General features: G+C 73.6%; 97 protein-coding genes and 2 pseudogenes (1 of these 99 cut by a window edge). 28 read left to right on the top strand and 71 right to left on the bottom strand.

Features of this window, described 5'->3' with window-relative positions; genetic code table 11:
- Window positions 1–449 carry the 5' portion of a fumarylacetoacetate hydrolase family protein gene (locus EMA09_RS23000; RefSeq protein ID WP_129842883.1) on the bottom strand. 379 nt of this gene lie to the left of the window's left edge, so the window shows 449 of its 828 coding nt (coding positions 1–449); its start codon is at window positions 447–449; the stop codon falls past the left edge of the window.
- Window positions 450–451: 2 nt separating this feature from the next.
- Window positions 452–1612, bottom strand: coding sequence for a cupin domain-containing protein (locus EMA09_RS22995; RefSeq protein WP_129842882.1), 1161 nt, complete (start codon window positions 1610–1612; stop codon window positions 452–454).
- A 72-nt stretch (window positions 1613–1684) separates the two neighbouring features.
- Between EMA09_RS22995 and EMA09_RS22990 the strand changes: the two genes are divergently transcribed.
- The 3 genes from EMA09_RS22990 (at window position 1685) to EMA09_RS22980 (ending at window position 4606) form a co-directional block, all read left to right on the top strand.
- Window positions 1685–2461, top strand: coding sequence for an IclR family transcriptional regulator (locus EMA09_RS22990; RefSeq protein WP_129842881.1), 777 nt, complete (start codon window positions 1685–1687; stop codon window positions 2459–2461).
- 61 nt (window positions 2462–2522) lie between these two features.
- Window positions 2523–3074, top strand: coding sequence for a TetR/AcrR family transcriptional regulator (locus EMA09_RS22985; RefSeq protein WP_240796526.1), 552 nt, complete (start codon window positions 2523–2525; stop codon window positions 3072–3074).
- Window positions 3071–4606, top strand: a complete 1536-nt coding sequence (locus tag EMA09_RS22980) for an MFS transporter (RefSeq protein WP_129842879.1) — start codon at window positions 3071–3073, stop codon at window positions 4604–4606. Before EMA09_RS22985 ends, EMA09_RS22980 begins: the two co-directional genes overlap by 4 nt.
- An 87-nt stretch (window positions 4607–4693) precedes the next feature.
- Here EMA09_RS22980 and EMA09_RS22975 read toward each other — a convergent pair whose 3' ends face one another.
- The 4 genes from EMA09_RS22975 to EMA09_RS22960 form a co-directional block, all read right to left on the bottom strand.
- Window positions 4694–4927 carry a hypothetical protein gene (locus EMA09_RS22975; protein WP_129842878.1) on the bottom strand — a complete coding sequence of 78 codons (234 nt, stop codon included), beginning with the start codon at window positions 4925–4927 and terminating at the stop codon, window positions 4694–4696.
- Window positions 4928–5011: 84 nt separating this feature from the next.
- Complete coding sequence (locus EMA09_RS22970; RefSeq protein WP_129842877.1) at window positions 5012–5611, bottom strand: cysteine hydrolase; 600 nt, start codon at window positions 5609–5611, stop codon at window positions 5012–5014.
- A gap of 193 nt (window positions 5612–5804) precedes the next feature.
- Window positions 5805–6197: a Fic family protein gene (locus tag EMA09_RS22965; RefSeq protein WP_129842876.1), complete on the bottom strand. Its 393-nt coding sequence runs from the start codon at window positions 6195–6197 to the stop codon at window positions 5805–5807.
- Window positions 6194–6388 (bottom strand): ribbon-helix-helix protein, CopG family, encoded by a 195-nt coding sequence (locus EMA09_RS22960; protein WP_129842875.1) that lies wholly within the window; start codon window positions 6386–6388, stop codon window positions 6194–6196. Before EMA09_RS22960 ends, EMA09_RS22965 begins: the two co-directional genes overlap by 4 nt.
- 199 nt (window positions 6389–6587) lie before the next feature.
- Between EMA09_RS22960 and EMA09_RS28700 the strand changes: the two genes are divergently transcribed.
- Window positions 6588–6989: an FAD-dependent oxidoreductase gene (locus EMA09_RS28700; protein WP_206305987.1), complete on the top strand. Its 402-nt coding sequence runs from the start codon at window positions 6588–6590 to the stop codon at window positions 6987–6989.
- A gap of 10 nt (window positions 6990–6999) precedes the next feature.
- Entirely contained in the window at window positions 7000–7377 is a 378-nt protein-coding gene (locus tag EMA09_RS28695) for a DUF664 domain-containing protein (protein WP_240796525.1), read from the top strand.
- Window positions 7378–7402: 25 nt separating this feature from the next.
- On the opposite strand, the gene EMA09_RS22950 is transcribed toward EMA09_RS28695, so the two are convergent.
- Window positions 7403–8758, bottom strand: a complete 1356-nt coding sequence (locus tag EMA09_RS22950) for a class I SAM-dependent RNA methyltransferase (RefSeq protein ID WP_129842874.1) — start codon at window positions 8756–8758, stop codon at window positions 7403–7405.
- Window positions 8759–8808: 50 nt separating this feature from the next.
- Window positions 8809–10842: an APC family permease gene (locus EMA09_RS22945; protein WP_129842873.1), complete on the bottom strand. Its 2034-nt coding sequence runs from the start codon at window positions 10840–10842 to the stop codon at window positions 8809–8811.
- 84 nt (window positions 10843–10926) lie between these two features.
- Between EMA09_RS22945 and EMA09_RS22940 the strand changes: the two genes are divergently transcribed.
- Together EMA09_RS22940 and EMA09_RS22935 are read left to right on the top strand one after the other, a co-directional pair.
- Window positions 10927–11592 (top strand): TrkA family potassium uptake protein, encoded by a 666-nt coding sequence (locus tag EMA09_RS22940; RefSeq protein WP_129842872.1) that lies wholly within the window; start codon window positions 10927–10929, stop codon window positions 11590–11592.
- Window positions 11592–12305, top strand: a complete 714-nt coding sequence (locus EMA09_RS22935; RefSeq protein ID WP_129842871.1) for a TrkA family potassium uptake protein — start codon at window positions 11592–11594, stop codon at window positions 12303–12305. Before EMA09_RS22940 ends, EMA09_RS22935 begins: the two co-directional genes overlap by 1 nt.
- 23 nt (window positions 12306–12328) lie before the next feature.
- Here the strand turns inward: EMA09_RS22935 and EMA09_RS22930 are convergent, their stop codons facing one another.
- The 4 genes from EMA09_RS22930 to EMA09_RS22915 are packed head-to-tail and all read right to left on the bottom strand — an operon-like array spanning window position 12329 to window position 16788.
- The gene (locus EMA09_RS22930; protein ID WP_129842870.1) at window positions 12329–13111 is read right to left on the bottom strand and encodes a DUF3159 domain-containing protein; all 783 of its coding nucleotides are present in this window, start codon (window positions 13109–13111) and stop codon (window positions 12329–12331) included.
- A gap of 3 nt (window positions 13112–13114) precedes the next feature.
- Complete coding sequence (locus EMA09_RS22925) at window positions 13115–13516, bottom strand: OB-fold nucleic acid binding domain-containing protein (protein ID WP_129842869.1); 402 nt, start codon at window positions 13514–13516, stop codon at window positions 13115–13117.
- Window positions 13517–13544: 28 nt separating this feature from the next.
- Window positions 13545–14225, bottom strand: a complete 681-nt coding sequence (locus tag EMA09_RS22920; protein WP_129842868.1) for a response regulator — start codon at window positions 14223–14225, stop codon at window positions 13545–13547.
- Window positions 14200–16788: a sensor histidine kinase KdpD gene (locus EMA09_RS22915; protein ID WP_129842867.1), complete on the bottom strand. Its 2589-nt coding sequence runs from the start codon at window positions 16786–16788 to the stop codon at window positions 14200–14202. The genes EMA09_RS22920 and EMA09_RS22915 overlap by 26 nt, the downstream gene beginning before the upstream one ends.
- Window positions 16789–16959: 171 nt before the next feature.
- Between EMA09_RS22915 and EMA09_RS29315 the strand changes: the two genes are divergently transcribed.
- Window positions 16960–19467 (top strand): helicase-associated domain-containing protein, encoded by a 2508-nt coding sequence (locus EMA09_RS29315; protein ID WP_129842866.1) that lies wholly within the window; start codon window positions 16960–16962, stop codon window positions 19465–19467.
- Window positions 19468–19520: 53 nt separating this feature from the next.
- Here the strand turns inward: EMA09_RS29315 and kdpC are convergent, their stop codons facing one another.
- From kdpC to dut, 7 genes and pseudogenes are all read right to left on the bottom strand, one after another.
- Window positions 19521–20117 carry a potassium-transporting ATPase subunit KdpC gene (gene kdpC / locus EMA09_RS22905; protein ID WP_129842865.1) on the bottom strand — a complete coding sequence of 199 codons (597 nt, stop codon included), beginning with the start codon at window positions 20115–20117 and terminating at the stop codon, window positions 19521–19523.
- Window positions 20118–20125: 8 nt separating this feature from the next.
- Window positions 20126–22116 (bottom strand): annotated as a pseudogene (gene kdpB, locus EMA09_RS22900) (potassium-transporting ATPase subunit KdpB).
- Between the two features lie 113 nt (window positions 22117–22229).
- Window positions 22230–23894 carry a potassium-transporting ATPase subunit KdpA gene (gene kdpA / locus EMA09_RS22895; protein ID WP_129842864.1) on the bottom strand — a complete coding sequence of 555 codons (1665 nt, stop codon included), beginning with the start codon at window positions 23892–23894 and terminating at the stop codon, window positions 22230–22232.
- Window positions 23895–23902: 8 nt separating this feature from the next.
- Complete coding sequence (gene kdpF / locus EMA09_RS22890) at window positions 23903–24001, bottom strand: K(+)-transporting ATPase subunit F (protein ID WP_129842863.1); 99 nt, start codon at window positions 23999–24001, stop codon at window positions 23903–23905.
- A 221-nt stretch (window positions 24002–24222) separates the two neighbouring features.
- The gene (locus EMA09_RS22885; protein ID WP_129842862.1) at window positions 24223–24513 is read right to left on the bottom strand and encodes a DUF6343 family protein; all 291 of its coding nucleotides are present in this window, start codon (window positions 24511–24513) and stop codon (window positions 24223–24225) included.
- Window positions 24514–24662: 149 nt separating this feature from the next.
- Entirely contained in the window at window positions 24663–25451 is a 789-nt protein-coding gene (locus EMA09_RS22880) for a DUF3710 domain-containing protein (protein ID WP_129842861.1), read from the bottom strand.
- Between the two features lies 1 nt (window position 25452).
- Window positions 25453–25965 carry a dUTP diphosphatase gene (gene dut, locus EMA09_RS22875; protein WP_129844204.1) on the bottom strand — a complete coding sequence of 171 codons (513 nt, stop codon included), beginning with the start codon at window positions 25963–25965 and terminating at the stop codon, window positions 25453–25455.
- 74 nt (window positions 25966–26039) lie between these two features.
- Between dut and EMA09_RS22870 the strand changes: the two genes are divergently transcribed.
- Window positions 26040–26492 (top strand): DUF3093 domain-containing protein, encoded by a 453-nt coding sequence (locus tag EMA09_RS22870; protein ID WP_129842860.1) that lies wholly within the window; start codon window positions 26040–26042, stop codon window positions 26490–26492.
- A gap of 20 nt (window positions 26493–26512) precedes the next feature.
- On the opposite strand, the gene EMA09_RS22865 is transcribed toward EMA09_RS22870, so the two are convergent.
- The 3 genes from EMA09_RS22865 to EMA09_RS22855 form a co-directional block, all read right to left on the bottom strand.
- On the bottom strand, window positions 26513–26812 hold the full coding sequence (locus tag EMA09_RS22865; protein WP_129842859.1) for a DUF4193 domain-containing protein: 300 nt from the start codon (window positions 26810–26812) through the stop codon (window positions 26513–26515).
- Window positions 26813–27085: 273 nt separating this feature from the next.
- Complete coding sequence (locus tag EMA09_RS22860) at window positions 27086–28351, bottom strand: HAMP domain-containing sensor histidine kinase (RefSeq protein ID WP_129842858.1); 1266 nt, start codon at window positions 28349–28351, stop codon at window positions 27086–27088.
- 4 nt (window positions 28352–28355) lie between these two features.
- Window positions 28356–29009: a response regulator transcription factor gene (locus EMA09_RS22855; protein WP_129842857.1), complete on the bottom strand. Its 654-nt coding sequence runs from the start codon at window positions 29007–29009 to the stop codon at window positions 28356–28358.
- A 288-nt stretch (window positions 29010–29297) separates the two neighbouring features.
- On the opposite strand from EMA09_RS22855, the gene EMA09_RS28490 reads away from it, so the two are divergent.
- Window positions 29298–29471, top strand: coding sequence for a hypothetical protein (locus tag EMA09_RS28490; protein WP_168220787.1), 174 nt, complete (start codon window positions 29298–29300; stop codon window positions 29469–29471).
- 90 nt (window positions 29472–29561) lie between these two features.
- Here the strand turns inward: EMA09_RS28490 and EMA09_RS22850 are convergent.
- From EMA09_RS22850 to EMA09_RS28485, 3 genes and pseudogenes are all read right to left on the bottom strand, one after another.
- Window positions 29562–30379, bottom strand: a pseudogene (locus tag EMA09_RS22850) (inositol monophosphatase family protein).
- 68 nt (window positions 30380–30447) lie between these two features.
- Entirely contained in the window at window positions 30448–31575 is a 1128-nt protein-coding gene (locus EMA09_RS22845) for a ferrochelatase (protein WP_129842856.1), read from the bottom strand.
- 17 nt (window positions 31576–31592) lie between these two features.
- On the bottom strand, window positions 31593–32501 hold the full coding sequence (locus tag EMA09_RS28485) for a hypothetical protein (RefSeq protein ID WP_168220786.1): 909 nt from the start codon (window positions 32499–32501) through the stop codon (window positions 31593–31595).
- 385 nt (window positions 32502–32886) lie between these two features.
- Between EMA09_RS28485 and sepH the strand changes: the two genes are divergently transcribed.
- Complete coding sequence (gene sepH, locus EMA09_RS22835) at window positions 32887–33960, top strand: septation protein SepH (RefSeq protein ID WP_206305986.1); 1074 nt, start codon at window positions 32887–32889, stop codon at window positions 33958–33960.
- Window positions 33961–34011: 51 nt separating this feature from the next.
- Here the strand turns inward: sepH and EMA09_RS22830 are convergent, their stop codons facing one another.
- Window positions 34012–34857, bottom strand: coding sequence for a sulfurtransferase (locus EMA09_RS22830; RefSeq protein ID WP_129842854.1), 846 nt, complete (start codon window positions 34855–34857; stop codon window positions 34012–34014).
- 72 nt (window positions 34858–34929) lie between these two features.
- Here EMA09_RS22830 and EMA09_RS22825 point away from each other — a divergent pair, with 72 nt between their 5' ends.
- Entirely contained in the window at window positions 34930–35715 is a 786-nt protein-coding gene (locus tag EMA09_RS22825; protein ID WP_129842853.1) for a VOC family protein, read from the top strand.
- Between the two features lie 43 nt (window positions 35716–35758).
- On the opposite strand, the gene EMA09_RS22820 is transcribed toward EMA09_RS22825, so the two are convergent.
- The 4 genes from EMA09_RS22820 to EMA09_RS22805 form a co-directional block, all read right to left on the bottom strand.
- The gene (locus EMA09_RS22820; protein ID WP_129842852.1) at window positions 35759–36424 is read right to left on the bottom strand and encodes a thymidine kinase; all 666 of its coding nucleotides are present in this window, start codon (window positions 36422–36424) and stop codon (window positions 35759–35761) included.
- A gap of 21 nt (window positions 36425–36445) precedes the next feature.
- Window positions 36446–37639, bottom strand: a complete 1194-nt coding sequence (locus EMA09_RS22815) for a nucleotide pyrophosphatase/phosphodiesterase family protein (RefSeq protein WP_240796524.1) — start codon at window positions 37637–37639, stop codon at window positions 36446–36448.
- Window positions 37636–38223, bottom strand: a complete 588-nt coding sequence (locus EMA09_RS29095; RefSeq protein WP_129842851.1) for a DUF5998 family protein — start codon at window positions 38221–38223, stop codon at window positions 37636–37638. Before EMA09_RS29095 ends, EMA09_RS22815 begins: the two co-directional genes overlap by 4 nt.
- A gap of 70 nt (window positions 38224–38293) precedes the next feature.
- Window positions 38294–40996, bottom strand: coding sequence for a GNAT family N-acetyltransferase (locus EMA09_RS22805; RefSeq protein ID WP_129842850.1), 2703 nt, complete (start codon window positions 40994–40996; stop codon window positions 38294–38296).
- Window positions 40997–41093: 97 nt separating this feature from the next.
- Here EMA09_RS22805 and EMA09_RS22800 point away from each other — a divergent pair, with 97 nt between their 5' ends.
- Window positions 41094–41384 carry an HPr family phosphocarrier protein gene (locus tag EMA09_RS22800; RefSeq protein WP_129842849.1) on the top strand — a complete coding sequence of 97 codons (291 nt, stop codon included), beginning with the start codon at window positions 41094–41096 and terminating at the stop codon, window positions 41382–41384.
- Between the two features lie 103 nt (window positions 41385–41487).
- Here the strand turns inward: EMA09_RS22800 and EMA09_RS22795 are convergent, their stop codons facing one another.
- From EMA09_RS22795 to EMA09_RS22785, 3 genes are all read right to left on the bottom strand, one after another.
- Entirely contained in the window at window positions 41488–42165 is a 678-nt protein-coding gene (locus EMA09_RS22795; RefSeq protein WP_129842848.1) for a GntR family transcriptional regulator, read from the bottom strand.
- Between the two features lie 198 nt (window positions 42166–42363).
- Window positions 42364–43731 (bottom strand): pitrilysin family protein, encoded by a 1368-nt coding sequence (locus tag EMA09_RS22790; RefSeq protein WP_129844201.1) that lies wholly within the window; start codon window positions 43729–43731, stop codon window positions 42364–42366.
- Window positions 43732–43757: 26 nt separating this feature from the next.
- The gene (locus EMA09_RS22785; protein WP_206306092.1) at window positions 43758–45119 is read right to left on the bottom strand and encodes a pitrilysin family protein; all 1362 of its coding nucleotides are present in this window, start codon (window positions 45117–45119) and stop codon (window positions 43758–43760) included.
- 151 nt (window positions 45120–45270) lie between these two features.
- On the opposite strand from EMA09_RS22785, the gene EMA09_RS22780 reads away from it, so the two are divergent.
- Complete coding sequence (locus tag EMA09_RS22780; RefSeq protein ID WP_129842846.1) at window positions 45271–47718, top strand: DNA topoisomerase IV subunit A; 2448 nt, start codon at window positions 45271–45273, stop codon at window positions 47716–47718.
- A gap of 19 nt (window positions 47719–47737) precedes the next feature.
- Here the strand turns inward: EMA09_RS22780 and EMA09_RS22775 are convergent, their stop codons facing one another.
- The 7 genes from EMA09_RS22775 to EMA09_RS22745 all read right to left on the bottom strand — a co-directional run bounded on the left by EMA09_RS22775 (window position 47738) and on the right by EMA09_RS22745 (window position 57022).
- Entirely contained in the window at window positions 47738–48862 is a 1125-nt protein-coding gene (locus EMA09_RS22775) for a CobW family GTP-binding protein (protein WP_129842845.1), read from the bottom strand.
- A gap of 80 nt (window positions 48863–48942) precedes the next feature.
- The gene (locus EMA09_RS22770) at window positions 48943–50550 is read right to left on the bottom strand and encodes a glycoside hydrolase family 13 protein (RefSeq protein ID WP_129842844.1); all 1608 of its coding nucleotides are present in this window, start codon (window positions 50548–50550) and stop codon (window positions 48943–48945) included.
- A 20-nt stretch (window positions 50551–50570) separates the two neighbouring features.
- On the bottom strand, window positions 50571–51425 hold the full coding sequence (locus EMA09_RS22765; protein ID WP_129842843.1) for a carbohydrate ABC transporter permease: 855 nt from the start codon (window positions 51423–51425) through the stop codon (window positions 50571–50573).
- A gap of 8 nt (window positions 51426–51433) precedes the next feature.
- Window positions 51434–52318, bottom strand: coding sequence for a sugar ABC transporter permease (locus tag EMA09_RS22760; protein ID WP_129842842.1), 885 nt, complete (start codon window positions 52316–52318; stop codon window positions 51434–51436).
- A gap of 1 nt (window position 52319) precedes the next feature.
- The gene (locus EMA09_RS22755; RefSeq protein WP_129842841.1) at window positions 52320–53687 is read right to left on the bottom strand and encodes an extracellular solute-binding protein; all 1368 of its coding nucleotides are present in this window, start codon (window positions 53685–53687) and stop codon (window positions 52320–52322) included.
- Between the two features lie 93 nt (window positions 53688–53780).
- Window positions 53781–54806 carry a LacI family DNA-binding transcriptional regulator gene (locus EMA09_RS22750; protein WP_129842840.1) on the bottom strand — a complete coding sequence of 342 codons (1026 nt, stop codon included), beginning with the start codon at window positions 54804–54806 and terminating at the stop codon, window positions 53781–53783.
- Window positions 54807–54904: 98 nt separating this feature from the next.
- Complete coding sequence (locus tag EMA09_RS22745; protein WP_129842839.1) at window positions 54905–57022, bottom strand: DNA topoisomerase IV subunit B; 2118 nt, start codon at window positions 57020–57022, stop codon at window positions 54905–54907.
- A 427-nt stretch (window positions 57023–57449) separates the two neighbouring features.
- Between EMA09_RS22745 and EMA09_RS22740 the strand changes: the two genes are divergently transcribed.
- Window positions 57450–57680 carry a hypothetical protein gene (locus tag EMA09_RS22740; protein WP_129842838.1) on the top strand — a complete coding sequence of 77 codons (231 nt, stop codon included), beginning with the start codon at window positions 57450–57452 and terminating at the stop codon, window positions 57678–57680.
- A gap of 316 nt (window positions 57681–57996) precedes the next feature.
- On the opposite strand, the gene EMA09_RS22735 is transcribed toward EMA09_RS22740, so the two are convergent.
- From EMA09_RS22735 to EMA09_RS22715, 5 genes are all read right to left on the bottom strand, one after another.
- Window positions 57997–59607 carry an RNA polymerase sigma factor gene (locus EMA09_RS22735; protein ID WP_276324196.1) on the bottom strand — a complete coding sequence of 537 codons (1611 nt, stop codon included), beginning with the start codon at window positions 59605–59607 and terminating at the stop codon, window positions 57997–57999.
- A gap of 299 nt (window positions 59608–59906) precedes the next feature.
- Window positions 59907–60890 carry an FCD domain-containing protein gene (locus EMA09_RS22730; protein WP_129842836.1) on the bottom strand — a complete coding sequence of 328 codons (984 nt, stop codon included), beginning with the start codon at window positions 60888–60890 and terminating at the stop codon, window positions 59907–59909.
- Between the two features lie 143 nt (window positions 60891–61033).
- Entirely contained in the window at window positions 61034–62911 is a 1878-nt protein-coding gene (locus EMA09_RS22725) for an ATP-binding cassette domain-containing protein (RefSeq protein ID WP_129842835.1), read from the bottom strand.
- 114 nt (window positions 62912–63025) lie between these two features.
- Complete coding sequence (locus EMA09_RS22720) at window positions 63026–63754, bottom strand: NUDIX domain-containing protein (protein WP_129842834.1); 729 nt, start codon at window positions 63752–63754, stop codon at window positions 63026–63028.
- Between the two features lie 7 nt (window positions 63755–63761).
- A complete protein-coding gene (locus tag EMA09_RS22715; protein WP_168220785.1) occupies window positions 63762–64934 on the bottom strand; it encodes a DUF4192 domain-containing protein in 1173 nt (390 codons plus the stop codon).
- A gap of 141 nt (window positions 64935–65075) precedes the next feature.
- Here EMA09_RS22715 and EMA09_RS22710 point away from each other — a divergent pair, with 141 nt between their 5' ends.
- Window positions 65076–67262: a RecQ family ATP-dependent DNA helicase gene (locus EMA09_RS22710; RefSeq protein ID WP_129842832.1), complete on the top strand. Its 2187-nt coding sequence runs from the start codon at window positions 65076–65078 to the stop codon at window positions 67260–67262.
- An 81-nt stretch (window positions 67263–67343) separates the two neighbouring features.
- Here the strand turns inward: EMA09_RS22710 and EMA09_RS22705 are convergent, their stop codons facing one another.
- From EMA09_RS22705 to nrdR, 7 genes are all read right to left on the bottom strand, one after another.
- Window positions 67344–68048 carry a ribonuclease HII gene (locus EMA09_RS22705; protein ID WP_129842831.1) on the bottom strand — a complete coding sequence of 235 codons (705 nt, stop codon included), beginning with the start codon at window positions 68046–68048 and terminating at the stop codon, window positions 67344–67346.
- A gap of 12 nt (window positions 68049–68060) precedes the next feature.
- Window positions 68061–68726 (bottom strand): histidine phosphatase family protein, encoded by a 666-nt coding sequence (locus EMA09_RS22700; RefSeq protein ID WP_129842830.1) that lies wholly within the window; start codon window positions 68724–68726, stop codon window positions 68061–68063.
- 45 nt (window positions 68727–68771) lie between these two features.
- Entirely contained in the window at window positions 68772–69380 is a 609-nt protein-coding gene (locus EMA09_RS22695; protein WP_129842829.1) for a YdbC family protein, read from the bottom strand.
- Window positions 69381–69449: 69 nt separating this feature from the next.
- Complete coding sequence (locus EMA09_RS22690) at window positions 69450–70214, bottom strand: SDR family oxidoreductase (protein ID WP_129842828.1); 765 nt, start codon at window positions 70212–70214, stop codon at window positions 69450–69452.
- A gap of 82 nt (window positions 70215–70296) precedes the next feature.
- Complete coding sequence (locus EMA09_RS22685) at window positions 70297–70569, bottom strand: hypothetical protein (RefSeq protein WP_129842827.1); 273 nt, start codon at window positions 70567–70569, stop codon at window positions 70297–70299.
- A 97-nt stretch (window positions 70570–70666) separates the two neighbouring features.
- Window positions 70667–73558 (bottom strand): vitamin B12-dependent ribonucleotide reductase, encoded by a 2892-nt coding sequence (locus EMA09_RS22680; protein WP_129842826.1) that lies wholly within the window; start codon window positions 73556–73558, stop codon window positions 70667–70669.
- Window positions 73559–73727: 169 nt separating this feature from the next.
- Window positions 73728–74234, bottom strand: a complete 507-nt coding sequence (nrdR, locus tag EMA09_RS22675) for a transcriptional regulator NrdR (protein WP_129842825.1) — start codon at window positions 74232–74234, stop codon at window positions 73728–73730.
- Between the two features lie 478 nt (window positions 74235–74712).
- On the opposite strand from nrdR, the gene lexA reads away from it, so the two are divergent.
- On the top strand, window positions 74713–75480 hold the full coding sequence (lexA, locus tag EMA09_RS22670) for a transcriptional repressor LexA (RefSeq protein WP_129842824.1): 768 nt from the start codon (window positions 74713–74715) through the stop codon (window positions 75478–75480).
- Window positions 75481–75497: 17 nt separating this feature from the next.
- Here the strand turns inward: lexA and EMA09_RS22665 are convergent, their stop codons facing one another.
- The 4 genes from EMA09_RS22665 to EMA09_RS22650 all read right to left on the bottom strand — a co-directional run bounded on the left by EMA09_RS22665 (window position 75498) and on the right by EMA09_RS22650 (window position 82029).
- Window positions 75498–77495, bottom strand: a complete 1998-nt coding sequence (locus EMA09_RS22665) for an ATP-dependent DNA helicase (protein ID WP_129842823.1) — start codon at window positions 77493–77495, stop codon at window positions 75498–75500.
- 76 nt (window positions 77496–77571) lie between these two features.
- Complete coding sequence (locus tag EMA09_RS22660; protein WP_240796712.1) at window positions 77572–79272, bottom strand: IucA/IucC family siderophore biosynthesis protein; 1701 nt, start codon at window positions 79270–79272, stop codon at window positions 77572–77574.
- 155 nt (window positions 79273–79427) lie between these two features.
- Window positions 79428–80150, bottom strand: a complete 723-nt coding sequence (locus tag EMA09_RS22655) for a GNAT family N-acetyltransferase (protein WP_240796711.1) — start codon at window positions 80148–80150, stop codon at window positions 79428–79430.
- Window positions 80053–82029, bottom strand: coding sequence for an IucA/IucC family protein (locus EMA09_RS22650; protein WP_129842821.1), 1977 nt, complete (start codon window positions 82027–82029; stop codon window positions 80053–80055). Before EMA09_RS22650 ends, EMA09_RS22655 begins: the two co-directional genes overlap by 98 nt.
- 310 nt (window positions 82030–82339) lie before the next feature.
- Here EMA09_RS22650 and EMA09_RS22645 point away from each other — a divergent pair, with 310 nt between their 5' ends.
- Window positions 82340–83590 carry a hypothetical protein gene (locus tag EMA09_RS22645; RefSeq protein WP_129842820.1) on the top strand — a complete coding sequence of 417 codons (1251 nt, stop codon included), beginning with the start codon at window positions 82340–82342 and terminating at the stop codon, window positions 83588–83590.
- Window positions 83591–83670: 80 nt separating this feature from the next.
- Here EMA09_RS22645 and panD read toward each other — a convergent pair whose 3' ends face one another.
- The 3 genes from panD to EMA09_RS22630 all read right to left on the bottom strand — a co-directional run bounded on the left by panD (window position 83671) and on the right by EMA09_RS22630 (window position 87264).
- Window positions 83671–84093: an aspartate 1-decarboxylase gene (panD, locus tag EMA09_RS22640; protein ID WP_129842819.1), complete on the bottom strand. Its 423-nt coding sequence runs from the start codon at window positions 84091–84093 to the stop codon at window positions 83671–83673.
- Window positions 84094–84286: 193 nt separating this feature from the next.
- Window positions 84287–85798, bottom strand: coding sequence for an HtaA domain-containing protein (locus tag EMA09_RS22635; RefSeq protein ID WP_129842818.1), 1512 nt, complete (start codon window positions 85796–85798; stop codon window positions 84287–84289).
- Window positions 85795–87264: an HtaA domain-containing protein gene (locus EMA09_RS22630; RefSeq protein ID WP_129842817.1), complete on the bottom strand. Its 1470-nt coding sequence runs from the start codon at window positions 87262–87264 to the stop codon at window positions 85795–85797. Before EMA09_RS22630 ends, EMA09_RS22635 begins: the two co-directional genes overlap by 4 nt.
- 103 nt (window positions 87265–87367) lie before the next feature.
- On the opposite strand from EMA09_RS22630, the gene EMA09_RS22625 reads away from it, so the two are divergent.
- The 3 genes from EMA09_RS22625 to EMA09_RS22615 are packed head-to-tail and all read left to right on the top strand — an operon-like array spanning window position 87368 to window position 90314.
- A complete protein-coding gene (locus tag EMA09_RS22625) occupies window positions 87368–88390 on the top strand; it encodes an ABC transporter substrate-binding protein (protein ID WP_129842816.1) in 1023 nt (340 codons plus the stop codon).
- Complete coding sequence (locus EMA09_RS22620) at window positions 88387–89448, top strand: iron ABC transporter permease (RefSeq protein WP_129842815.1); 1062 nt, start codon at window positions 88387–88389, stop codon at window positions 89446–89448. The genes EMA09_RS22625 and EMA09_RS22620 overlap by 4 nt, the downstream gene beginning before the upstream one ends.
- Window positions 89445–90314 (top strand): heme ABC transporter ATP-binding protein, encoded by an 870-nt coding sequence (locus tag EMA09_RS22615; RefSeq protein WP_129842814.1) that lies wholly within the window; start codon window positions 89445–89447, stop codon window positions 90312–90314. The genes EMA09_RS22620 and EMA09_RS22615 overlap by 4 nt, the downstream gene beginning before the upstream one ends.
- A 59-nt stretch (window positions 90315–90373) precedes the next feature.
- Here EMA09_RS22615 and hflX read toward each other — a convergent pair whose 3' ends face one another.
- The 7 genes from hflX to miaB form a co-directional block, all read right to left on the bottom strand.
- Window positions 90374–91855: a GTPase HflX gene (gene hflX / locus EMA09_RS22610; protein WP_129842813.1), complete on the bottom strand. Its 1482-nt coding sequence runs from the start codon at window positions 91853–91855 to the stop codon at window positions 90374–90376.
- 223 nt (window positions 91856–92078) lie between these two features.
- Window positions 92079–94211, bottom strand: coding sequence for an HD domain-containing protein (locus EMA09_RS22605; protein ID WP_129844199.1), 2133 nt, complete (start codon window positions 94209–94211; stop codon window positions 92079–92081).
- Between the two features lie 239 nt (window positions 94212–94450).
- Window positions 94451–95350, bottom strand: coding sequence for a diaminopimelate epimerase (gene dapF / locus EMA09_RS22600; protein ID WP_129842812.1), 900 nt, complete (start codon window positions 95348–95350; stop codon window positions 94451–94453).
- A gap of 42 nt (window positions 95351–95392) precedes the next feature.
- Window positions 95393–95947, bottom strand: coding sequence for a hypothetical protein (locus tag EMA09_RS22595; protein WP_129842811.1), 555 nt, complete (start codon window positions 95945–95947; stop codon window positions 95393–95395).
- Window positions 95948–96049: 102 nt separating this feature from the next.
- A complete protein-coding gene (miaA, locus tag EMA09_RS22590) occupies window positions 96050–97012 on the bottom strand; it encodes a tRNA (adenosine(37)-N6)-dimethylallyltransferase MiaA (protein ID WP_129842810.1) in 963 nt (320 codons plus the stop codon).
- Window positions 97013–97048: 36 nt separating this feature from the next.
- Entirely contained in the window at window positions 97049–97762 is a 714-nt protein-coding gene (locus EMA09_RS22585) for a hypothetical protein (protein ID WP_129842809.1), read from the bottom strand.
- A 54-nt stretch (window positions 97763–97816) separates the two neighbouring features.
- Window positions 97817–99307, bottom strand: a complete 1491-nt coding sequence (gene miaB / locus EMA09_RS22580; RefSeq protein ID WP_129842808.1) for a tRNA (N6-isopentenyl adenosine(37)-C2)-methylthiotransferase MiaB — start codon at window positions 99305–99307, stop codon at window positions 97817–97819.
- A gap of 78 nt (window positions 99308–99385) precedes the next feature.
- Between miaB and EMA09_RS22575 the strand changes: the two genes are divergently transcribed.
- A complete protein-coding gene (locus EMA09_RS22575; protein WP_240796523.1) occupies window positions 99386–100411 on the top strand; it encodes a TAXI family TRAP transporter solute-binding subunit in 1026 nt (341 codons plus the stop codon).
- A gap of 60 nt (window positions 100412–100471) precedes the next feature.
- Window positions 100472–103531 carry a glycoside hydrolase family 38 C-terminal domain-containing protein gene (locus tag EMA09_RS22570; protein WP_129842807.1) on the top strand — a complete coding sequence of 1020 codons (3060 nt, stop codon included), beginning with the start codon at window positions 100472–100474 and terminating at the stop codon, window positions 103529–103531.
- On the opposite strand, the gene EMA09_RS22565 is transcribed toward EMA09_RS22570, so the two are convergent.
- Complete coding sequence (locus EMA09_RS22565) at window positions 103497–104939, bottom strand: HAMP domain-containing sensor histidine kinase (RefSeq protein WP_129842806.1); 1443 nt, start codon at window positions 104937–104939, stop codon at window positions 103497–103499. The two genes, EMA09_RS22570 and EMA09_RS22565, sit on opposite strands and share 35 nt — an antisense overlap.
- Window positions 104940–104955: 16 nt before the next feature.
- A complete protein-coding gene (locus EMA09_RS22560) occupies window positions 104956–105645 on the bottom strand; it encodes a response regulator transcription factor (RefSeq protein ID WP_129842805.1) in 690 nt (229 codons plus the stop codon).
- A 283-nt stretch (window positions 105646–105928) separates the two neighbouring features.
- Between EMA09_RS22560 and EMA09_RS22555 the strand changes: the two genes are divergently transcribed.
- The 5 genes from EMA09_RS22555 to EMA09_RS22535 all read left to right on the top strand — a co-directional run bounded on the left by EMA09_RS22555 (window position 105929) and on the right by EMA09_RS22535 (window position 110962).
- The gene (locus tag EMA09_RS22555; protein ID WP_129842804.1) at window positions 105929–106714 is read left to right on the top strand and encodes an amino acid ABC transporter ATP-binding protein; all 786 of its coding nucleotides are present in this window, start codon (window positions 105929–105931) and stop codon (window positions 106712–106714) included.
- Window positions 106715–106770: 56 nt separating this feature from the next.
- A complete protein-coding gene (locus EMA09_RS22550; RefSeq protein ID WP_129842803.1) occupies window positions 106771–107601 on the top strand; it encodes a glutamate ABC transporter substrate-binding protein in 831 nt (276 codons plus the stop codon).
- Between the two features lie 82 nt (window positions 107602–107683).
- The gene (locus tag EMA09_RS22545) at window positions 107684–108361 is read left to right on the top strand and encodes an amino acid ABC transporter permease (RefSeq protein ID WP_129842802.1); all 678 of its coding nucleotides are present in this window, start codon (window positions 107684–107686) and stop codon (window positions 108359–108361) included.
- Complete coding sequence (locus tag EMA09_RS22540; protein WP_129842801.1) at window positions 108358–109284, top strand: amino acid ABC transporter permease; 927 nt, start codon at window positions 108358–108360, stop codon at window positions 109282–109284. The genes EMA09_RS22545 and EMA09_RS22540 overlap by 4 nt, the downstream gene beginning before the upstream one ends.
- Window positions 109285–109366: 82 nt before the next feature.
- Window positions 109367–110962 carry an FAD-dependent monooxygenase gene (locus EMA09_RS22535; RefSeq protein WP_129842800.1) on the top strand — a complete coding sequence of 532 codons (1596 nt, stop codon included), beginning with the start codon at window positions 109367–109369 and terminating at the stop codon, window positions 110960–110962.
- A 102-nt stretch (window positions 110963–111064) separates the two neighbouring features.
- Here EMA09_RS22535 and recX read toward each other — a convergent pair whose 3' ends face one another.
- From recX to EMA09_RS22520, 3 genes are all read right to left on the bottom strand, one after another.
- On the bottom strand, window positions 111065–111697 hold the full coding sequence (gene recX / locus EMA09_RS22530; RefSeq protein WP_129842799.1) for a recombination regulator RecX: 633 nt from the start codon (window positions 111695–111697) through the stop codon (window positions 111065–111067).
- A gap of 3 nt (window positions 111698–111700) precedes the next feature.
- Entirely contained in the window at window positions 111701–112852 is a 1152-nt protein-coding gene (gene recA / locus EMA09_RS22525) for a recombinase RecA (protein ID WP_129842798.1), read from the bottom strand.
- A gap of 194 nt (window positions 112853–113046) precedes the next feature.
- Window positions 113047–113241 carry a DUF3046 domain-containing protein gene (locus tag EMA09_RS22520; protein WP_129842797.1) on the bottom strand — a complete coding sequence of 65 codons (195 nt, stop codon included), beginning with the start codon at window positions 113239–113241 and terminating at the stop codon, window positions 113047–113049.
- Between the last annotated feature and the right edge of the window lie 21 nt (window positions 113242–113262).

Raw genomic sequence — 113262 nt, 5'->3', positions numbered from 1 at the left:
TCGTTCATGACGGTGAAGCCGGCGATGGCGTCGGCGGCCTGCCGCTCGTCGGCGCGGCGCACCGCGCTGCCGATCACGAGGGCCAGTTCGACCTCCCAGTCGAGCGCGTCCGTCTCGGCGGGCTTGACGATGTCGTCGCGCGCGCCCAGCAGGGTGTCGGCGAACTTGGGGAAGAGGGTCGGGTGGTCGGGCAGTTCCCGGCCCATCTCCTTGATGTGGTCGGTGTAGTTGTGCCCGACGCAGATGATCTTGGAGGGGTTGGGCACGACCGGCGCGAGGTCGGCGCCGTCGGCGGGGTGGGTGGCGCCGGTGGCCGCGGCGGCCGTGGCGCGCCAGTCGTCATCGGCGAACAGCTCCCCCAGGTCGGCGTACCCGAGGTCGACCAGGACGTCGCCGTCGAGGCGGACCGCCCTGGTGCCGCCGGCGGTGCGGAGGGTGGCGAGCTTCATGGTCAGGCGTCCTTCTGGGTGCGGTCGAGCCGGAGCGCCTCGAAGACGGGCGCGTCGGAGAAGCGGAAGAGGTCGAGGGCGCCCTCGTCGGAGTCGGTCGCGCCGGCCTCGGACCTGGCGGAGAACGGCTCCCAGGACGGGACGACGAACAGGTCGCCGCGGGTCACCGTCCACGCCCTGTCGCCGACGGTCACCACGCCGGAGCCGTCGAAGACCTGGTACACCGACGATCCGGTCTCCCGGACCGGTGCGGTCTCGGCGCCGCGGACGACGCGGTGGAACTCGGCGCGGATCGTCGGCAGGACGTCACAGCCGTCGTGCGGGTTGGTGTACCGCACCGCGGCGTGGCCCGGCTCGACGGTGCCGCCGAAGCCCTCGCGCTCCAGGAGGCACTGGTCGCGGAGCGCGGCGTTGGTGTGCTCCCACTTGTACGACAGCAGCGGGCTGCCCGGTGTGGCCGGGGCGGCCGCGAGGGGGCGCAGGCCGGGGTGGCCCCACAGGCGTTCGGAGCGAGACCGCTCGGGGGTGATGCGCTCGGTGTCGTCGATCCCGTCGCGGCCGAACTCGAAGAACTGTGCCTCGGTGGCGTACTGGAGGGGGATGTCCAGGCCGTCGATCCACGCCATCGGCTCGGACGTGGCGTTGTGGTGGGCGTGCCAGTTCCAGCCGGCCTGCGGGAGGAAGTCGCCGCGGTTCATGGGCACCGGGTCGCCGCCGACGACCGTCCACACGCCCGAGCCCTCGACGACGAAGCGGAAGGCGTGCTGGGTGTGCCGGTGCTCGGGGGCGTCCTCGCCGGGCATGAGGTACTGGATGGCCGCCCACAGCGTCGGCGTGGCGAACGGCCTGCCGCCGAGGGACGGGTTGGCCAGCGCGATGGCGCGGCGCTCGCCGCCGCGGCCGACGGGGACCAGGTCGCCGGCCCGGGCGGCGAGCCGCCGCAGCCGGTCCCAGCGCCACAGGTGCGGCACGGCGCGCGAGCGGGGGTGGGCCGGCATCAGGTCGCCGATCTCGGTCCACAGCGGGACCAGCAGTTCCTGTTCGAAGCCGTGGTACAGCTCTTCGAGCGCCGGGGTGACCTCGGGCTGCCCCTCGGCGGCGACAGCCTGGAGCCGGACCGGGGAACCCGTGGCGGTGTCATGGGCTATGGAGGTCTCAGTCACGGCATCAGCGTGCGCCGCGCCCGGCAGGGAGAACCGGTAGATTCTGGAGAGCAGAATCAATAGGACGGACCCATGGACAAGCCGCTCAAGACGCCGCCGCCGTATCCGATCGCCAGCGTGGACCACGCGCTGCGGGCGGCGGCCATCCTGCAGATGGAGGGCGGCGCGACCGTCTCCCAGATCTCCGAACGGCTGGGCGTCGCCCGCTCGACCGCCCACCGGATCCTTTCGATGCTCGTCTACCGCGACTTCGCCGTCCAGGACGAGGACCGCGTCTACCGCGCCGGTCCGGTGCTCGAGATCGCCGCGCACTCCCAGTCGCTCGTCTCCCGGCTGCGCGCGGCGGCCCTGCCCCACCTGCGCCGGATCGTCGACCTGCTGGACGAGACGGCGAACCTCGTCGTGCGCACCGGGGACACGGCGCGGTTCATCGCCAGCGCCGAGTGCCGGCAGTCGCTCCGGGTGGGGTCGCGCGAGGGCATGGTGTTCCCCGCGCACCGCACCACGGCCGGGCTGCTCCTGCTCGCCGACCTGCCCGAGGGGGAACTCGACGGGGTGTACGCGGCCGAGCGCTACCGCGACCGTCCGGCCGACCGCCCCGACCTCGCCCGCCTGCGCGCGGAACTGGCCCGGCTGCGGCGTACCGGGTTCGCCGTCAACCGGGAGCGGTCCGAGCGGGGGCTGACCGCCGTCGGCGTCCCCGTGCGCGACCGGGACGGCCGTGCGCTGGCCGGCCTGTCGGTGTCGATGCCGAGCGTGCGGTACGACCCGCACCGTCTCCAGTCCCTGGTCACGACCCTGACCGCCGCGGCGCACGCCCTGGAGGACGACCTGGCCGAGCGGCACTGACCACCGAGGCATCCATGCACCACCTGAGACGCCAATGTCTCACATGGCGTACCGTTGTCTCATGAGCTTCGATCGTGACCATGTCCTGCGCGCCGCGGCCGATCTGCTGGCGCGGAGGTCCACGGCGACCCTGGAGGAGGTCGCCCGCGCGGCCGGCATCAGCAGGGCGACGCTGAACCGTCACTTCGCCGGCCGCGACGCCCTCGTGCGCGCCCTGGAGGACCTCGGCATCGCCGAGTGCGAGACGGCCCTGGACGCGGCACACCCCGAGGAGGGGCCGGCCGCGGACGCGGTACGCCACCTCGTCCGCGCGATCGAGCCCAGCGCGGGCCTGCTCGCCTTCCTCTACTCCGAGAACCAGCTCTTCGAGGGCGAACAGCAGAACCCGGGCTGGTCCCGCATCGACGAACGGCTCACCCGGCTGTTCCGCCGGGGCCAGGAGCGCGGCGAGTTCCGCTTCGACCTGAGCGCGGCGTGGCTCACCGAGGCCCTCTACGGCCTGCTGGCCGCCGGGAGCTGGGCCGTCGCCGAGGGCCGGATGGCCCGCAACGACTTCGGCCACATGGTCGTCGAGCTGCTGCTCGGCGGCGCGACACGGCGGAGCGGATCGTGACCGCCGCACCGCGCCCGGCCGAACGGGCGGCCGGCGTACGGCAGCAGCCGGGCCGCTGGCTGGCCCTGGGCGTCCTGGTGCTCGCCGTCCTGCTCGTGGCCGTGGACGCCACCGTGCTCGGCCTCGCCACGCCCTACCTCAGCGAGGATCTGCAGCCGTCCGGCACCCAGTTGCTGTGGATCGGCGACGCCTACTCGTTCGTGATCGCCGGCCTGCTGATCTCCATGGGCAGCCTGGGCGACCGTATCGGCCGCAAGCGCCTGCTGCTGCTCGGCGCCACCGCGTTCGGGCTGCTCTCGGTGCTCAACGCCTACGCGCACACGCCCGGGACGATGATCGTCACCCGCGCGCTGCTCGGTGTCGCCGGCGCCACGCTCATGCCGTCCACGCTGGCGCTGATCCGCAACCTCTTCCACGATCCGCGGGAGCGCAGCCTCGCCATCGGCATCTGGAGCGCCGCCGCCTCGGCGGGCATGGCGATCGGCCCGATCGTCGGCGGCTTCCTGCTCGAACACTTCTGGTGGGGCTCGGTCTTCCTCATCAACCTGCCGGTGATGGCCCTGCTGGTCGCCGTCGGGATCAAGCTGCTTCCGGAGTCGCGCAACCCCTCCCCCGGCCCCTGGGACCTGCCGAGCGTGCTCCTGTCGCTGATCGGCATGGTCGGCGTCGTCTACGCCGTCAAGGACACCGCCGCCGACGGGGTCACCTGGCCCGCCGCCGGCGCGGGGCTGCTGGGCGCGGCGGCTCTGTGGGCGTTCGTCCGGCGCCAGCGCAGCCTGCCCGTCCCGCTGGTCGATGTCCGGCTGTTCCGCAACCGGGGCTTCAGCGGCGCCGTCCTGGCGGATCTGCTGACGATCCTCGGGCTGTCCGGGCTGCTGTTCTTCCTCTCCCAGTACCTGCAACTGGTCCAGGACCGGCAGCCCGTCGAAGCCGGCGTCGCCGAACTCCCGGCCGCGGTCGGCGCCGTCGTCGCCGGCCTCGTCGCCGGCACCGCGGCCCGGCGCTTCTCCGTACGCGCGGTCGTCTCCGGCGGCCTCGCGGTGATCGGCCTGGCGCTGGCCGCGCTGACCACGATCAACGTCTCCACGGGCTATCCCCTGCTCGGCACCGCCCTGCTGGTGGTCGGCTTCGGCGCGGGACTGTCGTTCACGGTCACCGCGGACGTCATCCTCACCGCCGTCCCCGAGGACCAGGCCGGCGCCGCCTCGGCGGTGTCGGAGACGGCGTACGAACTGGGCACGGCCCTCGGCATCGCACTGCTGGGCTCCGTGGTGACCTCGATCTACCAGGACTTCACCGGCCCGGCCGGCACACCGGAGGCGGCACACGAATCACTGGCCGGAGCCGTGGTGGCCGCATCGCACATGCCCCCCGAAACAGCCGCCACACTGCTCACCGCGGCACGCGAGTCCTTCACCACCGGAATGACGACCGCAACAGCCGTGGGCGCGACATCACTCCTCCTCGCCTCGGCTATCGCATGGTTCCTGCTACGCGACCAAGAACTGACCAACGAGCCGACTCACCACTGATGCACCGCCGCAAGCGACCTCGAAGGTCGGGTATCGGCCGCCACATGCTCCGCGTTCACCGACGACTGGATAAGCGATCAAGGACACTCAGAAGCACGTTGGCGCATCGAGGATGCGAACGCCCGTCAGCGGGCTGCTCCCCCCGACGATCCAGCTCTCGTTCGGTGGGATGCACACGACCGTGCCGGTGCTGTGGCGGATATGCACAACATTGTCGTCGCGGGTGTTGGCGACAAGAAGATTCGGGCCTGCGGGCCGTGACGGCAGATTCCGATGGAAGCTCGTCACATCCTGGAACTGCCCGATGGTCGTGCCGTTCACCCACATACTCCCGTCCGTCGCGAAACGAGTGCACGAAGGTGCGCGCGAACCCTGGCTCGCGGGAGGGCCGGTTCCCGGTCCGGGTCAGTCGGTTCGCAGCATGTCACGCAGTTCGGTGGTGTCGATGACGTGTGTCCGTGACGGGAGTACTCGACGGAGCAGAACGGCATGGGCTTCGGTGTCCGGGTCCGCGATGCAGTCGGAGAGAACGTAGAGCCGGTAGTCGCGGTCGGCCGCGTCGATGACGGTGGACAGGACGACGCCGCTCGTACTGACGCCGCAGACGACCAGCGTGGTGACGCCGCGTTCGCGCAGCCGCCGGTCGAGGTCGGTGGTGGACATGCCGCCGAAGCGGGTCTTGCGTACGACGATGTCGCCGTCCCTGGGAGTGAGACGCTCGTGGAAGGCGGACATGGGGTCCTCGTGATGCATGCCGCGATGCCGGGCCAGCGGGGCGAACGACTTGTTGCCGGCGGGGATCGCGTCCCAGTCGGCCTCGGTGAAGCCGGAGCGCACATGGGCGACGATGCCGCCCCTGCCGCGGACTTCGGCGACGGCCCTCTCCGCGCGGCCGATCAGGGCCTCGCGGTCCCCGCCTTCGGGCAGCGCGGCGAGGACCGCCGGCTGGTAGTCCATGACGAGGAGCCCGGTCTGCGCGGGGTCGAGTGCGGGGGCAGTGGTCACGCGGATGCGCTCCTTGCTGTCGTCGTGCCTGATCGCGGCGCCTGTCGCCGTCAGTGGTGCGCGACAGCCAATCGGGCAGCACAACAGCAGGTCAAACAACCGCTCTGCCGCCTGCGCACAACCACAGGTTGTACGCCGACGCCCGGAGCCACCCCCGGCCCGACGATGTGCGTGCCCGTCGTGCCGTCGGCTGTCAGACGAGGGGGAACCAGGCCGCAAGGCGCTCGATGACGGCCGGTACGTCGACGGTGTCCTGCGCGACTTCCTCGACGAACGGGCCGGCGACGGAGACGTGCGGCGGCGGGACTCCGGCACTCAGGCCGTTGAACCGCAGGAAGACACGCATCGCGAGCCACGCCGTGCGCTTGTTCCCGTCGATCAGCGCGTGATTCCGTGCCACGGAGTGCAGCAGAGCCGCCGCCTGCTCATGCGGTGTCGGGTACAGCTCGGTCCCGAACACGTTGGTCCTGGGCCGTTCGATCGCCGAGACCAGCAACCCCATGTCACGCACGCAGTGCTCGGTGCCGTTCACCGTGCGGGCGATGGTCAGGACCTCGTCGATCCGGAGATGGCGCACCGCGGTCACTTCAGGTAGTCCAGGATCTCCGCGTCACTGGCCGACAGCTCGGCCAGGACGTCCTCGACCCGCGGCTCGGCCCGGTCCAGCGCTTCCCGGACGGCCTCGACGGCGAGATCGTGCTTGCTGCGGCCCTCGCGGCGCGCCCGCTCGGTGAGCCTCGCGTCGAGATCGTCGGGGAGTCGGAGCGTCATCGCCATGCGGCGACGATATCGGTCCGGTACCCGGGGGCGGATCGTGGAGCGTCCACGACGGTTCCGCCGCCATCGCGCTTGCGAGACGGACCGGACCGTGTCGTATGATCTCCGTCCCGGCGCCGCGTGTAACGCCGCCGGCTCCGGAGGTTCACGGCGAGACGTCCGGACGCGTCGTGGCGCGTCCCAGGAAGAGGCACACCCCGTGAAGAGCGCAGGAACCGGACCGCGTCCGGCCGTCGAGTCGGACGTCGTCATCGTGGGGGGCGGCCCGACCGGCCTGATGCTCGCGGCCGAACTCTCCCTCGCCGGCGTACGCCCGCTCGTGCTGGAACGGCAGCCGAAACCCCGCGACACCCCGAAGGCCGGCGGGCTGGGCGGGCAGATCCTGGACCTGCTGAGCTACCGAGGGCTGCGGGAGCGCTGCGAAGCGGCGTGCGTCGGCCCCGTCCCGGCTCCCCGCTTCCCGTTCGCCGGTCTGCACCTCGACTTCACCGAGCTGCCCGATCCGCCCATGCACGCCCTGGCGCTCCCCCAGCAGCAGTTGGAGCAGGTGCTCGGCGCGCGCGCCGCCGCAACTCGGCGTCGCCGTCCGCCGTGGCCATGAGGCGACCGGCATGCGGCAGGACGACGACCGGGTGGTCGTGGACGTGCGCGGCCCCGAAGGTCCCTACCGGGTGACCGGCCGCTACCTGGTGGGGTGCGACGGCGCCCGCAGCCGGGTCCGCGACTGGGCGGGCATCCCGTTCCCCGGCACCACCTACCCGGAGGTCAACCGGCTCGCCCGCATCGCCCTGCCCGACACCGTGACCGTGCACGGTGACGGCGACCTCGACATCCCCGGCACGGGCCGGATCCGCGCGGGCTTCACCCGGACCGAGACACCGCCGCCTTCACTCCGCTGGATTTTCGTGCACATGATCGAGGGAACAGCCCGGCACACCGGCCACGCGGACATCCTCCGGGAACAGCTCGACGGCTCCGTCGGCCGGTGACGCCGCATCGGACCGCGTGCGCAGGTCAGGAGCCCTTCGTGGCCGGTTCCAGGATGGCGACGCACTCCATGTGGTGGGTCATCGGGAACAAGTCGAACGCCCGCAGGAAGCGGGGTTTGTAGCCCGCCGTCCTGAAGTCCGCCAGGTCGCGTGCCAGGGCCGCCGGGTCGCAGGCCACGTAGGCGATCCTGCGTGCGCCCAGCGCCGCCAGGTGGCGTACGACCGTGCGGCCCGCGCCGGAGCGCGGCGGGTCGAGGACGATGAGGTCCGCCTGTGTCACGCCGGTCCGCGGCAGGACGCGTTCGACCGTGCCCTGTTCGACACGGACGCGCGGGAAGTCGGCCAGGTTGTGGCGCGCGTCGGCCACGGCGCGGGGCGATGCCTCGATGCCGAGGACCGCGCCCCGCTCGCCCACGCGGTCGGCGAGCGCGCCCGCGAAGAGGCCCACGCCGCAGTACAGGTCGAGCGCCGTCTCACCCTTGCGCGGGGTGAGGCCGCGCATCACCGCGTCCACCAGCAGGGCGGCCGCCCGCTCGTGCACCTGCCAGAAGCCGCCGCCGCTCACCCGCCACGTGCGGTCGTCGGCGCGTTCCCGGACGAACGGGCGGCCGTGCACCCGGTGCAGCGCGGGTTCGCCGCGGCCGCGCTGCTCCTCCGCCCGCAGGACGGAGACTGGGCGGTCGAGTTGCACGAGCGGCAGCCGGCCCCCGGGGCGGGGCGTGAGCACGACCAGGCGGTCGTTCGACCCGGTCGCGCCGACCGCCTCGACGGAGGCCGTCGCGGGCCACTCGCGGGCCTCGACGCCCAGCTCCTCGACGCTCTCGGCCGCGATCAGGCACCGGTCGATCGGCTGGACCTCGTGCGAACGGTGCTTGCGCAGCCCGGCCCGGCCCTCGTCGTCCACCGCGAACTGGACCCGCGTGCGCCACGCCGGCACCTCACCGGGCGCGACCTTGTCGCCCGGCGCCGGCTCGACCGTGCCGTCCCAGCCGGCCTCCTCGGGCGTCAGGCCCGCGAGCCGCTGGAGCTGCTCGGTGAGGACCTCGCCCTTCAGCCGCCGCTGGGCACCGGGCTTCGCGTGCTGCCAGTCGCAGCCGCCGCAGGCGCCCGGCCCGGCGAAGGGGCAGGGGGCCTCGACACGGTCCTTGGACGCGTCCAGCACCCGCACGGCGTCGGCGCGCAGGAAACGGGAGTCCTCGTGCCCCTCCGTCACGCGGACGACGGCCCGCTCGCCCGGCAGCGCGTGCCGTACGAACAGGACGCGGCCCTCCTGCGTGCGGGCGACACAGTGGCCGCCGTGGGCCACCGGGCCGATCTCGACCTCGTACTCCTGGCCGACGAGGGACGCGGCCGTGGACGACGAGGGATCAGCGGTGGCCATGGGCGGGGAACTCCTGAGAACGGGGGTGCGGGGCGCAGCAGCGGTCCAGTCTACGGCCGCCGCCGCGACGGCCCCGCCCCCCGCCGCACGGCCCCCGGCGCGCGGAGCTGGGAGCGCCGTCTGGCACGCCGTTTCGCGCGCGCCCTGGCCGCCTCGGCGGAGTTCAGCTGCCAGGGGACGGACGTCACGGTGACGCCGGGCGCCAGCAGGAGGCGGCCCTTCAGGCGCAGGGCGCTCTGGTTGTGGAGGATGTTCTCCCACCAGTGCCCGACGACGTACTCGGGGATGATGACGCTCACCACGTCGTTGGGGTGGGCGCGGCGCAGGCGCTTCACGTAGGCGATGACGGGGTGCGTGATCTCGCGGTACGGGGCGTCGAGGACTTTGAGCGGGATGTCGATGTGCCGGCTCCGCCACTCCGCCTTCAGCTGTCTCGCGGCGTCCGCGTCCACGGCGATCGTGATGGCGACGAGGCTGTCGGCCCGTACGAGCTTCGCGTAGGACAGGGCGCGCAGTGTCGGCTTGTGGATCTGGGACACGAGGACGACGGCGTGCACCTGGGAGGGCCGTACGGTGAGCACCGTCTCGGGCACGTCCACGGCCAGCTCGTCGGCGACCTGGTCGTAGTGGCGGCGGATCAGCGTCATGAGCGCGTAGAACACGGCCATGCCGACCAGTGACACCCACGCGCCCTGCGCGAACTTCGTGATCACGACGATGACCAGCACGAGGAGGCACAGCCCGGCGCCGAAGCCGTTGAGTGCCCGGGCGCGCAGCATGCGGCGGCGGACGGCGGGGTCGGTCTCGTGGGGCAGCAGCCGGTTCCAGTGCCGGACCATGCCGCTCTGGCTGAAGGTGAACGACACGAAGACGCCGACGATGTAGAGCTGGATGAGCTGGTTGACGTTGGCCTCGAACGCGGCGACGAGCAGCCCGGCCAGCACGGTCAGGAAGACGATGCCGTTGCTGAAGACGAGCCGGTCGCCGCGCGTGTGGAGCTGGCGGGGGAGGTAGCGGTCCTGGGCGAGGATCGAACCGAGGACGGGGAAGCCGTTGTAGGCGGTGTTCGCGGCGAGGAAGAGGACGAGCGCGGTGGCGGCGGCCAGGATCACGAAGGGGATCGAGCCGTCGCCGAAGACGGTGGCGCCGACCTGCGCGATGACGGGGTCCTGGTGGTAGCCGGGGCCGACCGGTTCGCCGTCGGCGAGCAGATCGCGCGCCGGGTGCTCGGCGACCCGGACGTCACCGGCGAGGGCGAGGGCCATGATGCCGAGGAACATGGTGGTCGCGAGGACGCCCATGACGGTGAGGGTGGCGGCGGCGTTGCGCTCCTTCGGCTCGCGGAACGCCGGCACGCCGTTGCTGATCGCCTCGACGCCGGTCAGCGCCGCGCAGCCGGAGGAGAAGGCCCGCAGCAGCAGGAACGCCATCGCCGGCGCCGCGAGGTCCGTCTGCTCGGCCACGATGTCGAGGTGGGCCGTCGGCGCGCGCATCGTGTCGCCGAGGACGAGCCCGCGGACGGCGCCCCAGGCGACCGTCCCGAGGACGCACACCACGAACAGGTACGTCGGGACGGCGAACAGCGTCCCCGACTCCCGGACACCGCGCATGTTCATCAGCATCAGCAGCAGGACGACGACCAGCGCGCACAGCACCTCGTTGCGCTCGACGAACCCGACGGCGGAGCCGAGATTGTCCACGCCCGAGGAGACGGACACGGCCACGGTCAGCACGTAGTCGACGAGGAGGGCACTGCCCACCGTCATGCCGGCGTGCTGCCCGAAGTTCGCGGAGACGACGGCGTACGCGCCGCCGCCGTTCGGGTAGGCGTGCACGGTCTGCCGGTACGAGGCGACGACGGTGACCATCAGGACGACGACGGCCAGGGTGATCCAGACGCTGTTGTGGTACGCCGCCAGCCCGGCGATGGAGAGGATGAGCAGGACCTCGCCCGGCGCGTAGGCCACCGACGACAGGGGGTCGGACGCGAAGACGGGGAGGGCGAGACGCTTCGGGAGGAGGGTCTCGTTCAGGTCGTCGCTGCGGAGCGCGCGGCCGAGGAGCAGGCGTTTGGTAACGGCCATGATCGGGACATTACCGCCGGTGACCGGCCCGGGGAGGGACGCACGGTCGTGACCCGGGTAGCGTGGTGCGCACGAAGGAGACGTATGCACATCGTGATCATGGGCTGCGGCCGGGTGGGCGCGACCTTGGCGCTGAATCTGGAGGAACGGGGGCATTCCGTCGCCGTGATCGACCAGGACCCCACCGCGTTCCGGCGCCTCGGCTCGCGTTTCGCGGGCCGGCGGGTGACGGGCCTCGGTTTCGACCGGGACACGCTCACCGAGGCCGGGCTGCAGGACGCGGGCGCGTTCGCCGCCGTCAGCAGCGGGGACAACTCGAACATCATCGCCGCCCGCGTCGCCCGCGAGGTGTTCGGCGTGGAGAACGTGACGGCGCGGATCTACGACTCGCGGCGCGCCGAGGTGTTCGAACGCTTCGGCATCCCGACCGTCGCGACCGTCCGGTGGACGGCGGACCAGATGCTGCGGCGTCTGCTGCCGGCCGGGGCCGAGCCGCTGTGGCGGGACCCGAGCGGCGGTGTCCAGCTCTCGGAGGTGCACGTGGCGCCGGCGTGGGTGGGCCACCGGGTGAGCCGCTTCCAGGACCGCACCGGGGTACGGGTCGCGTTCCTGACGCGGCTCGGCGAGGCCATGCTGCCGACCGCGCGGACCGTGCTCCAGGAGGGTGATCTGGTGCACGTGATGATGTACAGCGATCAGGTCGCCGAGGTCGAGGCGGCGTGCCTGCTGGGTCCCGAGGAGGGTTCCTGATGCGGGTGGCGATCGCCGGAGCGGGCGCGGTGGGCCGTTCCATCGCGGGTGAGCTGCTGGAGAACGGGCACCAGGTGCTGCTGATCGACAAGTCGCCCGAGGCGGTGTCGGTGGCGCGGGTCCCGGAGGCGGAGTGGCTGCTGGCCGACGCGTGCGAGATCAGCACGCTGGACGAGGCGGCCCTGGAGCGCTGCCAGGTCGTCATCGCGGCCAGCGGCGACGACAAGGTCAACCTGGTGGTGTCCCTGCTCGCCAAGACGGAGTACGCGGTGCCGCGGGTCGTGGCGCGGGTGAACAATCCGAAGAACGAGTGGCTGTTCACCGACGCGTGGGGCGTCGATGTGGCGGTCTCGACGCCGCGCCTCATGTCGGCGCTGGTCGAGGAGGCCGTGTCGGTCGGCGACCTGGTGCGGCTGCTGCGGTTCAGCCAGGGCGAGGCGAACCTCGTCGAGGTGACCCTCCCGGAGGGCGCGCCGCTGGTCGGGACGCGGGTCGGCGAGGTGGCGTGGCCGCACGACACGGCGCTCGTGACGATCATCCGGGGGGCGCGTGTGCTCATCCCCGACCCGGACGACGCGCTGGCGGCCGGGGACGAGCTGCTGTTCGTGGCGGCGCAGGACCGGGAGGGCGAGCTGCAGACCCTGCTGAGCCCGGGCGGCACTCCCCCGCCGTCGGACGGGCCGCTCGACATGCCCGGCGCGCCACGGCAGTGACGCGCCGGGCCGCCGGACAGGCTCTAGGCGCCGCTGCCCTCGCCGGCCTGCACGGCCCCCTCCTGCTCCGCCGGCCCGTCGGCGGAGCGGGCGGCGGCCTCCCTTTCGGCCTTCTCGGCCTTCTCGGCCTCCTCGCGGGCCTCCCACTCGGCGATCACGTCGATCGGCGCCGGCGCCTTCACCAGGATGATCCAGGTGAAGTACACGGCCACGAGGAACGGCGGGATGCCGAGGGCCACCCGCAGCCAGCCGAGCTGGGTCGCGTCGCCCCAGAAGTAGATGGGGAAGGTGATCGCCGACTTGGCCAGCAGGATGCCGCCCCATACGTAGCTGGCGCGGGTGTAGGCGACCTTGCGGCCCGGGTTGCGGGTGCGCCAGGAGAGGTTCTCGCGGAAGACGGGGCCGAGCATCAGGCCGAGCAGCGGGACCCCGGCGAGCGAGGTGACGATGTACGCCACGGCGAGGCCGAGGGTGTACAGCATGCCGGGCAGGTAGAAGTTCTTCGCGTCGCCGGAGATCATGGCGAACACGGCGCCGAACGCCACGCCGAAGACGCCGCTGAACGCGTGCTTCACCGTGTCGCGGCGGGCGAGCCTGGCGATGGCCAGGACCGCCGAGATGCTGAGCGCGGCGACGGCCGAGACGTTGATGGAACGGTTGATCGTGTAGCTGAGCACGAAGACGAGGCCCGGCACCGTCGTCTCGATCATGCCCCGGACGCCGCCGAACGCCTCGAAGAAGGCCGCTCGCGTGGCCGCCTCGTCCGGTGTCTGCGGGGCGACGGTGCGGCTGTCGGGTGAGCTCACTGGCTACTCCTGTCCGAGGGGTTGGAGCTGATAGCGGGGGTTGAACAGCACGGGACGCCCGTGCATCTCGGCGATCCGGCCGGAGGCGACCAGCTCCCGGCCGGGCTCCACGCCCGCTATCGTCCGCCGCCCGAGCCACACCACGTCCAGGCGGGCGGTGCCGTCGTCCAGCTCGGCGTGCAGCGCCGGCATGCCGGCGACCGTGCGCTCGCCGACGGCGCGCAGGGTGCCGCTCACCCGCAGGACGGGGCGGCCGCGCGGCCCCTCGCAGCAGTCGCGGATGCGGGTGCAGCCCGCATCGGGTGGCTCCGTCGCGGCGGCGAGGTCGTCGCCCGCCCCGGTGCCGCTCTCCCGGCCGCGTCCCAGCAGCCGCCGCAGCATTCCGGATCGGCCCTCCGTACTCATGCCATCAGCGTAACGTGGCGCGCCGCCCTCAGCGCTCGAAGCGGTATCCCATCCCCGGTTCGGTGATCAGGTGGCGCGGCGCCGAGGGGTCGGCCTCCAGCTTGCGGCGGAGCTGCGCCATGTAGACGCGCAGGTAGTTCGTCTCGGTGCGGTAGGACGGCCCCCAGACCTCCTGGAGGAGCTGGCGCTGGCTGACGAGGCGGCCCGCGTTGCGGATCAGGACCTCCAGCAGGTGCCACTCGGTGGGGGTGAGCCGTACGTCGCGGCCCTCGCGGTGGACCTTCTTGGCGGCCAGGTCGATGGTGAAGCCCTGGGCCTCGACGACGGCGGTGCCGTCGGCGGCGCCGGGTTCGGCGCGGCGCACGGCGGCGCGCAGGCGGGCGAGCAGTTCGTCCATGCCGAACGGTTTCGTCACGTAGTCGTCGGCACCGGCGTCGAGGGCCTCGACCTTCTCGTCGGAGGTCTGGCGTGCGGACAGCACGATGATCGGGACGCGGGTCCAGCCGCGGATGCCGCTGATCACCTCGACGCCGTCCATGTCGGGCAGGCCGAGGTCGAGGATGATCACGTCGGGGTGCCGGTCGGCGGCCAGGCGCAGCGCGGTCGCGCCGTCCGGGGCGGTGTCCACCTCGTACCTGCGCGCCTTGAGGTTGATGACGAGCGCGCGCAGGATCTGCGGCTCGTCATCGACTACGAGCACCCGGTGCATGGGCGGCCTTCCGTTCCTCGTCCGCGTCCCCGGGGGCAGGGGCGGGGGTGGTGTCGCTGGTGGGGAGGGTGAGGACCATGGTGAGTCCCCCGCCCGGCGTGTCCTCGGCGTCGAGCGTGCCGCGCATGGCCTCGGCGAAGCCGCGGGCGACCGCGAGGCCGAGGCCGACGCCGTTGCCGCGCGGTGTGTCGCCGTGGCGCTGGAACGGCTCGAAGATCCGTTCCTTCTCGCTGTCGGGGACGCCGGGGCCGCGGTCCACGACGCGCAGCTCGACGCGGCGGCCCAGCGCGCTGGCGCGGACCCGCACGGGGGTGCCGGGCGGGCTGTACTTGACGGCGTTCTCGACGATGTTGGCGACGCTGCGCTCCAGCAGGCCGGGGTCGGCGGCGACGTACGGCAGCGTGGCGGGGATGTCGAGGTCGACGCCGTCCTCCGGGAGGCCGCCGAGGGCGCGGGGCACGACCTCGTCGAGGTCGATCAGGCGGATCAGGGGCTCGACGGTGCCGGTCTGGAGGCGGGACATGTCCAGGAGGTTGCCGACGAGCTGGTCGAGGCGGTCGGCGCCCTGCTCGATGCTCTCCAGGAGGTCGGCCTCGTCCTCGGGGGACCAGGCCACGTCGTCGGAGCGCAGGCTGGAGACGCTGGCCTTGATGGCGGCCAGCGGGGTGCGCAGGTCGTGGGAGACGGCGGCGAGCAGGGCCGTGCGGATGCGGTTGCCCTCGGCGAGCTTGTGGGCGCGCATGGCCTCGGTCTTCAGGCGCTGCCGTTCCAGTATCCCGGCGGCCTGCGCGGCGAACGCGCTCAGGACGCGCCGGTCCTCGGCGGGCAGGACGCGGCCGGAGAGGGCGAGCATGGCGCGGTCGCCGATCGGCACGTCCACGTCGGCGTCCTCGGGGCCGTTGAGGGGCCGTGCCTGCCCGTCGGCGGGCACGCTGCGCACGCACGTCCAGCGGCGGCGGTCGGGGTCGCGTTCCAGGAGGGCGGCGGTGTCCATGCCGAAGGTCTCGCGGGCACGCTCCAGCAGGGCACCGAGGGTGTCGTCGCCGCGCAGGACGCTGCCGGCGAGGAGGGTGAGCGTCTCGGACTCGGCGCGCAGGCGCGCGGCCTGCTGGGTGCGGCGGGCGGAGCGGTCCACGACGGTCGCGACGGCCACGGCGATGGCGAAGAAGACGACGATGGCGACGACGTTGTGCCCCTCCTCGATGGTCCAGCCGCCGGTGGGGTGGGCGAAGGAGTAGTTGAGCAGCAGGGAGCCGACCGCGGCCGATGCGAGCGCGGGCAGCAGGCCGCCGGCGAGGGCGGCCATCACCGTGAGCGACAGGAACAGCAGGACGTCGCTCGCGAACTCCGCGCCGCCCGACGGTTCCGCGAGCAGCAGGGTCAGGAGCGTGGGGCCGAGGACGCCGACGAGCCAGCCGGCGATCAGGCGTGAGCGGCCGAGGCGCGCGCCCCGGGCGGCGGGCAGGCCGCGGCCCTTGGCGACCTCGGCGTGCGTGACGATGTGCACGTCGATGTCGGAGCCGGACTCGCGGGCCACGGTGGCGCCGACGCCCGGGCCGAAGGCGTACTGCCAGGTCTTGCGGCGGCTCGACCCGAGGACGATCTGGTTGGCGTTCGCGCCGCGCGCGAAGTCGAGCAGGGCGGCGGCCACGTCGTCACCGATCACATGGTGAAACGTTCCGCCGAGCTGTTCGACGAGGGTCCGCTGGTCGGCCAGCTCGCGCGGCGAGGCCGAGGTGAGGCCGTCGGAGCGGGAGATGTAGACGGCCATGATCTCGGCGCCGCTGCTCTTGGCGGCCATCCGGGCGGCCCGGCGGATCAGGGTGGCGCCCTCGGGGCCGCCGGTGAGGCCGACGACGATGCGCTCGCGGGCGTGCCAGGTGGAGTGGATGTTGTGCTCGGCGCGGTACTGCCGCAGGTACGCGTCGACGCGGTCCGCCGTCCACAGGAGGGCGAGCTCGCGCAGGGCGGTGAGGTTGCCGGGCCGGAAGTAGTGGGAGAGCGCGGCGTCGACCTTGTCGGGCGCGTACACGTTGCCGTGGGCGAGGCGGCGGCGCAGCGCCTCGGGCGCCATGTCCACCAGTTCGATCTGGTCGGCGCGGCGGACGACCTCGTCGGGCACGGTCTCGCGCTGCCGGACACCGGTGATCGACTCGACGACGTCCCCGAGGGATTCGAGGTGCTGGATGTTGACGGTCGAGATGACGTCGATGCCGGCGTCGAGGAGTTCCTCGATGTCCTGCCAGCGCTTCTCGTTGCGCGAGCCGGGGACGTTCGTGTGCGCGAGTTCGTCGACGAGGGCGACGCGGGGCGCGCGCCGCAGGACGGCGTCGGTGTCCATCTCGGTGAAGACGCCGTCGCGGTGGCGCAGCTCGCGGCGGGGCGTCTGCTCGAGACCGCGCAGGAGGAGCCGGGTGCGGGGCCGGTCGTGGTGCTCCACGAGGGCGACGACCAGGTCCGCGCCGCGCTCGGCGCGGCGGTGGGCCTCGGAGAGCATGGCGTAGGTCTTGCCGACGCCGGGGGCCGCCCCGAGGTAGATCCGGAGTTTGCCGCGTCGTGCCATGGGTCCATTCTCGCCGTTCGCGGCGCGGACCACGGGTCCGCACGGGTGCCGCGGGCGTCAGGATCGCGTATGGATCACCGTGCGTCCGGGGGAACGGGCGGCCCGGCGGGTTGACGGCCGGCCTGCGGATATCCCCGAAACCGACGCGGGGGGCGTAGCAAGGACGCTACGGTGACGGTCCGGTTCGGAGGTGTCGCCCTCCGCGACCGGATCCGCCGGCGCGCGCCCGCGCGCGTGCTCCTGTCCCCCCACGCCCCTGACGCCACCGAGGTGAGTCCGATCCCCACGCCGAAGTCGTCCGGCCCAGCCAAGGCCCACCTGCTGTCCTGGCTGCGCGGGCTGTCCGCGTCCCAGCTCGCCGAGCTGCTCACCGCCAGGGCCGACATCCTGCGCCCCTCGCCCCCCACCAGTCCCGGCGCGCTCAGGGACCGGCTGCTGCAGGACGCGTCCGTGGCCCAGGCCGTCGCCCAGCTCACCCGGCCCGCCCAGCAGGCGGCCGAGGCCGCGGCCGCCCTCGGGGCGCGGGCCACCGAGGAGCGGCTGACCGCGCTGCTCGACCTGTCGGCCGCCGGCAGCCGGCAGGCCGCGGAGGGGGCGGTGGCCCAGCTCCGGCGGCTGGCGCTGATGTGGCCCGACGAGGACGGCAGGCTGTGGCTCGTGCCCCAGCTGGAGCGCGCCTGGCCGGCGCCGCTCGGGCTCGGTCCGGCCGTGGCCGACCTCCTCGCCGAGCGCACCCACACCGAGCTGCTGGAGATGACGGCCGCGGTCGGGCTGCCGCCGCAGTCGGGGCGGACGCGGCGGCAGGAGGTGCTGGGCGCGTTCCTCACCGATCCGGCGGCGGTCCGCCCGCTGGCCGCGGGCGCGCCCCCGGAGGCGGCACGGCTGCTGGCCGACCGGCTGCGGGCCGGGGCGACGCCGGGCACGGCGGAGACGGACGGCCGGGACGACCGGGTCCCCCACGACGCGCCCGGTCTGCGGTGGCTGCTGGAGCACGGCCTGCTCATGCGGACGCGGCACCTGCCCGGGCCGCAGCTCCCGGCCGAGGTGGCGGCGATCCTGCGCGGCGACGAGTGGCGCGCGCCGTTCACGCCCGCGCCGCCCGCGCCCGACCTCGTACCGGTGGGCGAGCAGGAGGTGACGCGGGAGGCCGTGGCGGCGCTGACGGCGTTCGCCGGCCATGCGGCGGCCGTGCTGCTCGAGTGCGCCGCCAGGCCGCCGGAGCGCCTGCGGTCCGGGTCGGCCGGGGTGGGGGCGCGCGAGCTGCAGCGTGTGGCGCGGGCCGCGCGGTGCGGGGAGGCGGAGACCGGCCTGATCCTCGAGCTGGCGCAGGAGGCCGGCCTGCTGGCCAGGGAGGACAACCGTTTCCCCGTCACGGGGGCGTACGACGCGTGGGCCGCGGGCGAGCCGGCGCAGCGGGTCGCCGTACTGCTGCGGGCCTGGTGGCGGATGCCGGCGCGGCCGAGCCGCGTCCTGGACCGGGACGGCAGACCCGTCCCGCCGCTCGCCTTCCGCCGGCCGCGCCGCGACTACCTGGTGGCCCGGCGCACCCTTGCCACGGCCGCGAGCCGGCTGCCGGCCGGCCGGGGGCTGCGCGACGACGCCGGCTACGCGGAGATGATCGCCTGGTACCGGCCGTGGGTGGCGCAGCGGGACGAGGACCGGGTGCCGTTCGCCTCCCTGCTGGCCGAGGCCCGGCTGCTCGGTGTCATCGCGCGGGGCGCGCTGACACCGGTGGGGGCGGCGCTGCGCTCCGCCGACGAGGGGGAGCTGCCCCGCCGCCTGCGGGAGCTGCTGCCCGCGGCCCGTGACACGGCGCGCCTCGGCAGCGACCTGACGGCCGTCGTGACCGGGGCGCCTTCGGCCCGCCTCGAACGGCTGCTGGACACCGCGGCCGACCGGGAGTCGCGCGGTACGGCGTCGGTGTGGCGGTTCGGTCCGGCGAGCGTCCGGCGGGCGCTGGACGCCGGTGAGACGGCCGAGAACCTCACGCGGGCGCTGACGGAGATCGGGGGCGGGCCGCTGCCGCAGCCGCTCGCGTATCTGATCGACGACACCGCGCGGCAGCACGGCCGGGTCCGCGTCGTGGGCGCCGCGTGCGTCCTGCACGCCGAGGACGCGGCACTGCTGCGGGAGCTGCTCTACCACCGGGGGCTCGCGGCGCTCGGGCTGCGGATGCTGGCGCCCACCGTGCTGGTGAGCCGCGCGCCGGCCGCCGACGCGCTGGCGGCGCTGCGGGCGGCCGGGTACGCGCCGGTGGAGGAGGCGCCGGACGGCACGGTGCGCATCGAGCGGCCGGAGCGCACCCGGGCCGAGCCGGTGCGGGAGGGGCCTGCGGCCGTGCCGCGGCAGCGGCGCGAGGCGCGGCGGCCGGTGCGGGACCGGGAGCAGGAGCTGTTCCGGGCGGTCGCGCGGCTGCTGGAGTCGGACGATCGGGACGACGACCTGATCGCGTACTGCGCGCCCCAGCTCTCCGAGGAGGCCGTCGGCTGCCTGCGGGACGCGCTGCGGCGCCGGCGGCCGGTGGAGATCGAGTACGAGACGGAGACGGGCGAGCGGGACGTGCGGCCGGGCGTCGACCTGCTGATGGAGGCGCCGTTCCTCCTGTACTCCTACCCGAGCCGGATCGGGCGCGGCGACACGATGAGGCTGGCCGCGCTGCGGGACGTACGGCCGGTGTGAGGCGCGCGGGCGGGCGCACGGCGGTCCGTGCGCCCGCCCGCGCGGGGTGCCGGTCAGCCGGCGATCAGGTCCCGCAGGTCCAGGTTGAGCAGCAGGACGTTGACGCGCTCCTCGCCGAGGAAGCCGAGGTCGCGGCCCTCGGTGCGGTCGTCCACGAGGCTGCGCACCTGCTCGGGCGGCAGGCCGTTCGCCTCGGCCACGCGGTCCACCTGGATGCGGGCGTAGGCGGGCGAGATGTGCGGGTCGACACCGGAGGCGGACGCGGTGACCGCGTCCGGCGGCACGTCGTCGACGGGCACGCCGTTGAAGGCCGCGACCTCGTCGCGCGCGGCGCGGACGCTGGCGGCCAGTCCGGCGTCGCCGGCGGCGAGCTGTCCCGAGCCGGTGGCGAGCGGATCGTAGGCGCTCGCGGAGGGGCGGGGCTGGAACCAGTGCGGGTCCGGCTCGCCGTCGGCGTCGTTCCAGGTCTGGCCGATCAGCTCGGAGCCGATGACGCGGCCGTCCTCCCGTACGAGGGAGCCGTCGGCCCGGCCCGGCATGAGCGTCTGCGCGACGCCGGTGACGAGCAGCGGGTACAGGACGCCGGTGACGAGGGTGAGCACGAGCAGGGCGCGCAGCCCGGCCAGGAGCACGCGGGGGTTGGGGAACATGACGCGGATCACCCGATGCCTGGGATGAGGGAGACGAGGAGGTCGATGAGTTTGATGCCGATGAACGGCGCGATCAGCCCGCCGAGGCCGAAGACGCCGAGGTTGCGGCGCAGCAGGCGGTCGGCGCCCATCGGCCGGTAGGCGACGCCGCGCAGGGCGAGGGGGACCAGGGCGATGATGATCAGCGCGTTGAACACGACGGCCGACAGGATCGCGGACTCGGGCGACGTGAGCCCCATGATGTCGATGCGGTCGAGGCCCGGGTAGGCCGTGGCGAACATGGCGGGGATGATCGCGAAGTACTTGGCGATGTCGTTGGCGATGGAGAAGGTCGTCAGGGCACCACGAGTGATCAGGAGCTGTTTCCCGATCCGCACGACGTCGATCAGTTTCGTCGGGTCGGAGTCGAGGTCCACCATGTTCCCGGCCTCCTTCGCGGCGGAGGTGCCGGTGTTCATGGCGACCCCGACGTCGGCCTGCGCGAGGGCGGGCGCGTCGTTGGTGCCGTCGCCGGTCATCGCGACGAGCCGGCCGCCGGCCTGCTCGCGCCGGATGAGGGCGAGCTTGTCCTCGGGGTGGCCTCGGCGAGCACGTCGTCCACGCCGGCCTCCGCCGCGATGGCGCGGGCGGTGGTGGCGTTGTCGCCGGTGATCATGACCGTCCTGATGCCCATGGCCCGCAGCTCGGCGAACCGTTCGGCGACGCCGTCCTTGACCACGTCCTTCAGGTGGACGGTCCCGAGGACGCGCGGCCCGTCGGCGACGAGCAGCGGTGTCCCGCCGGCGGCCGCGACGGACTCCACCGTCTCGCGGACCTCGCCGGGGACAGTGCCGCCCCGCTCCTCGGCGAAGGCGCCGACGGCAACAGCCGCCCCCTTGCGGATGCGCCGTTCCCCGGTGTCGACGCCCGACATGCGGGTGCGGGCGCTGAACGGCACCCACACGGCGCCGGGGAGCCCGTCGCTGTCCTGAGCGGGCCTGCCGTACTCCCCGGTGGCGAGTTCCACGATGGAGCGTCCCTCGGGCGTCCCGTCGGCGAGGGAGGAGAGCTGCGCCGCTTCGGCGAGCTCCGCCGCGTCGACGCCGGGCGCGGGCAGGAAGGCGGCGGCGCGCCGGTTGCCGTGGGTGATGGTGCCCGTCTTGTCCAGCAGCAGCGTGGAGACGTCGCCCGCCGCCTCGACGGCGCGCCCGGACGTGGCGAGGACGTTGTGCTGCACGAGCCGGTCCATGCCCGCGATGCCGATGGCGGACAGCAGCGCCCCGATGGTCGTCGGGATGAGGCACACCAGCAGGGCGGTCAGGACGATCATCGACTGCTCGGCGCCCGCGTAGGCGGCGAACGGCTGGAGCGTGACGACGGCCAGCAGGAAGACGATGGTGAGGCTCGACAGCAGGATGGTGAGCGCGATCTCGTTGGGTGTGCGCTGCCTGGCCGCGCCCTCGACCAGCGCGATCATGCGGTCGATGAACGTCTCGCCGGGCCGCGCCGTCACGCGGACCACGATGCGGTCGGACAGCACCCGGGTGCCGCCCGTGACGGCGCAGCGGTCGCCGCCCGACTCACGGATCACGGGCGCTGACTCGCCGGTGATGGCCGACTCGTCGACGCTGGCGACGCCCTCCACCACGTCACCGTCGCCGGGGATGACGTCGCCGGCCTCGCAGACCACGAGGTCGCCGACGCGCAGGTCGGTGCCGGGGACGCGTTCCTCGGCGCCGCCGGTGCCGGTGATCCGGCGGGCGACGATGTCGGTACGGGTCCGGCGCAGGGCGGCCGCCTGGGCGCGGCCGCGGCCCTCGGCGACGGCCTCGGCGACGTTGGCGAACAGGACGGTCGCCCACAGCCAGGCGGCGATCGTCCAGCCGAACCAGTCGCCCGGGTGCGTGACGGCGAGGACCGTGGTGAGCACGGAGCCGACCTCGACGACGAACATGACGGGCGAGCGCACCATGCGGCGCGGGTCGAGTTTGCGCAGCGCCTCGGGCAGGGACGCCGCCATGAGGCGGGGATCGAACCGGCCGCGCGGGGTGCGCCCGGCCGGCCGCGGTCCGTCCGGGGCGGGCGGCGCGGCCCGCCCGGCATCGGCCGGGCGCGGCGACGGTGTGGTGGTGGTCATGCGGCGAGTCCTTCCGCGAGCGGGCCGAGCGAGAGCGCCGGGAAGAACGTCAGCCCCGCGACGATGACGGTGCTCGCCACCAGCAGGCCCGTGAACAGCGGTTTGTGGGTGTGGAGCGTCCCGGCCGTGACGGGCACGCGGCGCTGCTCCGCCAGCGAACCGGCCAGCGCGAGCACGAACACCATGGGCAGGAAGCGGCCCAGCAGCATGGCGATGCCGAGGGTGGTGTTGAAGAACCCGGTGTTCGCCGCGAGGCCGGCGAAGGCGCTGCCGTTGTTGTTGGCGGCGGAGGTGTAGGCGTAGAGGACTTCGGAGAAGCCGTGCGGCCCGGTGTTGGCCATGGCCTCCTCACCGTCGGGCAGGGCCATGGCGAGCGCGGTGCCGGTGAGGACGAGGGCCGGGGTGATGAGGATGGCGGTCGCGGCGAGCTTGATCTCGCGGGTGCCGATCTTCTTGCCGAGGTACTCGGGGGTGCGGCCCACCATGAGGCCGGCGACGAACACGGCGATCACGGCCATGATCAGCATGCCGTACAGGCCCGAGCCGACGCCGCCGGGGGCGAGTTCGCCCAGCGCCATGCCGAGGATCAGCACGCCGCCCGACAGGCCCTGGAACGAGTCGTGCGCGGCGTCGACCGCGCCGGTGGACGTCATGGTGGTGGAGACGGCGAAGAGCGCGGATCCGCCGACGCCGACGCGCTGCTCCTTGCCCTCCATGCCGCCGCCGGCGAGTTGCGACGCGGCGCCGGGCGCCTGGCGTTCGACGACCGTGACGGCGATGACGCCGGCGAGCCAGATGACGGCCATGGCGCCGACGATCGCGTAGCCCTGCCGGACGCTGCCGACCATGCGGCCGAACGTCCGGGGCAGCGCGGAGGGGATCAGCAGGAGGAGGAAGATCTCCAGCAGGTTGCTGAGGCCGTTCGGGTTCTCGAACGGGTGTGCGGAGTTGGCGTTGTAGAAGCCGCCGCCGTTGGTGCCGAGTTCCTTGATGGCCTCCTGGGAGGCGACCGGGCCGCCGGTGAGCTGCTGGGCGGCGCCGGTGAGGGTGTCGGCGGTGGCGCCGTCGCCGAAGTTCTGCACGGCGCCGAGGGCGACGAGGACCAGCGCGAAGAGGACGGACAGCGGCAGCAGGATGCGGACCGTGCCGCGGACGAGGTCGGCCCAGAAGTTGCCGAGTTCGCCGGTGCGGAACCGGGCGAAGCCGCGCACCAGGGCAATGGCGACGGCCAGGCCGACGGCGGCCGACACGAAGTTCTGCACGGCGAGGCCGCCGGCCTGCACGAGGTGGCCCATGGTGGACTCGCCCGCGTAGCTCTGCCAGTTCGTGTTGGTGACGAACGAGACGGCCGTGTTGAACGCCTGGTCCGCCGGTACGGGGGCGAAGCCGAGCGAGAGGGGCAGCACGTCCTGCAGCCGCTGGAGGCCGTACAGGAACAGCACCCCGGCGACCGAGAACGCGAGGACGCCCCGCAGGTACGCGGGCCAGCGCATCCCGGCGTCCGGGTCGGCGCCGATCGCGCGGTAGATCCAGCGTTCCGCGCGGAGGTGGCGGGGGGAGGTGAAGACGGTGGCCATGTAGTCACCGAGGGGACGGTGCACCAGGACGAGCGCGACGACGAGCGCGCTGATCTGGAGGACGTCCGCGAGCGTGGTGTTCATCGGCGCGCTCAGAACCTCTCGGGAAACAGCAGCGCGGCGACGAGGTAGCCGAGCAGACCCACGGCGAGGCAGAGCCCGACGATGTTCTCGGCGGTCCCGGCGCTCACAGCTTCGTCACCCCCCGGGCGACGAGGGTCACCAGCGCGAAGCACACCACGGTGACCAGGACGAAGACCGCGTCGGCCATCGGAATCTCCTGAATGAGTCGGTACGAGCACCTGACTCACCCAGAGAACCCCTGTTCGGGAGGGGTGACGCCGTCCTTGACGGCTCCCTGACGGGCGCGCTCACCGCGTTGACGACGTCCTGACGGCCGCCGCCCGGTGGCTCACATCCCGCGACCGCGCCGGTGCAGGGCGCGTCGTCGCGCGCGGAGCCGCGACACGACGAGGAGGTCGATGACGGCGACGATCGTCAGCAGCGCGCAGACCAGCGTCAGCCAGCCGAGCTGCGTCGGGTTCGGCGTGTTGTCGTCGTCGGCCGCGCCCCACCAGACGGCGAAGAGGACCGTCGCCGCGAGGAACAGGGGCACGAAGATCCAGGACAGGATGAGCCGCAGCCCCAGGTCGCTCTGGGCGGTGACCGGCTCGGTACCGGTCCGCCGTCCGCGGTCGCGCATCGTCCTCGCCTCCCTGCACGTGTCCGTCCGCCGGAAGGCCGCCCGAGTACCCGGGCCGCCGGCGGTGACACCTGCCCGCCCGTACGCCGAGGGCCGCCCCGCGCGTCGTGCGCGGGGCGGCCCTCGGTGGTACGGCCGGAACGGCGGCGTCAGCGCACCTCGGAGGTCTCCGGTCCGCGGCGGAGCTTGTCGAGGCCGCCGGCGAACCGCGACACCGGGGCGTCGGTGCTGCCGGTCTTGTCCTGCTTGACGCCGTCGGGCACCATCTGGGCGTCCTGCGGGAGCTTCAGCACGATCGGGTCGCGGGGCGCCATCGGGGAGGCCCCGCGGACGACCACGGTGTCCCGGAAGATCTGCTCCAGCAGCCCGGCGGCCTGCGGCTGCACCGCGCCGTGGCCCGAGATCACCCCGCGCAGGAACCAGCGAGGGCCGTCCACACCGACGAACCTGACGACCTGGAGGCCGCGCTTGCCGTCGGGCAGCGGCACCGGGACCTGGGCGCGCAGCTCCCAGCCGAGCGGCCCCTCGGTCTCCTCGATCGAGCCGCCCTGCTTGGTGATGCCGGCGGCGATCTCCTCGCGCACCTCGCCCCAGATGCCCTCGCGCCTGGGCGCGGCGAACGCCTGGAGCTGGATGGCGCTGTCCTTGAGGACGACGGTGGCGGCGACGATGGCGTCCCCGGCGACCTCGACCCGCAGCTCCATGCCGGGCACGCCCGGCACGAACAGGCCGCCGAGGTCGACCCGGCCCTCACCCGGCGCGCCGACCTCGTCCAGGTCCCAGGGGCCGTCGGGCCGGGGCGCGGGTTCGAGCCTGACCCGGCGCGCCTCCGCCTCGTCCGCGGCCTCCTCCCCCGCCTCGTCCGAAGCCTCGGACGCGGTCGTCTCCTCGACCGCGTCCTTCGGCTCCTCGTTCCGCTTGCGACGACGTCCGAACACGTCACTGTCCTTTCCGGTCGGCGCTCCCGCCGGGACCGACCGCAGCATAGGGCTTCCGCACGCCGGCATGGCCGCCCGTCGATCCGAGACCCCCGGTCCCCCGGGCCGAGCCGGGCAGCTCGGCCACCTCGTGGAAGCGCACCGTCTCCACCTGCTGGACGACGAGCTGGGCGATCCGGTCGAACGGCTCGAACCGCACTGTCTCGCGCGGGTCCAGATTGACCACGATGACCTTGATCTCCCCACGGTACCCGGCGTCCACGGTCCCCGGCGCGTTCACCATGGCCACGCCGCACCGGGCCGCGAGGCCGGAGCGCGGGTGCACGAACGCCGCGTAGCCGTCCGGCAGGGCGATGGCCACGCCGGTGGGCAGTACGGCCCGCTCGCCGGGCGCCAGCTCGGCGGCGGCGGTGGTCACCAGGTCGACGCCGGCGTCACCGGGATGCGCGCGGGAGGGAAGGGGAACCGCCGGATCGATCCGCCGGATCAGCACGTCCACCGGGGGACGGCTCACAGGGTCGGCACTCACGATGCAGACCCTACCGCCGCGCGCGGGCGCGGGGGGCGTGCCTGCCATGCTTGGGCACCATGAAGCCTTACGACGAGCGCCTGACCGTTCCCCGCTCCTGGTGGCTGATGGGCATCGGCTGCGCCGCCCTGCTGGCGGTGGCCCTCCTCCCGCTGGGCGCCGTCGCCCTGCTGTGCGGGCTGGCCGCCGGCGGAGCCGTGATCGGGGCGGCCCTCAGCTCCTACGGATCGGCGCGCATCCGCGTCACGGGCGGCTCATTGATCGCGGGGCGGGCCAGGATTCCCCTGACGGCGCTGGGCGAGGCCCGGACGCTCGACGCCGAGGAGGCGCGCGCCTGGCGGACCCATCGGGCGGATGTCCGGGCCCATATGCTGCTGCGCGCCTACATCCCCACGGCGGTGCGGGTCGAGGTGACGGACCCGGAGGACCCGACGCCCTACCTGTATCTCTCGACCCGGCAGCCCGACCGTCTGCGTGCGGCGCTCACCGCGGCCCGCCCGGACGTGGCCTGACGCCGGTCCGGGCGGACACCTCAGGCCGCGCAGTCGCGGCAGATCGGCTGGCCGTCCTTCTCCTGGGCGAGCTGGGACCTGTGGTGGACCAGGAAGCAGCTCATGCAGGTGAACTCGTCGGCCTGCCTCGGCAGCACCCGGACGGACAGCTCCTCGTTGGAGAGGTCCGCACCGGGCAGCTCCAGGCCCTCCGCCTGCTCGAACTCGTCGACGTCGACCGTGGACGCGGACTTGTCGTTGCGGCGTGCCTTCAGCTCCTCGATGCTGTCCTCGTTGACGTCATCGTCGGTCTTGCGTGGAGTGTCGTAGTCGGTTGCCATTTCGTACTCCCCCTCCGGGTGTCTGTGGTGTCTCCAGCGCACGTAACGCGCGGGGGTCGGACTTTGTGCCCGACCCGAGGCCGAGATTTTGCCTCACTTCAAGTGCTGTTACTCAATCGACACCCAACCGAACGCCTGAAGAGGTGATCATCCCGGGTGCCGATCGGGGCGGAGACCGCCCGAAATGCCGGTCGGGGCCGCCGCGGACCCTCGCACACGAGTCCGCACTATGCGATTGATCACATGCTCTTTCCTTCCCGTCCGGACAGGGTCTCAGACCGGGATGGCGACCCGCATCACGAGACCACCGCTCTCGCGCGGCTCGGCCACCACGTACCCGCCGTGCGCGCGGGCGACGGACCGGACGATGGACAGGCCGAGACCGACACCTTTGTCGCTCCGTGTGCGCTGTGTGCGCAACCGCCGGAAGGGCTCGAACATGTTGTCGATCTCGTAGGCGGGCACCACCGGCCCCGTATTCTCCACCACGAGCAGCGCGTGCCCGGGACCGGCCCGGGTCTCCACCCGGACCCAGCCGTCGCGCCCGGTGTTGTACCGCACGGCGTTCTGCACGAGGTTGAGCGCGATCCGCTCCAGGAGCACGCCGTTCCCCTGGACCCGGGCAGGCTCCCGGGTGCCGTGCAGGGCGACGCCGCGCTCCGCCGCCTCGCCCCGGACCTGCTCGACGGCCTGGGCGGCCACCTCCGCGAGATCCACGGGCTTGCGGTCCACCAGCTCGTTCTCGCTGCGGGCGAGCAGCAGGAGGCCCTCCACGAGCTGCTCGCTGCGCTCGTTGGTGGCGAGCAGGGTGTTCCCGAGCTGCACGAGCTCCGGCGAGGCCGCCGGGTCGGAGAGCTGGACCTCCAGCAGCGTCCGGTTGATCGCGAGCGGGGTGCGCAGCTCGTGCGACGCGTTGGCGACGAACCGCTGCTGCGACGTGAACGCGCGCTCAAGCCGGTCCAGCATCTCGTCGAAGGTGTCCGCCAGCTCCTTCAGCTCGTCGTCCGGCCCGTCGAGCTCGATCCTGCGGTGCAGGTCCGAGCCGGCGACCTGGCGCGCCGTGCGCGTGATGCGGCCGAGCGGGGCGAGCACGCGCCCGGCTATGACGTAGCCGAAGGCGAACGCCGCCACCGCGAGCCCGAGCAGCGTCAGCAGGGAGCTGCGCAGGAGCTGGTCGAGCGCGATGTCGCGCTGGATGCCCTGGCACTCCTGCGCCCACTTCATGAACACGTCGCCGCTGACGACTCCCGAGATCTCGGCGCAGGTGTCGGAGGTGATCCGCACCTGGGCGCCGTCGGAGATGTCGTAGGGCATGTCGTTGCCCCGGTTCAAGGCCTGCGCGGCGAGCAGGTAGATGATCGACAGCAGCAGGATGCCGGCGATCAGGAACATGCCGCCGTACAGCAGCGTCAGGCGGATGCGGATCGTCGGCCTGAGCCAGCCGGCGCGGCGCTCGGCCTCCTGCGGCGGTCTCGACGGCCGCGGGGGCGCGGGGCGGTGGCCCGGGAGCGGTGGTACGGGGGGCGGTGCGGCTGCCATGGCGTCAGATCCGGTAGCCGGCGCCGGGAACGGTCGTGATGACGGGCGGATCGCCCAGCTTGCGCCGCAACGTCATGACGGTGACGCGGACCACGTTGGTGAACGGGTCGGTGTGCTCGTCCCACGCCTTTTCCAGGAGCTGCTCGGCCGAGACGACGTTGCCGTCGCCGCGCATCAGGACCTCAAGCACGGCGAACTCCTTCGGGGCGAGCTGGACCGGCCTGCCGTCCCGGAGGACCTCCCGGCGGTTCGGGTCGAGGCGGATGCCGGAGCGCTCCAGGACGGGCGGCAGCGGCGCCGTGGCGCGCCGGGCGAGCGCGCGGACGCGGGCGGTCAGCTCGCTGAACGCGAAGGGCTTCGGCAGGTAGTCGTCCGCGCCGATCTCCAGGCCCTCCACGCGGTCGGACACGTCACCGGCCGCGGTGAGCATCAGCACGCGCGTCGGCTTGCCGGCCGCGACGATGTGGCGGCAGACGTCGTCGCCGTGCAGGAGCGGCAGGTCGCGGTCGAGGACCACGACGTCGTAGTCGTTGAGATCGACGCGCTCGGCGGCGGCGGCGCCGTCGTACACGACGTCCACGGCCATGCTCTCGCGGCGCAGGCCGGTGGCCACGGCGTCCGCGAGGAGCTGTTCGTCCTCCACCACCAGTACGCGCACGTCACACCCTTCTCTCGTCGTCGTCCCGCCCGGCGCCCTCCATCCTGCCCCGGCCCCCCGTAAACAGCGGGTAAGCGACCGGGCGCGCACCGGCGCGCGGTCCCGTGTGTTTTTCTGCGCCGACCATGTTTCCGGAGCGGTACGGGCGGGGAGGACAGCTTCACACCCCGCGACCACCCCCCGATGCGGCGGCAAGCCCCGCGCTGCCGACCACCTCAGGGGCCCGCCGTGGCCGCACCCACCCCCGGCACTCCCCCGTGCCGCCGATCGAAGACGAGGGGGCGCACCTTGGACGCGTTCACCGCTGGAATCCTGCAGCGCATCGAGAACACCGAGTCCGGTCTCCACCGCGCTCGCGAAGCCGGAGATCTCTTCACCATGGACGTCCAGCAGTCCGAGCTGGACGACCTGCGCCGACTGGCCGAGGAGCACGGCGTCGAAGTCGGCTCCCGGGCCGCCTGAGCCCTGTCCGAACGGTGAGCGCCCCCGGGACGTCCCGGGGGCGCTCCGGCGCGTTCAGGGGGCGTCCAGGGGCCTTCCCGCGCCGGCCGGTCAGTCGTGCCAGGCGCCCAGCTCGTCCAGGAGGGGCTGGAGCCGCTCGAAGACCCCAGGGGACGCGGCGACGGTGAGATCGCCGTCCGGCCGGCCGCCCGGGCGCCCGCCGGTGAACCCGCCGGCCTCCCGCACGACGAGGTCGCCCGCCGCGAGGTCCCAGGGGGCGAGCCCCCGCTCGTAGTAGCCGTCGAGACACCCCTGGGCCACGTCGCACAGGTCGATGGCGGCGGAGCCGGACCGCCGGATGTCGCGCACCCGGGGGATCAGCCGCTGCGCGACGGCCGCCTGGGCCGTCTTCACGGCGGTCACGTAGTTGAAGCCCGTGCCGATGAGCGCCTGGTCCAGCGGCGGCGAGGGGCGCGGCCGCATCGGCTCGCGTGCACCGCCGTCCGTCAGCCGGTGGGCACCGCCCCGCGCAGGGCGGTGTACGTCTCGCCGCGCATGGGGGCCGCGACGACACCGGCGACGGTCTCGCCGTCCAGTTCGGCGGCGATCGACACCGCCCAGTTCGGCAGCCCGTACAGGTAGTTGACGGTGCCGTCCAGCGGGTCGACGATCCAGCGCACGCCGCTGCCGCCGCTCCGCGCGCCGCCCTCCTCGCCGAGCACGGCGTCGTCGGGCCTGCGTTCGGTGAGGAAACCGGTGATCAGGCGCTCGGCGGCCAGGTCCATCTCGGTGACGACGTCGATCGGGCTCGACTTGGTGGCCGCGACGCCGAGGTCGGCGGGACGGCCCTCGCGCAGCAGCCGGCCGGCGCGGCCGGCCGCCTCCTGGGCCAGCGCGAGCAGGTCGGCGGCGAGTTCGGCTCGGGACACGGTGGGACGACTCCTCGGCGGTGCGGGGGCGGCGGTGCTGGCGGGGGCGTGCGGGGGACGGCGCGGTGTCAGGCGTACGGGCTGTCGGCGCCCGCGGCGGCCGGCTTGGCGACCCGCCCCGGACAGCACCCGACCGGGCACACGTCGTGGCTCGGCCCGAGGTCACCGAGAGCGCAGCGGGCCGGGGACTCGCCGCGCTCGGTGGCCGCGCGCTCCAGCACGAGGTCGCGGACGGCGGCGACGAACCGCGGGTCGGAGCCGACCGTCGCCGACCTGACGGCCGGCAGCCCCAGCTCGCGGGCGGCCGTCATCGCCTCGGTGTCGAGGTCGTACAGGACCTCCATGTGGTCCGAGACGAAGCCGATCGGGATCATGACGACGGCCGGGGCGCCCTGCCCGTGCAGCTCGCGCAGCCGGTCCACGATGTCCGGCTCCAGCCACGGGATCTGCGGGGAGCCGCTGCGTGACTGGTAGACCAGCTCGAACGGACGGTCGACGCCGGTGGCCTCGTGGACGGCGCGGGCGACGGTCCGCGCGGCGTCCAGGTGCTGGGCGACGTACGCGCCGCCGGCCCGGTGGCTCGCGGGCGGACCCGACGTGTCGGCGGCGCTGTCGGGGATCGAGTGCGTGGTGAACACGAGGTGCGCGCCGTCGCGGACCTCGCCGGGCAGCTCGGCGAGCGCCGTGAGGACGCCGTCGGTCATGGTGTCGAGGAAGCCCGGGTGGTTGAAGTAGTGCCGGAGCTTGTCGATCCGGGGCAGTTCGATGCCCTCGGCCGTCAGCGCGGCGAGCGCGCCCGCGAGGTCCTCGCGGTACTGGCGGCAGCCCGAGTACGAGGCGTACGCGCTGGTGGCGAGCGTGAGCACGCGGCGGTGTCCGGCGGCGGCGATCTCGCGGAGGGTGTCGGTGATGTAGGGCGCCCAGTTGCGGTTGCCCCAGTAGACGGGCAGGTCGACGCCGTGCTCGGCGAAGTCGGCGCGGAGGGCGGCGAGCAGCGTGCGGTTCTGCTCGTTGATCGGGCTGACGCCGCCGAAGAGGTGGTAGTGGGCACCGACCTCGGCCAGACGCTCGCGCGGGATGCCGCGGCCGCGCGTCACGTTCTCCAGGAACGGCAGCACGTCGTCGGGACCCTCGGGGCCGCCGAAGGACAGGAGGAGCAGGGCGTCGTAGGGGTGGGCATCGGTCGCACGGTCCATGGCTCTAGATCCTGCCATCAGCCGGCCCCGCTCCCGGCGGCACCGTCCCCGGTCGCGTCGGGCGCGCCGGTGGTGTCGCTTCCGGGGCTGGTCGGGTCGGTCGTCGGGGCGGGGGTGGTGCCGGTGTCGTCCTGGTCCGTGCCGTCCTCGTCGCCGCCGCCCTGGTCGGCGCCGTCCTGATCGGTGCCGCCCTGGTCCGTGCCGTCCTCGTCGGTGCCGCCGCTCGTGCCGGGAGACGGTGTGACGCCGTCGTCCGTGCCGCCGGACTCGTCCGGCGCGGGCGTGCCGCTGTCCGAGGGCGAGGAGCCGCCCTCGTCCCCCGCGCCGCCGTCGGTGCCGTCGTCGCCGCTGTCGGCACCGTCGCCACCGGTGCCGCCGTCGTCGGTGTCGATGTCGGTGTCGTCGGTGTCGGTGGTGCCGTCGTCCTGCGTGCCGCCGCCGTCGAATATGCGGCCGACCGACGTACCGCCGTCGTCACGGCCCCACCAGCCCGACAGCGACGACCCGCCGGCCAGCTCGATGCCGGTGACCGCCGCCATGGCGATCAGGAAGACACCGAAAGACGCGACGACCAGCCGCCGCTTCCGCGGCCGGCGGCCGTCGCGCCGGCTCTCCCGTGCCCGGCGCCGGCCGGGCGCGGCACGCGTCCCCGCCTCACCGGCGGCGCGGTCGCGGCCCGCGCGCCGCGCCGAGTCGAAGACGTGCTGGAACACGGCACCGCCCGCCGTCGCGACGACGCTGATCACCGCCGCGCCGATCACCGTGCCGTACACGCCGAGGCCCGACGCCAGCATCGCGCCCGTGACGGCCGCCGCCGCGCTGGCCGCGACCTGTGTGGCCGTGAGTTCGATACGCCGTCGGCCCGGCGCGGCCGTCGCCGGCCCGCCGTCACCCGGCTCCGCATTCTTTGCCCGAGGTTCCACCATTTGCCGCTACCCGCACACTCCTCGCACTCTGTCCACGTAAGAGACATACGAGGCGGGCCGAAAGTTCCATATTTGCGGATCCTGTGAGACTTACCACCCGAAAGTGTCGAGAACCGCCCGTCCAACTCCCTTGCCCGGTGTGAACTTCCGGTGCATGGCACCCCACCCGGCCGGTCCGGATGGAGTAGTCTGACGGCACCTGGTCCTGGTCCTCGTCCGGCCCGCGCGGGGGTCCGGCCCGCAGCGGTCACCGCACGTGGCAAAGTGGTGACTGTGCCATAGCGACGACGAAAGACCATGGCCCGACACGCCGGGCAAGTCGGCAAGGTTGTGGCAGGCTGCACCCGGGCAGGTCACACTCGTCAGCGGGAGAGCAGCGACGTACGTGACGTCGGCAGGCACCACCCGGGAGGTCCTCGTGCCCGAACTGCGTGTCGTGGCCGTGAGCAATGACGGCACACGTCTGGTGCTCAAGGCTGCCGACAACACGGAATACACCCTTCCGATCGACGAGCGGCTGCGCGCCGCCGTGCGCAACGACCGCGCGCGTCTCGGTCAGATCGAGATCGAGGTGGAGAACCACCTCCGCCCCCGCGACATCCAGGCGCGGATAAGAGCCGGCGCGACGGCCGAGGAGGTCGCCCAGTTCGCCGGCATCCCCGTGGACCGGGTGCGGCGCTTCGAGGGGCCGGTGCTGGCCGAGCGCGCGTTCATGGCGGAGCGCGCCCGCAAGACCCCCGTGCGGCGGCCGGGCGAGACGGCCGGGCCGCAGCTCGGCGAGGCCGTCGCGGACCGCCTCATGCTGCGCGGCGCCGACAAGGACGCCGTGCGCTGGGACTCCTGGCGCCGCGACGACGGCACCTGGGAAGTGCTGCTCGTCTACCGTGTCGCCGGCGAGACCCACTCCGCGAGCTGGATGTACGACCCGCCGCGCCGCCTCGTGCAGGCCGTGGACGACGAGGCGCGTTCCCTCCTCGGCGAGACGGACGACACACCGGAGCCGAGCACGCCGTTCGTGCCGCGCATCGCCCGGCTGCCGCGGGAGTCGGACCGGTCGCCGTCCCGCGGGGCGGATCCGGTCGAGCGCGGCGGGCGGGGCGACTCCGAGCCGGACTCCCTCACCAGCCTGCTGGAGGCCGTCCCGAGCTTCCGGGGCGACCTGATGGTGCCCGAGCCGGCCTCCGCGCTCGCCGCGGCGGCGGCCTCCGAGCCCGAACCGGACGACGACGACCTGCCCGAGGGACCGCCGGTCCCCCGCGGTCCCTCGGCCCCGGCCGCCAGCGCCGGCTCGACGTACGCGGACGTCCTGATGCCCCGGTCGGTCGGCGGCCACCGGGAGCGTCTGACGGGCTCGACCGACCGCCAGGCCGAGGCGGACGGCGTACGGCCCGGGCGGCGCGCGGCCGTGCCAAGCTGGGACGAGATCGTCTTCGGCACCCGGCGCAAGAAGAAGGAGTAGTCCGGCTCGCCGGGTGCGGCGCGGGGCCGCCGCGCCGCACCCGCGGGCCGGTCAGCCCGCGTCGGGCCCGGTGGCCACCGGCCGCTCCGGCCGCGCCGTCCACTCGCTCCACGACCCCGGGTACAGCGCCGCCTCGATGCCGGCCGACGCGAGGGCGAGCACCTCGTGCGCCGCGGAGACCCCGGAGCCGCAGTAGACGCCGACGGCGGTGCCCGGCCGCACGCCGAGCGCCGCGTACCGGGCGGCCAGCTCCTCCGGCGCGCGCAGCAGCCCGTCCGGGCCGACGTTCTCCGTCGTCGGGGCGGACAGCGCGCCGGGGATGTGGCCGGCCACCGGGTCGATCGGCTCCACCTCACCGCGGTACCGCTCCCCCGCGCGCGCGTCCAGCAGCACGCCGCCCGGGTCGCGGGCCAGGGCCGCCGCGGCGTCGGCGTCCAGGACGGGCACGGCGCCGGGGCGCGGCACGAAGTCGCCCTCCGGCGGGTCGGGCACCTCCCGCGTCAGCTCACCCGGCCAGGCGGCCAGCCCGCCGTCCAACACCATCACCCGATCGTGTCCTGCCCAGCGCAGGAGCCACCACGCTCGGGCGGCGGCCCAGTTCTGCCCGCCGTCGTACACGACGACCGGCCGGCCGTGGCACACACCGGCCCGCCGCATCGCCGCGCCGAAGATCTCCGGGTCCGGCAGCGGGTGCCGCCCGCCCGGTCCCGGTGGCGCCGCGAGGTCCGTGTCGAGGTCGATGAAGACGGCTCCCGGGATGTGCCCGGCGTCGTACGCGGGCCGGCCGGGCGGGCCGCCCTGCTGCCAGCGCGCGTCCAGCAGGACGGGCCGGTCGGCGGGCGGAGCCCCGGGGGCGAGTGCGGCGGCGAGTGCGGCAGCGGGGATCATGGGGGTCATGGCCCCATTCTTCCCACCCACCGGGAGGACCCGCCACGAGCGGGCCGGGGGCGATGGACAGGAGAGGCGACGATGGCCGAGACAGCGAGCCCGCCCGTACCCGGGACGCACCGGTGGGTCAGCCTGATGGTGCACGACCTGGCGGCGAGCCGGCGCTTCTACGGGGCGTTGTTCGGCTGGGAGTTCGACGAGCACGCGCCGCAGCTCGGGCCGTACGTGCGGGCGCTGCGGGACGGGCATCCCGTCGCGGGGCTCGGCGAGATCGCCGCGGGCGCGCGCCGGGTCGTCGCGTGGCTGCCGTACATTGCGACCAACGACGCGGACGACACGGCCGCCCGCATCCGCGACTGCGGCGGCACGGTCGCCGTCGGCCCGCTCGACGTGGAGCACGTCGGGCGGCTCGCGATCGCGGCGGACGTGGGCGGCGCGGCGTTCGGCGTGTGGCAGGGCGGGCCGCGGCGCAGCGGCCCGTTCACCGGACCGCACGGCGCCCCCGTGTGGAACGAGCTGATCACCCCGGGTTCGACGGGTGTCGGCCTCTTCTACACGAACGTCTTCGGCTACGAGCGGGTGCCCGAGGCGGCGGACGCGGCGCCCGGGGACCGGATCGTGCTGCGTCTGGACGGCCGGGCCGTCGCAGGCGTCAGGAGCGTGGCGCGGGGGGCGCTGCCGCACAACCACGGGCCGCACTGGCTCACGTACTTCTCGGTGCCGGACGTGGACGAGGCCGTGGCCCGCGCCGCCGAGCTGGGCGCGCGGACGGTGGGCGGGCCGCTGGACTCGCCGTTCGGCCGCCGTGCCGTGCTGACGGATCCGGAGGGCGCGCCGTTCGCCGTGATCCAGTCGGCGGAGCGCTGAGGACGCGGCGGTACGGGCGCCGCGCGGCGGCCGTGCCGCCCGTTCAGTCGGCGCGCGGGGCGGTGGCGGCGTCCACCGGCAGGACGTCGGGCGACAGGGCGGCCGCGCCCGCCGTGGCGGCGGTCAGCCGGCGCCGGTGGTGGCGGCGGCACAGCACCTCGTAGCCGACCTCCTGGTGCGCGCCCACGTCGCCGACGACGACCTGGGCGCCCTCCACGACCATCCGGCCGCCGACGGTGCGGGCGTTGTGGGTGGCGCGGGCACCGCACCAGCACAGCGCCTCGACCTGCAGGACCTCGACCCGGTCGGCCAGTTCGATGAGGCGCTGGGAGCCGGGGAAGAGCCGCGTCCTGAAGTCCGTGGTGATGCCGAACGCGTACACGTCGACCCCGAGGTCGTCGACGACGCGGGCGAGCTGGTCGACCTGCTCGGGCGCCAGGAACTGCGCCTCGTCGGCGATGACGTAGTCGGCGCGGCCGCCGGCCGTCAGGTGCCGGACCAGGTGGGCGTGGAAGTCGAAACCGGCGCCGGCCTCGATCGCCTCGGTGATCAGGCCGAGCCGCGAGGACAGCCGGCCCTCACCGGCCCGGTCGTCGCGGGTGAAGATCATGCCGGCGAGACCGCGGGCGGAGCGGTTGTGCTGGATCTGGAGGGCAAGCGTGCTCTTGCCGCAGTCCATCGTGCCGGAGAAGAAGGCGAGTTCGGCCACGGGACGGGTGCTTTCTGCGGTTCAGGTGCGGACTTCGAGCAGCGGGACGAGCAGCTCGGCGGACGTGAGGGAGCCGTGCATGCCGACGAGCGCCGACTCCTTGGGCTCGGTGACGGTGGCCACGACGGCGGCGACGCCCGTCATCGCGACGACCACGTCGCCGATGCGGTCGCGCACCCGGGGGCCGAAGTCGGCGCCGGGCGGGCCGAACCAGCCCAGCTCGACGGCCTCGTCGCGCGTCACCACCCAGGCGTCCTCGGCCAGCACCTCGCGCCACACGGCGTGGACGTCGGCCGCTGCGCCGGGGACCGCGTACAGGTGGCGGGCACGGCCCTCGCCGCCGAGGCGGGCGACGCCGGCGCGCAGCTCCCAGTCGTCGTCGAAGTCGTGGCGGGCGGCCTCGCCGGGGGGGACGTCGACCATGCCGTGGTCGGCGGTGACGTAGAGGGCGGACCGGGGCGGCAGCCGCTCGGCGAGGCGGCGGGCGAGCCGGTCCACCTCGCGCAGTTCGCGCCGCCAGGCGTCCGAGTCGACGCCGAAGCGGTGGCCGGCGCCGTCGAGTTCGGCGTAGTACGTGTAGACGAGCGCCCGGTCGGCGGCGGCGAGGCGCTCGGCGGCGAGGTCGACGCGCTCGTTCACGTCGAGGCGGCCGAGGAACGTGCCGCCGGACAGCGCGATCCGGGTGAGCGGGGTGCGTTCGAACCGCGGGGTGTTCACCTGGGCCGTCGCGATCCCGGCGGAGTGCGCCAGGTGGAAGACGGTGGGGTGCGGCTGCCAGAGCACCGGGTCGGTCCACGGCTCCCAGCGCAACTGGTGCATCAGGTCACCGGTGGCCGGGTCGCGCACCTGATAGCCCACGAGGCCGTGGGCTGCCGGCGGGAGGCCCGTGCCGACGGAGGTGAGGGACGTGGCGGTCGTGGAGGGGAACCCGCAGGTGATGGGCTCGCCGGCGCCGCCGCGCGAGGACGGCAGCAGCGAGGCGAGGAACGGGGCCTCCGACGCGTGGGCCACGAGGGACTCCCAGCCGAGGCCGTCCACGAGGAAGACACACACGCGGTCGGCGGGCTCCACCCCCAGGTCCGCGGAGAAGCCGGGGACTTCGAGCCCGGCGGCCACCGCGGGCAGGAGGTCGGCGAGGGAGCCGCCGCCGTAGCGGGGCACGGGGGCTTCGCGCGGGTCGAGTGGCACGGGGTCGGGGGCCGGGGCGTGCGTCACCTGCCCGCCGCCGCCGTCGCCTCGGACAGCGCCTGGGCGAAGTCGAGGGCCTGACGGACCGTCTCGGGACCGTCGCCCGCCTCGCTGACGCGCAGCGACAGGTCGTCGGCGGTGCTGGAGCCGGTGTAGCCGTGGTCGGCGTCGCAGTTGGGGTCGCCGCAGGCGGCGGGCTCCATGTCGATGCGGTTGACGGCACCCCAGCCGATCGTGAGGACGACCTCGCGCGGCAGGGTGCCCGGGACGTAGGACTGCGGCTCGGAGACGACGCGGCTCAGCACCACGGAGGAGATCCGGGACAGCTTGACCGACTCGGTCGAGGTGGTGGCGTACGGGGCGGGCGCGGAGGAGTCGGCGGCCTGCTCGTCGGTGTGGCTGACGATGAACCGGGTGCCGGTGAGGACGAGGACGGTGGCGTGCCGGCGCACCTCGTTGCTGTCGAAGGTCGTCTCCTGGTGAACGAGGAAGGAGACGACGGCCTCGCGTCCCACGGCCGCCTCCACCGCCTCGGCGACCAGCGCCGGGTAGTAACCGCTGCGCTCGATCGCCTCCCGCAGCCCCTGGGACGTTGTACCGGTCTTCGCCATGTGCACCATCCTACGGGGCGGGTACGACAGCGGTGCCGCGTCGGTCGGCCCCGGCCGCGCGCGCGGTCGTTCAGGTCCGCAGCCGCCGCGGGCCGAGGTCGGGCCGGGGCGGCGGCGGTGCGACGCGGACGGTCGCGGCCAGCGGCACGGCGCCGCGGCGGGCGACGACGACCGGTTCGAGCGCGACGGACGCGATCTCGGGGTGGTCGTCGACGAGGCGGCCGAGGCGCAGGAGGAGGCGTTCGAGGGCGTCGGTGTCGACGGGGCCCGCGCCGCGCCAGCCGAAGAGCATGGGGGCGGCGCGGAGGGAGCGGACGAGTTCGGCGGCGTCCCGGTCGGTGACGGGCAGCGGCCGGTGCCCCATGTCGCCGAGGAGTTCGGACGCGGGGCCGGCCAGGCCGAAGGAGAGCACGGCGCCGACGGCCGGGTCCACGGCGGCGCGGAGCACCGTGTCCACGCCGCGCTCGGCCATCCGCTGGACGACGGGCCACAGGTCGGCGGCGTCCCCGAGGCGGCGCGTCAGATCGGCGTGGGCACGGCGGAGTTCGCCCTCGGTGGCGAGGCCGAGCCGGTTGCCGCCGAGGTCGGCACGGTGGCGGAGGTGGGGCGCGGTGGTCTTGAGGGCGACCGGATAGCCGAGCGTACGGGCCGCCGCGGCGGCCGCGTCGGGCGTCGGGGCGGGCAGGGCCTCGGGGACGTGGATGCCGTAGGCGGCCAGCAGGGCGCGGGCGTCGCCGTCGTCCAGGGTGACGGCGGTCTGGCCGCCGGCCGGGGCCGTGGCGGCGAGCAGGCGGGCGGCGGCCGCCTCGTCGATGTCGTCGAAGACGGGGGCGCGTCCGGGCTCGGCGGCGCGGGCGCGCCACCGGGCGTGCCGGACGGCCTGGGCCAGGGCGTGGACGGCGCGCTCGGCGGAGGGGTAGGCGGGGATGCCATGCCGCGCGAGGCCGGCGGCCAGGGCGTCGTCGCCGAGCACGGCGGCGGCCACGGTCGCCCGGTGCCCGGCGGCGGCCCCGGCGATGGTGTCGGCGAGCCCGCCGGTGCCGTCCGCCGTCCCGTCGGCACCCGGGGGCGCGGGCACGACCGTGACGACGACGGCGTCGGTGTCCGGGTCGGCGAGCGCGGCGGCCAGGGCGGCACGGTACGCCCCGGGGCGGGCCGCCGATCCCAGGGCGCGCGGCGGCAGCGGGTCGAGGCCCTGGGCGCGGCAGGCGTCGAACGCGACCAGCGCGAGGGACTCGGCGTTCCCGACGACGGCGGTGCGCGGCCCGGCGGGCAGCGGCTGCCCGGCGAGCAGCAGGCCGAAGTCCACGAGGTCGGTCGCGGTGTCGGCCTCGATGACGCCGGCCTGCCGCAGCAGGTCGGACACGGTGGCCTCCGGGGTGCCGCCCGGGACGACGTCGTGGCCCGGCGGCGGGGTGCCGCCGGTGTGCCGGCCGCCGCGCACCACGACCACGGGCGTGCCGGCGGCGGCGGTGCGCCGGGCGAGGCGGGTGAACTTGCGCGGATTGCCGATGGACTCCAGGTACATGAGGGCGACTCCGGTGGCCGGGTCCTCGTCCCAGTACTGGAGGAGGTCGTTGCCCGAGACGTCGGCGCGGTTGCCCGCGGAGACGAACGTCGACAGGCCCGGGCTCCCCGGCCCGCCGGCGCCGCGCCGCTCCAGGTCCGCGAGGACGGCCATCCCGATGGCGGCGGACTGCGTGAAGAGGCCGATCCGCCCCGCGCGGGGCAGCCGGGGTGCCGCGCTCGCGTTCAGCCGTACGGCCGGGTCCGTGTTGATCAGGCCGAACGCATCGGGTCCGACGATCCGCATGCCGTGCCGGCGCGCGCGGTGGACGAGCGCGCGCTGCTCGTCGCGGGTCAGCCCGGCGGCCAGGACCAGCAGGCCCTGCACCCCGGCCTCGCCGCAGTCCGTCACGACATCGGCGACACGCCCGGCGGGCACGGCCACGACCGCGAGGTCCACGGGCTCGCCGACGGCACCGACGCTCGGGTGGGCGGGCACGCCGTCGATCTCGCGCACGCCGGCGGGCAGGCGCTCGTTCACCGCGTGGAGGCGCCCCGTGAAACCGCCGGCGCGCAGGGCGGCGAGGACCGTGCGCCCCGCGCCGCCCGGCCGCCGTCCCGCGCCCACGACCGCGACGGACCGCGGCGCGATGAGCCGCTGGACGGAGCGGGCCTCGGCGCGCTGCTCGCGTGCGCGCATGACGGCGAGCGACTCGGCGGTGGGCGCGAGGTCGAGGGTGAGACGGACGGCCCCGTCCTCGAAGCTGCGCCGCTGCGAGTAGCCGGCGTCCGTGAAGACCTTGATCATCTTGCCGTTGGCGGGCAGGACCTCCGCCTCGAAGCGGCGGATGCCGCGCTCGCGGGCGACGGCGGTGATGTGCTCCAGCAGGATCGAGCCGAGACCGCGGCCCTGCTGGGCGTCCGCCACGAGGAAGGCGACCTCGGCGCGGTCGCCGCCGGTGCCGCCAGCGGGACCGACGCGGTCGTAGCGGACGGTGGCGAGGAAGGCGTCGCGAACGGTGGCGGCGAGGCCGACGCGGTCGATGTAGTCGTGGTGGGTGAAGCGGTGCACGTCGCGGTCGGAGAGCCGGGGGTAGGGCGCGAAGAAGCGGTAGTACTTCGACTCGTCGGAGACGCGTTCGTAGAAGCTGACCAGCCGGTCGGCGTCCGCCGGGGTGATGGGCCTGATGTGGGCCGTGCCGCCGTCGCGCAGCACCACGTCGGCCTCCCAGTGGGCCGGGTAGGGATGCTCGGCGGGTGCGGCCATGGCCTCAGCGTACGGTGGGCCGTGACCGGGCGGGAGGCTCGCGAGGGCTCCGGCGCGGCAGCGGACGACCACCCCGACCTCACCGGAGGGCAACAGCATGATCGAACGCCGTGTCACCGTCGGCTGGGCCGATGGGCTGCATGCCCGGCCCGCCTCGATCTTCGTGCGCGCCGCGACCGCCGCCGGTGTGCCGGTGACGATCGCCAGGAAGGGCGGTGAACCGGTGAACGCCGCCTCGCTGCTCGCCGTGCTGACGCTCGGTGCCGAGCGCGGCGAGGAGGTGGTGCTCGGGTCGCCGGCCGAGGACGAGGACGCCGCCCGGGCGGCGGTGGAACGGCTCGCGCGGCTCGTTTCCGAAGGTTTGGAGGAGCTTCCGGAAACCGTCTGAGAATGACGGATCAAGCCCCCCGTAATTCCGGGCAGGACTATTTGCGGCGGCTCATCCGGCAATGGAATTGACCGTCCGGTGATCCAGGTCTATACGGCGCCTGTTAAATCTGTCCGCGCGCCGTGTTTACAGCAGGTTTCGGGCTTCTCACGGCCACCGCGCGGAACTGGCGGCGGACGGGGGCGGCCCGGTCCAGCTGGGCGGCGGCGAGGGCGCGGGCGCGCTCGGCGTCGCCGCGTGCGACCGCGTCCACGAGCGCGCCGCGCTCCTGCCACAGGACCACGGCGCGCGACGCCGGCTCCGTCGCGTAGAGCCAGGTCACCTTCCGCCGCAACTGCACCATCAGCGCCGTGAGACCGGGGCTGCACGTCGCCTGCGCCAGGGTCTCGTGGAACCAGTCGGCCAGCGAGCGCAGGTCGCCCTCGTGCCCCTGGCCCGCGCGCTGGCGCCCGAGGCGCACGAGCCCGCGCAGGACCTTGAGGTGCGCCTCCGTGCGCCGCTGGGCCGCGCGGGCGGCGCCGAGGGGCTCGACCAGCGCGCGCATGTCGAGCAGGTCGGCCGCCTCGCGGTCGCCCGGCTGCGCGACGCAGGCGCCCGCGTGGCGCCGGGAGACGACGAAGCCCTCCGACTCGAGCGTCCGCAGCGCCTCGCGCACGGGCACGCGGGAGACCCCGTACCGCTGGGCGAGCTGTTCCTCGGCCAGCCGGGCACCCGGCGGCAGGACCCCGCCGACGATGTCATCACGGATTGCCGTGCATACCGTGTGCGCGGAGATACGCATGACAAACCCCCACTGCCATCACCGGCGCCAGCCCTTGCCGCATTTGCTGCCGGCTCTTTACCCGAACTGTATGGCAAGAATCCGCGCTTGCCGATGGCGCCCCTGGTGAAGGAATGTTTTCCGGCCCTTTTCACGCGCCGCACGACGCGGGACGGCCCCGCGCCCGGGAGGACGCGGGGCCGTGCGGGCGGCGGCGGGTCAGCCGCCGATGACGGTGACCTCGCCGATGCCGAGGGCGCGTACCGGCTCGGCGATCTGCGCCGCGTCACCGACCAGCACCGTCACGAGCCGGTCGAGCGGGAAGGCGCGGACCACGGCCGCGGTGGTCTCCACGGTGCCGGTCTCCGCCATCCGCGCGTACAGGCGGGCCTGGAAGTCGTCCGGCAGCCCCTCCTCCACGAGGTCGGCGAGGGTCCCGGCGACGGCGGCCGACGTCTCGAAGCTGAGCGGCGCCACGCCCACCAGGAACTGGACGGCGGCGTCCCGCTCGTCGTCGGTCAGCCCCTCGGCGGCCAGCGTCCGCAGCACCTGCCACAGGTCGGCGAGCGCCGGGCCGGTCACGTCCGTCGCGACCGAGCCGCGGATGCCGAGCAGCGCGAGCCCGGTGCCGTCCGCGGGGGAGTGCAGCACCTGGGCGAACGCGCGGATGCCGTACGTGTAGCCCTTCTCCTCGCGCAGCACCCGGTCGAGGCGCGAGGTGATCGTGCCGCCGAGGCAGTAGATGCCGAGCCGCTGCGCGGCCCACACCGGGTCGTGGCGGTCGGGTCCCGTCCGCGCGATCAGCAGCTGCGTCTGCACCGCGCCGGGCCGGTCCACGATGACGACGCGCCCGGTGTCGTCCGCGGTGACCGGCTCCCACACGGGCTCGGCGGCCGGCTGCCCGGACCACGCGCCGAGGGTGTCGGCCAGCACGGCGTCGAGGTCGATGCCGGTCAGGTCGCCGACCACGACGGCCGTCGCGCCGGCCGGGCGGACATGGGCCTCGTAGAACGCCCGCACCGCCTTGGCGTCGACGCGTTCGACGCTCTCCGCCGTGCCCTGGCGCGGCCGGGAGAGGCGCGACTCGGCCGGGAACAGCGTGTCGTACAGCGCCATCGCGGCACGGCGGGCCGGGTTGGCCAGTTCGTGGGGGATCTCGTCGAGGCGGTTGCGGACGAGGCGTTCGATCTCGTGCTCGGGGAACGCGGGGGCGCGCAGGGCGTCCGCGACGAGGCGCAGCGCGTTCGTCAGGCGCGAGGCGGGCACCTCCAGGGAGACCCGCACGCCGGGGTGGTCGGCGTGGGCGTCGAAGGTGGCGCCGCAGCGCTCCAGCTCGGCGGCGAACTCCTCGGCCGTGTGCCGGTCGGTGCCCTCGGCGAACGCGCGGGCCATGATCGTGGCCACGCCCTCCTGCCCGGCGGGCTCGGCCGCCAGCGGCGCGGGCAGGTTGATCTCGACGGCGATGATCTGCTGGCCGGGGCGGTGGACGCGCAGGACGGCCATCCCGTTGGGGAGGGTGCCGCGGTCCGGCGCCGGGAACGCCCAGGGCGTCGGCTCGCCCGCGGTGGGGCGGGGGTGCAGGTCCATGCTCGGTGTCGGAGTGGCGTGCTCGGTCACTGGTCCGCCCCTTCCTCGGGCTGCGCGGTCTCGGTCCCGGTGGCCGCGTCGTCCGCGGCGCCGGGGTCCGGTTCGTAGACGAGGACGGCGCGGTTGTCCGGGCGCAGGCGGGCCCGGGCGAGCGAGCGCACCTCCTCCGGCGTGACCTCGAGGATGCGGCCGACCGCGGTCAGGGCGAGCTGGGCGTCGCCGAACAGCACGGCGTAGCGGCACAGTTCGTCGGCGCGGCTGCCGACGGTCGCGAGGCGGTCGAGCCACTCCCGCTCCAACTGGGCCTGCGCGCGCTCCATCTCGGCGGGCGTCGGCCCCTCCTCGGCGAAGCGGGCCAGCTCCTCGTCCACGGCGCGCTCGATGTCGGCGACCTCCGCGCCGCTCGACGCCTTGACGTCCAGCCAGCCCATCGACGGCGCGCCGGCGAGCCGCAGCATGCCGAACCCGGCCGAGACGGCGGTGCGGTCGTGGCGGACGAGCCGGTTGTGCAGCCGGGAGGACTCGCCGCCGCCCAGGACGGTCAGCGCGAGGTCCGCGGCGTCGGCCTCGCGGGTGCCGTCGTGCGGCAGCCGGTAGGCGGACATCAGGGCGCGCGACGGGACGTCCTCGCGCAGGAGCCGGCGCACCTCCTCCCCCATCACGTCCGGCAGGGTGCCGTCGCGCGGCGGGCGCTTCCCGTCGTGCGCGGGGATGGTGCCGAAGTACTTCTCGATCCAGGCGAGCGTCCGCTCCGGGTCGATGTCGCCGACGACGGCGAGCACCGCGTTGTTCGGCGCGTAGTAGGTGCGGAAGAACTCCCGCGCGTCCTCGAGGGAGGCCGCGTCCAGGTCGGCCATCGACCCGATGGGCGTGTGGTGGTACGGGTGGCCGTCGGGGAACACCATGGAGGTGAGCCGCTCGAACGCGGTGCCGTAGGGCACGTTGTCGTACCGCTGGCGGCGCTCGTTCTTCACGACGTCGCGCTGGTTCTCCATCGACTCGTCGTCCAGCGCGGTCAGGAGGGTGCCCATGCGGTCGGCCTCCAGCCACAGGGCGAGTTCGAGCTGGTGGGCCGGCATGGTCTCGAAGTAGTTGGTGCGCTCGAAGCTGGTGGTGCCGTTCAGTGAACCGCCGGCGCCCTGCACCAGTTCGAAGTGGCCGTTGCCCTCGACCTGCTGCGAGCCCTGGAACATCAGGTGTTCGAAGAGGTGCGCGAGGCCGGTGCGGCCCGCGACCTCGTGGCGCGAGCCGACGTCGTACCACAGGCACACGGCGGCGACCGGGGTGAGATGGTCCTCGGAGAGCACCACGCGCAGCCCGTTGGCCAGCCTGTGCTCGGTAGCGGTGAGCCCGCCGACGGTATCCTGCGGGGTGGCCGTGTGGCCCATGGGCATGAGGTCCCTTCTCTCGGACGGCTCGGATCTGCTGTCACCTTATGCAAGGTGAGCCGGGCTGTGTGAAGTTCCCGGTTGTCGGAGGGGCGGTCCACAATGGTCCGCGTCCGCACCCGTCCATCCGTACGAAGGAGCCCGCGCCGCGATGGCCCGCCGTAGTTCGAAAACCCCGCCGCCGGAGGAGTTCGAGGAGCGCATCCTCGACATCGACGTGGTCGAGGAGATGCGGGGCTCCTTCCTGGAGTACGCCTACTCGGTGATCTACTCGCGCGCCCTGCCCGACGCGCGCGACGGCCTCAAGCCGGCCCACCGGCGCATCCTCTACCAGATGCACGACATGGGCCTGCGTCCCGACCGCGGCTACGTGAAGTGCGCCCGGGTCGTCGGCGAGGTCATGGGCAAGCTCCACCCGCACGGCGACAGCGCCATCTACGACGCCCTGGTGCGGATGGCGCAGCCGTTCTCCATGCGCCTGCCGCTGGTCGACGGCCACGGCAACTTCGGCTCCCTCGGCAACGACGACCCGCCCGCCGCCATGCGGTACACGGAGTGCCGTTCCGCGCCGGCGGCCGGGCTGATGGTGGAGTCGATCGACGAGGACACCGTCGACTTCGTCCCCAACTACGACGGCAGCGAGCAGGAGCCGCTGGCCCTGCCGGCGGCCTACCCCAACCTCCTGGTGAACGGGTCGAGCGGCATCGCCGTCGGCATGGCCACCAACATGCCGCCGCACAACCTGGTCGAGGTCATCGCGGCGGCGCGGCACCTCATCCGCCACCCGAACGCCGACCTCGCCACGCTGATGCGGTTCGTCCCCGGACCCGACCTGCCGACGGGCGGGCAGATCGTGGGGCTCGACGGCATCCGCGACGCGTACGCCTCCGGGCGCGGCGTGTTCCGCATGCGGGCGAGCGTGGCCGTGGAGAAGGTGACGGCCCGCCGCCAGGGTCTCGTGGTGACGGAGCTGCCGTTCACCGTCGGCCCGGAGAAGGTCATCGGCAAGATCAAGGACCTGGTCAACGCCAAGCGGCTGCAGGGCATCGCCGACGTCAAGGACCTCACCGACCGCGAGCACGGGCTGCGGCTCGTCATCGAGATCAAGAACGGCTTCAACCCCGAGGCGGTCCTCGCGCAGCTCTACAAGCTGACGCCCATGGAGGAGACCTTCGGCATCAACAACGTCGCGCTCGTCGACGGGCAGCCGCTGACGCTCGGTCTGAGGGAGCTGCTCGAGGTCTACGTGGACCACCGGCTGCAGGTCGTCCGCAGGCGCAGCGAGTTCCGGCGGGGGAAGCGGCGCGACCGGCTGCACCTGGTCGAGGGCCTGCTCGTGGCGCTCCTCGACATCGACGAGGTCATCCGCCTGATCCGCTCCAGCGACAACGCGGCGGCGGCCAAGGAGGCCCTGATCGGCCGGTTCGGCCTGTCGGAGATCCAGACCCAGTACATCCTCGACACGCCGCTGCGCCGTCTCACGCGGTTCGACCGGATCGAGCTGGAGGCCGAGCGGGACCGGCTCACCGCCGAGATCGACGAGCTGACCCGCATCCTCGAGTCGGACAGCGAGCTGCGCAAGCTCGTCTCCGCCGAGCTGGCGCAGGTCGCCAAGAAGTACGGGACGCCGCGCCGCACCGTCCTGGTCGAGTCGGACGGGGCGACGGCGGAGGCCGTACCGCTGGAGGTCTCCGACGACCCGTGCCGCGTGCTGCTGTCCTCCACCGGTCTCCTCGCGCGCACGGTGGACGACACGGCGGGCGGCGAGCCGCGCGCCAAGCGGACGAAGCACGACGTCATCGTGTCGGCCGTCGCCACCACGACCAGGGCCGAGATCGGCGCGGTCACCTCGACGGGCCGGCTGCTGCGCCTGTCGGTCATCGACCTCCCGCAGCTCCCGCAGACCCCCGCCATGCCGAACCTGGCGGGCGGCGCCCAGTTGTCGGAGTTCCTGTCGCTGCGGCCCGACGAAACGGTCCTCTGCCTGACGACGCTGTCCGAGTCCTCCCCCGGGCTCGCCCTCGGCACCGAGCAGGGCGTCGTGAAGCGCGTCGTGCCCGACTACCCGGCGAACAAGGAGGAGCTGGAGGTCATCGCCCTGCGGGAGGGCGACCGCCTGGTGGGCGCGGTCGAGCTGCGCACGGGTGAGGAGGACCTCGTCTTCATCACGGACGAGGCGCAGTTGCTGCGGTTCCAGGCGGCGCAGGTGCGGCCGCAGGGCCGGCAGGCGGGCGGCATGGCGGGCGTCAAGCTGGGCGAGGGGGCGAAGGTCCTGTCGTTCACCGCGGTCGATCCCGCGGGGGAGGCCGTCGTGTTCACGGTGGCCGGCGGCAGCGGGACCCTGGACGACTCGCTGGGGTCGGCGAAGCTGACGCCGTTCGACCAGTACCCGCGCAAGGGGCGCGCGACGGGCGGCGTGCGCTGCCAGCGGTTCCTGAAGGGCGAGGAGCGGCTGACGTTCGCCTGGGCCGGCGCGGCGCCTGCGCGGGCCGCGACGGCGGGCGGCTCACCCCTGGAGCTGCCGGAGCCCGACCCGCGCCGGGACGGCTCGGGCGCGCCGCTCGGCAAGGTCGTGGCGGTGGTCGCGGGTCCGGTGTGAGCGCGGCGCGGCGGCCCGGTCAGCGGGCCGCCGCGGGGTCGCCGCCGGTGTCGTCGGGGGTGTCCGTGAAGCGGAGGACCGCCATGATCCCCTCGCTCTGCGGCCCGTCGGCGTCCTCCCCGGTCGCGGTGCAGGCGTCGAGGCGCGCGAGGAGGCCGTCGCCGTCGATGCCGGCGCCGATCAGGACGAGCGCGGTCGGGTCGTCGCCGCCCGCGGCGGGGACGGACGGGTAGAAGCGCACGAAGCGGCCGACTGCGTGCACGAGGTAGCGTCCGCCGCCGCCGTCCGCCCCGGGCGGCCCGAACGACACGTGCCCCTTGATCCGGTACAGGCCCTCGGGCCGGGTGTCGAGGAAGCGCATCAGGGCCGCGGGGACGAGCGGCCGCTCCGTGCGGAACGACACCGCGGTGTACGCCTCGTGCGGGTGGCCTGCGTGGTCCGTGCCGTGTCCGTGCGCATGGTCGTCGGGGTCGCCGGCGACGAGGTCGGCGAACGAGAGCTGCCGCGCGCCGCGCTCGGGCGCGGGCGCCGCCTCCGGGTCGAGGAGCAGCCGGGGGTCGATCCGCCCGTGCTCGACGGCCACGACGGGCGTGCCGCCCGCGGCCTCCCGGAGGGCGGTGACGAGCGCGTCGCGCCGCCCGGCGCCCACACGGTCGGTCTTGTTGAGGACGATCAGGTCGGCGAAGCCCGGGTGCCCGGCGCGGTCCGGCTCGCCCGCGTCGACCACGTGGACGAGGCCGCCGTAGACGGTGCGGGGCGCGTCGCCGGCGAGGATCATCCGGACGAGGGCGGCCGGCTCGGCCAGGCCGCTCGCCTCCACGACGATCAGATCGATGCCGGCCTCGGGAGCGCTGAGGCGCTCCAGCGCCAGGTCGAGGTCCTCGGTGTCCACCGCGCAGCACAGGCAGCCGTTCCCGAAGGTCGCCATGGCGTCCGCCTGGCCCGCGACCAGCAGCGCGTCGACCGGGATGTCGCCGAAGTCGTTGACGACCGCGCCGATGCGGACGCCGGCCCGGTTGCGCAGCAGGTGGTTGAGGAGCGTCGTCTTCCCGCTGCCGAGGAATCCGGTGAGGACGACGACGGGGATGCGGCCGGTGCTCGGAACGGCTGCGCCGGCGCCGCTGTCGGTGGTCGGGACGGACATGGCCCCAGCTTAGGCAGGGACGGGACGTGCCCCGCGCCTTGTGCGGCGGCAGGGGGCGCGGGGCACGCGTGGCGGACGGGTCAGCTCCGCAGCCAGACCGCCGTGTCCGGCGGCAGCAGACCCGTTCCGTCCAGGGGAGCGCTGCTGAGCAGGACAGCCGCGTGAGCGGGCAGCGCCACCGGCTCGGCGGCGAGGTTGACCACGCAGACCAGGCCGTCCGGGCACGCGAACGCCAGCGCGCCGTCGGGGACGTCGAGCCAGGTGAGCGCGGGATCGTCCCGGCCGGTCCTGCCGTTCCGCAGCCGGATGGCGGTGCGGTAGAGGTTGAGCATGGAGTCGGGGTCGGCGTCCTGCCGTTCGGCGGTGTACGGCGCCCAGTCGCCGGGCTGGGGCAGCCAGGTCGCCGCGCCGCCGAAGCCGTAGGGCGGGGCGCTGCCCTCCCAGGGCAGGGGGACGCGGCAGCCGTCGCGCCCCGGGTCGACGCCGCCGGACCGCCGGTGCATCGGGTCGACGATGCGGTCGAGGGGGATCTCCGCCTCGGGCAGGCCGCGTTCCTCGCCCTGGTAGAGGTAGACGGCTCCGGGGAGCGCGAGGGTGAGCAACGCGGCGGCGCGGGCGCGGCGGGTGCCGAGGGCCAGGTCGGTGGGGGTGCCGAACCGTTTGGCGGCGAAGGAGAACCCCGTGTCGTCCGCCCGGCCGTAGCGGGTGACGGTCCGGGTGATGTCGTGGTTGCACAGCACCCAGGTGGCCGGGGCTCCGACGTCCGCGTGGGAGGCGAGGGTCGTCGTGATGGACTCCCGCAGGGCCTCGGCGTCCCATGGGCAGGACATGAGGCTGAAGTTGAAGGCGGTGTGGAGTTCGTCCGGCCGCAGGTAGCGGGCGAAGCGTTCGGCGTCCGGGAGCCAGATCTCGCCGATGAGGACGCCGTCGTGGGCGTCGGCGATGGCGCGCCAGGAGCGGTAGATGTCGTGGAGTTCGTCCCGGTCCACGTACGGGTGGGGGTCCCGGTCGGGGTCGAAGTCGGGCAGGGCCGGGTCCTTGGCGAGGAGGGCCGCGGAGTCGATGCGGACGCCGGCCGCCCCGCGTTCGAACCAGAAGCGCAGGATGTCCTCGTGCTCCCTGCGGACGCGCGGATGCGCCCAGTTGAGGTCGGGCTGTCCCGGGGCGAACAGGTGCAGGTACCAGTCGCCCGGTGTCCCGTCGGGATCGGTGGTGCGGGTCCAGGGGACGCCGCCGAACTCGGAGGTCCAGTCGTTGGGCGGCAGCTCGCCGTCCGCGCCCCGGCCGGGCCTGAAGTGGAAGAGGTCGCGCTCGGGGCTGCCGGGCGGGGCGGCGAGGGCGGCCCGGAACCAGGGGTGTTCGGCCGAGACGTGGTTCGGGACGATGTCCACGATGGTGCGCAGGCCGAGTCTGCGGGCCTCGTCGATGAGTTTCTCCGCCTCGGCGAGAGTGCCGAAGGCGGGGTCGATGGCGCGGTAGTCCGCCACGTCGTACCCCCCGTCGACCAGCGGGGAGACGTACCAGGGCGTGAACCACAGCGCCTCGACGCCGAGCCCGGCGAGGTACGGCAGGCGTTCCCTGACACCGGCGAGGTCGCCGGTGCCGTCACCGTCCCCGTCGGCGAAGCTGCGGACGTACACCTGGTAGATGGCGGCGGACCGCCACCATGCGGTGGGGTTGTGCGGCACGGATGGTTCCTTTCCGGGGCTCAGCCCTTGAGGCTGCCCGCGGTGAGGCCGGCGAGGATGTGGCGCTGGAAGAGCAGGAAGACGATGACCAGGGGCAGGCTGGCGAGGACCAGGCCGGCGGTCAGCAGGTTGAGCGACGTGGTGTCGGCGATCCGCTGGAGGTAGACGGTGATGGGCTGTTCGGCCGGGTCGGGCAGGACGACCAGCGGCCACAGGAAGTCGCGCCACAGGGCGGTGATGGAGAGGATCGACACCACGGCGATGATCGGGCGGGAGAGGGGCAGGACGATGCGCCACATGGTGGTGAGCGGCCCGGCGCCGTCCATGCGGGCCGCGTCGAGCAGGTCGTCGGGTATGCGGTCGAAGAAGTTCTTCAGTACGTAGATGTTGAACGCGTTGGCCGCCGCCGGGAGCCAGACCGCGGCCGGGTTGTTGATGAGGTCCAGGTCCGAGACCGTCAGATACGTCGGCACGAGCAGGGCCGTGGCCGGGACCATGAGCGTCAGGAGCATCAGTCCGAGCACCACCTGGCCGAACCGGGGGCGGAGCTTGGACAGGGCGTAGGCGGCGGGAAGCTGCACGGCCAGGCCGAGCAGCCAGGCACCGCCGATCAGGACCAGGGTGTTGCCGAAGTAGCGGGCGAGGTCGAGTTCGTCCCAGGCGTCGGTGTAGTTGCCCGGGTGCCACTCCTCGGGGATGTACGTCGGGGGTGTCCTGGCCAGCTCGGGGGAACTCTTCATGCCGCCCGTGACCATCCAGTAGAGCGGTATGAGGAAGGCCAGGACGAACAGCGCGAGCGTCAGGGTGAGGAGGGTCCAGTAGATCAGCCGGCCACGGGGCGTCCGGAGCACGGCGGGCCGTACGAGGGTGCGCATGGCGGGCCTCAGTTCTGCCTGCCGCGGGTGACCCGCAGGTAGGCGGCGGAGAAGACGGCGAGCACCAGGAGCAGCATCAGGCTCATCGCGCTGGCGGCGCCGAAGTCGTTGTAGCGGAACGCGTAGCGGTAGATGAGGAGCATCACCGTGACGGTCGAGTCCTGGGGGCCGCCGCCGGTCATCACGAAGGGTTCGGTGAAGACCTGCATCGTGGCGATCACTTGGAGCAACAGGAGCATCAGGATGACGAAGCGGGTCTGCGGGATGGTGACGTGCCACAGGCGCTTCAGGACGCCGGCGCCGTCCAGCTCCGCCGACTCGTACAGCTCGCCGGGGATCGTCTGGAGTGCCGCGAGGTAGATGAGGGTCGCGGTGCCCATGTTCGCCCAGGTCGAGACGATGACCAGGGAGATCAGCGCGGTGTCCGACGCGTTGGTCCAGTCGGGGGTGGGCAGTCCCGCGGTGCCGAGCACCTCGTTGATCAGACCGCCCTCCGGCTGGTAGAACCACCGCCACATCAGGGACACGACGACCGGGGGCAGCATCACCGGCAGGTAGACGAGGACCCGGAAGAACGCCCTCGCGTGCCGGAACTCGTTGATGAGGACGGCCGTCACGAAGGGCACGCCGAAGCCGAGGACCAGGGCGTAGAGCGAGAAGACGGCGGTGTTGCGCCAGGCCGTGGCGAACAGCGGGTCGTCCAGGACGCGGGTGAAGTTGTCCAGGCCGACCCAGCTCGTGCCGCGGACGAAGTTCACCTCCTGGAAGCTCAGCAGCACGTTGCGGAGGACCGGGTACCAGGCGAAGAGGGAGAAGACGACGAGCGCGGCGCACAGGAAGCCGTAGGCGGTGACGTGCTCCGCCAGCCGGCGGCGCGTTGCGGGGGTGGCCATGTCAGAGGGCGTCGTAGACGCTGTTGACCTGCTGCTCGGCGTCGTCCAGGAGTCCCTGGATGTCCGCGTCGCGGTCGGTCAGCACGCCCTGCACGACCCCGTCGAGGATGGCGTAGACCTCCTGGGCGGACGGCGGTTCGATCCGGCCCGGGATGGAGGGGGCGGCGTCCATGAACGGGGCCACGTTGCCGACCGGCACGTTGGCGTGCTCCTCCTTGAGTGCCTCGACCGCGTCGCGGGTCTCGCCGTCCACCCAGATGTCGGGGGTGGGGGGCATGGGCAGGCCGACCGGCTGGTCGTCGTCCAGCCGCTGCTGGATGCGGCGCTCGGTCTCGTCGGGGTTGACGAACCGCCACTGGAGCCAGGTGAGGGCGGCCTCGATCACCTCGGGCGACGCGTTCGCGTTGATCATGTAGCCCTCGCCGCCGATGAGGGTGCCCTGTCCGTCCGGGATGGGGGCGAGCCCCAGGTTCTCGTACGTGCCCTCGTACTGGCGCACGATGGTGGGGATGTTGTCGGGAGCGGCCACGTACATGCCGAGCTGGCCGGCGCCCATGGCGATCATCAGGTCCTCGCAGGACCGCATCTGGTCGCTGCCCATGGAGTCGTCCTCCCAGCGCATGGCGTGGAGCGTCTCCAGCATCTCGCGGGCGGGGGCGTCGTTGAACGCGGCCCGCCAGCGGTCGCCGTCCTGGGTCGCGACCTCGCCGCCGCGTGAGTAGATCTCGCTGGTCAGGTGCCAGCCGCCGGTGTTGTCGATGGCGCATTCGCCGTAGCCGGTCACGCCGCCGCCGATGTCGGCGATCGCGTCGGACGCCTCGCGGACCTCGTCCCAGGTGGTGGGGGGTGCGTCGGGGTCGAGCCCGGCCTGCTCGAAGAGGTCTCGGTTGTAGAGGAGGCCCATCGAGTAGTTGGCGGTGGGTATGCCGTACTGGCGGCCCTCCGCGTCCTGGAAGACCTGGTTCAGCTCCGGCTTCACCTCGTCGAGGTGGGGCACGTCGGCCAGGTGGTCGGTGATGTCGGCCGCGTATCCCTGCTCGATCAGGCGGGCGGGGTCGGTGAAGTAGACGTAGAACACGTCCTCCAGGTCACCGCTGGCGATGCGGGTGTTGAAGGTCTCGGGCTCCATGAAGCCCTCGTGCGGAACGATGTCGATCTCGGGGTGGGCCTCCTCGAAGGCGGCGATCTCCGCCTCGAAGATGCGCAGCTCGCGGGCGTCGGTGCCGGGCGGCTGGCCGTTGATGTCCAGCCGGATCCTGCCGTCCGCCCCCTCGCCGCCGTCCCCGTCGGAGGAACAGGCGGCGAGCGCGAGCGCGAGGACGGTCGTGGTCGCCAGCGCCGTACGGCGGCGGCGCGCGCTGTGCGTCATGGATGACTCCTTCGTCAGGCATGGCTGAAGAGTGGCGCACACTCAACCACCGCCGTCAGCAGCGCGCAAGATATCGCGCACGCCTTGAAAGAATCAGACGCCGGATCGACATCCACCGAGCATCGGACCGGTCGATTCCCGCACCACGAGTTCAGGTGCGAACAGCAGCTCATCGTGGGGGACGTCCCGGCCCCCGAACTGGGCCGCCAGCACGTCCACCGCGGCCCGGCCCATGGCCTCGATCGGCTGCCGCACCGTGCTCAGCGGCGGGGAGGTGCTGGTCATGAGGGCCGAGTCGTCGAACCCGACCACCGACAGGTCGCCCGGCACCGAAAGGCCGCGCCTGCGCGCCGCCCGCACCGCACCGAGGGCGATGATGTCGCTGGCGCAGATCACACCGGTCACCCCCCGCTCCAGCAGGGTCACGGTCGCCGCCTGCCCGCCCTCCAGGGTGTACATGGCACGGGCGACCCGCTCCTCGGGCAGTTCGCCGCCCCCCGCCTCCGCCGCGGCGACGGCCGCCGCGAGCTTGCGCTGCGACGGCATGTGGTCGGGCGGCCCGAGCACGAGACCGATCCGCTCGTGCCCGAGCGAGGTCAGATGCCGCCACGCCTGCTCCACCGCGACCGCGTCGTCGCAGGACACGCGGGGGAAGGGCAGGCCGGGCACGGAGGCGTTGATCAGTACGACGGGCAGCCGCCGTTCGGCGAGCAGCCGGTAGTGGTCGTGCGACGCGTCGCCCTGGGCGTACAGACCGCCGGCGAAGATCACACCGGACACCTGCTGCTGGAGGAGCAGATCGACGTAGTCGGTCTCCTTGATGCCGCCGGGCGTCTGGGTGCACAGCACGGGCACCAGGCCCCGCTGCGCCAGGACGCCGCCGAGCACCTCGGCGAAGGCGGGGAAGATCGGGTTCTGGAGCTCGGGCAGGACGAGACCCACCAGCCGGCCGCGCTCACCGCGCAGTTGGGTGGGCCGCTCGTACCCGAGGACGTCCAGCGCGGTCAGCACGGCCTGCCGGGTCGCCTCCGAGACCCCGGGCTTGCCGTTGAGGACCCGGCTGACCGTCGCCTCGCTGACCCCCACCTTCTGCGCTACCTGAGCAAGTCGTCGTGTCATGCGCGCAAGGCTAACGCAATTGACGCAAGAAAATTGCAACGGTCGAACAGGCGGACCCCGGACCGGAGAGCCGGCCCGGGGTCCGTACGGGGTCCGCGTCAGGTGTCGATGCGGGAGCGGTCCAGCGTCGCGGCCGAACTCGCGATGAACTCGCGGCGCGGCGCCACCTCATTGCCCATCAGCAGGCTGAACGCCTCCTCGGCCGCGTCGAGATCGCTGATGTTGATCCGCCGCAGGGTGCGCTTGCGCGGGTCCATGGTGGTCTCCGCGAGCTGGTCGGCGTCCATCTCGCCGAGGCCCTTGTACCGCTGGATGGACTCCTTGTACCGGACGCCGCGGCGCTCCAGGTCCAGCAGCGTCTCGCGCAGTTCGTTGTCCGAGTAGGTGTAGAGGTACTTCTCCTGCCCCTTCCTCGGGTTGCTCAGCTCGATGCGGTGCAGCGGCGGAACGGCCGAGAAGACGCGCCCCTGCTCCACCATGGGCCGCATGTAGCGCTGGAAGAGGGTCAGCAGCAGGCAGCGGATGTGCGCGCCGTCCACGTCCGCGTCGGCGAGGAAGATGACACGGCCGTACCGCGCCTGGTCGATGTCGAACGTCCGCCCCGACCCAGCTCCTATCACCTGGATGATCGCGCCGCACTCGGCGTTCTTCAGCATGTCGGAGACGGACGACTTCTGGACGTTGAGGATCTTGCCGCGGATGGGCAGCAGCGCCTGGAACTCCGAGTTCCGCGCGAGCTTGGCCGTGCCGAGCGCGCTGTCGCCCTCGACGATGAACAGCTCGCTGCGGTCCACGTCGTCGCTGCGGCAGTCGGCCAGCTTCGCCGGCAGCGCCGAGGACTCGAGGGCCGTCTTGCGGCGCTGCGCCTCCTTGTGCTGCCGGGCGGCGATCCGCGTGCGGGCCGCCGCGACGGCCTTCTCCAGGACCGCGCGGGCCTGCTGCTTCGCGTCGCGCTTGGTCGAGGTGAGGAACGCCTTCAGCTCCTTGCCCACGACCTGCGCCACGATCCTGGACGCCGCCGACGTGCCGAGGACCTCCTTCGTCTGCCCCTCGAACTGCGGCTCGGCCAGCCGGACCGTCACCACGGCCGTGAGCCCCTCCAGGGCATCGTCCTTGACGATGTCGTCCTCCGCGACCCGCAGCAGCTTCGCGGAGCGCAGCGCGTCGTTCACACCGCGCATGACGGCGCGCTCGAAGCCCGCGACGTGCGTCCCGCCCTTGGGGGTGGCGATGATGTTGACGAACGACTTGAGCGTCGTCTCGTAGCCGGTGCCCCAGCGCAGGGCAACATCGACGTCGAGGTCGCGCTTGACCTCCGTGGGGATCATGTGGCCCCGGTCGTCGAGGACGGGGACCGTCTCCTTGAACGTGCCCTGCCCGGTCAGCCGCAGCACGTCGCACACGGGCTTGTCCGGCGCCAGGTACTCGCAGAACTCGCTGATGCCCCCGTCGTAGCGGAAGACCTCCTCGGTCGGCTCCGCACCGTCGACACCGCGCTCGTCACGGACGGTGATGGTGAGGCCCGGGACGAGGAACGCCGTCTGCCGCGCGCGGGCGTGGAGCGTGTCCAGGGAGAGGCGGGCGTCCTTCAGGAAGATCTGGCGATCGGCCCAGTAGCGGACCCGGGTGCCCCTCCTGGCCTTCGGGACCTTCCTGACCTTCCGCAGGCCGCCGGCCGCCTCGAACGGGGCGTCGGGACCCTTTCCGCTGAACGCGCCCGGCGTGCCGCGGCGGAAGCTGATGGCGTGCGTGTGGCCGCCCAGGTCCACCTCGACGTCCAGACGGGCGGACAGGGCGTTCACGACGGAGGCTCCGACGCCGTGCAGGCCGCCGGAGGCCGCATAGGCGCCGCCGCCGAACTTGCCGCCGGCGTGGAGCTTGGTCATCACGACCTCGACGCCCGACAGGCCGGTCTTGGGCTCGATGTCCACGGGGATGCCGCGCCCGTTGTCCCGGACCTCCAGGGAGCCGTCCTCGTGGAGGAGGACGTCGATCCGGTCGCAGTGGCCGCCCAGGGCCTCGTCGACCGAGTTGTCGATGATCTCCCAGAGGCAGTGCATGAGCCCGCGGCTGTCGGTGGACCCGATGTACATGCCGGGGCGCTTGCGCACCGCCTCGAGGCCCTCCAGAACGAGCAGGTGACGCGCGGTGTAGGTGCCACCGTCGTCGGGCCCGTTCAGCAGTGCGGCGGTTGGCACGGACGTGTCGGCGGTCACGCAGTTCGCTCCTCGCTGAATCCAAATCGGGTGGCAGTCGCCGCTCAGAGGGTACCGAGGCTCTGTGGAGCGGTTGCGCGGCTCCCCGGGAAGATCCAGGGTAACCGAGCGTCGCTCACGTGTTCGATAACTCGTCTGGGTGACGTGTACATCACGTTCCCTTCGAGGCATGAACCCTTTAGGCTCCGGGCACGTCCTTCTGAACGGAAGGGAAGCCCCGGGACCCCGGGGCAGCAGGCAGGAACAACCACCACTCGACATGCGTTAACGAAGCGACAACACCGCAATACGGCTCATTCGCCGCCACCGGGCAGCGTCCGGCCATCCCGGAAGAAACCTTTGGAAGAAAGCCGCGAGCGGGAACGTTCTCGGCCTGGTTGGATGTTGTCCCTGGTACGACAGCTCGTCGAGCTAGAGAAGAGGCGACGTGACTACTGTTCTGACCCCCGCGACCCCGCTGACGGCCGGGGACCGCTGCGATCGCTGTGGTGCCCAGGCGTATCTCCGCGTGGTCCTCACCAGCGGCGGAGAGCTGCTCTTCTGCGCCCACCACGGCCGCAAGTTCGAGCCCGAGCTCAAGAAGATCGCCGCGGAAATACAGGACGAGACGGAGAAGCTGACCGCGACTCCCGCGACCGCTCACGAAGACGAGCGGTGATTCCCTGACGTTCCGCACTCTCCCGACGACGGGCTGTGCCCGGCCGCGCCGGGCCGGGGCGGTCGTCCACCGGTCCCACCGGGGATGACCGCCCTTCGCTCCACCCGCTCGCTCCGTCACGGGCGTATTCCGCGTGCCACCACACACGGCGGAAGGCCCCGAGCGGGCTCCGGGAGCGCCCCTCGGGCCGCTGCACGGCCCCGAGGCAGCCCTCTGCGCATCCCACCCGCGCCCATGCCCCTGACAGACGTACGGCCGCCCCTCCCCCGGTGTGGGGGGAGGGGCGGCCGTACGTGTGCCCTCGTCCGGTCCCGGATCAGTCCAGGTAGTCCCGCAGGACCTGGGAGCGCGACGGGTGCCGCAGCTTCGACATGGTCTTGGACTCGATCTGCCGGATGCGCTCGCGCGTCACGCCGTAGACCTTGCCGATCTCGTCCAGCGTCTTCGGCTGCCCGTCGGTGAGACCGAAGCGCATCGAGACGACACCCGCCTCACGCTCACTGAGCGTGTCGAGGACGGAGTGCAGCTGCTCCTGGAGCAGCGTGAAGCTCACCGCGTCCGCCGGCACCACGGCCTCGGAGTCCTCGATCAGGTCACCGAACTCGCTGTCGCCGTCCTCGCCCAGCGGGGTGTGCAGCGAGATCGGCTCACGGCCGTACTTCTGGACCTCGACGACCTTCTCGGGCGTCATGTCCAGCTCCTTGGCCAGCTCCTCCGGCGTGGGCTCACGGCCGAGGTCCTGGAGCATCTGGCGCTGGACGCGGGCGAGCTTGTTGATCACCTCGACCATGTGCACCGGGATGCGGATGGTGCGCGCCTGGTCGGCCATCGCCCGGGTGATCGCCTGCCGGATCCACCAGGTGGCGTAGGTGGAGAACTTGTAGCCCTTGGTGTAGTCGAACTTCTCGACGGCACGGATCAGGCCGAGGTTGCCCTCCTGGATGAGGTCGAGGAAGAGCATGCCGCGGCCCGTGTAGCGCTTGGCCAGGGAGACGACGAGGCGGAGGTTGGCCTCCAGCAGGTGGTTCTTCGCCCGGCGGCCGTCCTCGGAGATGATCTCCAGTTCGCGCCGCAGCTTGGGGGCGATCTTGTCGGCGCCGGCGAGTTTGTCCTCGGCGAACAGGCCCGCCTCGATGCGCTTGGCAAGCTCGACCTCCTGCTCGGCGTTGAGCAGGGGGACCTTGCCGATCTGCTTGAGGTAGTCCTTGACGGGGTCGGCGGTGGCGCCGGCCGCGGCGACCTGCTGGGCCGGGGCGTCGTCCTCGTCGTCGTCCGACAGGACGAAGCCCTCGTTCTCCTGCTTGCCCTCGGGGGCGTCGGCGGCACCGGCACGCACGGCGCGCTCGGTCGGCTCCTCCAGCGTCTCCTCGTCGCCGTCGAGGAACTCGTCGACGATCTCCTTCTTCGCCGGCTCGTCCTTGCCCCCGGCGGTCTTCTTCGCCGCGGTCTTCCTCGTCACCGTCTTCTTGGCCGCGGTCTTCTTCGCGGGCGCCTTCTTGGCCGCGGCCTTCTTCGCGGCGGCCGGCCGCTGCGGCGCGGCGGGGCCGTCCGCCGCGGCGCCGTCACCGTCCACGGACGGATCCTGCGGGCGTACCACGGCCGTGGCCTTCTTCGCCGGAACGGTCTTGGCCGCCACGGTCTTGGTCACGGTGCGCTTGGCCGTCGTCTTCGCGACGCCACTCTTCCGGGTGCGCTTGGGCGCCTCGGCGGCACTCACCATCAGCGTCACGCCTTCCTCGTCGAGGATCTGGTTGAGGCTGCGCAGAACGTTCTTCCACTGGGTTGACGGGATCTGGTCGGCCTCGAAGGCCCGGCGCACATCGTCGCCGGCGATCTGCCCCTCAGCCTTTCCCCGTTCGATGAGCGCCATCACAGAATTGGACTCGGCGATCTCCGCGGGGAGAGTACGGGAAGTGCTGGCCGACACGAACAACCTCTCGGAAACTCTGGGAACGGCTTGGAGCCCGCTCAAGGGAAGCGGAACCCTGACCGCCGGCACACGGCGCCGACGGTTGCGGTGGGCCTGGGACCGGACGTTCGTCCGGCCGCCGCGGCCACCTCTTGGGACATCGCGCTGCTTCCCGAAGCGTTACGCGGCTTCGGCGTGGCGCGAGTCACACCCGCGCTGCCGAGGGTGACGGGCGGTGCGCATGCGCCGCCGGAGCCCGGCGATGGCCGGCCCCGACGACGCTCCGTGACGCCGAGCGCGGGGTGCCGGAAGGGCGGTCAGTGCTCGCGCGGGGCGGGAACGACATGGTCGGCGCCGGCGCCCGCGGCGGCCGGCTGGCCGGCCGCCGGAGTCTCGGCCGGAGCGGCCAGCAGGTGCCGCATGGCGGCCTCGGCGGCACCCGGCTCGCCGGCGGTGATGGCCTCCAGGATGCGCTGGTGGAGCCCGACGGACGCCTCGGTCGGGTGCTCGCAGCCGGACGCGACCCCGCCGGACACCTGGAGGGCCGCGCCGACGATCCCCGAGAGGTGCTCCAGCATGCGGTTGCCCGCGGCCTGGAGCAGGAGGGCGTGGAACTCGGCGTCGGCGCGCGAGAAGGTGAGGGCGTCGCCCTGGCCGAGGGCGTGGTTCATGATCTCGACCATGTCGCCCAGGCGCTGGCGGACCTCCTCGCGGGTGTCGCCCGCGGCCAGGCGCGCCGCGAGGGGCTCGATGGTGAGCCGGAGTTCGCTCAGCTCCCGGCGCTGGTCCTCGCGCTGCGGGCCGAACGCCCGCCACTCGATGATGTCGGGGTCGAGCAGGTTCCAGTCGCCGACGGGGCGGACGCGGGTGCCGACGTTGGGGCGGGCGCTGACGAGGCCCTTGGCCTCCAGGACCCGCAGGGACTCGCGGACCACGGTGCGCGAGACCTCGAACCGCTGCCCGATCTCCTCGGGGACCAGCGGGCGGTCCGCGCCCAGGTCGCCGGAGACGATCATCTGGCCGAGCTGCTGGACGAGTTGCCCGTGCAGGCCGCGGCCGCGGCTGCCCGCGGTACGGCGGCCGACGCGGGCCATGTCGGAGTCGCCGGTGTCCCAGGCGAGGGCGTTGGTGGTGCGTGCGGCGCCGGTGGACTCGGCGTACGAGTACCGGTCGAGGCCGCCGGTGGGCGCCGGCCCGGCCTCGGCCGAGCGGGAGGTGGTCATCATCGAGTGCGCAAGGGTAGTCACGCCTCCTTTGTCGGCGACGCCCGTTGGCACCTTGAGGTCTTTGGTGAAAAGCACACGAAAGGGTGATCGGCGACTCCTGCATAATTGACGTCTAACCGGAAGGAAATGGACTCCCCACGCACATTGCGGGCCTGGACTGGGAAGTTGGAAGGCGCACCGGCGCGGGTGCCGGGTGCGCCCGGACGGGCACGGGTGGTTCAGCGCAGTCCGTTGCGCAGGCTGATCAGCGCGTATCCGCCGAGGAGCACGGTCAGTGAGAGGGCCAGTGCCCAGCCGACCGGCTGGGGTGCGAGGTGCGCGGAAGCGGACAGCCAGCGATCGACTCCGAACGGGAACGGAAGGGTGGTGAGCGCCTGGAAGCGCCCCGGGAGTCCGTCGAGCGACGCGCCCGCCGGGCTGTCGAGGAAGGCGCGGAGCGCGGGCGCCGCCCCCAGCGGCACGGCCGCCACGGCGGCGAGCCCGACGAGCGTGGAGCGGAAGATCCCGGCGGCGAGAACACCGGCCCACGCGCAGCCCACGGTGAGCACGGCGATTCCCTGGAACGCGGTGTCCCAGGCGTCGACACCGGGCGTCCGCTGCGGGAGGAAGAGGTGGAGCGCCGCGGAGTTGAGGACGATGGTGCCGCAGCACAGGGCGAGCGCGGCCGCACTGGAGACGATCAGTTTTCCGGTGAGGAGCGAGAGCCTGCGGGCCACCGGGACGCGCGCGGGCGCGAGCGCCGGGTAGCGGAACTCCTGTCCGAACGCGAGCGCCCCGAGCAGGCCGGCCGCCATGGCGACGGGGGGCAGCGGCAGCGGTTCCGCCCAGCCGGTGAGGGCGCGTTCCAGCGGGCGCACGCCGGCCGATTGGAGCCACAGGGCCGTGCCGAGTCCTGCGACGAGGGCGGTGACCATGAGGACCCAGCCGGTGCGGACACCGGTCCACCGCCGCAGTTCGTAGCGCAGCGGCCAAGTCGGTCCGGCGGTGGGGAGGGTGGACAGGCGTGGCGGCAGCGCCGGAGGGGGCCGGAGTGCCCGCGGATCCTCCCCTTCATGGTCGGAGTGGTCACCGGGACCGGACTGCGACAGGGCATCGGCTCCGACCAGGGAACCGGAGTCGGTACCGGGAGCCGGGCGTGCGACCGGTACGTGGGTGGCGGTGGGAGCGGCCCGGCCGTCCGCGCGGTGCAGCGGCCCGGCGGCGCTGCGGTCCCCCGAGTCACCGATCTCGTCGGCGAGTTGGTGGACGACGATGTGGTGCCGGTACGCGATCTCGCCCACGACGGCGCAGGTGCTGCCGTACACGGAGATGCGGGTCCCGGACTCGCGGACGGCTTCGGCCGGCCCCCCGGCGCCCGCCTCCCGGTGCCGGAACTCCTGCGCCAGGGCGGCGGCGAGCCGTTCCGCGTGCGGGGTGTGGACGGCCACGCGGGGACGCAGGCGGGTGCGGGCGAAATCGTGCGCGAGCTGGTCGGCGACGAGCCGCCCGTGCGCGAGGCTCACCACGCGGTCGGCGAGCGCGGCGGTCCGCTCCGCGTCGCGCGCGGTGACGAGCACGGTGCCGCCCTGGTCGGCGTAGCCGCGCAGCAGGCCGTGCAACCAGGCGGTTTCACGGGGGGACAAGCCGTCGGCCGGTTCGTCCAGGACGAGGGTGTGCGGGTCGCCGAGGAGGGCGATCGCCAGCCCGAGCCTGCGGTCCATGCCCCGCGAGAACAGGCCGAGCCGCTGGCCGGCGAGCCCGCTGAGCCCCACGACGTCGAGAACCTCCTCGGCGCGGGAGGCGGGGACCCCGGCCGCGGCGGCGAGCATCCGCAGGTGTCCGAGCGCGGTGCGGCGCGGATGCCCGGGCACGTCGCCGAGGAGGGTGCCGATCTCGCGCGACGGGTGAGGCACCAGGGACAGGGGCCTGCCCCGGAACAGCGCGACGCCCCGCCCCGGGGTGAGTTGGAGCATGAGCCGGAGCGCGGTGGACTTGCCGGCTCCCGATGGCCCGAGCAGCGCCGTCACATGGCCGGGGCGCGCCTCGAAGGTGAGGTCGTCAACTGCCGGCGGCCGGCCGCGCCGGGCGACGCCGGTGAGTCCGATGGCCTGGATCATCGATTCTCCCGTCGAGCGTGCACTGCAGGCACCCTAACGGGACAAAACGGATTTTCCGGGCAACGCGCGGATGTTGCGGAGCCCGGGACCGGACGCCTCCGCCCGGCCTCGGGGTCAGACCTCGGGACGGAGCATCGGCGGATTGAGCACGGTGGCGCCGCCCGCCCGGAAGAGCTGGGCGGGACGGCCGCCCTGCCGGGTCGTGGTGCCGCCCACCGGCACGAGGAACCCCGGCGTACCGGTCACCTTGCGGTGGAAGTTCCGGGGATCGAGGGAGACACCCCACACCGCCTCGTACACCCGGCGCAGTTCCCCCACCGTGAACTCGGGCGGGCAGAAGGCGGCGGCGAGCGACGAGTACTCGATCTTGGAGCGCGCGCGCTCCACTCCGTCCGCGAGGATCCGCGCGTGGTCGAAGGCGAGCCGCTCCTCCGCCGCGCCGCCCATCAGCCGGCCGACCGGTGTCCACTCAGCGCCGCCCGCGTCGCCACCGGGGGTGGGTGCCGGGAGGTCGGGCGCCAGCACCAGATGCGCGACGCTGACCACCCGCATCCGGGGGTCGCGGCCCGGATCGCCGTAGGTGGCGAGCTGTTCGAGGTGGGCCGCGGCGTGGCTGCCGGAATCCTGGGTGCGCAGCCCCGTCTCCTCGGCCAGTTCGCGCGCGGCGGCCGACGCCAGGTCCTCGTCGGTCCGGACGAATCCGCCGGGGAGCGCCCACTCCCCGCGATGGGGCTCCTCCCCCCGGCGGACGGTGAGCGCGCACAGCGCGTGCCGGCGGACGGTGAGCACGACCAGATCGACGGTGACGGCGAACGGCGGGAAGTCCGACGGGTCGTAGGGCATGCCGTGATCATAGGGCGCCGGAACCCCCCGCCCGGCGCGTGCGATCCGCCCGCTCCCGCCGCATGGTCTGCCGCAGCGGCTCAGGATCGATCCCCTCGCGGCACGCCTGCTCCAGCAGCCTGGCGAAGGTGTACTCGGGGTCGGCGCACAGCGCGTGCCCGAGCGCGATCCGCGCCCCGGCGGGATCCCCGGTCGACCACAGGACCCACCCGGCCAGCGTGAGGGGGGCGGCCGCGTACCCCGCGTACTCGGCGACGCAGCGGCGCGCGAGCGCCGACCACAGCCGCAGGGCGTGGGGCGCGTCGGTGCCCTCCATCCACTCGGCGGCACGGTCGCGGGCGGTTCTGTCGTCGAGTCCGACGACGAGGCGGGCGGCCTCCGCGGAGGTGATGAGGGCGTCGTCCCTGGCGTCGGCGGCCGACGGTCCGCGCTCCTCGCAGCCCCCGGCGCGCCGCAGACGCCGCACCAGCCGCTCGGCCAGTTCCTGGGTCTCGGCGCGCACGGCGGCGACCCCCACCGCGTCGCCGATCATGCGGGGCAGCAGTGCGCCGATGACCTCGTCGAAGGCACGGACCTGGGGCGCGACGAGGATGCCGGCCCCCGGGGTGAGCCGCCGCTCGATCTCCGCGAGCGAGCCGGGCGGCCGGGTGCCGGAGGCCGCCGCGGCGAGCGGCGACGCCCAGCCCCGCGGAAGGGGGCTGCCCTCCTCCGCGAAGCCGTCGGTCCCGGGGCTGCAGTACGACCAGAAACGGTCGTGCGCGACGTACAGCGCCTCGACGACGGGGATGTCGAGGGCACCGCAGGCCGTCCGCAGCCGCTGGGCGAGCGGCGTCAGGCGTTCGGCGGCCGCGGCCGCCGGGGCTCCCGGCGGTGGCTCCTGGCACAGGCAGACGATCGCCGCGTCCGGCCCGCCGCCCGGTTTCCCGCCGGTTCGCGCGAGACAGGCCGCCAGGTGGTCGGCCGTCTCGTTCCAGCGGGCGGGGTCGCGCGGGATGCCGGTGCGGATGCGGCCGCCCAGCGATCCGCGCGGTCCGTGCAGTCCGATGAGGACGATGGAGTCGTCGGGCCGGTAGCCGAGGAGATGGGGCAGGGCGGCGGCCAGTTCGGCCGGGCCGCGGAGGATCGGGCCGCGGTCGGCGGACGGCGGGAGGAACGGGAACGAAGCGCTGTGTCGTGTCATGCCGAGGAGCATGCGCCGGACGCGGCGGTCGGCGTCGGCCGTTGTCCACAGGCACGGGCGATCATCGGATGATCGGCGCGATGGGGAGTTGTCCACAGGGCGGAGTGGCGGACGGCCCGCCCGGTCCGGTTGCATGAGGGCATGCGGAACTCACCCGCGGGATCACCCGCCCACCCCGGCCAGGCGGACGCAGCGCTGCGCGCCGAGGCCGACGCCGTACTGGCCCGCCTGGTCGGTGACGGCGACGCGCGGCTGCGCACCGACCAGTGGCGCGCCGTCGAGGCGCTGGTCGCCGAGCGGCGGCGCGCCCTCGTCGTCCAGCGCACCGGGTGGGGCAAGTCCGCCGTGTACTTCGTGGCGACCGCGCTGCTGCGGGCGCGCGGCAGCGGACCGACCGTGATCATCTCGCCGCTGCTCGCCCTCATGCGCAACCAGATCGAGGCCGCCGAGCGGGCCGGGGTCCGCGCCCGCACCATCAACTCCTCGAACGCCGAGGACTGGGAGACGGTGCGCGCCGAGATCGCCGACGGCGGTGTGGACGTACTGCTGGTCTCCCCGGAACGCCTGAACAACCCCGACTTCCGCGACACCGTGCTCCCCGGTCTCGCCGCCACCACGGGGCTCCTCGTCGTCGACGAGGCCCACTGCATCTCCGACTGGGGGCACGACTTCCGCCCCGACTACCGGCGGCTGCGCACCATGCTCGCCGAACTCCGCCCCGGCGTCCCCGTGCTCGCGACGACGGCCACGGCCAACGCGCGTGTGACCGCCGACATCGCCGAGCAGCTCGGGACGGGCGCCGACTCCGCGGAGGCCCTGGTGCTGCGCGGTCCGCTCGACCGCGAGAGCCTCCGGCTCGCGGTGCTGCCGCTGCCGGACGCCGCACACCGTCTGGCCTGGCTGGACGCCCACCTCGACGACCTGCCGGGCTCGGGCATCATCTACACCCTCACCGTCGCCATGGCCCAGGACGTCGCCGCCCACCTCGCCGCGCGGGGCCATCGCGTCGCCCCGTACACCGGCCGCACGGAGAACGCCGACCGTGCGGCGGCCGAGGCCGATCTGCTGGCCAACCGGGTCAAGGCCCTCGTGGCGACCTCGGCCCTCGGCATGGGCTTCGACAAGCCGGATCTCGGCTTCGTCGTCCACCTCGGCTCACCCGCCTCCCCCATCGCCTACTACCAGCAGGTGGGCCGTGCGGGCCGCGGTGTGGAACACGCGGAGGTGCTGCTGCTGCCCGGAGCTGAGGACGAGGCGATCTGGCGGTACTTCGCCTCGCTCGCCTTCCCGCCCGAGGAACAGGTCCGGCGCACGCTCGACGTCCTCGCCTCGGCCGGCGGCCCCCTGTCGGTCCCGACGCTCGAGCCGCGCGTCGAACTCCGCAGATCCCGCCTGGAGATCATGCTCAAGGTCCTCGACGTGGACGGCGCCGTCCGCAGGGAGAAGGGCGGCTGGAGCGCCACCGGCCGCCCCTGGTCCTACGACGCCGAGCGCTACGCGCGCGTGAGCCGCCAGCGCGAGAGCGAGCGGGAGGCGATGCGCGCCTACGCGTCGCTCACCGGCTGCCGCATGGAGTTCCTGCGCCGGCAGCTCGACGACGAGAAGGCGGCGCCGTGCGGCCGGTGCGACACCTGCGCCGGCCCCGTGCACGACCCCGGCGTCCCGGCCGATGCGCTGGCGGCCGCGCGCGGTGAGCTGCGGCGGGCCGGATCCGCGGTCGAACCGCGCCGCATGTGGCCCAGCGGTCTGGCCGCCGCCGGGGTGGCCCTGAAGGGCCGCATCCCGGCGGGCGAACAGGCCGCCACCGGTCGCGCCCTCGGCCGGCTGTCGGACATCGGCTGGGGCAACCGGCTGCGCCCGCTCCTGTCACCCGGCGCCGGGGACGGCCCGCTGCCCGGCGATGTCCTGGACGCCGTCGTCGCCATGCTCGCCGACTGGGCACGCGGCCCCGGCGGATGGCACTCGGGCGAGGCCGGTGCGCCGAACCGCCCGACCGGTGTGGTCACGATCGCCTCCGACGCCCGCCCCCGGCTCGTCGCGTCGCTCGGCGAGCGGATCTCGTCGGTCGGCCGGATGCCGCTGCTCGGCACGGTGACCCGCTCCGGTCCCGCGCCGCACCGCAGCAACGGGGCGCGCCGCGTCGCCGAGCTGTCCTCGGCACTCGCCGTACCGCCGGACACCGCCGCCGCGATCGCCACCGCCGGCGGACCGGTCCTGCTCGTGGACGACTTCACCGACACCGGATGGACGCTGGCTCTCGCGGCGAGGGCACTGCGGCGGGCCGGGGCCGACGCGGTCCTGCCCCTCGTGCTCGCGGTGCAGGGATAGGGGTCTGTCCGGCGGATCCCGCCTGTCCCGCGACGGGACACGCCGGACAGACCTTGAAGCGGTGGCCGGGCCGGGGAGGCGTCAGAAGATGCCGAGCTGGCCCGCGTCCTCCAGGGTCTCGGTGACCGACGCGTCGCGGTGGGAGGGGAGCTTCAGATGGCGCCAGCGGGGCAGGGCGTCCAGAAAGGCCCAGGAACGGCGGTGGTGCGGCGTCGGACCCCACTCCTCCAGGGCCGCACGGTGCGTGGGCGAGGGATAGCCCGCGTTGCTGTCGAAGCCGAAGTCGGGATGCTGCGGCGCGAGTTCCGCGAGCATCGCGTCCCGCCTGACCTTGGCGATGACCGATGCCGCCGCCACCGCGACACAGGACTGGTCGCCCTTGATGACCGTCCTGACGCGCCAGGGGGCTCCCAGGTAGTCGTGCTTGCCGTCCAGGATGACGGCGTCGGGGCGCTCGGGCAGGGCCTCGAGGGCGCGTCCGGCGGCGAGGCGGAGAGCGGCGGTCATGCCGAGCGTGTCGATCTCCTGCGGCGACGCGTGCCCGAGCCCGAAGGCGGTCACCCAGCCGGTGAGCACCTCGGCGAGCGCGGTCCTGCGCAGCGGGGTGAGCAGCTTGGAGTCGGTCAGCCCCTCGGGCGGGCGGCGCAGCCCGGTGACGGCGGCGCAGACCGTGACCGGCCCGGCCCACGCTCCCCGGCCGACCTCGTCCACACCGGCGACGACACGCGCGCCGGTCGTGGCGCGGATCGAGCGTTCCACACGGTGGGTGGGAGGTTCGTACGGCATGGCCCGCTCAGCCTACGCGCACCAGCCCTGGAAGGGGCGCTCGGGTGTGTACCAGTGCTCGAAGGGGCGGTCGAGGTGGTAGCGCCCGTCACGCCCGAGCAGCAGTTCGCGGGTCTCGCCGTTCCCGGGGTTCGACAGCGACTCGAACTCGGCGACCGTCCAGTGCAGCCAGCGCATGCAGAACAGCCGCATGGTCAGCCCGTGCGTGACGAGCAGGACGTTCGGCGGGTGGTCCCGCTCCTCGAAGCTGCGCCACAGGCTCTCCAGGAAGGCGCCCACCCGGTCGTAGACGTCGGCGCCCGACTCGCCCTGCGCGAAGCGGTAGAAGAAGTGGCCGTAGGCGTCGCGGGACCGCTTCTGGCGCCGCACGTCCTCGCGGTCCTGCCAATTGCCCCAGTCCTGTTCGCGCAGGCGGGGCTCCTCCCGCGCCCGCACACGGGTGGGGTTCAGGCCGAGGAGCTGGAAGGTCTGGTGCGTGCGCCGGTAGGGGGAGACGTAGGCGGACACGCGCTCGTCGCCGAAGACCTCCCGCAGCCGCTCCCCCGCCGTCCGCGCCTGCGCGCGCCCCTTGGGCGTCAGTTCCAGGGCGTGGTCGGGGACATGCGCGTAGACGGAGTCGTCGTGGTTCCCCTGGGACTCGCCATGCCGCAGGAGGACGATGCGCCGGGGCTGTGCCATGCGCCCCAGCCTATGCGACCCCCCACATGCCGCCACATCAGCGCCTCAGACGGTCCACAGCGGTTCCATGTCGATGACATCGCCCTGTATCGCGGCGACATCCGCGCCGATCTGCGCCCGCAGCGCGAGACGTTCCACGCGTTCGGTGCGGTACTTGGCGCGCTCGGCCGCCGAGTCCCACATCGACAGGACAAGGAACTCGCTCTCCTTCTCCGCCTCGGCGAAGACGCCGCGCAGCATGCCGGGGGAACCGGCCATCGCCGGATTCCACACCTTCTCCTGCATGAGCGAGAAGTGCTCGGCACGTTCCCGGTGCACCTGGCAGTGCGCCACCCGCAGAAGGTCCGCCTCTGTGAAGCGGGGTTCGAAGCCGGTCTTCACGTCGAACCGGTACTCGAAGAGCCGCACCTGCATGTCCTGGTACGTGCCGGACTGCGCTGCGGCGAGCCGGTCGTGCGAGCGGGCCATGAAGGAGTCGTAGAACGCCCGGCTCTCCCAGAAGCCGAAGAGGTGGACGACGTCCGGCCGCCCCCGGCTCCAGCCGCCGCCCTGGGCGCGGAAACCCGGTTCGCCCAGCAGGCCCGCCCACTTCCGCTGCCCCCGCTCGAAACCGGCTCGGTCGACCACGGTACAGCGCATCCACTTCACCAGCACCGCGCCATCGTACGGCCAACGCGCCCAAATCCCCCACGGGTCGGCCGGGCTCCACCGCCCCGCCGGCGGTCAGCGGGCGGCGAGGAAGTCGTCGAACGTCACCCGCCCCACCGCGGCGTCCGGCGCCAGCAGCGCGCCCGCCCGCAGCGCCCGGAACAGCTTGCCGGGCAGCCGCAGCGGCACGACCGGCCGGTGGTTCCCGTCCGCCGCCAGGGCGGTGCGGGTCATCTCGTCCAGGGTCCGCACCTGGGGGCCGCCCATGTCGGGGACGCGTCCCGCCGGGGCGCCCCGCACCAGTTCGGCCAGCCGCCCGGCCACCTCCTTCGCGTCCACGGGCTGCAGCGGCACACCGCCGAGCGTCAGGGCGAGGGGCAGCCTGCGCTGCGCCAGCGCGAACCGGGCCACGAGCGTGTGGAACTGCGTCGCCCGCAGCACGGTCCACGGCAGGCCGCTGCGCACGACGATCCGCTCGCAGGTGAGTTTCGCCCGGTAGTAGGGGAAGGCCGAAGCGCGTTCGATTCCGACGATGGAGATGTAGACGAGGTGCCGGACGCCGGCACGGTGCGCCGCGGCCGTGAGCCGGCGCGTCGCGGCGACGTCGGCGCGTCCCGCCGTCGTGGCGCAGTGGACGACGGTGCCGGCGCCGGCCAGCGCGGCGTCGAGGCCGTCGCCGGTGCCGAGGTCACCGACGTGCCAGTCCACCGCGCATCCGGCACCACCGGGACGGTCCCGCCGGCTGAGGACGCGCAGCTCCCGGCCGCACTCGGCCAGGAGGCGCACGACCTCATGTCCGAGTTCCCCCGTGCCCCCTGTGACGAGAATCGCGCCGCTCATGCCCCCATGCTCACCCGGTTCCCGGACCACGGCCGCACGAGCACGCCACACAGGTGACCGGTGGCCGACGCCGGGGGCGCGCTCACGCCCCCGCGGCCGGCGGATCCTCGTGGAGATGCCGCAGACCGAGCCCGGGCATCACCGTGTCGGCCGGCCAGGTCCATGCCCCGTTGTCTTCGGTAAGACAGGCCCGCATGGCGGCACGCCAGTCCGGACGCGGCACCTCGGGACGCCACGCGCCACCGCGCAGCTCTTCATCGGGATACGACTCGCCCTCGTCGGGCAGTGGGCCGCCGGGCGTCAGCCGGTGCAGCCGCAGGGCGTGTTCGAACAGGGGGGTCCTGGATCCGGGCATGCCACAGCGGCGATCGCCGTACCAGGCCCGGTGGCGGGACTCCGCGCACGCCGGAGGCGGGGGTGCCGGATCGGCACCCCCGCCTCCGGTCGGGGGATCAGCTGCAGCCGCTGGTCGAGCCGCAGCCCTCGCAGAGGTAGCAGCTCCCCGCCCTGCGCATCTTCGTGCCGCAGGACAGGCACAGCGGCGCGTCGGCGTTCAGGCCGAGCTGCATCTCCAGCAGTTCCGTCGAACTGTGGGCCTCACGCGGAGCCGGGCGCTCCGTCGCCGCCTCGGGTGCCGCGGGCTCGGGCACGGAGACGGCGGCGGGAGCCGGCGGCCGGGTGTCCGCCTGCAGCGGCGCGGACTGGGACAGGCCCTCCACGTCCACGTCCTCGTCGGACGCCTCGTACGACCCGGTCTCCAGGTGCCGCTTCCGCTCGGCGGCCGTGTGGATGCCGAGCGCGGACCGGGTCTCGAACGGCAGGAAGTCGAGCGCCAGCCGCCGGAAGATGTAGTCCACGATCGACTGCGCCATCCGGACGTCCGGGTCGTCCGTCATGCCGGCCGGCTCGAACCGCATGTTGGTGAACTTCGAGACGTACGTCTCCAGCGGCACCCCGTACTGGAGGCCCACCGACACGGCGATCGAGAAGGCGTCCATCATGCCCGCCAGGGTCGAACCCTGCTTGGACATCTTCAGGAAGACCTCGCCGAGCCCGTCGTCCGGGTAGGAGTTGGCCGTCATGTAGCCCTCGGCCCCGCCCACCGTGAACGAGGTGGTGATCCCCGGCCGGCCCTTCGGCAGCCGCTTGCGGACCGGACGGTACTCGACGACCTTCTCCGGCTCGGGAGCGGCGGCCTTCTCCGTCTCCTTCGTCTTCGCCGACAGCGGCTGGCCGACCTTGCTGTTCTCGACGTAGACGGCGAGCGCCTTGACGCCGAGCTTCCAGCCCTCCATGTAGATCTGGGCGACGTCGTCCGCCGTGCTGGTGCTCGGCATGTTGACGGTCTTGGAGATCGCGCCGCTGAGGAACGGCTGGGCGGCCGCCATCATCCGCACGTGGCCCATGGGGGCGATGGAGCGCTCCCCCATCGCGCAGTCGAACACCTCGTAGTGCTCCTGCTTGAGCCCCGGGGCGTCCACGACGTTGCCGTGCTCGGCGATGTGGGCGACGATCGCCTCGACCTGCTCGGGCTGGTAGCCGAGGCGCTTGAGCGCCTTCGGGACGGTGTTGTTCACGATCTGCATGGACCCGCCGCCCACGAGCTTCTTGAACTTCACCAGCGCGAGGTCCGGCTCCACGCCCGTCGTGTCGCAGTCCATCATCAGACCGATCGTGCCGGTCGGGGCGAGCACGGACGCCTGGGCGTTACGGAAACCGTTCTTCTTGCCGAGCCGCACCACGTCCTGCCACGCCTCGGTCGCCGCCGCCCAGACCGGGGTGTCGAGGTCGTCCATGCGGACGGCCGCCCCGTTCGCGTCGGCGTGCTGGCGCATGACGCGGTTGTGCGCGTCGGCGTTGCGCGCGTAGCCGTCGTACGGGCCGACGATCGCGGCCAGTTCGGCGGACCTGCGGTAGGAGGTGCCCGTCATCAGCGAGGTGATCGCGCCGGCGAGGGCGCGGCCGCCGTCCGAGTCGTACGCGTGACCGGTCGCCATGAGGAGGGCGCCGAGGTTGGCGTACCCGATGCCGAGCTGGCGGAACGCGCGGGTCGTCTCGCCGATCTTCTGCGTCGGGAAGTCGGCGAAGCAGATGGAGATGTCCATCGCCGTGATGACGAGCTCGACGACCTTGGCGAAGCGCACGGCGTCGAAGGACTGGTTGCCCTCGTCGTCGTCATCGAGGAACTTCATCAGATTGAGGGAGGCGAGGTTGCACGAGGAGTTGTCCAGGTGCATGTACTCGCTGCACGGGTTCGACGCGCTGATCCGGCCGCTCTCCGGGGAGGTGTGCCAGTGGTTGATCACGTCGTCGTACTGGATGCCCGGGTCGGCGCACGCGTGGGCCGCCTCCGCCATCCGCCGGAACAGCGCCCGGGCGTCCACGTGCTCGATGATCTCGCCGGAGGTCCGCGCCCGCAGCCCGAACTTCTCGCCCGCCTCCACGGCCCGCATGAACTCGTCGTTCACACGCACGGAGTTGTTGGCGTTCTGGTACTGGACGGACGTGATGTCGTCACCGCCCAGGTCCATGTCGAAGCCCGCGTCCCGCAGGGCGCGGATCTTCTCCTCCTCCTTGACCTTGGTGTCGATGAACGCCTCGATGTCCGGGTGGTCCACGTCGAGCACGACCATCTTGGCCGCACGGCGCGTGGCGCCGCCCGACTTGATCGTCCCGGCCGACGCGTCGGCGCCGCGCATGAACGACACGGGACCCGAGGCGTTGCCGCCCGAGGTGAGGAGTTCCTTGGAGGAGCGGATGCGGGAGAGGTTCAGGCCGGCCCCCGAGCCGCCCTTGAAGATCATCCCCTCCTCCTTGTACCAGTCGAGGATCGACTCCATGGAGTCGTCGACGGAGAGGATGAAACAGGCGCTGACCTGCTGCGGCTGCGCGGTGCCGACGTTGAACCAGACGGGCGAGTTGAAGCTGAAGATCTGGTGCAGGAGCGCGTAGGTCAGCTCGTGCTCGAAGATCTCCGCGTCGGAGGGCTCGGCGAAGTAGCCGTGCTCCTCGCCCGCCGCCCGGTAGGTCCGCACCACGCGGTCGATGAGCTGCTTGAGGCTCGCCTCCCGCTGCGGCGTCCCCACCGCGCCGCGGAAGTACTTGCTCGTGACGATGTTGACCGCGTTCACCGACCAGGAGTCGGGGAACTCGACGCCACGCTGCTCGAAGTTGATCGAGCCGTCGCGCCAGTTGGTCATGACGACATCCCGGCGCTCCCAGACCACCTCGTCGTACGGATGCACTCCGGGGGTGGTGTGGATGCGCTCGATCCGCAGGCCCCTGGTCCCCTTGCCGCCCTTGGCGCGGGACCCGCGTGCCGGGCCGCTCGTCGTCTCAGTCATTCCGCCTCCCTGTACGGGCATGACGCCCTGGTGCGACCGGCTCGGTCCGGTCGCAGGTTCGGTTCCGGTGACCGGGACGCACGGGTGCGCCCCGGACAAACTCTTGTGTGTCGCGGCACCGCGCCGGACCGCCGGTGCGGGCGGCGGAGCGGGGGTGCCGGGGCCGGTGTCAGCCGGTCGTGGCCGGCCGGCCGGCGGGCGCGTCCGCCGCGCCCGCGGCGGCGGGTGGTCGTTCCCGCTCGCGGAGTTCGGCGATGGCCGCCTCGAAGTCCTCGAGCGAGTCGAACGCACGGTAGACCGACGCGAACCGCAGGTAGGCCACCAGGTCCAGCTCGCGGAGCGGACCGAGTATGGCGAGTCCGACGTCGTGCGTGGACAGCTCGGCGCTGCCGGTGGCGCGCACGGCCTCCTCCACGCGCTGGCCGAGCTGGGCGAGGGCGTCCTCGGTGACGGGACGGCCCTGGCACGCCTTGCGCACGCCGGCGATGACCTTGTCCCTGCGGAACGGCTCGGTGACGCCGCTGCGCTTGATCACCATCAGCGACGCCGTCTCGACGGTCGTGAAGCGGCGCGTGCAGTTCGGACACTGGCGGCGGCGGCGGATCATCGTGCCGTCGTCCGCGGTCCTGCTGTCCACGACGCGGCTGTCGGAGTGGCGGCAGAAGGGGCAGTGCATGGGTCTCGTCCCTTCTCCCGGCTGACGCGCATCGGTCACACAGCGTGCCGAAGCCCCGCAGGGCATACGGCTCCGCCTTCCCCGAACCGGGCGTTCGCACGCCCTCTCGGGGTACCCCCAGCATAGGCGATCGATGGCACTCACGCGCGACCGGACCACTATTTGTGGGGAGTCGCCAGACATCAAACCACTACATGTAGGGTCTGAGGGCGATCGGCCGCCGCGCGTGTCGGACGGTTCCGACGAAGCGTCCCGCATCGCCCCGGGAACGGCGCCGGCGACGGACGCCAGGGAGGCTATCGCACGGGCGGTGACGCTTCGCACGCAACCCCGCACTGCGCCCGGCCCGCTTTACACCCCGCCCCCCCGGCCGGGTGGGCTGATCAGCGATTTTTCACTCGAACGTGTGTTTGGCGCAACCTTTCGATAGCAACTACCGTTGTGTGACCAGGGAGTACCAGCCTGAGAAGGGGCCGACATGACCACCGCAGCAGACGACGCCATCACCGCGGCCGAGCGCCGCCAGGACCGGACCGCCGCCCCGGTGACCACGCCCGCCCCGGACGATTCCGCCCCACGCCCCCTCCCCGGCCGCCCGCCAGGCATCCGCGCCGACGGCTCCGGCCTCACCGACCGGCAGCGGCGCGTGATCGAGGTCATCCGCGACTCCGTCCAGCGCCGCGGCTACCCGCCGTCCATGCGGGAGATCGGCCAGGCCGTCGGCCTCTCCAGCACCTCGTCCGTCGCCCACCAGCTCATGGCCCTGGAGCGCAAGGGCTTCCTCCGCCGCGACCCGCACCGGCCCCGCGCGTACGAGGTCAGGGGCGCGGAGACGCCGGTCCCCCAGGCCGCCGACACCGCGGGCAAGCCGGCCGCCTCCTACGTCCCGCTCGTCGGCCGCATCGCCGCCGGCGGGCCGATCCTCGCCGAGGAATCCGTCGAGGACGTCTTCCCCCTGCCGCGCCAGCTCGTCGGCGACGGTGAGCTGTTCGTCCTGAAGGTCGTCGGCGACTCCATGATCGAGGCGGCCATCTGCGACGGGGACTGGGTCACCGTCCGCCGCCAGCCCGTCGCGGAGAACGGCGACATCGTCGCCGCCATGCTCGACGGCGAGGCGACCGTCAAGCGGTTCAAGCGCGAGGACGGACAGGTCTGGCTCCTCCCGCACAACGCGGCCTACCAGCCCATCGCGGGTGACGAGGCCACCATCCTGGGCAAGGTCGTCGCCGTCATGCGGCGCGTCTGACGCCGCCGGCACCCTCCTCACGACGCGGCGGCGTCCCGCGCTGCCGCGTCGATCGCGGCCAGTGAGCGCCGCACCTGATTGCGGTCGGTCGTGTACCAGAAGTCCGGCATCGACGACCGGAGGAAGCCGCCGTACCGCGCCTTGGCCAGCCGCGGATCCAGGACCGCCACGACGCCCCGGTCCCCCGTGGCCCGGACCAGCCGCCCCGCTCCCTGCGCCATCAGCAGAGCGGCGTGCGTCGCCGCCACCGCCATGAAACCGTTCCCCCCGGCCTCTTCCACGGCCTTCTGCCGGGCACTGACCAGCGGGTCGTCCGGCCGGGGGAACGGGATGCGGTCCATCACCACGAGCTGGCAGCTCGGTCCCGGCACATCCACCCCCTGCCACAGCGACAGCGTGCCGAACAGGCAGGTCGCCTCGTCCTCGGCGAACGTCTTGATCAGCTCGCCGAGCGTCTCCTCGCCCTGCAGGAGGATCGGCATGTCGAGGCGCCCGCGCAGCTCCTCGGCCGCCGCCTGCGCTCCCCGCATCGAGGAGAACAGGCCGAGGGTCCGGCCGCCCGCCGCCTCGATCAGCTCCGCCAGCTCGTCCAGCATGTCGCTCCGGCTGCCCTCCCGGCCGGGCGGCGACAGATGCTGCGCGACGTACAGGATGCCCTGCTTGCGGTAGTCGAACGGCGAGCCGACGTCGAGCCCCCGCCACTCCGGGAACTCCTCGCCGTGCCGCCCCTCGGGAGCGAGCCCCAGCGAGGCGCCGACACCGTCGAAGTCGCCCCCGAGCTTCAGCGTGGCCGAGGTGAGGACGACGGACCGCTCGGCGAACAGCTTCTCCCGCAGCAGCCCCGACACCGACAGCGGCGCGACGCGCAGCGAGGCGCCGTAGCGGTCGTGCCGCTCGAACCACACCACGTCGTACTCGGAGCCCTGCACGATGCGCTCGGCCACGTCCTGCACCGTCTCGATCGAGGCCAGCGCCTGCTTGCGCACCGCGTCCTCGTCGGCGACGGAGGCGTCGCGCGTGTTCCCCAGGGCGGTGATGACGGCCCGCGCGGCGTCCCGGAGGGCGGCGAGCGCGTACCCGAGGTCGTCGGGGAGCTTCTCCAGCCGGCCGGGCAGCGCCAGCTCCATCAGCCGCTCGAACGTCTCCGACGCGGTCTGGAGCTGGTCGGCGACCTTCTCGTCCACCAGCTTCGCGGCCCGGCGCACCGCGCGGGCGACCGAGCCGGGCGTCAGCTCGCCCGTCGCCACCCCGGTGACCCGGGACACCAGCTCGTGCGCCTCGTCCACGATCAGCACGTCGTGCCCGGGGAGGACCGGCGCCCCCTCGATCGCGTCGATGGCGAGCAGCGCGTGGTTCGTGACGATGACCTCGGCCAGCTTCGCCTGCTCGCGCGCGGCCTCCGCGAAGCACTCCGCGCCGTAGGCGCAGCGGGTGGCGCCCAGGCACTCGCGGGACGACACCGACACCTGCGCCCACGCACGGTCGGAGACGCCGGGCGTCAGCGCGTCCCGGTCGCCGGTCTCCGTCTCGTCCGCCCAGTCGCGCAGCCGCAGCAGGTCCTTGCCGAGGCGGCTGCTCGGCGGCCCGGCCGCCTGCACCGCCTCGAACTGGTCGAAGAGGCCCTCCTCGTCGTCCTGCGGCACGCCCTCGTGGAGGCGGTGGAGACACAGGTAGTTCGACCGGCCCTTGAGCGTCGCGAACTCGGGGCGCCGCCGCAGCAGCGGGTGCAGTGCCTCGACCGTGCGCGGGAGGTCGCGCTCGATGAGCTGCCGCTGCAGCGCGAGCGTCGCCGTGGCGACGATCACACGGTCCCCCCGGGCGATGGCGGGCACCAGGTAGCCGAGGGACTTGCCGGTCCCGGTGCCCGCCTGCACGAGGAGGTGCGTGTCGTTCTCGATGGCCTCGGCGACGGCCTCGGCCATGGCGACCTGACCGGGCCGCTCGGTCCCGCCGACCGCGGACACGGCGGCGTGCAGCAGTTCTCGGAGACCGGGCTTCCCGGAGGTGTCAGTCATAGGGCAGTCACCTTAACCGCCACCTCGGACAACCGCCGACGGCCGCTCGTTTCCGGCCGTCCCGCCCCGCCGCCGGTCAGGTGCCGTGCAGCGGGTTCGCCACGGCACCGTGCACGGTGGCGTGCGGCCGTTCGGCGCGGTCCCGGTAGCCGTCGTGGTGGAGCCGGTTGCGGTTGAGACAGAGCCGGTCGATGCGGGGCGCGAGCAGGTCGAACGTCCGGAATCGATTCTGCAGCTCGGGGAAGTCCCGGTGGTAGGCCAGGATTTCCGCCCGGACGAGTGACCAGAAATCCGCTTCGGGCACGCCGAGCTGGTCCTCGCACAGCGGCGCCAGGTACCGGAAGACGCCGATGAACAGCCCGCCGTGGATGAACTGCGGCAGGAAGCCGGGCGGCTCCGTCAGCAGGACGTCCCGCACCTGCCGCGGCAGCGCGTCCAGCTCGGGCAGCGGGCGGGCGCTGAGGTTCACGTCGTCCACGAAGTCCTTCACCGCGAGCCGTGCCGGGACCTCCTCCTCGTCGAAGACGACGAGCGTGTTCTCGCCGTGCGGGGAGAACACCGTGCCGTAGCGGTACAGGAAGTGGAGCAGCGGCGGGAGCAGGGCGTGGAAGAGACGCTGGAGCCAGGCGCGCGGCGCGAGCCCCGAGCGGGCGACCAGCTCCGCCGTCAGCGAGCGTCCCGACTGGTCCGTGTACAGGAGGGCGGCGAGGGTGCGCGGACGCTCACCGGGCGCGAGGTAGGGGCCGATCGGTTCGCGCCAGATGCAGCCGAGCAGCTCCCTGTACTGGTAGGGAACGGTCGGCAGGCGGTCGTACAGCGGGTGTTCGACGGTGACGGAGGCCGTCTCGCCGAGGAGGATCGGCCGGGCCTCCTCCGCCAGGAAGACATCGCTGTCGCGCAGGCCGTGCATCCACGCGGTGACGGCCGGCGCGGCGAGGGTGCGGCGGGTGGGCAGGCCCCGGTAGACGAGGGTGTTGAGGACGGAGAGGGGGAGCTTGACCGTGCGGGCGTCGGGGCGGGTGGTGTTGAGGAAGGTGCGGACCGACTGCTGCGGCAGCCGCAGATCCCCGTCGCTGGGGAGCGGGATCAGTGACCCGGCGGCGATCTGCGGGGCGAAGAGCGGGGCGATGGTGTGGTCCCACTGCCAGGGGTGCACCGGGAGCCAGAGGTAGTGCGCGGGGTTGCGGCCGCGCTCGGCGACCGTTTCCGCGAACGCGGCCCGGGTCGCCGCGTGCAGCTCCTGCGAGTAGAGCCGCTCCGGGGTGTCCAGGTCCGGGACGCCCCGGTAGCGCGCCAGGTCGCGGTGGACGGCGAGCCAGGGCAGGGCCACCGGCTCCCGCGCCTCGGGCGCCCAGCGGGCGGCGTCGGCGGCGGAGAAGCCGATGCGTCCCTTGTTGGCGACGAGCCAGGGGTGGCCGGTCTGGTGTCCCTCCAGCCGGGCGTGGTCGAGGTCGGCGAGTTCGGCGGCCGAGGGGGCCGTGGCGGCGAGCCGAACGTCGGCGGCGAGCGTGGCCGTGAGTTCGCGGATCAGGTGGCCGGTCGTGTCACCGGTGAGGCCGAGCAGGCCGTCGTGCGCGGAGGCGACGAACTCCAGCGGGTCCGCGTCGGGTCCGAGGGAGTCCGGATCGACATCCCAGTGGCCGTATGCGCCGCGCCGGGCGCGGAAACGATACGTCATCCCCGAGGCGATGGGCAGCCGATACGTTTCTCCGGGCGGGCCGTCCGGCACCGGCGAGATGATCCCCTCGTAGGCGAACTCGGAGAGCATTTTCGCCATCAGGCGGCGCTTCGCCGCACGCCACAGCTCCGCCTCGCAGTGACGCTGCGGACGCTGCTGGGACGGCAGCGGGACGGACTGCGGAATCGGGTGGGATGCCATGCGGTGGCTCCTTGTCTGTACGGGGGCGGCGTCTGTGCGGTGCGGCGGGCCGGTCAGCGGGTCCTGATCATGAGCGCGGCCCGCTTGCCGGGCAGGTCGAGGTCGGCGGCCCGGCGGAAGCCGGCGGCGCGGAAGGCGGCGAGGGACGGGGCGTTGCGGACGTCGGGCTCGGCGACGACCCGCCCGCACCGGGACCGCCGCGCGAGGACGAGGTCGGCGACACCGCGCAGCAGCGCCGTGCCGACGCCCCGCCCGCGGTCCTCCGCGCCGCCGATCAGCAGGTGGACCCCGGTGTCGTGGGGACGGGCCGCGTAGTGGCGGGCGAGGGGGTCGAGGTCGGCGCGGTAGACCTCCCAATAGCTCATCGGCCGCCCGTCGAGCAGGCCGAGGCACGGGACGCTGTGGCCGTCGGCGCGCTGCGCGGCGAGGTGCGCCGCCGTGCGCGCGGCGGGGCCCGCCAGCTCCCAGAAGGCCGCGACGGCCGGGTCGTTCATCCACCCCGAGAGCAGCGGCAGATCGCGCTCCTCGCACACGGGCCGCAGCAGGAGGCTGCCCGCCGCCGTGCGGACGGGCGGCCAGCGGCGGATCTCGTCGGACGGCCGGCCGGCGGGGGCGTGCCGGTCGCGGGCGGCGTGCATGGCGTACGGCTCCCTCGGTGGCCGGGACCGGCCCGCCGGGTCAGCGGGCGGCCAGCGGATTGGCCACCGCCACGTAGCGGGACTGCCCGTCCACCGGCCCGACGAGCTCGTCGAGGCCGTGCAGCCGGGTGAGGAGATTGGCCTTGCAGCGCAGCGTCCGGCTCTCCAGCAGGTGCCCGACGAGCGGGGACGAGGGGCCGTCGCCGTCGGAGGCCGCCGCGCGCAGGAAGCCGCGGAAGGCGGCGAACAGCAGCTCCTCGTCGGCCAGCCGCTCCGCGCCCATGGCCCCGATGAGGCCGAAGACGTTGTTGATGCCGACGTAGTAGGCGAACCGCTCGTCGGCGACCGCGTCCGCGACGAAGGTGTCCGACCGCTCGCCGAGGCCGGGCAGCCGCCGCCGCAGCTCGGCGCGGCGCGATGCGCGGAAGTAGTAGCCCTGGTTGTCGCGGTAGCGGCCGCCGGCCGGCCAGCCCTGCGCGTCGAGGATGACCAGGGTGTTCTGCTGGTGCGCCTCCAGGGCGACCCCGGCGTGCGCGTCCAGCCAGAGCAGAGGGCGCACGACAGCGTGCAGGTAGCGCAGGAGCCATTCGACGGCGACGGCCCGCCGGCCGCGCCCCGTGCGCTCCGCGAGGGCGTCGACGATGCGCGCCAGCCGGGACCGGAGATGGGTCTCGGGGGCGCCGGGCCAGGGCCGGAGCGCGGTGAGCGCGGCCAGGCAGGAGACGTCGTCCCCGGGGGCGAAGGGATTGTGCCGCACCACGGTGTCGAGGCCGGTGAGCGGACGGCCGTCCGTGTCGTCCACGGCGAGCCACGCCGGGTCGCGCACGATGTCGAACCCCGGCCCGCCGGGGAAGGCCGCACGCCACTGGGCGCCGAGCCCGGAGCGCAGCAGCCGGTGCACCTCGACGCCGCGCAGCAGCTCCTTGCGGAGGTTCTCGCGGCGGGAGTTCGTGATGCGCAGGGCGAGCGACAGCTTGAGCATCGCCGGGGCGCCCGGCCGGTGGACCGTGCGGACGGAGGAGGTCGGGTACCAGTGGGGGCCGCTCTCGCCGAGGTCGTGGAGCAGCCCGGCCGACAGCAGCGCGGCGACGGCGGGCCGGTGCACGATCTCCCTGGCCTGCCAGGGGTGCAGTGGCAGGGGGACGGTGCCGGCCGGCAGGTCGTCGGCCGGTCCGTGGTCCGCGAGGCGCAGGGCGAGCGTCTCCGCCGCGACGGGCGCGCCCCGTTCCGTCCAGGCGGAGTCCGACGCGAGGACGGAACGGTGGACGGCGAACCAGTGCAGCCGGAAGGAGCCGCGCAGCTCGGGCGAGCAGCGCCGGGCGTCGTCGCCGGCCAGGCCCTCGCGGCTCTTCGGGGTGGGGTGCAGGGGGTGACCGAGCAGCACGGACTGCTCGGCCTCCAGGAACGCGTCCCCGTGCGCGGCGGGGCCGGGGGCGGCCCGCCGGTCGGTGAGGAACACGGCGGTGCGGCGGACCGAGTCGGCGACGCGGCCGACCAGGTCGGTCGCCTCGGTGACCGGCGCGTCCGTACCGCCCGCGGGGGCGGACCCGTCCGGTGCGCCGCCGGGTCCGTGCGCCGCCTCGCGGGCGAGGAGGGCGGCGAGCGTCACGGCGTCGAGAGGTGCGGCTCCGGGAGCCGCGCCCTCCGGAACGGCCGGGCCGAACCGGTGCAGCCCGGCGGCGGACCAGTGGCGCACGGGAACGCGCAGCACCGTCCCCGAGGCGCGCAGGGGCAGACGCAGCACGTCGCCCGCGGGGCGGGGGACGGCCGTCTCGCGCACCCAGCAGCGGAGCAGGCTGTCGACGGTGGCGGCGTCGGCGGCGAGCGCGGGATCCGGGTGTTCGAGCGGATCGGCGCCCAGCGGCCAGGACCGGACGGGGCCGGTGCCGGCGCCGGAGGGGGCGGCGTGCCCGCCCTGCCGGGGGACGACCGGCTCGCCGGCCCGGGCGGGTCCGGCGGGCGCCACCGGTCCGCGCGCTCGGCCCGGGGCATGGTCGGGGCGGGAGCGTGCGTTCATCCGTGTCACCTGTCTGCTGGTCCGCTCGTCTGCTGGCCGGCCGGACCGGTCCGCGCGCTCCGTGATGACGGTCGTACCGGCGGCGGTCCTCCATCCGTAGTAACGACGCTCCGTCCCGTTGATCACGGTCCGCGCGGAGATCGTTGCCCGGGCGTCGCACGCGCGCCGCCCGCGCGCCGTGGAACCGGGGACCCGGCTGCGGCCGTCCTCCACGGCACCGGCATAGTTGGGGCGATCCCCGCGACGACCGCCACGACTCCGGGCGCAGTCCGAGCGTTATGTGAACCAGTGATCCAGGGGGAAAGCACCCATGTCATCGATACGCAGGCGATCGCGCCGCCGTGCCGCTGTGGCGGCCGCTGCGGTGGCCGCGTGCCTCGCGCTCACCGCCACCGCCTGCAACGGCGACGACGCGGAGAACGAGGCCGACGGACCGACCGAGCAGACCGAGACCGACGATTCGGGTTCCGGCGGCTCCGCGGGCTCGGACGAGAGCCTCCAGGACCTGATCGACAGCCTGCCGTTCGACTTCGACATCGACGCCTGGCGCGACGGCGGCTGGGCCGACTGGGACCCCGACACCTGGATGCGGGACATCGGCGACTTCGTGAACCCGATCATCGAGGGTCTGTGGGACACGGACCGCATGGGTGACGCGGAGGACCCGAGCCAGTCCATCGACGACGGGCAGATCGAGGAGGACCAGACCCCGTCGACGCCCGACGAGGGCGACCCGCGCGGCGACCGGGGCATCACCGACCCCGAGCCGGCGCCGGTCCAGGCCGAGGCGGTGGCGACCCCCTACACCGAGAACGGCGCGCCCATCGGCAAGGTCTTCTTCGACAGCCCCGAGGGTCCGATGGTGTGCTCCGGCACGGTCGTCCAGGACCCGGCGCACCCCGGCAAGTCGAACCTCGTGGCGACGGCCGGCCACTGCGTGCACGCGGGCGTCGGCGGCGGCTGGTACCGCAACATCAGCTTCGTCCCGGCGTACAACAACAACGGTTACGCCGCGGCCGACGTGGACTCGGGCGCCGTGCCGTTCGAGGAGGTCGCCCCGTACGGCGTCTTCTGGGCCGACTACGTGTCGACGACGCAGTACTGGATCGACCACGGCACGGCCACCGGCGGCGACGGCTCGCACGGTGACTTCGCCGTCCTGTCCGTCGCGCCCGAGGGCGGCAGCGGCCTGTCGCTGGAGGAGACGGTGGGCGCCGCGGTCCCGGTGAACTTCGACGCGCCCGCCGTCGCCGGCCTCGGCACGGTGACGCTCTACGGCTTCCCGGCCGCCGCCCCGTACGACGGCGCGCTGATGTACCGCTGCGTCGGGGACCCGGGCCGGCTGTCGATCGACGCGTCGATGCCCGTCATGTACTGGGTCGGCTGCACGATGACCGGCGGCTCCTCCGGCGGCCCGTGGCTGCGGACCGGCGAGAACGGCGAGGCCGAGCTGGTGTCCGTCAACTCCATCGGCCCGCTGGAGAGCACCTGGCTGGCCGGCCCGCGCCTCGACACGGAGGCGCAGGGCGTCCTGGAGCACGTGAGCGCGCAGGACGGCTGATCCCGGAAACCGCGTGAAGGCCCGGCACCCCGCTCGTGGGAGGGGTGCCGGGCCTTCGGCGTCGGCGGGGTGCCGGCCGGTCAGCTCCGGGGTACGGCGAACGGGCCGCGCACGGTGTCCCCGCCCGGGACCGGTTCGGACGGGTCGTCGCCGAGCCGCACGACGCGGTTGGCCCCGTCGACGTGGACGACGGTCGGGACGAGGCTGCGCGCCTCGGCGTCGTCGACCTGGGCGTAGCTGATGAGGATCACGAGGTGACCCGGCTGGACGAGGTGGGCCGCGGCACCGTTGATCCCGATGACGCCCGAGCCGCGGGCGCCCTCGATGACGTAGGTCTCCAGGCGGTTGCCGTTGTCTATGTCCACGATGTGGACCAGCTCGCCGGGCAGCAGATCGGCCGCGTCCATGAGGTCGGCGTCCACGGTCACCGACCCGACGTAATGCAGGTCGGACTCGGTGACCGTCGCGCGGTGGATCTTCGACTTGAACATCGTTCGCATCATGGAGGTACTCCGGGATCGAGGCTCCCTGCCCGCGATCACGCAGGTCAAGGGCGATATCCATACCCTACAACGGGTGGTGGGCCGGCCGGGGTGCCCGCTCCCCCGCTCCCGGGTGGCCCGGGGGCGGGGGGACGGGCTTCCGTCCGGGACGTCGATCCCAGCGTACGCAACGGCCCGTGGCGGGGGCAGGCCGTCAGGAGGCGGCGCCGCGGCGGCGGGCCGCCGTGCGGTGCAGGGCCGTGCCGGCGATGACCAGGGCCGCCGCCGCGCCGACCGCACCGGCGGTGCCGATGCCCGCGCCGGTCTCGGCCAGGACGCCGCCGGTCGCGCCGCCGCGCGGGGTGGTCGTGCCGCCGGCGGGGAGCAGGTCGTCGGTGCCCTGGCCGGTGCCGGCACCGTCGCCGAGGTCGGCGCCCTCGTCGAGGGCGATCGCGACGGTGACCGGGTCGAGTGCGGTGCCGGCCGGGTACATGGGGGTGCCGTTGTACTCGAAGACGTCGGCTCCCTCGTCGGTCAGCGTCGCGGGCAGCGCGTCCAGGGTGAGGACGTCACCGCCCGCCGTCAGCGCGTCCGCCGGCACGTCGAGTTCGGCGACGGCGAGGTCGTCGTACTCGGTCAGCTCGCCGGTCGCCGAGTCCCTGGCGGTGACGTCGGCGATCAGTTCGCCCCCGGTGCCGTCGATGCTGACGGCCAGGTCGGCGAAGGTCAGGTCGAGCACCCCGTCGTGGCCGGTGAAGCGGACGCTGCCGTCGAAGGCGGCGTCGAGGGACGGTGCGCCGGAGTCGAGGCTCCCGGTGCCGCCGGGGAAGCGGTAGCCGGCCGAGGTGCTGGTGGCGCCGCCGGCGAGTTCGACGTCGCCGCTCGCGATCGGGCCGGTGATGTAGGTGCGGAACGACTCCTTCACGCCCCAGTCGAGCGTGCCGTCGTGGACGGTGCCGGACGGCCCGGGGGCGGCGGGGTCCGCCGGGTCGGCGGGATCGGCGGGATCGGTCGGTTCCGACGGGTCCGTGGGCTCGCCCGGGTCCGTCGGCTCAGCGGGAGCGGTCGGCTCGCCCGGGTCCTCCGGGTCCTCCGGGTCCTCGGTCGCCCCCGGGGTGACGGTCAGCGTCGCCGGGTCGAGGGCCGTGCCCTCCGGGTACATCGCGTGCCCGTTGTACTCGAACGCCTCCGCGCCGCCGGCCGTCAGCGTCGCCGGGATGTCCGCGAACACCATGGCCCCGTCCGCGCCCTGCCCGGGCGAGACGGCCGACAGGTCGAGCGCGGCGAACTCAACGTCCTGCGTGGTGGTGCCGGCGACCGTCACATCGGCCGTGATCACCCCGCTGGTGCCCTCGGTGACGACGTGCAGGTCGGCCAGGGCGAGGTCGAGGGCGCCCTCGTGCCCCTCGAAGCGGACGCCGCCGGCGAAGGCGGTGGACACGCCGTGGGTCGACAGGTCGTACGAGCCGGTGCCGCCGGTGAACCGGAAGGCGCCGCTGTCCGTCGTCCCGGCCCCGCCGCTCAGGGTGATCGAGCCGCCCGCGATCGGGCCGGTGATGTAGGTGCGGAACGACTGCTTGACGCCCCAGTCGAGCGTGCCGGCGGTCAGCGGGATGGTCCCGGAGGGCGCGCCCCCGTCGTCGGCCACGGCGGGGCCGGCCAGAGCGGTGACGCCCAGGACTGTCGCCGTGGCTGTGGCGAGCAGCAGCGATCTCTTCGTGGTCATGACGGATCCGTCTCCTCGGGTGTGTGGGTGTGCGCGCCGGCCGCGCGGCGTGCGCGGCGTACGCGGTGGGCCACGACCGCGGCGGCGGCGAGAACGGCCGCCGTGCCGGTCGCGGCGATGAGGGCGATGGTCGGTGTGCCCGCGTCCCCGTCACCGCCGGTCGCGGCGGCGGTGGCTGACGGTTCGGGCGTGGTGCCGGCGGGTTCCGGTGTCTGGGCGTCGGCCGGTTCACTGCCCAGGTCGGGGAGCGCGGGCAGCGCGGCGTCCTCGTCGAGCGGAATGGCCAGGGTGACGGGATCCATCTCCGTGCCGGGGGCGTACAGACCGCCGAAGGCGTCCGCGCCTTCCTCGGTGAGACCGGCCGGCACTTCGGACAGGAGGATCAGTCCGTCGTCGGGGGCCAGGTCGGCGCTGTCGGCGGGGAAGGTCACCAGCGGGACGCCGGACAGTTCCTCCGCACCGGTCGTCACGTCGGCGGACAGCGTTCCGGTGCCGTCCGCGATCGCGACGGTCACGGAGCTGATCGTGAGGTCGAGGTCCGTGCCGGTGAAGCGGACGGCGCCGGTGAAGGCGGCCCGGACCGTCCCGCCGCCGGGGTCGGCCGTGCCCTCGCCCGCCGTGAAGCGGAAGAGCGCGCCGCCGTCCAGCGCGCCGTCACCGACCGTCCAGGAGCCCTGGGCGATGTCGCCGCCGACGTACTCGCGGAAGGTGCGGCGTACGCCCCAGTCGACGGCGGCGCCGGAGAAGTCACCGGCCCCGCCGGTGTCCCGGTCCTCGTCCGGCTCCGCGTCGCCGCTCCCGTCCGGGGCCTCGGTAGCCGTCGGCCGCTCCTCCTCGGCGGCCGTCGAGTCCGCGCTGAGCGTCACCGGGTCGAGCGGATCGCCCGCCGCGTAGTAGCCGGCGAACGCGGCCGCGCCCTCGTCCGTGAGCGTCGCCGGTATGCCGGCGACGGCGAGGCCGGTGCCGCCGCGCAGTTCGACCCCGGTCAGGTCGAGGGCGGCGAGGGGCACCTGGCTGCGTTCACTGACCGTCCCGGTCTCGCGGTCCTTGCTGCGCATGTCGGCGGAGAGCGTCCCTGAGGAACCGGACACCGACACGGAGGGGTTGGCGATCGTGAGGTCGAGGGCGAAGTCGCCGTTCCCGTCCTGATGGCCGGTGAACCGCACGCTCCCGCGGTACGCGGCCGTGAAGGAGCCGCTGTCGGGGTCGTAGGAACCCTGCGCCGAGTGGAAGCGGAACTGGCTCTCGCCCACGGTCGCCGCACCGTCGCCCAGGCTCCAACCGCCGTTCGCGACGGGGCCGGTGACATAGGTCTGGAACGAGGCCCGGATGCCCCAGTCGAGCCGCCCGCCGGTGATGTCGCGCTCGGCCGCCCGTGCCGTGCCCGCGAACAGGACGGTCAGCAGCGGCAGGCACAGCAGGACGAGGCACAGGGCGGGGTGCGTCCGGGTACGTCTGAGGAGCATCGGGGGTCCCTCCCGGTCAGCAAAGTAAGGTTAGGCTAACCTAAGATTTGCATAAGTCGAACCGGGGACCGGCCGACCGGGACGGATGAGAGGTGCGGGACATATGAGGCGCCACACACGGGCAACCCTGTGCGGACTACTGCTCCTCGGGCTGCTGTCGCTCGCCGGCTGCGGCGGCGGAGACACCACCGGAAGTACGACTGACGCCGAATCGACGGCAGTTGAGGGCGCCGACCGCGTCGAACCCCTCGACGGCCCCCCGCCGGCACCCGAGTTGCCGGTCACCGTGCCCTCCGCCGACGGGGACGGCACCGAGGTCACCGTCGAGGCGGCCGACCGCATCGTCCCGCTCTCCGGCTCCCTGTCCGAGATCGTGTTCACGCTCGGCCTCGGCGACCGCGTCGTGGCCAGGGACGTCACCGCCACCTTCGAACAGGCCGCCGACCTCCCCGTGGTCACCCGGGGCCATGACGTCTCCGCCGAGGGCGTGCTGTCCCTCCACCCCGACGTGGTGCTCGCCGAGAGCACCACGGGTCCCGACGAGGCCATCGACCGGATCAGGGACGCCGGTGTACCCCTCATCGTGTTCGACGCGGCGCTCGGCCTGGAGGACGTCACCCCGCGCATCACCGCCGTCGCGGCGGCGCTCGGCGTACCCGGCGCCGGAGCCGAGCTGACCGGGCGGACCACCGAACGGATCGACGCCGTCCGCGCCGGCCTCCCGGACGAGGGGGACCGGCCGCGCGTCGCCTTCCTCTACCTCCGCGGCACCGCGTCCGTCTACCTGCTCGGCGGGGCGGAATCGGGCGCCGTCTCGCTGATCGAGGCCGCAGGCGGGGTGGACGCCGGCAGCGAGTCCGGGCTGGAGAAGGACTTCACCCCGCTCACCAGCGAGGCACTGGCCGCCGCGGCCCCCGACGTCATCCTCGTGATGACCAAGGGCCTCGACTCCGTCGGCGGGGTCGACGGGCTCCTCCGGATCCCCGGCGTCGCCCAGACCCCGGCCGGCATGGACCGCCGCATCGCCTCCATCGAGGACGGCATGCTCCTCAACTACGGCCCCCGCACCGACGAGGTGCTCGCCTCGCTCGCCGAGCAGATCCACGCCGGGAGCCAGGACGGATGAGCGCCCTCCCCGTCCAGCGGCGGACCGGCGGGGCCGCCCGCAGACCCGTGCTCCTCGCCTCGCTCATCGCCGCCGTGGCGGCACTCGCGCTCCTGTCCGTGTCCATCGGCGCCTACGACATCCCGGTGCCCGACGTCCTCGCCTCGGTCGGGCACCGGCTGGGGATCGGCGGCCGGCCACTGGACCGCGTGGGCGAGAGCGTGCTGTGGGACGTCCGCATGCCGCGCGTCGTCCTGGCACTGCTGGTCGGCGCGTCCCTCGGCTGCGCCGGCGCCCTGACGCAGGGGGTGTTCGGCAATCCGCTGGCCGAACCGGCCGTCATCGGCGTCTCACCGGGCGCGGCCGTGGGCGCCGTCGTCGCCATCGCGTTCGACGTGCACGTCTTCGGCACCTGGACGGTCACCGTCCTCGCCTTCCTCACCGGGCTCGCCACCGTCGCCCTGGTCTACGCCCTGGCCCGCTCCGGCGGCCGGACCGAGGTCGTCACGCTGATCCTCACCGGCATCGCCGTCAACGCCTTCGCCATGGCGCTGATCGGCCTGGCGATCTTCTTCGCCGACAACGCGCAGATCACCCAGATCACCTTCTGGCAGCTCGGCTCGCTCTCCCAGGCGACCTGGCCGAAGGTGCTCGCCGTCCTGCCGTGCGCCGCCGCCGGGCTGATGGTCGCGCCCCTGTACGCCCGCCGGCTCGACCTGCTCGCCCTCGGTGAGCGGCCCGCGCGCCACCTGGGGGTGGACGTGGAGCGGCTGCGGCTCGTCCTCGTGCTCGTCATCGCGCTGCTCACCGCCGCGGCGGTCGCCGTGGCCGGCGTCATCGGCTTCGTCGGTCTCGTCGTACCGCACCTGCTGCGGATGGCGGCCGGCCCGGGACACCGTTTCCTGCTGCCCGCGTCGGCGGCGGGCGGCGCGGCGCTGCTGCTGGCGGCCGACCTGTTCGCCCGCACCGCGGCGCAGCCCGCCGAACTGCCCCTCGGCGTCCTGACCGCGCTGATCGGCAGCCCGTTCTTCTTCTGGCTGCTGCGCAGGACCCGCGACCGGCAGGGAGGCTGGGCATGAACCGCAGGTGGTTCGGCGGCCGGCGCGTCACCGTCCCGGGGCCGCCGGCCCCGGGCGAGGCGCTGGCCGAGGTGCGGGACGTCGTGCTCGGGCTCGGCGGGCGGCCCGTGCTGAACGGCGTCGCGCTCACCGTGCGCGCGGGCGAGGTCCTCGCGCTCGTCGGCCCCAACGGCGCGGGGAAGTCCACGCTGCTGTCCGTGCTGGCCGCCGACCTGGCGGCCGCGAGCGGCTCGGTACGGGTCGCGGGCCGCCCGGCGGACGACTGGTCCGCAGGCGACCTGGCGCTGCGGCGCGCCGTCCTGCCGCAGTCCGCCGCCCTGTCCTTCCCGTTCACCGCCGCCGAGGTCGTCCGGATGGGCCGGGCACCCTGGGCCGGCACGGCCGCCGCCGCCGAGGACGACGACGCCGTCGCCCGGGCCATGGCGGACACCGGCACGGCCGAGTTCGCCGACCGGCCCTACCCGGCCCTGTCCGGCGGCGAACGCGCCCGGGTCGCGCTGGCGCGCGTCCTCGCGCAGCGCGCGCCCCTCGTACTCCTCGACGAGCCGACCGCCGCGCTCGACCTGCGGCACCAGGAACTGGTCCTGCGGGTGTGCCGGTCCGAGGCGCTGGCGGGCCGCGGCGTCGCCGTCGTGCTGCACGACCTGGCGCTCGCCGCCGCCCACGCGGACCGGGTCGCCGTCCTGGACGGTGGCCGGATCGCGGCCGACGGGCCGCCCGCCGAAATCTTCACCGGGGAGCTGCTGAGCCGGGTCTACCGGCACCCCGTGGACGTGCTGCCGCACCCGGTCACGGGCGCGCCACTCGTCCTGCCGCGCCGCCCCGGGCCGGGGGCCACGGAGACGGACGGCCCTCCCCACGGGTGAACCCGCGCATACGACGGCGCCCCCGCACCGGAGTGGTGCGGGGGCGCGGACGCCGGGTCTCAGCCGTGCGCAGCCGGCACGTACGGCGCGAGGGAGGCGGCCAGGTCCTCGTGGACACGGGCCGTCAGCAGCGTGCCGCGGTCGGTGTGCTCCTCGGAGAGCACCTCGCCCTCGGCGTGCACCCGCGAGACGAGGGTGCCCTCCGTGTACGGCACGAGCGCGGTCACCTCGACGCCGGGGCGCGGCAGCTCCGCGTCGATGCGCTCCAGCAGCTCGGCGATGCCCTCGCCGGTGTGCGCCGAGACGGCGACGGCGCGCTTCTCCGCGCGCAGCAGACGCTGGAGCGTCAGCTCGTCGGCGACATCGGCCTTGTTGACGACGATGATCTCCGGCACCTCGCGTGCGCCCACCTCACGGATGACCTCGCGCACGGCCGCGATCTGCTCCTCCGGCACCGGGTGCGACCCGTCCACGACGTGCAGGACGAGATCGGCGTCACCGACCTCCTCCATCGTGGAGCGGAACGCCTCCACCAGGTCGTGCGGCAGGTGCCGGACGAAACCGACGGTGTCGGTCAGGGTGTACGCCCGGCCGCTCGGCGTCTCGGCCCTGCGGACGGTCGGGTCGAGCGTGGCGAACAGCGCGTTCTCCACGAGGACGCCCGCGCCGGTGAGCTGGTTCAGCAGGGAGGACTTGCCCGCGTTGGTGTAGCCGGCGATCGCGACGGACGGCACCCTGTTGCGCTTGCGCTCCTGCCGCTTCACCTCGCGGCCGGTCCGCATCTCCGCGATCTCACGGCGCATCTTCGCCATCTTCTCGCGGATGCGCCGCCGGTCCGTCTCGATCTTGGTCTCACCGGGACCACGGGTCGCCATGCCGCCGCCACCGCTGGAACCGCCGCCGCCCATCTGCCGGGACAGCGACTGACCCCAGCCGCGCAGCCTCGGCAGCATGTACTGCATCTGCGCGAGGGACACCTGCGCCTTGCCCTCGCGGGACTTGGCGTGCTGGGCGAAGATGTCGAGGATCAGGGCGGTGCGGTCGACCACCTTGACCTTGACGACATCCTCCAGGTGGATGAGCTGGCCCGGGCTCAGCTCACCGTCGCACACGACGGTGTCGGCGCCCGTCTCCACGACGAGGTCCCGCAGCTCCTGGGCCTTGCCGGAGCCGATGTACGTGGCCGGGTCGGGGCGGTCGCGGCGCTGGATCACGCCGTCGAGCACCAGCGCGCCCGCCGTCTCGGCGAGCGCGGCCAGCTCGGCCAGGGAGTTGTCCGCGTCACGGGCGGTGCCCGACGTCCACACGCCGACGAGCACGACACGCTCGAGGCGGAGCTGCCGGTACTCGACCTCGGTGACGTCCTGGAGCTCGGTGGACAGCCCGGCCACGCGGCGCAGCGCCGCGCGCTCCTCGCGGTCGAACTGCTCGCCGTCCCGCGCCTCGTTGTCGGTCCAGGCGGCGTCCTCATCCATCAGGGCGTCGGCCCGGCGGTCCGCGGTGCGGCGCTGGTGGTCCTGAGGAAGGGAAGAGAAGGTCAATGCGATCCTTTGCGTCGGAGTCGGCCGGCGGGTTCCTCCACCGGCGGTGCGGCTGCCTTGACAACGCCCGGGCGCCGCGGAAGATTCCGCGGGCCGCGCTCGCCGTCCCGTGCCGGGTCCCCGCCGTCGGTATCGCGGAAACCGTCCACCATGCTCGCACGGCCCCACCGCGCCGTCACCCCGTTAACGGACGCGCCGCTCCCCGTGCCCCGCGGAAGGCGCGTCAGCGGGCGTGCGCGGCGCGCGACACGTCGTACACGCCGGGGACGCTCCGCATCGCCCGCATGAGGCGGGGCAGCCCCGAGGCGTCGGGGAGCCGCAGGGTGTAGGTGTGCCGGACGCGCTGCTGGCGCGGCGGCTCGACCTCCGCCTGCAGGACGGCCGCGCCGTGGGACGCCATGGTCTCGGTGAGGTCCGCGAGCAGCTCGGGGCGGCCCAGGGCCTCGGCACGGAGGGTGACGCGGCAGCCGACCGATCCGGACCGCCAGGTGACGACCAGGGCGGCCCGGCCGGCACCGGTCATGCGGCCGGCCTCGGGACAGCCGTCCCGGTGGACGGCGACGGCGCCGCCGCGCACCCGGAAGCCGACCGCGCGGTCGGGCGGGACCGGCGTGCAGCAGCGGGCGAGGCGCACGGGGACACCGGGGGCGCCTGAGACCTCGGCGGCCGGCTCCCCGGACCGTCCCTCCGCCGGCTCGCCGACCTGCGGGGCGGGCGGCGGCTCCGGCCCGTCCACGGGCTCGGGGAGGTCGCCGGGCGGGACGGGCCGGTCCGTCAGCCACCGCTGGATCGCGATGCGGGCGGCCGGGGTGGTCGCGTGGCCGAGCCACTCGGGCGAGGGACCCGAGCTCCCGCCCGGCGCGAGCAGGAGCCGTACGGCGTCACCGTCGGTGAGGACCGTGCCGAGGCCGGTGAGCCTGCCGTTCACCCGGGCGCCGACGCAGCCGTGCGCGGCGTCCCCGTGCCGGGCGTAGGCGGCGTCGAGACAGGTGGCGCCGGCCGGGAGCTGGAGCGGCCCCAGATCGGCGGACTCGGCGAAGACGGTGATCTCGCGGTCGCGGGCCAGCTCCTCGCGCAGCGCCGTCCAGAAGGTGTCGGGGTCGGTGGCCTGGCGCTGCCACTCCAGGAGCCGCGACAGCCAGCCGGGGCGGGTCGGGTCGGCGCGCTCGCCGTCCTCCGGGGCCGGCACGCCCGCCGGGGCGGCGTCCTGCTCGGCGGGCCGGTGGGGATCGCCCAGGGCGACGACCCCGGCCTCGGCGACCCGGTGCATGCGGTGGGTGCGGACGAGGACCTCGGCGGCATGGCCCGAGGCGTCGGCGACGGCGGTGTGGAGCGACTGGTACAGGTTGAACTTGGGGGCGGCGACGAAGTCCTTGAACTCGGCGACGAGCGGGGTGAAACAGGTGTGCAGCTCCCCCAGGACCGCGTAGCAGTCGGCGTCCTCCGCGACGAGGATCAGCAGCCGGCCGAAGTCGTACGGCCCGGGCTCACCGCGTTTCAGCCGCACACGGTGCACGGAGAACAGATGCCTCGGCCTGATCACGACCTCGGCGGCGATCCCCGCGTCGCGCAGCACCTGCCGTACGGACTCGGCGACGCCGGCCAGCGGCTCGGGGCGGGTCGCGTGATCGCGCACGAGCCGCTCGGCGCGCGCGTGGTCCTCGGGGTGGAGGACGGCGAAGACGAGGTCCTCCAGCTCGGTCTTCACCGTCTGGACGCCGAGCCGCTCCGCGAGCGGGATGAGCACGTCGCGGGTGACCCGGGCGATCCGCGCCTGCTTCTCGGGCCGCATGACGCCGAGCGTGCGCATGTTGTGCAGCCGGTCGGCGAGCTTGATCGACATGACCCGGACGTCGCTGCCGGTGGCGACGAGCATCTTGCGGAACGTCTCGGGCTCGGCCGCGGCGCCGTGGTCGACCTTCTCCAGCTTCGTGACGCCGTCCACGAGGTGGGCGACCTCCTCGCCGAAGGCGGCGCGGACCTGCGGCAGCGTGACCTCGGTGTCCTCCACGGTGTCGTGCAGGAGGGAGGCGGTCAGGGTGATCGTCTCGGCGCCCAGCTCGGCGAGGATGAGGGTGACGGCGAGCGGGTGCGTGATGTACGGCTCGCCGCTCTTGCGGTACTGGCCGCGGTGGGCCGACTCGGCGAGCAGGTAGGCGCGCGACAGGAGCGCCAGGTCGGCGCCGGGATGGTGGCGCCGGTGGGCCTGGGCGACGTGCTCCAGGGCGTCGGGGAGGCGGTGCTGCCGGTCGGCGGTGCCGAAGACGGCGGCGCGGCCGAGGCGGCGCAGCCGCAGGACGTCCCTCAGTGTCTCCCTGCGGCTCCCCCGGGCGGCGCGGGCGGCGCCGCTGGACATCCCGCCGGTCGTGGTGGCCTCTGCGCTCATGGGATGGGCACCTCCGCGGTCGAGTGACCGGACCGCGGCTCGTCCTCCGTGATCCCCGTGACCCGTGATCCCGCTGCGGCGCCGGTGCTTGATGCTACCGAGCCGCGCGGCCGGCCCGGACACCGGCCGTCCCGGATCACCCGCCCGAGTGACGAATGTCCGGGAAACATGACCGAAAGACGCGTGTCACGCGGCGTCGTCCCGGACGGTCAGGCGGACGGGGGCGCGAGCAGCGCGGGGTCGATGACGCCCTCGGCCACGATCACGGCCGGGCCGGCGAGCAGGACCGTGCCGTCCTCGGTCTCGGTGACGCGCAGGGTGCCGCCCGGGACGTCCACGGTGTACGTGACGGGCCGGCCGTCGCGCACCGGGTCCAGGCCGTCCCGGCGGGCCGCGGCGACCATGACGGCGCAGGCGCCCGTGCCGCAGGAGCGGGTCTCCCCCGAGCCGCGCTCGTGCACCCGCAGCGCGACGTGCCGGGGGCCGCGGTCGACGACGAACTCGACGTTCGTCCCGCGCGGGTACGCGGTGGCGGGACCGACCGCCGGGGCGTCCAGGAGACGGCCGGCGTCGGCCAGCCGCTCGACGAACGCGACGGCGTGCGGGTTTCCCATGTCGACGTGGCGCGCGGGCCACTCGCGGCCGTCGACCGTCACCGTGACGGAGGGGTCGGGGCCGGCCGGCAGCACGGCCGTGCCCATGTCCACCTCGACGGTGCCGCCGTCCTCCGGGCCGGTGAACCGCACCCGCTTCACGCCGGCGCGGGTCGCGACGGCCGTCCCGTCGCCCTTCACCAGGCCGGCGCGGCGCAGGTGGCGGGCGAAGACGCGCACGCCGTTGCCGCACATCTCGGCGATGCTGCCGTCCGCGTTGCGGTAGTCCATGAACCACTCGGCGCGGTCGGCCATGCCGCGCGCCTCCGGGTCGGCCGCCGAGCGCACCACGCGCAGCAGGCCGTCGCCGCCGATGCCGGCGCGCCGGTCGCACAACCGCGCGACCGTGGCGGCGTCGAGCGCGAGCCGGCCCTCGGGATCGGGGATGATCACGAAGTCGTTCTCGGTGCCGTGGCCCTTGAGGAAGGTGACGGGCTGCGCTGGTGCGGTGCTCACGCGTCGATCGTAACGGGGTGGCGCGGGCGGTGGCGGACGCGGTCAGCGCAGCCCGGCGACCCGCAGCACGGCGAGGACGGCGAACACGCCGAGGCCCGCGCCGTACAGGGCGAGCAGCCGCCAGTCCGCCCGGCGCCCCGATCCGCGCGCGGGCAGGCCGGGCCAGGTGAACCCGGCCCTGCGGGCGGCCATCATGCCCCAGCCCGCCGCGCTGCAGCCGATCAGGAGACCGAGCATGGCGACGACGGCGCCCGCGTCGTCGAAGGCGAACGCCAGGGGGAACGCGAACATGAGCGAGCCGAGCAGGCTCAGCAGCACGATGGGGGCGAACAGGACGAGCCGCAGCCTGCGGGGCGGCCGCAGGTCGGCGTAGGAGACGTCGGTGCCGTCCGGGCCGGCTCCGCCCTCGGCGCCGGCCACGTCGTCCGCGGGGGCGGGCGGCGGGGGCGGGTCGTCGAACGGCTCGGCGAGGTCGGCCTCCGGGTCGTCGGGCAGGGGGGGCGGCATCGCCGGGAGCACCGGCCGCGGCGGCATGCCGCCGACCGGTGCCGGCGCTGCCGCGTCCGTCGTGTCGCGAGGGCCGGCCTCCATCGCCACGCGCCCTCCTACTCAACGGTCACGCTGTCAGAACCTTGGTCGATGATGGCACGGTGACCCCGCCCGACCGGGCTGCTGGAGCGTCCCGATGCCATCACGTGATCAGGATGTGACCGCCCGTTCGACCAGCGTCCAGGCCCGTTCCACAAGCCCCTCGCGCCCTTCACGCGCCCCGCTCAGCCAGCGCACGCGCGGGTCGCGCCGGAACCAGCTCTCCTGCCGGCGCGCGAAGCGCCGGGTGGCGCGGACGGTCTCCTCGCGCGCCTCCTCCTCGGTGCATTCCCCCGCGAGAGCGGCGAGCACCTGCTGGTAACCGAGGGCACGGGAGGCCGTACGGCCCTCGCGCAGTCCGGTGCGCTCCAGGGCGCGCACCTCGTCGACCAGCCCGGCGTCCCACATGCGGTCGACGCGCGCGGCGATCCTGGCGTCGAGTTCGGGCCGCTCGACGGTGAGCCCGATCTGCAGGGCGCGGTAGACGCCCCGCTCCTCGTCGGGACCCGGGAGCTGGGCGGTGAACGGGCGCCCGGTGATCTCGATGACCTCCAGGGCGCGGACGACGCGGCGCCCGTTGCTCGGCAGGATCGCCTGCGCCGCCGCCGGGTCGGCCTCCGCGAGCCGGGCGTGCAGGGCGCCGCTGCCGCGCTGCTCCAGCTCCTCCTCCAGGCGGGCGCGGACGGCGGGGTCGGTGCCGGGGAAGTGGAAGGCGTCCAGCGCGCCGCGCACGTACAGACCGGAGCCGCCGACGAGCACCGGGGTGCGGCCGGCGGCGACGAGCCGGTCGATGCACGCGCGCGCGAGCCGCTGGTAGGCGGCGACGCTCGCGGGGACGGTGACGTCCCAGACGTCGAGCAGGTGGTGGGGGACGCCGTCGCGCTCGTCCGGGCCGAGCTTGGCGGTGCCGATGTCCATGCCCCGGTAGAGCTGCATCGAGTCGGCGTTGACCACCTCACCGCCGAGCCGCCGGGCGAGCGCCACCCCGAGGTCGGACTTGCCGGCGGCGGTGGGGCCGACGACGGCGATGACCTGCGGCGCGCCGTCTCGCGGTGGGGGTGCTGCGGTGTTCACCCGGGAAGTGTCGCAGACCGGCCGCCGGGCGGGGTGTCAGGACCAGGAGGCGACGAGATATCCGACGCCGTAGGGCGCCTCGTCGTACAGCAGGCGGCCGGCGAGGCCGGCTCCGGCGGCGGCGCCCGCGAGGACCTGCCAGGGCGCACGGCCGGCGGCCCGTACGGCGCCGGCCAGCCCGGCGTCCACGGCGGCGAGCGCGACGGTGTCGGCCGCGCCGAGGGCACGTGCCGCGTCGGCGTCGAACGCGGCGGCGCGCTCGTCGAACGCGCCGGGCGCCTTGTCCGTGCGGCAGGCGCTGCCGTCGCCGAGGACCAGGAGGGCGACGCGCTCGCCGGCGGCGGCGAGGCGGCGGCCCGCGTCGGCGCAGCGGTCCTGCGGCAGGGCCGTGTCGACGCCGAGGCCGGTCACGGGGCGGTCCGCCAGGCCCGCCCGGTCGAGCAGCCAGGCGCCGACGGTGAGGGAGGGCGGCAGCTCGCGGCCGGGAGCGGAGCCGTCGGGGGCGCCGAGGGTCACCGCGACGTCCACGCCGAAGCCGCGCAGCGAGCCCGGGCTGCCCGCGGGGTACGGTCCGTGGCCGGCTCCGTCGGTGGGGCCGACGACCGCCAGTCGGTCGGGCCCGGCCGCGGCGACGACGGCGAGCGCGTCCGAGCAGGCCGCCCGTGCGGCGTCCAGCTCGTGGGCCGCGCCGGCCGCGACCTCGGGCACGAGCAGCGGCGGACAGGGGCAGACGGCGGCGGCGACAAGCATGCGGGAAGCCTACTCCGCGTGATCACCGCCGCACCGCGGCGCCCTGCGGCCGGGTCAGTGGACGCCGCACCCGTCGGCCGCGCCGGGCTGCGGCGCGGGGACGCCGATGGTCGGCAGGCCGAGCATGACGCCCTTGCCGGCGGCGGCGGGGGCGGCCGTCCTGGCCTCCCAGGCGTCGCCCGCGCGGGTGCGCCGGACGGCCAGGACCGGTCCCTCGGCGAGGAGGTGGTGCGGGGCGGCGTACGAGATCGCGACGGTCACCATGTCGCCGGGGCGCACCGGCTCGGCCGGCCGGTCGAAGTGGACGAGCCGGTTGTCGGGGGCGCGGCCGGAGAGGCGGCGGGTGGCGTCGTCCTTGCGGCCCTCGCCCTCGGCCACGAGGACCTCGACGGTGCGGCCGAGCTGCTTGCGGTTCTCCGCCCAGGAGATCTCCTCCTGCAGCGCGACGAGGCGCTCGTACCGCTCCTGGACGACCTCCTTCGGCACCTGTCCCTCCATGTCGGCTGCGGGCGTCCCGGGGCGCTTGGAGTACTGGAAGGTGAAGGCCTGCGCGAACCTGGCCTCCCGGACGACGTGCAGCGTCTCCTGGAAGTCCTCCTCGGTCTCGCCGGGGAAGCCGACGATGATGTCGGTGCTGATGGCCGCGTCGGGGATGGCGGCGCGGACGCTGTCGATGATGCCGAGGTAGCGCTCCTGCCGGTACGAGCGGCGCATGGCCCGCAGCACCCGGGACGAGCCGGACTGCAGCGGCATGTGGAGCTGCGGCATCACGTTCGGCGTCTCCGCCATGGCCTCGATGACGTCGTCGGTGAAGTCGCGCGGGTGGGGGGAGGTGAAGCGCACGCGCTCCAGGCCGTCGACGCCGCCGCAGGCGCGCAGCAGCTTGGAGAACGCCTTGCGGTCGCCGATGTCGGAGCCGTAGGCGTTGACGTTCTGGCCGAGGAGGGTGATCTCGCTGACGCCCTCGGCGACCAGGGTCTCGATCTCGGCCAGGATGTCCCCGGGGCGGCGGTCCTTCTCCTTGCCGCGCAGGGCGGGGACGATGCAGAAGGTGCAGGTGTTGTTGCAGCCGACGGAGATCGCGACCCAGGCGGCGTACGCGCTCTCGCGGCGCGTGGGCAGGGTGGAGGGGAACGCCTCCAGCGACTCGGCGATCTCGACCTGCGCCTCGCGCTGGACGCGGGCGCGTTCCAGGAGGACGGGGAGGCTGCCGACGTTGTGCGTGCCGAAGACGACGTCGACCCAGGGGGCGCGGCGGACGATGGTGTCGCGGTCCTTCTGGGCGAGGCAGCCGCCGACCGCGATCTGCATGCCGGGGCGCGCGGCCTTCCTGGGGGCGAGCTGGCCGAGGTTGCCGTACAGGCGGTTGTCGGCGTTCTCGCGGACGGCGCAGGTGTTGAACACGACGATGTCGGCGTCGTCCGCGCCGGGGGCCGCCGGGACGTAGCCGGCCTCCTCCAGCAGCCCCGCCATCCGCTCGGAGTCGTGGACGTTCATCTGGCAGCCGAACGTCCTGACCTCATACGTGCGCGTGGCTTCCGGCATGCGAGAACTCGATCCCTGTGGGTGCGGGGCGGAAAAGTGGCAGTCCCCAAGTCTACGTTCCGCTGGTAGCGTGCTCGGGTGGCTCCCAGCTCCCTCGAACACGGCCTGCGGCTCCCCCCGTTCCTCCGCCGGCGACGGGCGCCCGCGCTGATCGGGGTCCTGGTGGTGCTGGCGCTCGCGGCGTGGCTGGTGGGGCGCCCGCTGCTCGGCGGGGACGGCGGCCCGCCCGAGCGGGTGCGGCTGAGCACCGGCGTCCCGAGCGGCGTGTACGCGCGGTACGGGCAGTTGCTGAAGGAGCAGCTCGACCGGGACGCGGCCGGCATGGACCTCACGGTGCGGCAGAGCGCCGGGTCGGTGGAGAACATCAAACGCCTCGTCGAGGGCGAGACGGACTTCGCCATCGCCACCGCCGACGCGATCGCGGCGTACATCGCGGCGGGCGGCGAGGGTGCTGAGCGGCTGCGGGCCTGCGCGCGCCTGTACGACGACTACATCCAGCTCGTCGTGCCCGCCGCCTCCGGCGTGCAGACGATCACCGATCTGCGCGGGCTGCGGGTCGGCGTCGGGCAGGACGAGTCGGGTGTGCAGCCCGCGGCGCGTGAGCTGCTCGCGGCCGCCGGTCTCGACATGGAGACGGACATCGAGCCGGTCCGCGAGGGCATCGACGCCATGCCGAGGCTGCTGGAGGCGGGGCGGATCGACGCGTTCTTCTGGTCCGGCGGCCTGCCCACGTCGGCGATCCAGCGGCTGGCCGACTACTACGACATACGGCTGGTGCCGCTGGGCGACCTGATGCAGGCGCTGGCCGAGCGCAGCCCGCAGAACTCGTTCTACCGCGCCGCGGTGCTGCCGCCCGACGCCTACCCGGAGATCGCGGGCGGCGAGGTCGTGGACACGATCGCCGTGGCGAACCTGCTCGTGACCACGGAGGCACTGGACGACGCCCTGGTCGAGCAGATGACCCGCTCGGTGATCAACGGGCGCGACCGCATAGGGCTCGAGGTCCACGCCGCGCAGCGTGTCGATCTCCGGACCGCGATCTACACCCAGCCGCTGGAGCTGCACGACGGCGCCCGCGAGTACTACCGCTCGGCCAAGTCCTGACGGCCGCGGGCGCGGCCCGTGCGCCGACCGTCCGTTCCCCGACGACGAGGGAGTCCCGTCGTGCACGATGACCGCCGTCTTGTCGAGATGCGCCTGCGCCGTGTCCTGGAGGAGCGGCTGCGGCCCGTGGTCCACACCGATCCGGTGCCGCTCACCGTGGAGCGGTGGGACGCGCCGGGCGAGCCGGTGCCGGTCGCGGAGGGCCTCGCCGCCGCGTACCGTCCGTCGGCGGCCGGCGAGCGGTGGGGTCCCGCGTGGGGGACGACGTGGTTCCGTCTCACGGGCAGGGTGCCTGCGGCATGGGCCGGGGAGACGGTGGAGGCGGTGCTCGACCTGGGGTTCGGCCGGGAGCAGGCCGGGTTCCAGTGCGAGGGGCTGGTGTACCGGGCGGACGGGCGCGCGGTGAAGGGCCTCCACCCGTACAACGACTGGGTCCGTGTCGCGGACAGGGCGGCGGGCGGTGAGGACGTGCTGCTGTACGTCGAGGCCGCCGCGAACCCGGTGCTGAACGACGGCGTCCCCACGCTGCTCGGCGACCGGACGACCGCGGGCGACGAGCCGCTGTACCGGACGGCGCGCCTGGATCTGACCGTCTTCCGCGCCGAGGTGTGGGAGCTGGTGCGTGACCTGGAGGTCGCGGGCGGGCTGATGGCCGAGCTGTCCGTGGACGACGCGCGGCGCTGGACGCTGCTGCGTGCCGTGGACCGTGCGCTCGACGCGGTGGACCTGGACGACGTGGTGGGGAGCGCGCCGGCGGCGCGCGCCGAGGTGCGCGAGGTGCTGTCCGCGCCGGCGCACGCGTCCGCGCACCGGCTCAGCGCGGTCGGGCACGCGCACATCGACTCGGCGTGGCTGTGGCCGCAGCGGGAGACCGTGCGGAAGGTGGCCCGCACGGCGGCGAACGTCGTCGCGCTCCTGGACGAGGACCCGGATCTGGTCTTCGCCATGTCGCAGGCGCAGCAGCTCGCGTGGCTGCGGGAGCACCGGCCGGAGATCTTCGAGCGGGTCGCGGAGAAGGTGGCGGCCGGCACGTTCGTCCCGGTCGGCGGCATGTGGGTCGAGTCGGACACGAACATGGTCGGCGGCGAGGCCATGGCGCGGCAGTTCGTGCACGGGAAGCGGTTCTACCTGGACGCGTTCGGGATCGAGACGCGGGAGGTGTGGCTGCCCGACTCCTTCGGGTACACGGCGGCCCTGCCCCAGTTGGTGCGGCTGTCGGGGTCCGAGTGGTTCCTGACGCAGAAGATCTCGTGGAGCGCGACGAACGCCTTCCCGCACCACACGTTCTGGTGGGAGGGCATCGACGGCACGCGGATCTTCACGCACTTCCCGCCCGTCGACACCTACAACGCGAACCTCACGCCCGACGAGCTGGCGCACGCTGCGCGGAACTACCGGGAGAAGGGCGTGGGGACGCGGTCGCTCGTGCCGTTCGGCTGGGGCGACGGCGGGGGCGGCCCCACGCGGGAGATGCTCGGCCGGGCGCGGCGGCAGCGGGATCTGGAGGGGGCGCCGCGGGTGGCCGTCGAGCGTCCCGAGGAGTTCTTCCGCGCCGCCCGCGCGGAGTACGGGGAGGCCGCGCCGGTCTGGGTGGGCGAGCTGTACCTGGAGCTGCACCGCGGCACGTACACGTCGCAGGCCCGCACGAAGCAGGGGAACCGCGGCAGCGAGTCGCTGCTGCGGGAGGCCGAGCTGTGGGCCGCCACGGCGATGGTCCGCGTGCCGGGCTACGTCTGCCCGTACGACGATCTCGACCGGATCTGGAAGACGGTGCTGCTGCACCAGTTCCACGACATCCTGCCGGGGTCGTCCATCGCGTGGGTGCACCGTGAGGCGCGCGAGACGTACGAGCGGGTGGGCGCCGAGCTGCGGGCGCTGATCGGTGCCGCGCAGCGCGCGCTGGCGGGCGAGGGCGCGCGCACCGTCGTGTTCAACGCCGCCCCGCACACCAGGGACGGTGTGCCGGCGGGCGGCGCGACCGTGCGCGGCGCGGCCGGGGAGGCGTCCGGCGGCCCGGCGGTGGCGCTCGTGGAACGGTCGGGCGGCGGTTTCACCCTGGACAACGGGCTGCTGAGGGTCGGGATCGACGGCCGCGGGCTCGTCGTGTCGGCGGTGGACCTGGCGGCCGGCCGGGAGGCGATCGCGCCCGGGGCGGCGGGCAACCTGCTGCGGCTCCACCCCGACCTGCCGAACAACTGGGACGCCTGGGACGTGGACGCGTTCTACCGCAACCGGGGCGAGGACCTGGTCGGTGTGGACGATCTGGCGGTCGAGGAGCGGTCGGACGCGGCGGCGTGCGTCCGCGTCGCGCGCTCCTTCGGCGCCTCCCGGGTGGTGCAGCGGCTCACGCTGCGCGCCGGGGCGCGCGTCCTCGACATCGACACCGAGATCGACTGGCACGAGCGCGAGAAGATCCTCAAGGCCGCGTTCCCGCTGGATGTGAAGGCGGACGTGTCGGCCGCCGAGACGCAGTTCGGCCACGTCGAGCGTCCGACGCACACGAACACGACCTGGGACGCCGCGAAGTTCGAGATCTGCGCGCACCGCTGGCTGCGCGTGGGCGAGCCCGGCTGGGGCGCGGCCGTCGTCAACGACTCCACGTACGGCCACGACGTGACGCGCGAGGTGCGGCCGGACGGCGGGCAGACGACGACCGTACGGCTCTCGCTGCTGCGCGCGCCACGCTATCCGGACCCGGAGACCGACCAGGGCGTCCACCGGCTGCGGTACGCGCTCGCGCCCGGCGCGACGGTGGCCGACGCCGTGCGCGAGGGGCACTGGATCAACCTGCCGGAGCGTGTCGTGACCGGTGGCGGCGGCGTCGAGCCGCTGGTCACGGTCGAGGCGGAGGGCGGGGGCCACATCGTCGTGTCGGCGGTGAAGCCGGCCGACGACCGCGGCGGCGATGTCGTGGTGCGGCTCTACGAGGCGTCCGGCGGCAGGTCGTCCGGCACGCTGAGCGCCGGGTTCCCGCTCGGCGCGGTGACGGCGACCGATCTGCTGGAGCGGCCGCTCGCGGACGCGCCGGCGTTCGAGGTGGCGTCGGGAGGGCGCGTGGCGCTGTCCCTGCGCCCCTTCCAGATCCTCACCGTGCGTCTGACACCGGCCGGGGGCCGATGACGGCCGCGCCGCCGGCGGGTTCGGGGGCGTGCCGCGGCACCTCCACGGTGACGCGCAGGCCGTGCGGCTCGGCGTGGCCGTAGGAGATGCGGGCGCCCCCGGCGGTGAGGAGGGCGCCGACGATCGACAGGCCGAGCCCGGAACCGCCCACGTTCTGGTGGCGGCCGCTGCGCCAGAAGCGGCGGCCGATGCGCTCGAGTTCTCCGTCGGCGAGCCCGGGACCGGTGTCGGACGTCTCTATCCGTATGTGGTCGGGGGTCGCGGCGACGGTGACCGTGACGTCGCCGCCCGAGGGGGTGAACTTCAGCGCGTTGTCCACGACGGCGTCCAGCGCGCTGGACAGCCCGACCGGGTCGGCCCAGCCGGTCGCGGCGGGCGGGCCGACCAGCAGGAGGCTCACGTCCTTCTGGTCGGCGACCGGGCTCCAGGACGCCACGCGCTCGGCGACCAGCTCCGCGACGTCGGTGAGCCGCAGATCGGCGGAGCTGTGCTCGGCGAGCGCCAGGTCGAGCAGCCCGTCGAGGACCTTGGCGAGCCGTTTGCCCTCCGCCTTGACGGAGGCGATCTCCTCATGGCCCTCGGGGAGCTCAAGACCGAGGAGGTCGATGCGCAGCAGCAGGGCGGCGAGGGGGTTGCGCAGCTGGTGGGACGCGTCGGCGACGAAGGCGCGCTGCTGTTCGAGGACCTCCTCGACGTTGTCGGCCATCTCGTTGAACGAGTCCGCGAGCCGCCGCAGCTCGGGCGGGCCGCCGGCGGCGGCGACCCGTGCGGTGAGCCGGCCCGTGGCGATCTCGTGCGTGGCCCGGTCGAGGACGCGCACGGGGCGCAGCACCCAGCCCGCGAGCCAGTAGGCGGCGGCCACGGCGAGCAGCATGGCCGCCACCTCGCCGAGCGCGATGGGCACCCAGCCGCCGAGGATGCGGGAGCGCAGCGGCCCGGTGGGCGATTCGGTGACGACGACGGCGATGACGTCCCCGTCCCTTATCACCGGTGAGGCGACGACCAGCGTGCGGTGGGTGTCCCAGGGCCACACCTGGGCCGGTCCCTCACTGCGGCGGCCGGCCAGGGCCTCGGAGAACTCGACACCGTCCGCGCCGCCCTCGGGCTCCCAGCCGTTCGGCGCGGCGGCCATGGGTTCGCCGTCGCGCTGGAAGACGCCGGCGTTGATGCCGTAGACCTCGTAGTAGCGGTCCAGCTCGTCCTGCAGGGCGTCGGTCTGGGGGCGCGTGCCCGGCTCCACGTCGGTGGCGGACAGGGCGAGGGAGGCGAAGCGGGTGGTGTCGTCGATCCGGTCGACGACGACGCCCTGCTGTTCGTCCCTGGCCTGGCTGGCCGCGAGCGGGATGCCGAGGGCGAGGAGGACACCGGCCAGCAGGACGATGAGGAGGGGGAGCAGGCGTGAGCGCATGGGGAGAGGGTTCGGTTCAGGCGGCGGGGACGGCCAGGCGGTAGCCGACGCCGCGGACGGTCTCGACGAGCTCGGGGCGGCGCAGCTTGGAGCGGAGGGAGGCGATGTGCACTTCGAGGGTACGGCCGGTGCCCTTCCAGTTGGTCTGCCAGACGTCGCTGATGATCTGCTCCCGGCGGAAGACGACGCCGGGACGCTGGGCGAGCAGGGCGAGGAGGTCGAACTCCTTGCGGGTGAGCGCGACGGGCCGGCCGTCCACCGAGACCTGGCGGGTGGCCAGCTCGACGGTGATGGGGCCGAGGGAGAGGACGCCGTCCCTGGGCTCGGGCACCGCGGTGTCCTCCTCCGGGCCGGTGCGGCGGGCCACGGCGTGGATGCGGGCGAGCAGTTCGCCGGTGTCGTACGGCTTCACGACGTAGTCGTCGGCGCCGAGGTTGAGACCGTGGATGCGGGAGCGGATGTCGGCGCGCGCGGTGACCATGATGATGGGGACGCTCGCGATGCGCCGGATGCGCCCGCAGACCTCGAAGCCGTCGACGTCCGGCAGGCCGAGGTCGAGCAGCACGACGCCGAAGGGCCGGCTGCGCAGGTGCGTGATCGCCTCCTCGCCGCCGCGGGCGCGCACCACCTCGAAGCCGTGCCGGGTCAGGACGGCGACGAGGGCGGCGGCGACGTGCTCGTCGTCCTCGACCAGCAGCAGTCTCATCTCGTCCCGTGCCCTCCTCTCCTGATCACTCGGTGTGCACGGGTCCCTGGCGCGCGATCTTCCGGTAAGACGCATCCACGCGGATGTTGGTGGTCCCCGTCAAGGGGGGTAGGAGGAGGGGAACGCTACCGTTATGCGGCAGCCACCCGTAGCACCTCCGGCGACACGCTGAGCTACGAGACCGCGATCACATCGTGATGCTCAAGTTCAGCTCAGATCTGCTGACGCTGCGTTCACACCCTGGCTATCGTCCCGTCAACCGACGAGGACGGAGCAACGCACGATGAGCGACGCGGCGCTGATCAAGAAACCGCAGGATGTCGCGCCCCTGGCGGAGGACCTGGTCATCCTGAAGGACGTGAACAAGCACTACGGTGCTCTTCACGTACTCCAGGACGTGAACCTGACGATCAAGCGCGGCGAGGTCGTCGTCGTGATCGGTCCCTCCGGGTCCGGCAAGTCCACCCTGTGCAGGACCATCAACCGTCTGGAGACGATCGACTCCGGCACCATCACCATCGACAACGAGCCGCTGCCGGCGGAGGGCCGTGAGCTCGCCCGGCTGCGCGCCGAGGTGGGCATGGTGTTCCAGTCGTTCAACCTCTTCGCGCACAAGACGGTGCTCGAGAACGTGATGCTGGGCCCGATCAAGGTCCGGCGCGAGAACAAGACCGAGGTCGAGGCGCGGGCACGTGATCTGCTCAACCGCGTCGGCGTCGGCAACCAGTGCGACAAGTACCCCGCACAGCTCTCCGGTGGCCAGCAGCAGCGTGTGGCGATCGCCCGCGCGCTGGCGATGAAGCCGAAGGTGATGCTCTTCGACGAGCCCACCTCCGCGCTGGACCCGGAGATGATCAACGAGGTCCTCGAAGTCATGCGCCAGCTGGCGGAAGAGGGCATGACCATGGTTGTCGTCACCCATGAGATGGGCTTCGCGCGCTCCGCGGCCAACCGCGTGGTGTTCATGGCTGACGGCCGGATCGTCGAAGAGGCCGACCCCCACCAGTTCTTCGACAACCCGCAGAGCGACCGCGCCCGGGACTTCCTCTCGAAGATCCTCGCGCACTGAGGCACGGTCCGCTCCTCCTGACGCACGTCCTTTCAGACACAAGGGAAAAATCGATCATGAACGTTCGCAAGACGACTGCCCTCGCCGCCTCGGTGCTCGCCCTCTCCCTGTCCGCCACCGCGTGCGGCTCGGACGACGGCGGTGACAGTGGGGACGGCGGCGACGGCATCACCATCGGCATCAAGTTCGACCAGCCGGGTCTCGGCCTGAAGACGCCGGACGGCGACTACACCGGCTTCGACGTGGACGTGGCCCGCTATGTCGCCGAGCAGCTCGGCTACGAGGAGGACCAGATCTCGTTCGAGGAGGCCCCGAGCGCCGAGCGCGAGAACCTCCTCAAGCGCGGTGACGTGGACTTCATCGTCGCCAGCTACTCGATCACCGACGAGCGCAAGGAGAGCGTCTCCTTCGCCGGGCCGTACCTGCTGGCCCACCAGGACCTGCTGATGCGCGCCGGTGAGACCATCTCCTCCACGGACGAGATCAACGACCTCACCCTGTGTTCCGTGACCGGCTCCACCTCCGCGCAGAACGTGAAGAACGACTTCGCGCCCGACGCCGCGCTGAACGAGTTCGGCACCTACTCCGAGTGCCTGACCGGTCTGGAGAACGGCCAGGTCGACGCGCTCACCACGGACGACTCCATCCTCGCCGGCTACGCCGCGCAGGAGGCCAACCAGGGCAAGTTCGAGCTGGCCGGCCTGGAGCTGAGCGACGAGAACTACGGCATCGGCATCGCGAAGGACGACACCGAGCTGCAGGGCCAGATCAACGACGCCCTGACCGAGATGGTCGAGTCCGGTGCCTGGGACCAGGCCATCGAGGACAACTTCGGCCCGGCCGGCTACGAGGCCGAGCCCGCCCCCGAGATCACCGAAGGCGCCTGACCTCCAGGTCTCCCGGTGGTGCGCCGCCGCATGCGGCGGCGCACCACGCTCCCCACCCACCCAGTCGAGACTGAGAGTTTCCGTGTTCGACTTTTTGGATCTTGAGCAGTACGACCTGTTCGGGGCGTTCTGGACCACGGTGCAGCTCACGTTCTACTCGGCGGTCGGCTCGCTCATCTGGGGTACCGTGCTCGCGGCCATGCGCGTGAGCCCGGTCCCCGTGATGAGGGCGTTCGGCACCGCGTACGTGAACATCTTCCGGAACACCCCTCTGACCCTGATCATCGTCTTCTGTTCCCTGGGGCTGAACCAGACCCTCGGCATGAAGATGTTCACCGACGGCAGCGATCCCTCACAGACCGGCTTCCGGCTCGCGGTCCTCGGCTTCATCGTCTACACCTCGACGTTCGTCTGTGAGTCCCTGCGCTCCGGCATCAACACGGTGCCCGTCGGCCAGGCGGAGGCGGCCCGCGCCCTGGGCCTGCCCTTCACGCAGGTCATCGGCCTGATCGTGCTTCCCCAGGCGTTCCGCGCAGTGGTGGCACCGCTCGCCAACGTACTCATCGCGCTCACGAAGAACACCACGGTGGCTTCTGTCATCGGTGTCGCCGAGGCGTCGCTCCTGATGAAGGAGATGATCGAGAACGAGGCGCAGCTGATCCCGATCGCGCTCCTGTTCGCCCTCGGCTTCATCATCCTCACCCTCCCGACAGGCCTGATCCTCGGCTGGGTGGCCAATCGCGTGGCGGTGAAACGATGACCAACCTGTCCGTTCTCTATGACGCGCCCGGTCCTCGTGCCAAGCGCAGGAACTTCGCGCTGACCGTGCTGTTCGTCGTCGTCCTGGGCGGCGTCCTCTGGCTGGTCCTCGACGCGCTGGGCGACAAGGGTCAGTTGGCGGGCGAAAAGTGGGACGTCTTCGTCACCGACTCGCGCATCTGGTCCACCTACCTCTGGCCGGGCCTCCAGAAGACCCTTCAGGCGGCCTTCCTGTCACTCCTGATCGCGCTCCCCCTCGGCGCGATCCTCGGCATCGGCCGTCTCTCGGACCACTGGTGGATCAAGCGTCCGTGCGAAGTCATCGTCGAGTTCTTCCGGGCCATCCCGGTGCTCCTGATGATGATCTTCGCCAACGAGGCGTATGCGATGTGGTCGGACGTGGACCGCGACGTCCGCCCGCTGTACGCGGTCGTCACCGGCCTGGTGCTGTACAACGCCTCGGTCCTCGCCGAGGTCTTCCGGGCGGGCGTGCTTTCCCTTCCGAGGGGTCAGCACGACGCGGCCCGCGCCATCGGTATGCGCAAGGGCCAGACGATGGTGAGCATCCTGCTGCCGCAGGCCGTCACCGTGATGCTGCCGGCGATCGTGAGCCAGCTCGTCGTCATCGTGAAGGACACGACGCTCGGCGGCGGCGCGCTCGGCTACAGCGAGCTGATGCGGAACTCGGGTCTCGTCTCGACGAACTACTCGAACACCATCGCCGCCTATGTCGTCGCCGCGATCCTCTTCATCGCCCTGAACTTCCTCCTCACCAGCCTGGCTGCCTGGCTGGAGAAGTGGATCAGGAACCGGAAGCGCGGCACGGGCGCGGTCCTCCACGCGGACCCGACCGATCCGGAGCCGACGGGCGAGGCCGTGCTCGCCAAGGTGCCGCTCGCCGCCAAGGACGGGACATCGGTGTAGCACAGCGAGAGTCAGCTGACCAACGCATCGTGTCTCCCGAACGACTTGACGCGTGATCGCCGACTGGGTTGCACTACGTGCTGTGCTGCCCGTGATCATCGCCGGCGCGGGCCCCACCGGGCTCGCGCTGGCGCATGCCCTGGCCGGGTACGGCGTCCCCTCCGTCGTGCTGGACGGAGCGGAGGCGCCGCCGGCGAGGCGACCGGCCCGCACCGTCGTCCTCACCGACGACACCCTCGCCTGGGCCGCACTGCCCGAAGTGGCCCGGGAGTCCGCGGAATGGACCGCGTGGCGCGCCACACAGCGCGGCCGGACCGTCATCGAACGGGACTTCTCCCCCGCGACGGCACCGCGCCACCTCCCCCAGCACGTCCTTGAGGAATCCCTGCGCGCCGCCCTGGCCGAACACGACCTCGTCACGATCGTTCCCGGCCACCGCGTGACCGACTGCGAGCAGCGGCCGGCCGAGGTCACCGTCCACACGGTGCGCCGCGCCCCCGAAGGGCTGCGCGGCCAGGCGAGGACGTTCCGCGGGAGCTTTCTCGTCGGCTGTGACGGAGCCCGCTCGACCGTCCGCAAGCTGCTCCGTGTCCCTTTCCCCGGCAGGACCGCGGTCGAGCGCTACGCGGTGGCCGCCCTGCGCGCGGAGCTGCCCGGAGCGGGCGAGGCCGCGCTGCACCGGGGACCGGGCACCGGCGAGGTGACGGTGCGGCCGCTCACCGGCGGGCGGTGGCGCATGGACTGGCCCCTCCCCCCGGACGGCGAACTCGTCACACCGGACGCCCTGCTCGACCGCGTGCACAGCACACTGACCGCCCTGCACGACGGCGACGTCCCGCCGTACGACCTGCTCGACACCGGCGTCCACATCTGCCACCAGCGCCTCGCACGGCGCTGGCGCGACGGCCGCGTCTTCCTGGCCGGTGACGCCGCCCACCTCTCCGGCGCCCTCGGCACCCAGCAGGTCGCCGAGAACCTCCGGGACGTCGCGAACCTCGCGTGGAAGCTCGCCGTCGCCTGCCACGAAGGCCACGCCGACCTCCTGCTGGACAGCTACGAGGCCGAGCGCCGCACCGCCGTGGCCGCCGGGCTGCGCGCCGTCGACCAGGCCCTGCCGGTGGTACGCGGCGGTGGGCTGTCCGCGCGCCTCTCCGGGCGCGGCAGAAGCCGGATCGCCCTCCTTTCCGACGCGCATCTCGGGGTAGGCGCCCTGGGCGGCCCCGCCGCCCACCCGTCGTCCCCGCTCACCCCCGCCCCGCCCCGGGCGATGCCGACGGACACACCGCCGGGCTCCCAGGTGGCGGACGTGCCGGTGATAGGTCTTGACGGCACCCGCGCCCGGCTGCGGGACCGGCTGGGCGGCCCCCTGCTGCTCGTCCTCACGGCCCCCGGCGCGGGCGTGTGGGACGCCAAGCACTGGCTGACGGCCGGCCTGATGCCCGAGCTGGCCGCGGTCGCCAAGGCCCTCCCCCTGCCGACCGAGCTGCTGGTCGCCGACAGCTATCCCGGCGCGGGACCCCACACCCTGCTGCTGGTGCGGCCGGACGGCCACCTGGCCGCCGCCGTCCCCGGCGGGGACCACGCGGCGCTGGAGAGCTGCGCGCGCGTCGTGCGCGGGGACACCGACGCCGATCCGTCCCCCTCCGCCGCCCACGGCACGCACCCGAAGCACACCTGACCGCCGCGCCGCCGCCCCTCCACGCCGGCCGGCACGTCCGGAGCACCCGGGTACCGCGCATCCCCGTCACTCGCCCCCGCATCCGCCCGAGCACGCGCGCCCTCACACGTCCTCGGACAAGTAGCCGTCCATCACCTCCGGGTCCTCCCCCTCCTCCTCCAGAGCCTGGCGCACCACCCGCAGACACAGCCCCTGCGGATACCCCTTGCGGGCGAGCATCCCCACGAGCCGGCGGAGCCGCTTCTCGCGGTCGAGCCCCCGGGTGGCCCGCAGCTTCCGGTCGACCAGGCTCCGGGCCGTCTTCTCCTCCCGCTCGCTGTCCAGACGCCCTACAGCCTCCGCCACGACGCCGGGCGCCACCCCCCTGGTCCGCAGCTCCCGGGCGAGCGCGCCCCGGGCGAGGCCCCTCCCGTGGTGCCTCGACTCCACCCACGCCTCGGCGAACGCGGCGTCGTCGATGAGCCCCACCTCCTCGAAGCGGTCCAGCACGGCGGCCACCGCCTCCTCGGGGACGTCCCGGGCGCGCAGTGCCTCCGCGAGCTGCTGCCGTGTCCGGGGCGCCCCGGTGAGCAGCCGCAGGCAGAGGGCGCGCGCCCGCTCCACCGGATCGCGGGGGGTGCGCGACGGCCGCTCCCCCGCCGCCCCGGCGGGCACACCGTCCGGGGCGGCACGGGAGGCCGCGGCCGCGCCGTCGCCCCGCGCGCCGGGCTCGGGCCATTCGCTGCGCCGGGTCATCCGTCAGCTCTTGGCGGCCGCCGCCGGCTTGGCGGCCCGGGACACCTTGGCCGCGGCGGGCGCGGGCGCCGGGACCTCGGCCGCCGCACCGGCCGCGTCCTTGCCGGCCGCCTCCTTGGCGGCCTCGGCCTTGCCCGCCTCGCCCTCGGGTGCCTCGGTCCGCGGGCCGATGCCCAGCTTCTCCTTGATCTTCTTCTCGATCTCGTTGGCGAGGTCGGGGTTGTCCCGCAGGAAGTTGCGGGCGTTCTCCTTGCCCTGGCCGAGCTGGTCGCCCTCGTAGGTGTACCAGGCGCCGGACTTCCGGATGAAGCCGTGCTCCACACCCATGTCGATGAGCCCGCCCTCGCGGCTGATGCCGATGCCGTAGAGGATGTCGAACTCGGCCTGCTTGAAGGGCGGCGCCACCTTGTTCTTCACGACCTTGACCCGGGTGCGGTTGCCCACGGCCTCGGTGCCGTCCTTCAGGGTCTCGATGCGGCGGATGTCCAGGCGCACCGACGCGTAGAACTTCAGCGCCCGGCCGCCCGTCGTCGTCTCCGGGGAGCCGAACATGACGCCGACCTTCTCGCGGAGCTGGTTGATGAAGACGGCCGTCGTCTTCGACTGGTTCAGCGCGCCGGTGATCTTCCGCAGCGCCTGGCTCATGAGCCGGGCCTGGAGACCCACGTGGGAGTCGCCCATCTCGCCCTCGATCTCCGCGCGCGGCACCAGGGCCGCGACCGAGTCGATGACGATCAGGTCCAGCGCGCCGGAGCGGATGAGCATGTCGGTGATCTCCAGAGCCTGCTCACCGTTGTCCGGCTGGGAGAGGATCAGCTGATCCACGTCCACGCCGAGCTTCTTGGCGTACTCCGGGTCGAGGGCGTGCTCCGCGTCGACGAAGGCGACCGTGCCGCCGGCGCGCTGCGCGTTGGCGACGGCGTGGAGGGTGAGGGTCGTCTTGCCGGAGGACTCGGGGCCGAACACCTCGACGACACGCCCCCTGGGCAGTCCGCCGACGCCCAGCGCCACGTCCAGCGCCGTGGACCCGGTCGGGATGACCTCCACCGGGTCGTCCGGCCGCTCGCCGAGGCGCATCACCGCGCCCTTGCCGAACTGCCGTTCAATCTGTGCGAGAGCGGCGTCGAGCGCCTTCTCGCGGTCCGTACCTGCCATGGGTGCCACCCGGTCCGTCTGATTCGTTCGCTTCACAACCACGGACGCTAGCGCCTGCCACTGACACTCGGCGTTCTCACACCGTCCGGCGCCTGCCCGCCCTCCCATGAGAATGGTTGTTCGATTTTTGTGTCAAGCGACGGGCCAACCCTGTGGATAACCCGGAAAGACGCAGGTCAGGCGCCTGCGTTGGCCTAGCGGAGGCGCTGGGGGACCTCCATCACGCCGCAGACGACCCGCCACACGTCCTTGGCGTCCCAGCCGGCGTCGAGGGCCTCGCTGACCGTCCGGCCGCCCAGTTCCGCCATGACATGGTCCCGGGCGAACGAGTCCGCGTAGCCCGGGCCGAAGTGATCCGCCATCCGCTGCCAGAAGTCCGTCAACCGCATACCGCCAGTATCCCCCGGCGC

Source organism: Streptomyces sp. RFCAC02, assembly GCF_004193175.1.
Classification (GTDB): domain Bacteria; phylum Actinomycetota; class Actinomycetes; order Streptomycetales; family Streptomycetaceae; genus Streptomyces.
This window is presented reverse-complemented; position numbering and strand designations above follow the sequence as displayed.

Bases quoted from the DNA above. Each gene is read 5' to 3' on its own strand.
- EMA09_RS22665 (WP_129842823.1), bottom strand. From the start codon at position 77,495: ATGACTGACACCTCCGGGAAGCCCGGTCTCCGAGAACTGCTGCACGCC.
- recA (WP_129842798.1), bottom strand. From the start codon at position 112,852: ATGGCAGGTACGGACCGCGAGAAGGCGCTCGACGCCGCTCTCGCACAG.
- EMA09_RS22540 (WP_129842801.1), top strand. From the start codon at position 108,358: ATGACCAACCTGTCCGTTCTCTATGACGCGCCCGGTCCTCGTGCCAAG.
- miaB (WP_129842808.1), bottom strand. From the start codon at position 99,307: ATGCCGGAAGCCACGCGCACGTATGAGGTCAGGACGTTCGGCTGCCAG.
- EMA09_RS22860 (WP_129842858.1), bottom strand. From the start codon at position 28,351: ATGGCAGCCGCACCGCCCCCCGTACCACCGCTCCCGGGCCACCGCCCC.
- EMA09_RS22635 (WP_129842818.1), bottom strand. From the start codon at position 85,798: ATGACCACGAAGAGATCGCTGCTGCTCGCCACAGCCACGGCGACAGTC.
- EMA09_RS22830 (WP_129842854.1), bottom strand. From the start codon at position 34,857: ATGACCCCCATGATCCCCGCTGCCGCACTCGCCGCCGCACTCGCCCCC.
- EMA09_RS22605 (WP_129844199.1), bottom strand. From the start codon at position 94,211: ATGTCCAGCGGCGCCGCCCGCGCCGCCCGGGGGAGCCGCAGGGAGACA.
- EMA09_RS22615 (WP_129842814.1), top strand. From the start codon at position 89,445: ATGAACCGCAGGTGGTTCGGCGGCCGGCGCGTCACCGTCCCGGGGCCG.
- panD (WP_129842819.1), bottom strand. From the start codon at position 84,093: ATGATGCGAACGATGTTCAAGTCGAAGATCCACCGCGCGACGGTCACC.
- EMA09_RS22625 (WP_129842816.1), top strand. From the start codon at position 87,368: ATGAGGCGCCACACACGGGCAACCCTGTGCGGACTACTGCTCCTCGGG.
- EMA09_RS22750 (WP_129842840.1), bottom strand. From the start codon at position 54,806: ATGACACGACGACTTGCTCAGGTAGCGCAGAAGGTGGGGGTCAGCGAG.
- EMA09_RS22950 (WP_129842874.1), bottom strand. From the start codon at position 8,758: ATGGCCACCGCTGATCCCTCGTCGTCCACGGCCGCGTCCCTCGTCGGC.
- EMA09_RS22760 (WP_129842842.1), bottom strand. From the start codon at position 52,318: ATGGCCACCCCCGCAACGCGCCGCCGGCTGGCGGAGCACGTCACCGCC.
- EMA09_RS22715 (WP_168220785.1), bottom strand. From the start codon at position 64,934: ATGACACGACACAGCGCTTCGTTCCCGTTCCTCCCGCCGTCCGCCGAC.
- EMA09_RS22845 (WP_129842856.1), bottom strand. From the start codon at position 31,575: ATGGACCGTGCGACCGATGCCCACCCCTACGACGCCCTGCTCCTCCTG.
- EMA09_RS22785 (WP_206306092.1), bottom strand. From the start codon at position 45,119: ATGGGCCACACGGCCACCCCGCAGGATACCGTCGGCGGGCTCACCGCT.
- kdpC (WP_129842865.1), bottom strand. From the start codon at position 20,117: ATGTTCCCCAACCCCCGCGTGCTCCTGGCCGGGCTGCGCGCCCTGCTC.
- EMA09_RS22720 (WP_129842834.1), bottom strand. From the start codon at position 63,754: ATGCCCTACGACCCGTCGGACTTCCCGCCGTTCGCCGTCACCGTCGAT.
- lexA (WP_129842824.1), top strand. From the start codon at position 74,713: ATGACCACCGCAGCAGACGACGCCATCACCGCGGCCGAGCGCCGCCAG.
- EMA09_RS22925 (WP_129842869.1), bottom strand. From the start codon at position 13,516: ATGAGTACGGAGGGCCGATCCGGAATGCTGCGGCGGCTGCTGGGACGC.
- EMA09_RS22710 (WP_129842832.1), top strand. From the start codon at position 65,076: ATGCGGAACTCACCCGCGGGATCACCCGCCCACCCCGGCCAGGCGGAC.
- EMA09_RS22985 (WP_240796526.1), top strand. From the start codon at position 2,523: ATGAGCTTCGATCGTGACCATGTCCTGCGCGCCGCGGCCGATCTGCTG.
- EMA09_RS22870 (WP_129842860.1), top strand. From the start codon at position 26,040: ATGAAGCCTTACGACGAGCGCCTGACCGTTCCCCGCTCCTGGTGGCTG.
- EMA09_RS22620 (WP_129842815.1), top strand. From the start codon at position 88,387: ATGAGCGCCCTCCCCGTCCAGCGGCGGACCGGCGGGGCCGCCCGCAGA.
- EMA09_RS22755 (WP_129842841.1), bottom strand. From the start codon at position 53,687: ATGACGCACAGCGCGCGCCGCCGCCGTACGGCGCTGGCGACCACGACC.
- EMA09_RS22920 (WP_129842868.1), bottom strand. From the start codon at position 14,225: ATGCACCGGGTGCTCGTAGTCGATGACGAGCCGCAGATCCTGCGCGCG.
- EMA09_RS22630 (WP_129842817.1), bottom strand. From the start codon at position 87,264: ATGCTCCTCAGACGTACCCGGACGCACCCCGCCCTGTGCCTCGTCCTG.
- EMA09_RS22790 (WP_129844201.1), bottom strand. From the start codon at position 43,731: ATGGACCTGCACCCCCGCCCCACCGCGGGCGAGCCGACGCCCTGGGCG.
- EMA09_RS22585 (WP_129842809.1), bottom strand. From the start codon at position 97,762: ATGCTTGTCGCCGCCGCCGTCTGCCCCTGTCCGCCGCTGCTCGTGCCC.
- EMA09_RS22795 (WP_129842848.1), bottom strand. From the start codon at position 42,165: ATGCGTATCTCCGCGCACACGGTATGCACGGCAATCCGTGATGACATC.
- EMA09_RS22725 (WP_129842835.1), bottom strand. From the start codon at position 62,911: ATGATCCAGGCCATCGGACTCACCGGCGTCGCCCGGCGCGGCCGGCCG.
- EMA09_RS22865 (WP_129842859.1), bottom strand. From the start codon at position 26,812: ATGGCAACCGACTACGACACTCCACGCAAGACCGACGATGACGTCAAC.
- EMA09_RS22680 (WP_129842826.1), bottom strand. From the start codon at position 73,558: ATGACTGAGACGACGAGCGGCCCGGCACGCGGGTCCCGCGCCAAGGGC.
- EMA09_RS22705 (WP_129842831.1), bottom strand. From the start codon at position 68,048: ATGCCGTACGAACCTCCCACCCACCGTGTGGAACGCTCGATCCGCGCC.
- EMA09_RS22935 (WP_129842871.1), top strand. From the start codon at position 11,592: ATGCGGGTGGCGATCGCCGGAGCGGGCGCGGTGGGCCGTTCCATCGCG.
- EMA09_RS22775 (WP_129842845.1), bottom strand. From the start codon at position 48,862: ATGTCCGTCCCGACCACCGACAGCGGCGCCGGCGCAGCCGTTCCGAGC.
- recX (WP_129842799.1), bottom strand. From the start codon at position 111,697: ATGACCCGGCGCAGCGAATGGCCCGAGCCCGGCGCGCGGGGCGACGGC.
- EMA09_RS22650 (WP_129842821.1), bottom strand. From the start codon at position 82,029: ATGAACGCACGCTCCCGCCCCGACCATGCCCCGGGCCGAGCGCGCGGA.
- EMA09_RS22660 (WP_240796712.1), bottom strand. From the start codon at position 79,272: ATGGCGAAAATGCTCTCCGAGTTCGCCTACGAGGGGATCATCTCGCCG.
- EMA09_RS22685 (WP_129842827.1), bottom strand. From the start codon at position 70,569: ATGCCCGGATCCAGGACCCCCCTGTTCGAACACGCCCTGCGGCTGCAC.
- EMA09_RS22960 (WP_129842875.1), bottom strand. From the start codon at position 6,388: ATGGCGATGACGCTCCGACTCCCCGACGATCTCGACGCGAGGCTCACC.
- EMA09_RS22945 (WP_129842873.1), bottom strand. From the start codon at position 10,842: ATGGCCGTTACCAAACGCCTGCTCCTCGGCCGCGCGCTCCGCAGCGAC.
- EMA09_RS22550 (WP_129842803.1), top strand. From the start codon at position 106,771: ATGAACGTTCGCAAGACGACTGCCCTCGCCGCCTCGGTGCTCGCCCTC.
- EMA09_RS29095 (WP_129842851.1), bottom strand. From the start codon at position 38,223: ATGGCGAAGACCGGTACAACGTCCCAGGGGCTGCGGGAGGCGATCGAG.
- EMA09_RS22915 (WP_129842867.1), bottom strand. From the start codon at position 16,788: ATGGCACGACGCGGCAAACTCCGGATCTACCTCGGGGCGGCCCCCGGC.
- EMA09_RS22690 (WP_129842828.1), bottom strand. From the start codon at position 70,214: ATGAGCGGCGCGATTCTCGTCACAGGGGGCACGGGGGAACTCGGACAT.
- EMA09_RS28485 (WP_168220786.1), bottom strand. From the start codon at position 32,501: ATGGTGGAACCTCGGGCAAAGAATGCGGAGCCGGGTGACGGCGGGCCG.
- EMA09_RS22990 (WP_129842881.1), top strand. From the start codon at position 1,685: ATGGACAAGCCGCTCAAGACGCCGCCGCCGTATCCGATCGCCAGCGTG.
- EMA09_RS22555 (WP_129842804.1), top strand. From the start codon at position 105,929: ATGAGCGACGCGGCGCTGATCAAGAAACCGCAGGATGTCGCGCCCCTG.
- EMA09_RS22700 (WP_129842830.1), bottom strand. From the start codon at position 68,726: ATGGCACAGCCCCGGCGCATCGTCCTCCTGCGGCATGGCGAGTCCCAG.
- EMA09_RS22645 (WP_129842820.1), top strand. From the start codon at position 82,340: ATGTCATCGATACGCAGGCGATCGCGCCGCCGTGCCGCTGTGGCGGCC.
- EMA09_RS22765 (WP_129842843.1), bottom strand. From the start codon at position 51,425: ATGCGCACCCTCGTACGGCCCGCCGTGCTCCGGACGCCCCGTGGCCGG.
- EMA09_RS22780 (WP_129842846.1), top strand. From the start codon at position 45,271: ATGGCCCGCCGTAGTTCGAAAACCCCGCCGCCGGAGGAGTTCGAGGAG.
- EMA09_RS22800 (WP_129842849.1), top strand. From the start codon at position 41,094: ATGATCGAACGCCGTGTCACCGTCGGCTGGGCCGATGGGCTGCATGCC.
- EMA09_RS22805 (WP_129842850.1), bottom strand. From the start codon at position 40,996: ATGGCCGCACCCGCCGAGCATCCCTACCCGGCCCACTGGGAGGCCGAC.
- EMA09_RS22560 (WP_129842805.1), bottom strand. From the start codon at position 105,645: ATGAGACTGCTGCTGGTCGAGGACGACGAGCACGTCGCCGCCGCCCTC.
- EMA09_RS28695 (WP_240796525.1), top strand. From the start codon at position 7,000: ATGCGGCAGGACGACGACCGGGTGGTCGTGGACGTGCGCGGCCCCGAA.
- EMA09_RS22940 (WP_129842872.1), top strand. From the start codon at position 10,927: ATGCACATCGTGATCATGGGCTGCGGCCGGGTGGGCGCGACCTTGGCG.
- EMA09_RS22520 (WP_129842797.1), bottom strand. From the start codon at position 113,241: ATGCGGTTGACGGACTTCTGGCAGCGGATGGCGGATCACTTCGGCCCG.
- kdpA (WP_129842864.1), bottom strand. From the start codon at position 23,894: ATGAACACCACGCTCGCGGACGTCCTCCAGATCAGCGCGCTCGTCGTC.
- EMA09_RS22565 (WP_129842806.1), bottom strand. From the start codon at position 104,939: ATGCGCTCACGCCTGCTCCCCCTCCTCATCGTCCTGCTGGCCGGTGTC.
- nrdR (WP_129842825.1), bottom strand. From the start codon at position 74,234: ATGCACTGCCCCTTCTGCCGCCACTCCGACAGCCGCGTCGTGGACAGC.
- EMA09_RS22825 (WP_129842853.1), top strand. From the start codon at position 34,930: ATGGCCGAGACAGCGAGCCCGCCCGTACCCGGGACGCACCGGTGGGTC.
- EMA09_RS22885 (WP_129842862.1), bottom strand. From the start codon at position 24,513: ATGCGCGACCGCGGACGGCGGACCGGTACCGAGCCGGTCACCGCCCAG.